This window comes from Streptosporangium oxazolinicum (assembly GCF_039537505.1).
In the GTDB taxonomy this organism is placed as follows: Bacteria; Actinomycetota; Actinomycetes; order Streptosporangiales; family Streptosporangiaceae; genus Streptosporangium; species Streptosporangium oxazolinicum.
The window spans coordinates 228,113-339,804 of sequence record NZ_BAABAQ010000001.1; the positions used below are offsets into that span (position 1 = coordinate 228,113).

112 protein-coding genes and 2 tRNA genes (2 of these 114 running past the window's edge) are annotated in these 111,692 nt (G+C 69.6%); 46 read left to right on the forward strand and 68 right to left on the reverse strand.

The annotated features are described in order from the left end of the window. Positions 1 to 480: the 5' portion of a pyridoxamine 5'-phosphate oxidase gene (gene pdxH / locus ABD817_RS01050; RefSeq protein ID WP_425583216.1), read on the reverse strand. 174 nt of this gene lie to the left of the window's left edge; 480 of the gene's 654 nt are visible here — the first part of the coding sequence; the start codon lies at positions 478 to 480; the stop codon falls past the left edge of the window. A 169-nt stretch (positions 481 to 649) separates the two neighbouring features. On the opposite strand from pdxH, the gene ABD817_RS01055 reads away from it, so the two are divergent. Beyond that, entirely contained in the window at positions 650 to 1,756 is a 1,107-nt protein-coding gene (locus ABD817_RS01055; protein WP_344913912.1) for a citrate synthase 2, read from the forward strand. Positions 1,757 to 1,946: 190 nt separating this feature from the next. Then, on the forward strand, positions 1,947 to 3,056 hold the full coding sequence (gene serC, locus ABD817_RS01060) for a phosphoserine transaminase (RefSeq protein ID WP_344913915.1): 1,110 nt from the start codon (positions 1,947 to 1,949) through the stop codon (positions 3,054 to 3,056). Between the two features lie 106 nt (positions 3,057 to 3,162). Here serC and ABD817_RS01065 read toward each other — a convergent pair whose 3' ends face one another. From ABD817_RS01065 to ABD817_RS01105, 9 genes are all read right to left on the reverse strand, one after another. After that, positions 3,163 to 3,570 (reverse strand): BlaI/MecI/CopY family transcriptional regulator, encoded by a 408-nt coding sequence (locus tag ABD817_RS01065; RefSeq protein WP_344913918.1) that lies wholly within the window; start codon positions 3,568 to 3,570, stop codon positions 3,163 to 3,165. Between the two features lie 592 nt (positions 3,571 to 4,162). Next, complete coding sequence (locus ABD817_RS01070; protein ID WP_344913921.1) at positions 4,163 to 4,813, reverse strand: rhomboid family intramembrane serine protease; 651 nt, start codon at positions 4,811 to 4,813, stop codon at positions 4,163 to 4,165. 163 nt (positions 4,814 to 4,976) lie between these two features. Further along, the gene (locus ABD817_RS01075) at positions 4,977 to 5,741 is read right to left on the reverse strand and encodes a crotonase/enoyl-CoA hydratase family protein (RefSeq protein WP_344913924.1); all 765 of its coding nucleotides are present in this window, start codon (positions 5,739 to 5,741) and stop codon (positions 4,977 to 4,979) included. A 10-nt stretch (positions 5,742 to 5,751) separates the two neighbouring features. Then, the gene (locus tag ABD817_RS01080) at positions 5,752 to 6,525 is read right to left on the reverse strand and encodes an SDR family NAD(P)-dependent oxidoreductase (protein WP_344913927.1); all 774 of its coding nucleotides are present in this window, start codon (positions 6,523 to 6,525) and stop codon (positions 5,752 to 5,754) included. Positions 6,526 to 6,588: 63 nt separating this feature from the next. Beyond that, the gene (locus tag ABD817_RS01085; protein WP_344913930.1) at positions 6,589 to 6,927 is read right to left on the reverse strand and encodes an STAS domain-containing protein; all 339 of its coding nucleotides are present in this window, start codon (positions 6,925 to 6,927) and stop codon (positions 6,589 to 6,591) included. 183 nt (positions 6,928 to 7,110) lie between these two features. Next, positions 7,111 to 7,893 carry an energy-coupling factor ABC transporter ATP-binding protein gene (locus tag ABD817_RS01090; protein WP_344915560.1) on the reverse strand — a complete coding sequence of 261 codons (783 nt, stop codon included), beginning with the start codon at positions 7,891 to 7,893 and terminating at the stop codon, positions 7,111 to 7,113. Positions 7,894 to 7,895: 2 nt separating this feature from the next. Beyond that, entirely contained in the window at positions 7,896 to 8,660 is a 765-nt protein-coding gene (cbiQ, locus tag ABD817_RS01095) for a cobalt ECF transporter T component CbiQ (RefSeq protein ID WP_344913932.1), read from the reverse strand. Beyond that, positions 8,660 to 9,712 carry an energy-coupling factor ABC transporter permease gene (locus ABD817_RS01100; RefSeq protein ID WP_344913935.1) on the reverse strand — a complete coding sequence of 351 codons (1,053 nt, stop codon included), beginning with the start codon at positions 9,710 to 9,712 and terminating at the stop codon, positions 8,660 to 8,662. The genes cbiQ and ABD817_RS01100 overlap by 1 nt, the downstream gene beginning before the upstream one ends. Before the next feature lie 69 nt (positions 9,713 to 9,781). Beyond that, positions 9,782 to 11,758, reverse strand: coding sequence for a glycosyltransferase family 2 protein (locus ABD817_RS01105; RefSeq protein WP_344913938.1), 1,977 nt, complete (start codon positions 11,756 to 11,758; stop codon positions 9,782 to 9,784). 554 nt (positions 11,759 to 12,312) lie between these two features. Between ABD817_RS01105 and ABD817_RS01110 the strand changes: the two genes are divergently transcribed. Genes ABD817_RS01110 through ABD817_RS01125 form a run of 4 tightly spaced genes read left to right on the forward strand, consistent with a single transcriptional unit; the run spans position 12,313 to position 15,700 of the window. Continuing rightward, positions 12,313 to 13,029, forward strand: coding sequence for an ABC transporter ATP-binding protein (locus ABD817_RS01110; protein WP_344913941.1), 717 nt, complete (start codon positions 12,313 to 12,315; stop codon positions 13,027 to 13,029). 23 nt (positions 13,030 to 13,052) lie between these two features. Next, positions 13,053 to 13,775 carry an ABC transporter permease gene (locus ABD817_RS01115; RefSeq protein ID WP_344913944.1) on the forward strand — a complete coding sequence of 241 codons (723 nt, stop codon included), beginning with the start codon at positions 13,053 to 13,055 and terminating at the stop codon, positions 13,773 to 13,775. Further along, positions 13,772 to 15,058: a sensor histidine kinase gene (locus ABD817_RS01120; RefSeq protein WP_344913947.1), complete on the forward strand. Its 1,287-nt coding sequence runs from the start codon at positions 13,772 to 13,774 to the stop codon at positions 15,056 to 15,058. Before ABD817_RS01115 ends, ABD817_RS01120 begins: the two co-directional genes overlap by 4 nt. 3 nt (positions 15,059 to 15,061) lie before the next feature. Beyond that, on the forward strand, positions 15,062 to 15,700 hold the full coding sequence (locus ABD817_RS01125) for a response regulator (protein ID WP_344913950.1): 639 nt from the start codon (positions 15,062 to 15,064) through the stop codon (positions 15,698 to 15,700). A gap of 393 nt (positions 15,701 to 16,093) precedes the next feature. Here the strand turns inward: ABD817_RS01125 and ABD817_RS01130 are convergent, their stop codons facing one another. Both ABD817_RS01130 and ABD817_RS01135 read right to left on the reverse strand, forming a co-directional pair. Continuing rightward, positions 16,094 to 16,420 (reverse strand): SCO4225 family membrane protein, encoded by a 327-nt coding sequence (locus ABD817_RS01130; RefSeq protein WP_344913953.1) that lies wholly within the window; start codon positions 16,418 to 16,420, stop codon positions 16,094 to 16,096. Between the two features lie 125 nt (positions 16,421 to 16,545). Beyond that, entirely contained in the window at positions 16,546 to 17,202 is a 657-nt protein-coding gene (locus ABD817_RS01135) for a winged helix-turn-helix transcriptional regulator (protein ID WP_344913956.1), read from the reverse strand. 107 nt (positions 17,203 to 17,309) lie between these two features. Between ABD817_RS01135 and ABD817_RS01140 the strand changes: the two genes are divergently transcribed. Further along, positions 17,310 to 17,684, forward strand: coding sequence for a VOC family protein (locus tag ABD817_RS01140; RefSeq protein WP_344913959.1), 375 nt, complete (start codon positions 17,310 to 17,312; stop codon positions 17,682 to 17,684). 149 nt (positions 17,685 to 17,833) lie between these two features. Here the strand turns inward: ABD817_RS01140 and ABD817_RS01145 are convergent, their stop codons facing one another. Together ABD817_RS01145 and ABD817_RS01150 are read right to left on the reverse strand one after the other, a co-directional pair. Further along, positions 17,834 to 18,010, reverse strand: coding sequence for a hypothetical protein (locus ABD817_RS01145; protein ID WP_344913961.1), 177 nt, complete (start codon positions 18,008 to 18,010; stop codon positions 17,834 to 17,836). Between the two features lie 20 nt (positions 18,011 to 18,030). After that, positions 18,031 to 18,468, reverse strand: a complete 438-nt coding sequence (locus ABD817_RS01150) for a TIGR03618 family F420-dependent PPOX class oxidoreductase (RefSeq protein ID WP_344913964.1) — start codon at positions 18,466 to 18,468, stop codon at positions 18,031 to 18,033. A 217-nt stretch (positions 18,469 to 18,685) separates the two neighbouring features. On the opposite strand from ABD817_RS01150, the gene ABD817_RS01155 reads away from it, so the two are divergent. Next, positions 18,686 to 19,036, forward strand: a complete 351-nt coding sequence (locus tag ABD817_RS01155; protein WP_344913967.1) for a winged helix-turn-helix transcriptional regulator — start codon at positions 18,686 to 18,688, stop codon at positions 19,034 to 19,036. A gap of 134 nt (positions 19,037 to 19,170) precedes the next feature. Here the strand turns inward: ABD817_RS01155 and ABD817_RS01160 are convergent, their stop codons facing one another. Continuing rightward, positions 19,171 to 19,635 (reverse strand): SDR family NAD(P)-dependent oxidoreductase, encoded by a 465-nt coding sequence (locus ABD817_RS01160; protein ID WP_344915562.1) that lies wholly within the window; start codon positions 19,633 to 19,635, stop codon positions 19,171 to 19,173. Positions 19,636 to 19,848: 213 nt separating this feature from the next. Between ABD817_RS01160 and ABD817_RS01165 the strand changes: the two genes are divergently transcribed. Both ABD817_RS01165 and ABD817_RS01170 read left to right on the forward strand, forming a co-directional pair. Beyond that, positions 19,849 to 20,313 (forward strand): hypothetical protein, encoded by a 465-nt coding sequence (locus ABD817_RS01165; protein WP_344913970.1) that lies wholly within the window; start codon positions 19,849 to 19,851, stop codon positions 20,311 to 20,313. A gap of 110 nt (positions 20,314 to 20,423) precedes the next feature. After that, positions 20,424 to 21,086 (forward strand): class I SAM-dependent methyltransferase, encoded by a 663-nt coding sequence (locus tag ABD817_RS01170; RefSeq protein ID WP_344913973.1) that lies wholly within the window; start codon positions 20,424 to 20,426, stop codon positions 21,084 to 21,086. A gap of 171 nt (positions 21,087 to 21,257) precedes the next feature. On the opposite strand, the gene ABD817_RS01175 is transcribed toward ABD817_RS01170, so the two are convergent. From ABD817_RS01175 to ABD817_RS01190, 4 genes are all read right to left on the reverse strand, one after another. Then, a tRNA-Thr gene (locus ABD817_RS01175) sits at positions 21,258 to 21,330 on the reverse strand. 72 nt (positions 21,331 to 21,402) lie between these two features. Continuing rightward, positions 21,403 to 22,371, reverse strand: coding sequence for a 23S rRNA (guanosine(2251)-2'-O)-methyltransferase RlmB (gene rlmB / locus ABD817_RS01180; protein WP_344913976.1), 969 nt, complete (start codon positions 22,369 to 22,371; stop codon positions 21,403 to 21,405). 23 nt (positions 22,372 to 22,394) lie between these two features. Beyond that, positions 22,395 to 23,792, reverse strand: a complete 1,398-nt coding sequence (gene cysS / locus ABD817_RS01185) for a cysteine--tRNA ligase (protein WP_344913979.1) — start codon at positions 23,790 to 23,792, stop codon at positions 22,395 to 22,397. Between the two features lie 103 nt (positions 23,793 to 23,895). Beyond that, positions 23,896 to 24,300 (reverse strand): PPOX class F420-dependent oxidoreductase, encoded by a 405-nt coding sequence (locus ABD817_RS01190; RefSeq protein ID WP_344913982.1) that lies wholly within the window; start codon positions 24,298 to 24,300, stop codon positions 23,896 to 23,898. Between the two features lie 80 nt (positions 24,301 to 24,380). Between ABD817_RS01190 and ABD817_RS01195 the strand changes: the two genes are divergently transcribed. Further along, on the forward strand, positions 24,381 to 26,009 hold the full coding sequence (locus tag ABD817_RS01195; RefSeq protein WP_344913985.1) for a DUF2637 domain-containing protein: 1,629 nt from the start codon (positions 24,381 to 24,383) through the stop codon (positions 26,007 to 26,009). A 1,129-nt stretch (positions 26,010 to 27,138) separates the two neighbouring features. Here the strand turns inward: ABD817_RS01195 and ABD817_RS01200 are convergent. The 4 genes from ABD817_RS01200 to ABD817_RS01215 all read right to left on the reverse strand — a co-directional run bounded on the left by ABD817_RS01200 (position 27,139) and on the right by ABD817_RS01215 (position 28,919). Next, positions 27,139 to 27,405 (reverse strand): GlsB/YeaQ/YmgE family stress response membrane protein, encoded by a 267-nt coding sequence (locus ABD817_RS01200; protein ID WP_344913987.1) that lies wholly within the window; start codon positions 27,403 to 27,405, stop codon positions 27,139 to 27,141. Positions 27,406 to 27,497: 92 nt separating this feature from the next. Next, complete coding sequence (locus ABD817_RS01205) at positions 27,498 to 27,764, reverse strand: GlsB/YeaQ/YmgE family stress response membrane protein (RefSeq protein WP_344913990.1); 267 nt, start codon at positions 27,762 to 27,764, stop codon at positions 27,498 to 27,500. A gap of 196 nt (positions 27,765 to 27,960) precedes the next feature. After that, positions 27,961 to 28,419 (reverse strand): 2-C-methyl-D-erythritol 2,4-cyclodiphosphate synthase, encoded by a 459-nt coding sequence (gene ispF / locus ABD817_RS01210; protein WP_344913993.1) that lies wholly within the window; start codon positions 28,417 to 28,419, stop codon positions 27,961 to 27,963. Between the two features lie 17 nt (positions 28,420 to 28,436). Next, positions 28,437 to 28,919 (reverse strand): CarD family transcriptional regulator, encoded by a 483-nt coding sequence (locus ABD817_RS01215; protein ID WP_030924410.1) that lies wholly within the window; start codon positions 28,917 to 28,919, stop codon positions 28,437 to 28,439. Between the two features lie 284 nt (positions 28,920 to 29,203). Between ABD817_RS01215 and ABD817_RS01220 the strand changes: the two genes are divergently transcribed. Continuing rightward, on the forward strand, positions 29,204 to 29,791 hold the full coding sequence (locus tag ABD817_RS01220; RefSeq protein ID WP_344913996.1) for a copper chaperone PCu(A)C: 588 nt from the start codon (positions 29,204 to 29,206) through the stop codon (positions 29,789 to 29,791). Positions 29,792 to 30,044: 253 nt separating this feature from the next. Here ABD817_RS01220 and ABD817_RS01225 read toward each other — a convergent pair whose 3' ends face one another. Beyond that, on the reverse strand, positions 30,045 to 30,734 hold the full coding sequence (locus tag ABD817_RS01225; protein WP_344913998.1) for a response regulator: 690 nt from the start codon (positions 30,732 to 30,734) through the stop codon (positions 30,045 to 30,047). Next, positions 30,731 to 31,912, reverse strand: a complete 1,182-nt coding sequence (locus ABD817_RS01230) for a sensor histidine kinase (protein ID WP_344915564.1) — start codon at positions 31,910 to 31,912, stop codon at positions 30,731 to 30,733. The genes ABD817_RS01225 and ABD817_RS01230 overlap by 4 nt, the downstream gene beginning before the upstream one ends. A gap of 158 nt (positions 31,913 to 32,070) precedes the next feature. Here ABD817_RS01230 and phoU point away from each other — a divergent pair, with 158 nt between their 5' ends. Then, the gene (gene phoU, locus ABD817_RS01235; protein WP_344914000.1) at positions 32,071 to 32,730 is read left to right on the forward strand and encodes a phosphate signaling complex protein PhoU; all 660 of its coding nucleotides are present in this window, start codon (positions 32,071 to 32,073) and stop codon (positions 32,728 to 32,730) included. A 122-nt stretch (positions 32,731 to 32,852) separates the two neighbouring features. Here the strand turns inward: phoU and ABD817_RS01240 are convergent, their stop codons facing one another. From ABD817_RS01240 to mshA, 3 genes are all read right to left on the reverse strand, one after another. Further along, the gene (locus ABD817_RS01240; RefSeq protein ID WP_344914002.1) at positions 32,853 to 33,596 is read right to left on the reverse strand and encodes a phosphoglyceromutase; all 744 of its coding nucleotides are present in this window, start codon (positions 33,594 to 33,596) and stop codon (positions 32,853 to 32,855) included. 246 nt (positions 33,597 to 33,842) lie between these two features. Beyond that, a complete protein-coding gene (locus tag ABD817_RS01245; RefSeq protein ID WP_344914004.1) occupies positions 33,843 to 34,334 on the reverse strand; it encodes a type III secretion system chaperone family protein in 492 nt (163 codons plus the stop codon). 277 nt (positions 34,335 to 34,611) lie between these two features. After that, positions 34,612 to 35,895, reverse strand: a complete 1,284-nt coding sequence (mshA, locus tag ABD817_RS01250) for a D-inositol-3-phosphate glycosyltransferase (protein ID WP_344914007.1) — start codon at positions 35,893 to 35,895, stop codon at positions 34,612 to 34,614. A gap of 106 nt (positions 35,896 to 36,001) precedes the next feature. Here mshA and ABD817_RS01255 point away from each other — a divergent pair, with 106 nt between their 5' ends. The 11 genes from ABD817_RS01255 to ABD817_RS01305 all read left to right on the forward strand — a co-directional run bounded on the left by ABD817_RS01255 (position 36,002) and on the right by ABD817_RS01305 (position 44,802). Continuing rightward, the gene (locus ABD817_RS01255; RefSeq protein WP_344914010.1) at positions 36,002 to 36,739 is read left to right on the forward strand and encodes an SDR family oxidoreductase; all 738 of its coding nucleotides are present in this window, start codon (positions 36,002 to 36,004) and stop codon (positions 36,737 to 36,739) included. Positions 36,740 to 36,753: 14 nt separating this feature from the next. Beyond that, positions 36,754 to 37,557: a class I SAM-dependent methyltransferase gene (locus ABD817_RS01260; RefSeq protein ID WP_344914013.1), complete on the forward strand. Its 804-nt coding sequence runs from the start codon at positions 36,754 to 36,756 to the stop codon at positions 37,555 to 37,557. Between the two features lie 191 nt (positions 37,558 to 37,748). Further along, a complete protein-coding gene (locus tag ABD817_RS01265; protein ID WP_344914016.1) occupies positions 37,749 to 38,279 on the forward strand; it encodes a GNAT family N-acetyltransferase in 531 nt (176 codons plus the stop codon). A 61-nt stretch (positions 38,280 to 38,340) separates the two neighbouring features. Further along, positions 38,341 to 38,709 carry a BlaI/MecI/CopY family transcriptional regulator gene (locus tag ABD817_RS01270; RefSeq protein WP_344914019.1) on the forward strand — a complete coding sequence of 123 codons (369 nt, stop codon included), beginning with the start codon at positions 38,341 to 38,343 and terminating at the stop codon, positions 38,707 to 38,709. Then, a complete protein-coding gene (locus tag ABD817_RS01275) occupies positions 38,710 to 39,633 on the forward strand; it encodes a M56 family metallopeptidase (protein WP_344914022.1) in 924 nt (307 codons plus the stop codon). 191 nt (positions 39,634 to 39,824) lie between these two features. Next, a complete protein-coding gene (locus tag ABD817_RS01280) occupies positions 39,825 to 40,355 on the forward strand; it encodes a helix-turn-helix domain-containing protein (RefSeq protein WP_344914025.1) in 531 nt (176 codons plus the stop codon). A 3-nt stretch (positions 40,356 to 40,358) separates the two neighbouring features. After that, positions 40,359 to 40,883: a hypothetical protein gene (locus ABD817_RS01285; RefSeq protein ID WP_344914027.1), complete on the forward strand. Its 525-nt coding sequence runs from the start codon at positions 40,359 to 40,361 to the stop codon at positions 40,881 to 40,883. A 392-nt stretch (positions 40,884 to 41,275) separates the two neighbouring features. After that, entirely contained in the window at positions 41,276 to 41,605 is a 330-nt protein-coding gene (locus ABD817_RS01290) for a DUF2516 family protein (RefSeq protein WP_329089733.1), read from the forward strand. Positions 41,606 to 41,783: 178 nt separating this feature from the next. Continuing rightward, positions 41,784 to 42,338 (forward strand): GNAT family N-acetyltransferase, encoded by a 555-nt coding sequence (locus ABD817_RS01295; RefSeq protein WP_344914032.1) that lies wholly within the window; start codon positions 41,784 to 41,786, stop codon positions 42,336 to 42,338. 105 nt (positions 42,339 to 42,443) lie between these two features. Then, positions 42,444 to 43,448: a LacI family DNA-binding transcriptional regulator gene (locus tag ABD817_RS01300; RefSeq protein WP_344914035.1), complete on the forward strand. Its 1,005-nt coding sequence runs from the start codon at positions 42,444 to 42,446 to the stop codon at positions 43,446 to 43,448. After that, the gene (locus ABD817_RS01305; RefSeq protein ID WP_344914038.1) at positions 43,435 to 44,802 is read left to right on the forward strand and encodes a serine/threonine-protein kinase; all 1,368 of its coding nucleotides are present in this window, start codon (positions 43,435 to 43,437) and stop codon (positions 44,800 to 44,802) included. The genes ABD817_RS01300 and ABD817_RS01305 overlap by 14 nt, the downstream gene beginning before the upstream one ends. Before the next feature lie 128 nt (positions 44,803 to 44,930). Here ABD817_RS01305 and ABD817_RS01310 read toward each other — a convergent pair whose 3' ends face one another. Both ABD817_RS01310 and ABD817_RS01315 read right to left on the reverse strand, forming a co-directional pair. Next, a complete protein-coding gene (locus tag ABD817_RS01310; RefSeq protein ID WP_344914041.1) occupies positions 44,931 to 45,233 on the reverse strand; it encodes a hypothetical protein in 303 nt (100 codons plus the stop codon). A gap of 80 nt (positions 45,234 to 45,313) precedes the next feature. Next, positions 45,314 to 45,772 carry a hypothetical protein gene (locus ABD817_RS01315; RefSeq protein WP_344914044.1) on the reverse strand — a complete coding sequence of 153 codons (459 nt, stop codon included), beginning with the start codon at positions 45,770 to 45,772 and terminating at the stop codon, positions 45,314 to 45,316. A gap of 95 nt (positions 45,773 to 45,867) precedes the next feature. Between ABD817_RS01315 and ABD817_RS01320 the strand changes: the two genes are divergently transcribed. Continuing rightward, positions 45,868 to 47,130: a hypothetical protein gene (locus tag ABD817_RS01320; protein WP_344914047.1), complete on the forward strand. Its 1,263-nt coding sequence runs from the start codon at positions 45,868 to 45,870 to the stop codon at positions 47,128 to 47,130. A 445-nt stretch (positions 47,131 to 47,575) separates the two neighbouring features. Here ABD817_RS01320 and ABD817_RS01325 read toward each other — a convergent pair whose 3' ends face one another. Then, the gene (locus tag ABD817_RS01325) at positions 47,576 to 47,785 is read right to left on the reverse strand and encodes a DUF397 domain-containing protein (protein ID WP_425583218.1); all 210 of its coding nucleotides are present in this window, start codon (positions 47,783 to 47,785) and stop codon (positions 47,576 to 47,578) included. A gap of 37 nt (positions 47,786 to 47,822) precedes the next feature. On the opposite strand from ABD817_RS01325, the gene ABD817_RS01330 reads away from it, so the two are divergent. From ABD817_RS01330 to ABD817_RS01350, 5 genes are all read left to right on the forward strand, one after another. Next, positions 47,823 to 48,053: a hypothetical protein gene (locus ABD817_RS01330; RefSeq protein ID WP_344914050.1), complete on the forward strand. Its 231-nt coding sequence runs from the start codon at positions 47,823 to 47,825 to the stop codon at positions 48,051 to 48,053. A gap of 186 nt (positions 48,054 to 48,239) precedes the next feature. Beyond that, the gene (locus tag ABD817_RS01335) at positions 48,240 to 49,556 is read left to right on the forward strand and encodes an ice-binding family protein (protein ID WP_344914053.1); all 1,317 of its coding nucleotides are present in this window, start codon (positions 48,240 to 48,242) and stop codon (positions 49,554 to 49,556) included. 663 nt (positions 49,557 to 50,219) lie between these two features. Continuing rightward, positions 50,220 to 53,183 (forward strand): glycoside hydrolase family 48 protein, encoded by a 2,964-nt coding sequence (locus tag ABD817_RS01340; RefSeq protein ID WP_344914056.1) that lies wholly within the window; start codon positions 50,220 to 50,222, stop codon positions 53,181 to 53,183. A 145-nt stretch (positions 53,184 to 53,328) separates the two neighbouring features. After that, complete coding sequence (locus ABD817_RS01345) at positions 53,329 to 55,854, forward strand: glycoside hydrolase family 9 protein (RefSeq protein WP_344914059.1); 2,526 nt, start codon at positions 53,329 to 53,331, stop codon at positions 55,852 to 55,854. Positions 55,855 to 56,032: 178 nt separating this feature from the next. Next, entirely contained in the window at positions 56,033 to 57,607 is a 1,575-nt protein-coding gene (locus ABD817_RS01350) for a cellulase family glycosylhydrolase (RefSeq protein ID WP_344914062.1), read from the forward strand. Between the two features lie 292 nt (positions 57,608 to 57,899). On the opposite strand, the gene ABD817_RS01355 is transcribed toward ABD817_RS01350, so the two are convergent. From ABD817_RS01355 to ABD817_RS01365, 3 genes are all read right to left on the reverse strand, one after another. Beyond that, the gene (locus tag ABD817_RS01355; protein WP_344914065.1) at positions 57,900 to 58,229 is read right to left on the reverse strand and encodes a hypothetical protein; all 330 of its coding nucleotides are present in this window, start codon (positions 58,227 to 58,229) and stop codon (positions 57,900 to 57,902) included. A 212-nt stretch (positions 58,230 to 58,441) separates the two neighbouring features. After that, positions 58,442 to 59,077 (reverse strand): SGNH/GDSL hydrolase family protein, encoded by a 636-nt coding sequence (locus tag ABD817_RS01360; RefSeq protein WP_344914068.1) that lies wholly within the window; start codon positions 59,075 to 59,077, stop codon positions 58,442 to 58,444. Between the two features lie 423 nt (positions 59,078 to 59,500). Next, on the reverse strand, positions 59,501 to 60,529 hold the full coding sequence (locus tag ABD817_RS01365; RefSeq protein ID WP_344914071.1) for a neutral zinc metallopeptidase: 1,029 nt from the start codon (positions 60,527 to 60,529) through the stop codon (positions 59,501 to 59,503). A 269-nt stretch (positions 60,530 to 60,798) separates the two neighbouring features. On the opposite strand from ABD817_RS01365, the gene ABD817_RS01370 reads away from it, so the two are divergent. After that, positions 60,799 to 62,517, forward strand: coding sequence for a DUF2207 domain-containing protein (locus ABD817_RS01370; protein ID WP_344914074.1), 1,719 nt, complete (start codon positions 60,799 to 60,801; stop codon positions 62,515 to 62,517). A gap of 38 nt (positions 62,518 to 62,555) precedes the next feature. On the opposite strand, the gene ABD817_RS01375 is transcribed toward ABD817_RS01370, so the two are convergent. Next, positions 62,556 to 63,497 (reverse strand): asparaginase, encoded by a 942-nt coding sequence (locus ABD817_RS01375; protein ID WP_344914077.1) that lies wholly within the window; start codon positions 63,495 to 63,497, stop codon positions 62,556 to 62,558. Positions 63,498 to 63,554: 57 nt separating this feature from the next. Here ABD817_RS01375 and dtd point away from each other — a divergent pair, with 57 nt between their 5' ends. Then, the gene (dtd, locus tag ABD817_RS01380) at positions 63,555 to 63,980 is read left to right on the forward strand and encodes a D-aminoacyl-tRNA deacylase (RefSeq protein WP_329089692.1); all 426 of its coding nucleotides are present in this window, start codon (positions 63,555 to 63,557) and stop codon (positions 63,978 to 63,980) included. Positions 63,981 to 64,161: 181 nt separating this feature from the next. On the opposite strand, the gene ygfZ is transcribed toward dtd, so the two are convergent. Then, positions 64,162 to 65,145 (reverse strand): CAF17-like 4Fe-4S cluster assembly/insertion protein YgfZ, encoded by a 984-nt coding sequence (gene ygfZ, locus ABD817_RS01385; RefSeq protein WP_344914081.1) that lies wholly within the window; start codon positions 65,143 to 65,145, stop codon positions 64,162 to 64,164. Positions 65,146 to 65,295: 150 nt separating this feature from the next. On the opposite strand from ygfZ, the gene ABD817_RS01390 reads away from it, so the two are divergent. From ABD817_RS01390 to ABD817_RS01400, 3 genes are all read left to right on the forward strand, one after another. Further along, positions 65,296 to 67,263: an RNA ligase family protein gene (locus tag ABD817_RS01390; protein ID WP_344914084.1), complete on the forward strand. Its 1,968-nt coding sequence runs from the start codon at positions 65,296 to 65,298 to the stop codon at positions 67,261 to 67,263. Next, positions 67,260 to 68,483 carry an RNA repair domain-containing protein gene (locus ABD817_RS01395; RefSeq protein WP_344914087.1) on the forward strand — a complete coding sequence of 408 codons (1,224 nt, stop codon included), beginning with the start codon at positions 67,260 to 67,262 and terminating at the stop codon, positions 68,481 to 68,483. Before ABD817_RS01390 ends, ABD817_RS01395 begins: the two co-directional genes overlap by 4 nt. 124 nt (positions 68,484 to 68,607) lie before the next feature. Continuing rightward, the gene (locus tag ABD817_RS01400; RefSeq protein ID WP_344915568.1) at positions 68,608 to 70,590 is read left to right on the forward strand and encodes a poly(A) polymerase; all 1,983 of its coding nucleotides are present in this window, start codon (positions 68,608 to 68,610) and stop codon (positions 70,588 to 70,590) included. A gap of 203 nt (positions 70,591 to 70,793) precedes the next feature. On the opposite strand, the gene ABD817_RS01405 is transcribed toward ABD817_RS01400, so the two are convergent. The 4 genes from ABD817_RS01405 to ABD817_RS01420 all read right to left on the reverse strand — a co-directional run bounded on the left by ABD817_RS01405 (position 70,794) and on the right by ABD817_RS01420 (position 73,985). After that, positions 70,794 to 71,210 carry a Fur family transcriptional regulator gene (locus tag ABD817_RS01405; protein WP_344914093.1) on the reverse strand — a complete coding sequence of 139 codons (417 nt, stop codon included), beginning with the start codon at positions 71,208 to 71,210 and terminating at the stop codon, positions 70,794 to 70,796. 454 nt (positions 71,211 to 71,664) lie between these two features. Next, a complete protein-coding gene (locus ABD817_RS01410; RefSeq protein WP_344914098.1) occupies positions 71,665 to 72,600 on the reverse strand; it encodes an NAD(P)-dependent oxidoreductase in 936 nt (311 codons plus the stop codon). 319 nt (positions 72,601 to 72,919) lie between these two features. Next, positions 72,920 to 73,225, reverse strand: coding sequence for a DUF2470 domain-containing protein (locus ABD817_RS01415; protein ID WP_344914102.1), 306 nt, complete (start codon positions 73,223 to 73,225; stop codon positions 72,920 to 72,922). Positions 73,226 to 73,475: 250 nt separating this feature from the next. Continuing rightward, positions 73,476 to 73,985 (reverse strand): heme-binding beta-barrel domain-containing protein, encoded by a 510-nt coding sequence (locus tag ABD817_RS01420; RefSeq protein ID WP_344914105.1) that lies wholly within the window; start codon positions 73,983 to 73,985, stop codon positions 73,476 to 73,478. 67 nt (positions 73,986 to 74,052) lie between these two features. On the opposite strand from ABD817_RS01420, the gene ABD817_RS01425 reads away from it, so the two are divergent. Further along, positions 74,053 to 74,415 carry a DsrE family protein gene (locus ABD817_RS01425; protein ID WP_344914110.1) on the forward strand — a complete coding sequence of 121 codons (363 nt, stop codon included), beginning with the start codon at positions 74,053 to 74,055 and terminating at the stop codon, positions 74,413 to 74,415. Between the two features lie 252 nt (positions 74,416 to 74,667). Here the strand turns inward: ABD817_RS01425 and ABD817_RS01430 are convergent, their stop codons facing one another. From ABD817_RS01430 to ABD817_RS01445, 4 genes are all read right to left on the reverse strand, one after another. Then, complete coding sequence (locus tag ABD817_RS01430; protein ID WP_344914115.1) at positions 74,668 to 75,384, reverse strand: type 1 glutamine amidotransferase; 717 nt, start codon at positions 75,382 to 75,384, stop codon at positions 74,668 to 74,670. Continuing rightward, complete coding sequence (locus tag ABD817_RS01435) at positions 75,374 to 76,660, reverse strand: MurT ligase domain-containing protein (protein ID WP_344914119.1); 1,287 nt, start codon at positions 76,658 to 76,660, stop codon at positions 75,374 to 75,376. Before ABD817_RS01435 ends, ABD817_RS01430 begins: the two co-directional genes overlap by 11 nt. Positions 76,661 to 77,059: 399 nt before the next feature. After that, positions 77,060 to 80,032 (reverse strand): ATP-binding protein, encoded by a 2,973-nt coding sequence (locus tag ABD817_RS01440; RefSeq protein WP_344914123.1) that lies wholly within the window; start codon positions 80,030 to 80,032, stop codon positions 77,060 to 77,062. A gap of 415 nt (positions 80,033 to 80,447) precedes the next feature. After that, positions 80,448 to 82,394 (reverse strand): hypothetical protein, encoded by a 1,947-nt coding sequence (locus tag ABD817_RS01445; RefSeq protein ID WP_344914127.1) that lies wholly within the window; start codon positions 82,392 to 82,394, stop codon positions 80,448 to 80,450. A 167-nt stretch (positions 82,395 to 82,561) separates the two neighbouring features. Here ABD817_RS01445 and ABD817_RS01450 point away from each other — a divergent pair, with 167 nt between their 5' ends. The 3 genes from ABD817_RS01450 to ABD817_RS01460 all read left to right on the forward strand — a co-directional run bounded on the left by ABD817_RS01450 (position 82,562) and on the right by ABD817_RS01460 (position 85,616). Beyond that, positions 82,562 to 83,209, forward strand: coding sequence for a hypothetical protein (locus tag ABD817_RS01450; RefSeq protein ID WP_344914130.1), 648 nt, complete (start codon positions 82,562 to 82,564; stop codon positions 83,207 to 83,209). 215 nt (positions 83,210 to 83,424) lie between these two features. Then, complete coding sequence (locus ABD817_RS01455; RefSeq protein ID WP_344914133.1) at positions 83,425 to 83,991, forward strand: hypothetical protein; 567 nt, start codon at positions 83,425 to 83,427, stop codon at positions 83,989 to 83,991. An 869-nt stretch (positions 83,992 to 84,860) separates the two neighbouring features. After that, the gene (locus ABD817_RS01460) at positions 84,861 to 85,616 is read left to right on the forward strand and encodes a hypothetical protein (RefSeq protein ID WP_344914136.1); all 756 of its coding nucleotides are present in this window, start codon (positions 84,861 to 84,863) and stop codon (positions 85,614 to 85,616) included. Here ABD817_RS01460 and ABD817_RS01465 read toward each other — a convergent pair. Then, positions 85,606 to 86,883, reverse strand: coding sequence for a hypothetical protein (locus ABD817_RS01465; RefSeq protein ID WP_344914139.1), 1,278 nt, complete (start codon positions 86,881 to 86,883; stop codon positions 85,606 to 85,608). The genes ABD817_RS01460 and ABD817_RS01465 overlap by 11 nt on opposite strands. A gap of 270 nt (positions 86,884 to 87,153) precedes the next feature. Here ABD817_RS01465 and ABD817_RS01470 point away from each other — a divergent pair, with 270 nt between their 5' ends. Next, on the forward strand, positions 87,154 to 88,167 hold the full coding sequence (locus ABD817_RS01470; protein WP_425583220.1) for a DsbA family protein: 1,014 nt from the start codon (positions 87,154 to 87,156) through the stop codon (positions 88,165 to 88,167). A gap of 202 nt (positions 88,168 to 88,369) precedes the next feature. Here the strand turns inward: ABD817_RS01470 and ABD817_RS01475 are convergent, their stop codons facing one another. The 9 genes from ABD817_RS01475 to ABD817_RS01510 all read right to left on the reverse strand — a co-directional run bounded on the left by ABD817_RS01475 (position 88,370) and on the right by ABD817_RS01510 (position 93,346). Continuing rightward, positions 88,370 to 88,666 carry a DUF1416 domain-containing protein gene (locus ABD817_RS01475; protein WP_329089613.1) on the reverse strand — a complete coding sequence of 99 codons (297 nt, stop codon included), beginning with the start codon at positions 88,664 to 88,666 and terminating at the stop codon, positions 88,370 to 88,372. Further along, positions 88,666 to 89,505 (reverse strand): sulfurtransferase, encoded by an 840-nt coding sequence (locus ABD817_RS01480; protein ID WP_344914145.1) that lies wholly within the window; start codon positions 89,503 to 89,505, stop codon positions 88,666 to 88,668. Before ABD817_RS01480 ends, ABD817_RS01475 begins: the two co-directional genes overlap by 1 nt. Positions 89,506 to 89,520: 15 nt before the next feature. Beyond that, positions 89,521 to 89,919: a DUF4395 domain-containing protein gene (locus ABD817_RS01485; RefSeq protein ID WP_344914148.1), complete on the reverse strand. Its 399-nt coding sequence runs from the start codon at positions 89,917 to 89,919 to the stop codon at positions 89,521 to 89,523. Positions 89,920 to 89,981: 62 nt separating this feature from the next. Next, entirely contained in the window at positions 89,982 to 90,095 is a 114-nt protein-coding gene (locus tag ABD817_RS39510; protein WP_386266372.1) for a putative leader peptide, read from the reverse strand. A gap of 61 nt (positions 90,096 to 90,156) precedes the next feature. Continuing rightward, complete coding sequence (locus ABD817_RS01490; protein WP_344915570.1) at positions 90,157 to 90,513, reverse strand: TlpA family protein disulfide reductase; 357 nt, start codon at positions 90,511 to 90,513, stop codon at positions 90,157 to 90,159. Positions 90,514 to 90,800: 287 nt separating this feature from the next. Next, the gene (locus ABD817_RS01495; RefSeq protein ID WP_344914150.1) at positions 90,801 to 91,637 is read right to left on the reverse strand and encodes an anti-sigma factor family protein; all 837 of its coding nucleotides are present in this window, start codon (positions 91,635 to 91,637) and stop codon (positions 90,801 to 90,803) included. Then, positions 91,634 to 92,146, reverse strand: a complete 513-nt coding sequence (locus ABD817_RS01500; protein ID WP_344914153.1) for a sigma-70 family RNA polymerase sigma factor — start codon at positions 92,144 to 92,146, stop codon at positions 91,634 to 91,636. The genes ABD817_RS01495 and ABD817_RS01500 overlap by 4 nt, the downstream gene beginning before the upstream one ends. A gap of 48 nt (positions 92,147 to 92,194) precedes the next feature. Further along, on the reverse strand, positions 92,195 to 92,875 hold the full coding sequence (locus tag ABD817_RS01505) for an LmeA family phospholipid-binding protein (RefSeq protein ID WP_344914155.1): 681 nt from the start codon (positions 92,873 to 92,875) through the stop codon (positions 92,195 to 92,197). 219 nt (positions 92,876 to 93,094) lie between these two features. Then, a complete protein-coding gene (locus ABD817_RS01510; protein WP_344914158.1) occupies positions 93,095 to 93,346 on the reverse strand; it encodes a MoaD/ThiS family protein in 252 nt (83 codons plus the stop codon). A gap of 206 nt (positions 93,347 to 93,552) precedes the next feature. Between ABD817_RS01510 and ABD817_RS01515 the strand changes: the two genes are divergently transcribed. Then, positions 93,553 to 94,266, forward strand: a complete 714-nt coding sequence (locus ABD817_RS01515; RefSeq protein WP_344914161.1) for a winged helix-turn-helix transcriptional regulator — start codon at positions 93,553 to 93,555, stop codon at positions 94,264 to 94,266. 271 nt (positions 94,267 to 94,537) lie between these two features. Here ABD817_RS01515 and ABD817_RS01520 read toward each other — a convergent pair whose 3' ends face one another. The 3 genes from ABD817_RS01520 to ABD817_RS01530 form a co-directional block, all read right to left on the reverse strand. Then, positions 94,538 to 95,218, reverse strand: coding sequence for a response regulator (locus ABD817_RS01520; protein WP_344914164.1), 681 nt, complete (start codon positions 95,216 to 95,218; stop codon positions 94,538 to 94,540). A gap of 184 nt (positions 95,219 to 95,402) precedes the next feature. After that, positions 95,403 to 96,536 (reverse strand): sensor histidine kinase, encoded by a 1,134-nt coding sequence (locus ABD817_RS01525; protein ID WP_344914167.1) that lies wholly within the window; start codon positions 96,534 to 96,536, stop codon positions 95,403 to 95,405. Between the two features lie 393 nt (positions 96,537 to 96,929). Further along, on the reverse strand, positions 96,930 to 98,744 hold the full coding sequence (locus ABD817_RS01530; protein ID WP_344914170.1) for a bifunctional metallophosphatase/5'-nucleotidase: 1,815 nt from the start codon (positions 98,742 to 98,744) through the stop codon (positions 96,930 to 96,932). A gap of 131 nt (positions 98,745 to 98,875) precedes the next feature. Here ABD817_RS01530 and mshD point away from each other — a divergent pair, with 131 nt between their 5' ends. After that, positions 98,876 to 99,799, forward strand: coding sequence for a mycothiol synthase (mshD, locus tag ABD817_RS01535; RefSeq protein WP_344914173.1), 924 nt, complete (start codon positions 98,876 to 98,878; stop codon positions 99,797 to 99,799). 88 nt (positions 99,800 to 99,887) lie between these two features. Here mshD and ABD817_RS01540 read toward each other — a convergent pair whose 3' ends face one another. From ABD817_RS01540 to dcd, 3 genes are all read right to left on the reverse strand, one after another. Further along, positions 99,888 to 100,892, reverse strand: coding sequence for an inorganic phosphate transporter (locus tag ABD817_RS01540; RefSeq protein ID WP_344914176.1), 1,005 nt, complete (start codon positions 100,890 to 100,892; stop codon positions 99,888 to 99,890). Next, complete coding sequence (locus ABD817_RS01545; RefSeq protein WP_030924556.1) at positions 100,893 to 101,510, reverse strand: DUF47 domain-containing protein; 618 nt, start codon at positions 101,508 to 101,510, stop codon at positions 100,893 to 100,895. 413 nt (positions 101,511 to 101,923) lie between these two features. Continuing rightward, on the reverse strand, positions 101,924 to 102,499 hold the full coding sequence (gene dcd / locus ABD817_RS01550) for a dCTP deaminase (RefSeq protein WP_344914179.1): 576 nt from the start codon (positions 102,497 to 102,499) through the stop codon (positions 101,924 to 101,926). Positions 102,500 to 102,814: 315 nt separating this feature from the next. Between dcd and ABD817_RS01555 the strand changes: the two genes are divergently transcribed. Further along, positions 102,815 to 102,888 (forward strand) — tRNA-Gly (locus ABD817_RS01555). Positions 102,889 to 103,187: 299 nt separating this feature from the next. Here ABD817_RS01555 and ABD817_RS01560 read toward each other — a convergent pair. After that, positions 103,188 to 103,478, reverse strand: coding sequence for a hypothetical protein (locus tag ABD817_RS01560; protein WP_344914182.1), 291 nt, complete (start codon positions 103,476 to 103,478; stop codon positions 103,188 to 103,190). 347 nt (positions 103,479 to 103,825) lie between these two features. Between ABD817_RS01560 and ABD817_RS01565 the strand changes: the two genes are divergently transcribed. Then, positions 103,826 to 105,376 carry an NsdA family TPR-like regulatory protein gene (locus tag ABD817_RS01565; RefSeq protein ID WP_344914185.1) on the forward strand — a complete coding sequence of 517 codons (1,551 nt, stop codon included), beginning with the start codon at positions 103,826 to 103,828 and terminating at the stop codon, positions 105,374 to 105,376. 561 nt (positions 105,377 to 105,937) lie between these two features. Beyond that, positions 105,938 to 106,498 carry a hypothetical protein gene (locus ABD817_RS01570; RefSeq protein WP_344914188.1) on the forward strand — a complete coding sequence of 187 codons (561 nt, stop codon included), beginning with the start codon at positions 105,938 to 105,940 and terminating at the stop codon, positions 106,496 to 106,498. A gap of 389 nt (positions 106,499 to 106,887) precedes the next feature. Here ABD817_RS01570 and ABD817_RS01575 read toward each other — a convergent pair whose 3' ends face one another. The 3 genes from ABD817_RS01575 to ABD817_RS01585 form a co-directional block, all read right to left on the reverse strand. Next, on the reverse strand, positions 106,888 to 107,244 hold the full coding sequence (locus ABD817_RS01575; RefSeq protein ID WP_344914191.1) for a helix-turn-helix domain-containing protein: 357 nt from the start codon (positions 107,242 to 107,244) through the stop codon (positions 106,888 to 106,890). Further along, positions 107,241 to 107,612 (reverse strand): type II toxin-antitoxin system RelE/ParE family toxin, encoded by a 372-nt coding sequence (locus ABD817_RS01580; protein ID WP_344914194.1) that lies wholly within the window; start codon positions 107,610 to 107,612, stop codon positions 107,241 to 107,243. The genes ABD817_RS01575 and ABD817_RS01580 overlap by 4 nt, the downstream gene beginning before the upstream one ends. A 653-nt stretch (positions 107,613 to 108,265) precedes the next feature. Beyond that, entirely contained in the window at positions 108,266 to 108,637 is a 372-nt protein-coding gene (locus tag ABD817_RS01585; protein ID WP_344914197.1) for an STAS domain-containing protein, read from the reverse strand. Between the two features lie 372 nt (positions 108,638 to 109,009). On the opposite strand from ABD817_RS01585, the gene ABD817_RS01590 reads away from it, so the two are divergent. Beyond that, positions 109,010 to 109,558 (forward strand): hypothetical protein, encoded by a 549-nt coding sequence (locus ABD817_RS01590; protein ID WP_344914200.1) that lies wholly within the window; start codon positions 109,010 to 109,012, stop codon positions 109,556 to 109,558. 191 nt (positions 109,559 to 109,749) lie between these two features. On the opposite strand, the gene ABD817_RS01595 is transcribed toward ABD817_RS01590, so the two are convergent. The 4 genes from ABD817_RS01595 to ABD817_RS01610 all read right to left on the reverse strand — a co-directional run. Next, a complete protein-coding gene (locus tag ABD817_RS01595; RefSeq protein ID WP_344914203.1) occupies positions 109,750 to 110,136 on the reverse strand; it encodes a hypothetical protein in 387 nt (128 codons plus the stop codon). 352 nt (positions 110,137 to 110,488) lie between these two features. Beyond that, a complete protein-coding gene (locus ABD817_RS01600) occupies positions 110,489 to 110,647 on the reverse strand; it encodes a hypothetical protein (RefSeq protein WP_344914206.1) in 159 nt (52 codons plus the stop codon). Between the two features lie 73 nt (positions 110,648 to 110,720). Continuing rightward, positions 110,721 to 111,551, reverse strand: a complete 831-nt coding sequence (locus ABD817_RS01605; protein ID WP_344914209.1) for a hypothetical protein — start codon at positions 111,549 to 111,551, stop codon at positions 110,721 to 110,723. A gap of 2 nt (positions 111,552 to 111,553) precedes the next feature. Further along, positions 111,554 to 111,692: the 3' end of a SigE family RNA polymerase sigma factor gene (locus tag ABD817_RS01610; RefSeq protein WP_344914212.1), read on the reverse strand. The gene runs 356 nt beyond the window's last position; only the last 139 of its 495 coding nucleotides appear in the window; the start codon falls outside the window, past its right edge; the stop codon is at positions 111,554 to 111,556.

Genomic DNA, 111,692 nt, shown 5'->3' on the forward strand with positions numbered 1-111,692 from the left:
GTACCGGGCGTCCAGCTCGTCCCTGGAGTGCACGACCGCCGACTGCCGCGACGCCCACGCGCCGATCCGCGACCCGTAGGGCCGGGACCTGAAGTAGGCGGCCGACTCCTCGCGCGGCAACCGCACCACCGACCCCTCCACCCGCACCTGACGGCGGATGGAGTGCCAGGGGAACAGCAGGGCGGCACGCGGGTTCTCCGCCATGTCCCGTCCCTTGCGCGACTCGTAGTTGGTGTAGAAGACGAACCCGTTCTCGTCGTAACCCTTGAGCAGAACCGTCCTGGCCGTCGGCCGCCCGCCCGCCGAGGCGGTCGCCAGCACGGTCGCGTTCGGCTCGGGAAGCCCGGCGTCCACGGCGTCGCCGAACCAGAGGGCGAACTGCGAGAAGGGGTCGGGGGCGAGGTCTGCCTCGATCAGGGGCAGCCCCTGGTACGTGCGGCGAAGGCCCGCCATCGAAGGCGGTCGCGAGGTGGCATCCACGGGAAGGTATTCTCGCGTGCCGAGCAGGAAGCCCGTGCGGCGCCCCCCACCTGGGGCGATCGCGTTCCGGCGGGTCCGGCGGCACACCGCCTCGACCCAGGGGGTTGAATATGACCCGCCGGTATCTCGACATCAAGGCTTTGACTTCAAGAAAGGGAGGCAGCCGAGAATGTCCGACTTCAAACCCGGGCTCGAAGGCGTTGTAGCTTTCGAGACGGAGATCGCGGAACCGGACAAAGAAGGGGGCGCCCTTCGTTACCGGGGCGTCGACATTGAAGAGCTGGTCGGCCGCGTCTCTTTCGGACACGTGTGGGGCCTGCTCGTCGACAACAAGTTCCAGCCGGGCCTGTCCCCGGCCGAGCCCTACCCCATTCCTGTCCATTCCGGTGACATCCGCGTCGACGTGCAGAGCGCGCTGGCCATGCTGGCCCCCGCGTACGGCTTCAGGCCGCTGCTCGACATCGACGACGCGCAGGCCCGCGCCGACCTGGCCCAGGCCAGTGTGACCGCCCTGAGTTTCGTCGCGCAGTCCTCGCGCGGCCTGGGCAAGCCGATGGTCCCCCAGAGCGAGGTCGACAAGGGCGAGAGCATCGTCGAGCGGTTCATGATCCGCTGGCAGGGCGATCCCGATCCCAAGCACGTCAAGGCCATCGACGCCTACTGGACGTCCGCCGCCGAGCACGGCATGAACGCCTCCACCTTCACCGCCCGCGTCATCGCCTCCACCGGAGCCGACGTCGCCGCGGCGCTGAGCGGTGCGGTCGGCGCCATGTCCGGGCCGCTCCACGGCGGTGCGCCCGCGCGCGTGCTGCACATGATCGAGGGCGTCGAGCAGGTCGGCGACGCCAGGAAGTACGTCCAGTCGGAGCTCGACAAGGGGCAGCGCCTCATGGGCTTCGGTCACCGCGTCTACCGTGCCGAGGACCCCCGGGCACGCGTGCTCCGCCGTACCGCCAAGGAGCTCGACGCACCGCGTTACGAGGTCGCCGCGGCGCTGGAGAAGGCCGCGCTGGAAGAGCTGCACGCCCGCAAGCCCGACCGGGTGCTCGCCACCAACGTGGAGTACTGGGCGGCGGTCATCCTCGACTTCGCCAAGGTCCCCTCCTCCATGTTCACCTCGATGTTCACCTGCGCCCGTACCGCGGGCTGGGCCGCCCACATCCTGGAGCAGAAGCGCACGGGCAGGCTCGTCCGCCCCAGCGCCGACTACGTGGGTCCGCCCCAGCGTTCGGTCCAGGACGTCCCCGGAGCCACCGAGGTCGTCCACCCCTTCTGAACTCCCCCTCCCGTACGGCTGTCGCGCGGCGTCTCGCGCGGCAGCCGTTGCCGGTTCCGGCCCCTTCCACGTCCCGGATCACCCCGCCCTGCCCGCGTGACCACCCCGCCCCGACCAAAACCCCGCCACGGCTCGTCTCAAAATCCGGACCCCGTCCTGGATCGATCGCCGGGCTCAGTAGGCTGGTCAGGTGGCTGACATCGTGATTCCCTCTGACATCAAGCCCGCCGACGGCCGTTTCGGCTGCGGGCCCTCGAAGGTGCGCCCCGAGCAGCTCTCGGCTCTCGCGGCCTCCGGCTCCGGTTTCCTGGGCACCTCTCACCGCCAGAAGCCGGTCAAGTCGTTGGTCGGACGCGTCCGCGCGGGGCTTTCCGAGCTGTTCTCCCTCCCGGAGGGGTACGAGGTCGTCCTGGGCAACGGCGGCACCACCGCGTTCTGGGACATCGCCGCCTTCGGGCTGATCCGCGAGCGGTCCCAGCACCTGCACTTCGGTGAGTTCTCCTCCAAGTTCGCCTCCGTGGCGGCCAAGGCCCCGTGGCTGGGCGACCCGACCGTGATCAAGTCGGAGGTCGGCAGCCACCCCGAGGCCCGGCTGGAGGAGGGCGTCGACGTCTACGCCCTCACCCACAACGAGACCTCGACCGGCGTCGCGATGCCGATCAGGCGCGTGGGCGGGGAGGACTCGCTCGTGCTGGTCGACGCCACCTCCGGCGCCGGCGGCCTGCCCGTCGAGGCGAGCGAGTTCGACGTCTACTACTTCGCGCCGCAGAAGAGCTTCGCCTCCGACGGCGGCCTCTGGATCTCCCTGATGTCCCCGGCGGCACTGGCCAGGGTCGACGAGATCGCCTCCAGCGGGCGCTACGTCCCCGAGTTCTTCAGCCTCCCGGTGGCGATCGACAACTCCTCCAAGGACCAGACGTACAACACCCCGGCGGTCGCCACGCTCTTCCTGCTCGCCGAGCAGATCGAGTGGATGAACGGCAACGGCGGCCTGGCCTGGACGACCGCCCGCACGGCCGACTCGGCCCAGCGCCTCTACACCTGGGCGGAGAAGACCTCCTACACCACCCCGTTCGCGGCTCCGGAGTTCCGCTCCAACGTGGTCGGCACGATCGACTTCTCCGACGACGTCGACGCCGCCGCGATCGCCAAGGTCCTGCGGGCCAACGGCATCGTCGACACCGAGCCGTACCGCAAGCTCGGCCGCAACCAGCTGCGCGTCGCGATGTTCCCCTCCATCGACCCCGACGACGTCGAGGCCCTGACCACCTGCGTCGACTACGTCGTCGAGCGCCTGTAGTCCCCTCCGGGAGCCGGGCCGGCCGTCCTCGCCCGACCGGCGGCGACGGCCGCCCCGGCTCCCGCTCCCGTCCCGGAAGCCGGATTCCCGGCTCCCGGGGCGGGAGCTAGGGCAGCGTGCTCGGGGTCCCGTTCGGCTCCGGGGTGTGCGCCCGCTCCCCCGCGCGCCGCGCCAGCTCGTGCAGCAGGCGCAGGGCGTCGTCCGGATCCACCCCCTCCGCGAACCGCGAGAGTACGGGGGCCCGGTCGGGACTCCCCTCCAGGGCCGCGAGCATCAGCCCGGCCACGTGTTCGTCCCGTGAGCGGCTGGCGGTGTAGCGAAAGGCGTTGCGTGCGGGCGCCCTCTCCAGCAGGCCCTTCCTGACGAGGCGCTCGGCGACGGTCTGCACGGTGGTGTAGGCCAGGCTCCGTTCGGCGTCCTGATTCAGCATGTCCTGCACCTGGCGAACCAGCAGTGGCTGCTTGCAGCCCCACAGCACGTCCATGATCGCGCGTTCCAGGGATCCCAGGTTCACCCGCGGCCACCTTTCGAGGGTCGCGCCCGGCTGTGATGGCCCTGGAACATGTACGGGCACGCGGCCAGGCAGGTTCACACATGAAATTTTGTCACATTGTCACTTAAATTAACCGATGCATCCATAGCTAATGAATTCCGGCAGGATCTTCTGCTGCGCGATCGCGGGAGAAAATCCCGCGGAATGCGGCCGACGCGAACTCTCCGGTACCGGGTTCGGCCGTTCGGCACGCCGGTCGCGTCATCCGGGCATCCGCTGTCCCCCGCCAACGGAGGAGACCCCGGATCGGCCCTGTCGCCCCTGGAGGCCGCGAGCCGCCCGGTCCGGCTTCCGGGGATTCCCGAGGTGCTATGAAGCGCCATATAGCGCCCACAGCCCCGTACAGCACCCTTTCTCCGGTGAAGCCCCATGAGTCAGACGACGACCGGCCCTTCGGAGCGGCGAAGACCCCGCGTCGGCGGACGACGGGGTCTCGACGGGCGAGGGCCGTACGGGCGGAACCCGGCGGGTCCGGCCCGGCGCACGGAATTCAATGGGCGAAATGGGCGAAATACGAGAATTCAGCGAACGGGCGGGCCCCGATGTCCGGAGGTCAGTAGGCGGGGGCGACGGCCCGGCGGCGCCTGCGGCGCACCACCCAGGCCGCGATGACGCCGCCGACCAGACCGAACAGGTGCCCCTGCCAGGAGATGCCCGCCTCACCGGGGAGTACGCCCCAGATGATCGAGTAGTAGGCGATCGCCACACCGACACCGATCACGATGTCGAGGGCGCGACGGTCGAACAGGCCGCGGGCGACGACGAAGCCGAAGTAACCGAAGACCAGGCCGCTGGCGCCGACCGTGATGGCCGTCGGCGAGCTGGTGAACCAGACGCCCAGGCCGCTGACCAGGACGATGATCAGGCTGGCCGCCAGGAACCGGCCGATCCCGCGCAGCGCGGCGAGGAAGCCGAGGATCAGCAGCGGCAGCGAGTTGGCCATCAGATGACCGAATCCGGCGTGCAGGAAGGGCGCGAGGAAGATGCCGCCCAGGCCGTCGGGATCCCAGGACCGGATGCCGTAGACGTCGAACTCCCCCGGCAGGACGTAGTCGGCGACCTCGATCACCCACATGGCACCGACCATGAGAACGTTGATGATGGCGGCGCCCAGCGCGCCGGCGGCCAGATTTCCCGCCCTGCGCTTCAGGAGGTCGCTGGAGGATCGGCCGGTGGGGGTCATCCCGGTCGCGTGGTCGTTCATGCACTCTCCTGGCCTTGGAGCGGCGGCGTGAATACGCAAGTGCCCTCGTCGCACTTGCCCACACCTTTACCGTATGCACTCCTTGCCGTGAATGCGCCGGGTGCGATCCCTGGGATCGCACCCGGCGCGCGAATTTCTTCCGGTTTCTTCCGGTCCCCGGGGGCTACTCGCCCTTCCAGCGGGGGGCGCGCTTCTCGGCGAAGGCCGCCGCCCCCTCCATGGCGTCCTTGGAGGCGAACACCGGACTGATGATCTCCCCCTGCCTCGTGAACATCTCGTCGCGGCTCCAGTCCGCCGACTCGACGATCACGCGCTTGGTCGCGGCGAGCGCCAGCGGGGCGTTGGCGGCGATCCTCTTCGCGAGCTCGACGGCCGTGGCCAGCGCCTCGCCCGCGGGCGTGACGTGGTTGACCAGGCCGAGTTCGTACAGCCGGGAGGCGGGGAAGTGGTCGCCGGTCAGGGCGATCTCCATGGCGATGTGGTACGGGATGCGCCTCGGCAGCCGCATCACGCCGCCCGCCCCGGCGACCAGCCCCCGCTTGGGCTCGGGGAGCCCGAACACGGCGTCCTCGGAGGCGATGATGATGTCGCAGGTCAGCGCCAGCTCGCAGCCCCCGGCCAGGGCGTACCCCTCGACGGCGGCGATGAGCGGCTTCTTCGGCGGCGCCTCGGCGACGCCGCCGAACCCCCGGCCCTCCACGACCGGGAAGTCCCCGGTCAGGAACCCCTTCAGGTCCATGCCCGAGCAGAACGTGCCGCCGGAGCCGGTGAGGACGTAGGCCGCCACGTCCCCGCGCTCCTCCAGCTCGTCCAGCGCGGCGGCGATGCCCCGGGCGACCGCGCCGTTCACGGCGTTCCTGGCCTTGGGGCGATTGATCGTGATGACGGCCACGCCGCCGTCGACGTCGACCAGAACCTCGTCAGACACCGGGTGACTCCTACTTGGGCTGGAAGCGGATACCGCCGTCGAAACGGATCGTCTCGGCGTTCATGTAGTCGTTCTCGATCAGCGAGCGGACCAGGTGGGCGAACTCGGCGGCCAGCCCCATGCGCTTGGGGAAGACCACCGGGGCCACGAGCTTGGCCTTGAACTCCTCGGCGTTGGCCGCGAAACCGTAGATCGGGGTGTCGATGATGCCGGGGCAGATGGTGTTGACGCGCACGCCGATGGCGGCGAGGTCACGCGCGGCCGGGACGGTCATGCCGACGATGCCGCCCTTGGACGCCGAGTAGGCGACCTGGCCGGTCTGCCCCTCCAGCGCCGCCACCGAGGCGGTGTTGATCACTACGCCGCGCTGGCCGTCCTCGTCGACCGGCTCCGTCTTCGCGATCGCCGCGGCGCCGATGCGCATGAGGTTGAACGTGCCGATCAGGTTGACCTCGATGACCTTGCGGTACGAGGCCAGGTCGTGGGGCGAGCCGTCACGGCCCACGGTCCTGCTGGCCCAGCCGATGCCCGCGCTGTTCACCACGACGCGCAGCGGCCTGCCGGTCGCCACGGCCGCGTCCACGGCCGCCTGCACCTGCTCCTCGTCCGACACGTCGGCCTTGACGAAGACGCCGCCGAGCTCGTCGGCCAGTGACTTGCCGCGCTCCTCGTTGAGGTCGGCGATGACGACGGTGGCGCCGTGCGCGGCGAGGTCGCGGGCCGTGGCCTCGCCGAGGCCACTGGCACCGCCCGAGATGATTGCTGCTGCTCCGTTCAGGTCCATGAGCGGACTTTAACGCGCGGACCGAATGAAGTTCTACTCAGGGCGGGGTAAAAGTCGCCGACGCTAGATCTCCCCGACGGCGCTGCTCACGTCGGGATAGACCTTGATCCGCCGGTCGAGCCCCGTCGTGCGGAGGATCCGGGCCACCGGCGCCTGGGGGGCCGCCAGGGAGACCCCGCCCCCCTCGCCCGTGGCGAGCCGCCACGCCTCGATCAGCACGGAAAGGCCGCTGGAGTCCATGAAGGACAGGGCGGTGAGATCGAGAACCAGCCGCGAGCCGTCCAGCTTGATCGCGTCGCGGACCTCGTCTCGCAGGAAGGGAGCGGTGAACAGGTCGAGCTCACCCTCGACAGCCACCACCACGGCGTCCCCGACGGCGCGGCGAGCCAGCCGTAGCTTCATCAGTCCTCCTCGCGCCCGAAGGGCAGACCCACTTTACTTTGCTGTCACTCCATGTGAGGTCATGCGCGATTGTTCACAGGAAGTTCGCGCCCCGCGCGCCACGCGCCCCTCGGGGTCCGGGACCCCGGAACCGGAGGCCCGACATCGGGAGGCGGCGTCGGGGAGCGGTGTCAGGAGACGGTGTCAGGGGGCGGCGAAACCGTACGGCAGTTCGAGCCGGTGCGCGGCGAGAAGGCTCGCGTCGGCGAGGAGCTCGCGGGTCGGCCCGTCGGCGGCGATGACGCCCCCGGAGAGGATGAGCGAGCGTTCGCACAGCTCCAGCGCGTACGGCAGGTCGTGGGTGACCATCAGGACGGTCACGTCGAGCCCCCTGAGGATCTCGGCGAGCTCGCGCCGGGAGGCCGGATCCAGGTTGGAGGAGGGCTCGTCGAGCACCAGGATCTCCGGCTCCATCGCCAGCACCGTCGCCACCGCGACCCTGCGGCGCTGACCGAAGGACAGGTGGTGCGGCGGCCGGTCGATCGTCTCCAGCATGCCCACGCGCTCCAGCGCGTCCCTGACCCGCCGCTCCAGTTCCTCGCCCGCGACCCCCATGTTGGCCGGGCCGAAGGCCACGTCCTCGCGGACGGTCGGCATGAAGAGCTGGTCGTCGGGGTCCTGGAAGACGAGCCCGACCCGCCTGCGGATCTCCTTGAGCGAGCCCTTGCCGACCGGCAGCCCCGCCACGGCCACCGTGCCGTGCCCGGCGGTCAGGATGCCGTTGAGGTGCATCACCAGCGTGGTCTTGCCCGCGCCGTTCGGACCGAGCAGCGCGACCCGCTCACCGCGCTCCACCCGGAGGTCCACGCCGAACAGCGCCTGCGTGCCGTCCGGGTACGCGTACGCCAGGCGGCTCACCTCCAGCGAGGGCGGCGGAGGCGGCGGGGACGAGGCCGGAACGGGCCGTGAGGACGACGAGGACGACACGGTCACGCGAACCCCCAGCTCCCGAGCAGCACGGCGAGCGCCGCACCCGGCAACATACCGGCGGCGAGCCACTGCCGCGAGGCGGCGGAGAGGTCCTGGATGACCGGCATCGAGCCGGTGTAGCCCCGGCTGAGCATCGCCAGGTGCACCCGCTCGCCCCGCTCGTACGAGCGGATGAACAGCGCCCCCGCGGACCTGGCGATCACCGGGATGTGCCGCACGTCCCTGGCCACGAACCCGCGCGACTCCCTCGCCACCCGCATCCGGCGCATCTCGTCCAGGATCACGTCCATGTAGCGGAGCATGAACATGGCGATCTGCACCAGCAGCGGCGGCAGCCTCAGCCGCTGGGCGCCCAGCAGGATCAGCCTCGGCTCGGTGGTGGCCGCGAGCAGCACACTCGCGACCACGCCCAGGGTCGCCTTGGCCAGGATGTTCCAGGCGGCCCACAGCCCGGCGACGCTGAGCGAGAGCCCCATGAAAGTCACCCTCTCGCCGAGCCCGATGAACGGGATCGCCAGCGCGAACACCACGAACGGGACCTCGACCGCCATCCGCCGCAGCACGAACCCCGCCGGGACGCGGGCGAGGGCCGCCACGGCGGCCAGGAGCACGGCGTACAGCCCGAAGGCCCAGAACCACTCGCGCGGGGTGGCGACCACCACCAGGGCGAACCCGGCCACCGCCACCAGCTTGCACTGGGGCGGCAGCCGGTGCACGAGCGTGTCGCCCGGCCGGTGGAGCTGGTGGTGGTGGCCCGATCCCACTAGACGGAGACCTTCTTGTCGCTGTCGTCGCTGCCGGTGCCGTCCCCGCCGTCACCGCGGCGGCGCACGGCGTAGAACACCCCGCCACCGACGGCGAGGGTCACCCCGACGCCGATCACCCCGGCCACGCCCACCGGGATGCCGCCCACGTCCCCGTAGTCGGCGAGCGGCTGCTCGCCCAGCGAGTGGTCGGTCGCCTGGCCGATGAAGCCCTTGTCCTCGGCGACCGACTCCAGGCCGTCGGGTGAGGAGGAGGCGTAGAAGCTGACGACGCCCGCCAGCAGCGCCGCCACCGCGATCCCGGCGGGCAGGAACCAGCCGGGACGGCGGGCGGCCGGCGCGGAGGACCTCGGGGTCTCGGGGGTGACGGTCACGTCGCCGTCCGCGCCGCGCAGGACCAGCGGCGCGACGAGCTCGCGGGCGCCGTAGACCAGGTCGGGCCGGATCGCCAGCACGGTGCTGACGGTGACCGCGGTGATCAGGCCCTCGCCCACGCCGATGAGCAGATGCACGCCGCCCATCGCCGCGGCGACCGTGCCGATCTCGATGGGCGCGGTGCCGCCGATCCAGAACAGCAGGGTGAACGCGAGCGCCGAGGCGGGCACCGAGACCAGCGCCGCGACGAACGAGGCCGCCACCACCGCACCCCTGTTCCGCACGCTCCGGGTGATCAGGCGGAAGACGCCCCACCCGACCAGCACGGCGACGAGGCCCATCAGCGTGATGTTGACGCCCAGCGCGGTCAGCCCGCCGTCGGCGAAGAAGAACGCCTGCACCAGGAGGACCACGGCCACGCACAACACCGCTGTGTACGGGCCGACGAGTATCGCGGCGAGCGCGCCCCCGAGGAGGTGTCCGCTGGTGCCCGCGGCGACCGGGAAGTTGAGCATCTGGACCGCGAAGATGAAGGCGGCGACCAGGCCGGCCATGGGGGCGGTGCGGTCGTCGAGCTCGCGGCGGGCGCCGCGCAGGCAGACGGCCACCCCGGCGGCGGCCACCACTCCCGCCGACACCGAGACGGCGGCGTTGAAAAAGCCATCGGGTACGTGCACAACAAGCCTCCGAGATGCGGATTTGCCCCTAACTTTAGGCCATGGGCTTGTAGTTGCAAGAAGGTGGCATTAACGCACGATACGTCTGATGAAAGTTCTGGGGCCGAGGGTCCGGACCACTGTGCTGAGCCGCCCCTTCCCCGCCGTGGCGTAGGGCCTGACGCTCCACCGGATCGCGCCGCGCCACCACGTGCGCGGATGCTCGATCACCTCGGGCACCGCCTCGATCCTGAAGCGGGCGGGCGGCCCGCCCAGATCGAGCTCCAGGTAGGCGTCCCAGGTGCCGGGGCCCAGCCGCCCCATCGCCTGGGAGGCCGTGAACCTGCCGCCCTCGCCGACCGTGACCGGCTCGCGCCGCTCCCGGCTCGACTCGCGCTCCCGCCAGACCAGGTAGCGCACCGTGTCCGCCGCGGGGGCCTCCGCGCCCACGCTGACCTCGCCGTCGAGCACCAGCCGGTGCCCGGCCGCCCAGCGGGCGCGCACCAGCCTCGCGCCGCCCGGCACCGCGACCACGTGCCCGCCGATGTCGAGGCTGAGGTTGCCGTACGGGTGGGTGAAGTACGGAAGCGCGACGACGTCGCCGACCACGCGCGGCGCGGGCGGCGCGATCAGCCCCTCCCCGTCGGCGCCCAGGCGCGCGAGCCGGGGGACGCCCTCGAAGGCGACGCTCACGTGGACGTCCCAGATGCCGGAGGACAGGGTGGTGACGTCGACGGTGCCGGTGAACCCCGCGCAGTCGCCGGTCACCGGGACCACGACCTCGTCACAGGGGCCGGGGACGGCGTGCCGGCGCCGCAGCACCAGGGCGAGGTCCCCACCGGTGATCTCCGGACGGTCGTAGCGCTCCAGCGTGCTCAGCGCCACCTTGCCCGAGATCGCCAGCCTCCCCTCCCTTTCCCGTCCCTCTTCCCTTTCCCTTCCCCTGTGCCTTTCCCGCTCCCGCTCCCAGCGGAGGGCGGTGAGCTCCCGGCGGACCGAGGCCGACTCGATGTGCGCCAGCCGCACCAGGCGGTCGATGTCCTGCAGCGCGGCGATCCGGCGCCGGTCGATCGCGGGGAGCCGCTCGCGGACCCCGTCGGTCAGCCACCGCTCGCACATGTCGGTCACCTCGGCGACGATCTCCTTGCGCTGGACCTCCCCGGCGTCCAGGAAGGGCCTGCCGAGGTTGCCGAAGGCGTCCATCCGGAAGTGGCGCCGCAGGAGGTGGTCGCGGAGGTCTCCCGGGCGTACGTGGGTGAGCATCAGCTCGATCGGCCGCTTGATCATCCGCAGCCAGGAGACCGGGTCGCGGCTGCCCGGCCGCTGCATGATGCTGGTGCCGTCCGGCCGGGCGACCAGGTGGTAGCAGTCGTAGTCGGCGACCACCGAGATCACCTCCGCGTGACAGTAGGCGTGGGTGGTGAAGACGACGTCCTCCCCCACCAGGAGCGTCTCGTCGAAACGGATGGCGTGCCGCTCCAGCATCTCCCTGCGGAACAGCTTGAAGCAGCTCAGGCTGTTGTAGACCGCGCTGTCGCCGAGCGGCACCCGCTCGGCGTTCTCCTTGAACATCGAGATCGGCACCTTGCGGTCGTGCCCGACGATCTTCCCGAGCACGATGTCCGAGCCGTTGCGGTCGGCCATCGCGAGCATCCGCTCCAGCGCCTGGGGGCCGAGGTAGTCGTCCGCGTCGCAGAAGAAGACGTATCTGCCACGTGCGTGGGAGAGCCCGACGTTGCGCGGGCGTCCCGCGCCGCCGGACGCCTCCTGCCTGACGACACGGATCACGCCGCGGTGGCAGGAGGCGTACAGGTCGAGCAGCGCGGCACCGCCGTCGGTGGAACCGTCGTCGACGACCACCACCTCCAGGGCGACGCGCTGGATCAGCAGCGAAGTCAGGCATCTGTCGAGATAGGGCCCGCAGTTGTGAAGCGGGACGATCACGGTGACGTCGACGTCGGACCGGATCGCCTCCTCGCTCGTGATGTCGCTGCCGCCCCGCTCCACGCTCGTGATGTCGCAGCCGCCCCGCCCCGTGCGGACTCGCTGGAGGATCGTTACTGTCACCGCCGCGCCCCTCGTCGGTCACTTTCCGCTTATCTAGCGTCTCAGTATGTGACGAAGGGGCACTCGTACGGGGCGAATCCACAGGGTTGCCTCCCCGATCCACCGATGCGAGAGCCCACGCGAGGAGCGAAACACCCGTTTCGTACGCCTTGACCGGCACTCCCGAACCTCGCCGCCGCGACTCGAAGTCGGCGAACGGCACGTCATACCCGTTCACGACGACCTTCAGGCCCCGGGGGCGAAGAAGTCACGATGGACGGTCCCGGCGTTGCCGACGGTGGCGGTGAGTCGATGGACCCGCCCGCCGTCACCGGGATCCCGGACGCCCCGCAGCCCAAGATATCCTCACTCAAGGTAGTCATTTGACCACAAAGAACGCGAGGCCCGGGAGGAGGCGTCGTACCCGCGCCCGCGGCTCCCCCGGCCCTCGTCATCGGCCTGGTGATCACGCTGTCGCGAGCATGACGCGCGGGGAGGACCCGGGATCAAAGGGTCGATCCCCATCAACCGTCCGGTGGATTTCGAAAGCACCGTCCGCCGATGATTCTCAAGACATGACAGTCATTGAGATCGACGGCCTGAGGAAGAGCTACGGGAGCGGCAAGGCGGTGGACGGCGTCTCCCTGAGGGTGGAGCGAGGCGAGATCTTCGGCATCGCCGGTCCCAACGGAGCGGGAAAGACCACGATCGTGGAGTGCGCGTCGGGGTCGCGGCGGCGAGACGGCGGCATCCTGCGGGTGCTGGGCCTGGACCCGTGGGACGACCGGCGCGAACTGCTGCAGCGCATCGGCGTCCAGCTGCAGGAGGCCGCCCTGCCCGACGCGATCAAGGTCGGTGAGGCGCTGCGGATGTACGCCTCCCTCTACGACAGGCCCGCCGACTGGCGGAAACTCATGGACGAGTGGGGACTGGCGGACAGGAAGGGCACCCGCTTCGCGCGCCTGTCCGGCGGCTGGAAGCAGCGGCTGTTCATCGCACTGGCCCTGGTCGGCAATCCGGAGGTCGTCTTCCTCGACGAGCTGACCACGGGCCTGGACCCCTCTGCCCGCCGGATGACCTGGGGCCTCATCCGCGACCTGCGCGAGCGCGGGGTCACCGTCGTGCTGGTCACCCATTTCATGGACGAGGCCGAGGCGTTGTGCGACCGCATCGCGATCGTCGACCGGGGCCGTGTCGTCGCCGAGGGCGGCCCGCGCGAGCTGATCGAGAAGGGGCGATCCGATTCGCTGGAGAACGCGTACTTCGCACTGACCGGACGGGAAACGGCATGAACGGCATGAAAGTCATAAAAAGCATGAAAGGCATCACGCGCGTCATCGCGGTCGAGCTCAAACTGATCGTGCGCGATCCGATGTCGGGGTTCTTCGCCCTGGCCTTCCCTGCGATCATGCTGGCGGTCAAGATGCGCAACGGCGGCCTCCTGCCGGGCGGGCTGCCGGTCATCGACGCCATGGTGCCGATGCTGAGCGTCTTCGTCATCGGCCTGGCCGGGCTGGTCGTCCTCCCGGCCACGCTGGCCCAGTACAGGGAACGCCGGATCCTCAAGCGGCTGCGCGCCACTCCCGCCTCGCCCGCGATGCTGTTCGGGGCCCAGTGGGCCGCTCACACACTGCTGGCCGCGATCGGTACGGTGCTGCTCATCGCCATCGGGCTGGTCGCCTTCGGGCTGTCGGCGCCCGCCGACGTCGCGGGCGTCCTCCTGGCGTGGGCACTCGGCGCGCTGAGCCTCGGCGCCATCGGCCTCCTCATCGGCGCGCTCGTCCCCAGCGGCCGCACCGCGACCGTGATCGGGCTGAGCGTGTTCTTCCCGATGGTCTTCCTCTCCGGCGCCATGATCCCCCGCGAGACCACGTCCGGCTCGATGCGCGCCATCGGCGACCTGACCCCGATGGCCCCCGTGGTCGAGACGATCCGCGGCGCCTGGGAGGGCGACGCGATCTCCCCGGCCACCCTGGGAGTCATGGTGGCGATCTCCGTCGTCGCCGGTGGCGTCGCCGTCAGGGTGTTCCGGTGGTGACCGCCGCCGACCTCGACACCTCACGCTGGGATCGTGCCCGGCCCTACCTGCCGTACCTGTTCATCCTGCTTCCGACGGTCTTCGCCCTGCTGCGGGACTGGAGACCGGAGGTGCTGGCCCTCGCGGTGCTCGCCGGAGCCTGGCACTGGTTCATGGTGACCTCGCACCCCACCTGGACCGAGCGGCCGGTGGTGATGGTCGCCTACTTCGCCGTGATGCTCGCCGCCATCGGGACGCTGACCGGAATCGACGCGCTGTTCACGGTGACCGGCGTGGGAGCGTTCGTCCAGGCCTTCGCCCTGCTGCCCGGACGGTGGGCGTACGCGGGGGTGGCCGCGACGGCCGGCGTGCTGGTCGCCGTCCCCTCTCGGCCGGGCCGGACCCCGGGCGAGACGCTCTACGCCTTCCTCGTCGCGATGCTGATCGCCTCCGCGATCGGCCTGCTGACCCGGACCATCTCCGAGCAGAACGACCAGCGCAGGGCGATGATCGTTCAGTTGCGGAAGACCGGCGCCGAGCTGGCCGCGCTCGCGGAGGAGAACGCGAGCCTGCAGGCCCAGCTCCTGACCCGCGCTCGTGAGGCCGGTGTGCTCGGGGAGCGGCAGCGGATGGCCAGGGAGATCCACGACACCATCGCGCAGGGCCTGACCGGCATCCTCACCCAGATCGAGGCGGCCGACGACGCGATCGACGACACACCCGCCGTCCGCTCCCGCCTGAACACGATGCGCATCCTGGCCAGGGAGAGCCTGAACGAGGCCCGGCGATCGGTTCAGGGGTTGCGTCCGGCACCGCTGGACGAGGCCCAGCTCGCCACCGCCCTGCGCGACGTCGCGGCGACATGGTCGCGGACCACCGGCACACCCGCCTCCGTGTCGGTCACCGGTGACCCCCGGCCGCTGCACACGGAGGTGGAGACCACTTTGCTGCGGGTGGCGCAGGAGGCACTGGCCAACGTTTCCAAACACGCCGCCTCGGCCACCCGGGTCGGTCTTACCCTGTCGTACATGGAGGATGTCGTGGTGCTGGACGTGCGCGACGACGGATGTGGCTTCACCCCGGGGGCGGCGGACTCCTCGGGCGCGAGCGGTTTCGGCCTCATCGCGATGCGTCAGCGCGTCACCCGGCTGGCCGGTGAGTTCGTGATCGAGACGGCCCCCGGCCAGGGAACGGGGATCTCCGCCACCGTTTCCGCCATCCCCGCCGACGTGGATCCCCGACCCGGCCACCACGAAGCCGACGCGGCTCCCGGACCGTCCGGCCACCGCGAAAACCCGGGGTGAGACATGCCGATTCGTATGATCATCGTCGACGACCACCCCGTCGTCCGTGACGGGCTGCGCGGCATCTTCACCGGCGACGACGCCTTCGAGGTCGTCGGCGAGGCGGCCGACGGGCCGGAAGCGCTCGTCGTCGCGCTGCGGACCAGCCCCGATGTCGTGCTCATGGACCTGCGCATGCCGAAGATGAGCGGCGCGGAGGTCATCCGCCGGCTACGCGAGCAGACGCCCGGCATCCACGTGCTGGTCCTGACCACCTTCGACAACGACGCCGACGTCCTGCCCGCGATCGAGCAGGGTGCCACCGGCTACCTGCTCAAGGACACCCCGCGCGCCGACCTGCGCCGCGCCGTACGGGCGGCGGCCCGCGGCGAGACGGTCCTGTCCCCCTCCGTGGCCGGCGTGCTGGCGCACAGGGTGCGTACGCCGGAGCAGCGGACGCTGAGCCGCCGGGAGATCGAGGTGCTCGGCCTCGTCGCCCGTGGCGCGACCAACCGCGAGGTGGCCGCGAAACTGTTCGTCACCGAGGCGACGGTGAAGACGCATCTGCTGCACGTCTTCGCCAAACTCGGCGTCAACGACCGGGCGGCCGCGGTCGCGGCGGCCTACGAGACCGGCCTGCTCAAACCGGCCGCCAACGGCTGATCCACGAGCACGGTCCGCCGGCCACCGGTTCCGGGCTACGCGGTTCCTGAGCGGAGGTCCGAACAGCCGTCCCTTGACCCTGGTCGAGGAGAGCACCGCGACCTTCATGGGTAGACCGGGGCGGATAACTCCGCGGCCGCGGGGCAGAGAGGTGCGCATGGTGAACCCTTTGGACATCGTGCTGGTCTTCCTGCTCGTCGCCGCCGCAGGTCTCGTCCTCCGCCACTACACGCGACAACGCCGTTGAGGCGGTGAAGCCCCCGCCCCTGGGGGGGGAGCAGGCGCGCCGCGTGGATCGGCGACGCGGCCGTCAGGGGTGGCGGAATGTGCCGGTGGAGCCGACCGGAACGTGACAGACGGGAAGATCAGGCCCGCCTCAGCCACCTACCGCTCTCACGCCGGACGCACGCTCTTCCTGCGCCCGCGCGCGATGAGCCAGAGGATCCACGCCTGGAGCAGTCCGGCGAGGGGGTACATCAAATGAGAGATCATCGGGTGGAGCGAGGCGGTCGGCAGGAAGATCAGGAGCTGCGAGGCCGGGGCGGTGACCGCGAACAGCACCAGCGCCTCCAGGCCCTGGCTGCCCGGTTGGCGAGTGCTGATCTCGACGTAGATGGTCGCGGCGACGACGAGCAGCGCGTAGAAGCCGGCGATGGCCAGAGCGAAGGTGCCTCGGTCGTATCGGGCCACATAGCGCTTCACGGCTCGTATTGGTCGCATGATCCAAAGTCTGCATCATCTGGGAGGTGTGGGCTTGAGTACGGATACTCAAGTGTGGTGCGGCTGATCGCCGACGCCCCTGACGGTCCGATCATGCTCGTACCACGGCCTTGGCGTGGTGGGGGCTACCCGGCGGGAGATGGGCCGGTGACCGCCCGTAGAAGCCGCCGAAGAGCCACCGGGTCGCCCGTGGTGACGACGCTCCCGTCGGACACGAAGGCGTCGAGGGTGGCCGGGTCGCCAAGCAGAGTGTTCAGCGTCCTGGGGTCCGTGCGAAGGGAGGCGGCCGCTGCGGCCGGCTCGCCGGGCTGGATGTCGATCTGGCCGGACGCCGACCGGACGGTCCACACACGGTCGTCGAGTTCGAGGCGGTAGGTGGTCGCCGGCGCGGCCGGGTCGGGGCGCGCGGAGGCGCGCAGGAAGAGCAGGACCGAGGTGGCGCTGAGCGTGGTCGGCTCGGGGGGCAGCGGGACGCGAATGCCCCAGCCGCCCAGGGCGAGCACGATCGGCTCCAGCTCCCGCCCCCGGTCGGTCAGCTCGTACACCCGGGAACCGGCCGGGGCCGCGAGCTTGCGGCGGCGGAGCACGCCACGGCCTTCGAGCTCGCGGAGCCTGTCGGCGACCAGGTTCGAGCTCGCTCCGGGCAGGGCGCGGCGCAGGTCGGAGAAGCGCCCCGGCCCGAGCAGCAGCTCGCGCACGACCAGCAGCGCCCATCGTTCCCCCACGACATCGAGGGCGCGGGCGATCCCGCAGGCGTCCCCGTAGCTACGGCTCGTCGGCATGATGGGCTCCCTCCACATTCTGGTTCGAAAGTACAACTCCATGGTTGTTTTAAACAACTTGACTGTGTACGGTCCCGGATATCCGGCCAGAACGGAGAGGAATCACCATGGGGCAGCCAGTTGTGCACTTCGAGGTCATCGGGACCGACCCGGCGAGACTCCGCGGCTACTACGGCGAGTTGTTCGGGTGGGAGTTCGACACCGGCGGCCCCGTCGCGCCGGCGGTGTCCCGGCAGGGCGAGTACGGCTTCACCGACACCGGCGCGACCGGTATCCCGGGCGGCGTCGGCGGAGGACCGGGCCACGAAAGCCACGTCGTCTTCTATGTCGGCGTCCCCGACGTCGAGGCCGCGCTGCGGAAGGCGGAGAGCCTCGGAGGGATCCGCCGGATGGGCCCCGAGCGGGCCCCGGGCAGGGATCTCGCGGTCGGCCACTTCACCGACCCCGAGGGCAACCTGATCGGCCTTGCCGGTCCGGCCTGACCGTCCGACGCCTGACGAGACAACAACGACGGGCACCGGCCGTCCCGCCGCACGCCGATCGACACGAGCGGACGTAGCGGCTCCCTCTTGACCCCACGGTCACGGACGATGCGCAGGGGAATCGACTCCACGGGCCTGCGGGGGTACGGCTACACCACATATGTGGTCTCGTCCACGACGAGAATGCCGAAGCGGATCGTCTCGCCTTGGACACGCGACTCAAGCGGCTCGGCCTTGGGACGGTTCGGCATGCTGACGTGGAGCGCGGTCAATGTGGTGAGTACGCCGTCTTCGCGGCCTTCCTCGGCTTCGCGGACGCCGGCCATGTTTCCCGGGAGGCGGGCGGTCAGTTGCTGTAGATCCGGGCCGGGTCAAGCAGGACGACCGTGCGACGTTGCTCGGCCATGGTCCGGTCGTACTCGTCCCAGTCATCGTGGCTGCCTCCGGCCGCGGTGAACACCTCACGCAGCAGCAGCCGCAGGCGCTCACCGTCGATGCCGGAGACCGGATCGTCCGGCCCCACCAGGCTGGTCGTGCCTTCGATGGTGGCCCAGTCCCAGCCGGACCGAACCGACACGGTCGCCCGGGGGCGTGCCCGCAGGTTGGCCAGCTTCACCTTCCCGTAGGTAACGAACCCGAGCACCGGAACGCCGGTGAGCGGGTGGGGCAACAGGCCCGCGTTCACCAGCGACGCCTGGATCGTGCCGTCCGCCCGCAGTGTCGAGACGACGACGAGGCCGTGTTCCTTCGCCGCCAGCGCGGCGAATTTGTCCAGCTTTGTCATACTTTCCCCTGTCTCTCACCGGTGACCTTGGTGGACAATCTCGCCGAACGAGCGGTGATCCGATATGACGGCGGGCGCGACGGGCTGCCGGGAAGCCCCCGCGGAGCACCGCGAGGAGGGACGGCGGGATGAGAGGTGACGCTCGGCACCGGTACGGGGCACGGCCTTCCTCCACCGGTTCGATTTACAGACTCACCCTCTGCGCTACTGTAGCAGGGTGAGTCTGGATAGCGAACCAACAAACCTGGGAGCTCCCCGGGTCTGCCCCATCGCCGATGCGCTCGAGGTCGTGGGCGAGCGCTGGACCCTGCTCGTGCTCCGCGAGCTGGGCTTCGGCGTGCACCGGTTCAAGGACATCCAGACCAACACCGGCGCACCCCGCGAGACCCTCACGCTGCGTCTACGCAAGCTTGAGGACGCCGGACTCATCGAGCGCCGTCGATACTCGGAGCACCCGCCCCGCGACGAGTACCTGCTCACCGCCGCCGGCGAGGACATCGCCCCCGTCCTCCGCTCCCTGCGCCACTGGGGCGAACACCACGCCGCCCCGCTGCTCCGAACGTCCTGAAACGGCACTTTCGCCCCGGTCCCGCCCACCGCGACCGCCAGGGTCCGCCCGAGGCCGGGACCGACGGGAAACAACGACATCCCGCCCATCGCCATCCTCACCGGCATCGGCGCCCGGCTGTCGAGGCGGCGTGCTCAGGAACCAGGGACGAAGGGGACGTTCTCGGGTGCGGCCTTGCGAGCCGCGAGGATCGCGGCGGCCGTGTCGCCGACCGGCAGGCGCAGCGGCGGCGCGTCGAGTTCCGCGGCGTCGGCGACGGCGCGGGCGACCTGCTCCGGGGTGAGGGAGTGGCCGCGGTTCATGCTGTCGGCGGCCAGCGCGGTGTAGGGGTCGTCGGGCAGCCGGTAGGTCAGCGGGGCGTCGAGCGCACCCGAGCTCACCGTGCCCGGCTCCAGCAGGGTGGCGTGGATCCCGTACGGGCCGGTCTCGATGGCCGGCGCCTCGACCAGCGCCTCCAGGGCCCACTTGCTGGCCGAGTAGGCGGCGTTCCCGGAAAAGACGATACGGCCCACCACGCTGGACACGAACAGCAATCGCCCGGCCCGGCGCTCGCGCATCCGCGGCAGCAGGGCCTGCGTACGCGCCTTACCAAGGTACAGCCATACCCCGGATCACCCTGGAGCGCCGTCGAGATACTCCTGCTACCGGCCAGAGGGATGGGAGCAGCACCCGCTCGGTGACCCCGAATGTGGCCAAGCCGGTCAAGCTGGAAGCGGGTAAGCGGCCGAAGGGCTCGGTATGATCACAAACGTCCTTGATCACGTCAGGCAGGTAGGCTGCTGCGGTCGCCCGCGACGGTGAGGGAGCCGCCAATGACCACCGACCCGACGATGGCCCGGATCGGCCAGGGGGTGGAGCTGCATCACCATCGAGGTCAGCGTGAGGCCGCTCGCGACTTGTTCGCGCAGATCTGGGACGACATCGGCGGCGAGCAGGGCGACCCGCTGCATGTTTGCGTACTTGCCCATTCGATGGCCGACGTGCAGGACGATGTGCGCCAGGAGCTGATGTGGGATCTGCGAGCGCTTGCCGCCGTCGAGCTGGTCACCGATGAGCGGGTGGGCCAAGCCGGAGTGCCGCTCTCAGTGGCCGGCCTGTATCCGTCGTTGCACCTCAATGTGAGCGAGTGCTATCGCAAGCTGGGTGATCTCGGCCGCGCCCGTGAGCACCTCCAGCAGGCGCGAGCCGGGATCGGCGCACTTGGCGACGACGAGTATGGGCGGCTCATCAAGGATGGCCTGGAACGGCTGGCCGAACAGCTGGACGACGCCACCTGACCGCGCTCCGGCGAATTCCCCGCACCAGCCGTTGATCTTCTTCGCAGATGCTTTGAGGCGGATTGTGATTCTCTCGGCTCGCCTCGGAGTCAGGAACTACTGTCGCGGGCATGGTCGAACACGATGTCCTCAGTGCCACCCGCGAGGCCTACGACGCCGCCGCATCCCTCTACGCGCAGCTGTTCCGCGACACGCTGCGTGACAGTCCCCTGGACCGCGCGTTCCTGGGTGCCTTCGCCGAGGTCGTCAGCGCGGGTGGGGGCGGTCAGGTCGCGGACCTTGGGTGTGGTCCTGGCCATATCACCGCTTATCTGGACGAGCTGGGGCTGACGGCGTTTGGGGTTGACACCTCTCCCGCGATGATCGAGTTGGCTCGACAGGCCTATCCGGGCCTGCGGTTCGACATGGGCTCAATGGCCGCGTTGAACATCGCCAACGGCGTGCTGGGCGGCGTACTCTCACGGTGGTCCATCATCCACACACCGCCGCGGGAACTCCCCGTCATCCTGGCGGAGTTTCATCGTGTGCTGGCACCCGGCGGCCACCTTCTGATCTGCTTCTCGGCGAGCGACGATCCGTCTCACCCGACGCAGGTCTTCGATCACACGGTCGCACCGGCCTATCGGTGGTGGCCTGATCACCTCTCCGCGATGCTGCGCGAGTCCGGGTTGGCCGAGGTGGCCCGGATGATTCGCGAACCTCAGCCCACCGACCGGCGGCAGTTCCAGGAGATCCAACTGCTCGCCCGCAAAGCCGGGGCAGGGGCTGCCTGAGCGCGTCCAACCTGCCCCGTACGGGGAGCCGTCGGGCTCGGGCAAGGTGACAGGCAAGACGGCCACGAAGAAACCCAGTGGCACGCGGGTGGCACGAAAGAGCGAGAAGCCCGCTTAACGAGCAAAGGGCCAGGTCAACCGGATGCCGGTTGACCTGGCCCTCCACAAGCGAGCCGACGAGGGGAATCGAACCCCTGACCTACAGTTTACAAGACTGTTGCTCTGCCGATTGAGCTACGTCGGCGTGGTCGCCAGACGAGTGTAGTCGGCTTACTCCCCGTGCGTCACCGAGGTATGCCCTGCCGATTGCGAACCGTTAGGAACGGCGGTGGCGGGCGACCTCGTAGAGGGCGATGCCCGCGGCGACCCCGGCGTTGAGGGACTCGGCGGCGGCGTGCATCGGGATGCGGACGACCAGGTCACACGCCTCGCGGACCAAGCGGGACAGACCCTTGCCCTCGGAGCCCACGACGACGACCAGCGGGCCGTCGAGGAGGTTCGCCTCGCCGATGTCGACCTTGCCCTCACCGTCCAGGCCGATCACGAACAGGCCCGCCTCGCGGTACTCCCGCAGGGTGGCGGTGAGGTTGGCGGCGCGGGCGACCGGCAGGTTGGCCAGCGTGCCCGCCGAGGTCTTCCAGGCCCCGCCGGTGACCCCCGCCGAGCGGCGGGAGGGGATGACCAGGCCGTGGGCGCCGAAGGCGGTGGCCGAGCGGGCGATGGCCCCCAGGTTGCGGGGATCGGTGACGCTGTCGAGAGCGACGATCAGCGGGACCTCCGCGGCGTCCTGGGCGGCACGGACCAGGTCGTCGGGGTGGGCGTAGTCGTACGCCGGGATCTGCAGGGCGATGCCCTGGTGGATCCCGCCCTCGGTGAGGCGGTCGAGCTTCTCCCTGCCGACCTCCAGCATCGCGATGCCCCGGTCGGCGGCGATGCGGACCGACTCCTTGACCCGGTCGTCGTTGTCGATGCGCAGGGCCACGTAGAGCGTGCTGGCCGGGACCCCGGCGCGCAGCGCCTCAACGACGGGGTTGCGCCCGCCGATGTGCTCGGGCGCGTCGTCGCTCCGCCGGGTGCGGACCGGGGTGCGCGGGGAGGAGGGCCTGCCGGTCTTCTCCTCGCGCTCGATCCGCTCGGCGCGCGCCTTGTCCTTGTGCCAGTGCCGCATGTGCGCCGGCGGGGTGGCTCCCCTGCCCTCCAGGCCACGGCGGACGTTGCCGCCCGTGCCCTTGGTCGGACTCTTCTTCTTCGCGGGTCGCCCGGACCCTTTACCCCCACCAGCCATGGTCTATAGCGTACGGCCTGGTTTCACCGCGAGAGTTCCCAGCGCGGACCCTGGGGGGTGTCCTCGACGTGGATGCCCGCATGGGAAAGCTGGTCACGGATGCCGTCGGCCGCCGAGAAGTCCTTGCGCGCCCGCGCCGCCTGCCGCTGCTCCAGCGCGACGGCGACGAGCGCGTCGACGGTCGCCCGCATGCCGGTCTCGCCGCCCGAGGAGCGCCACTGCTCCGAGCGCGGGTCGAGGCCGAGGACGTCGAGCATGTTCTGCGTCTCGGCGAGCAGCCTGGCGACCTGCTCCTTGTTGCCCTGGGCCAGCGCGACGTTGCCCTCGCGGACCACCTCGTGCACCACGGCGAGCGCCTGGGGGGTGCCCAGGTCGTCGTCGAGGGCGTCGGAGAAGGCCTGGGGAAGCGGCGCGTGCGCGTCGACGTCGTGGATGACCTCGGCCGCGCGGGTGACGAAGCCCTCGATGCGCTGGTACGCCGAGGCGGCCTCGAACAGCGCCTCCTCCGAGTATTCGATCGAGGAGCGGTAATGAGGGGCCGCCAGGTAGTAGCGGAGCTCGACCGGGCGGACCTTCTTGGTCACCTCGGGGACCAGCAGGGAGTTGCCGAGCGACTTGCTCATCTTCTCCGCGCCGATCTTGAGCATGCCGTTGTGCATCCAGTAGCGGGCGAAGCCGTCGCCCGCCGCCTGGGACTGGGTCAGCTCGTTCTCGTGGTGCGGGAAGATCAGGTCGACGCCGCCGCCGTGGATGTCGAAGGTGGCCCCGAGATACTTGGTCGCCATGGCGGAGCACTCCAGGTGCCAGCCGGGGCGGCCCCGGCCCCACGGGGTCGGCCAGGTCGGCTCGCCGGGCTTCTCGCCCTTCCAGAGCGCGAAGTCGCGCGGGTCGCGCTTGCAGGAGTCGGTCTCGGTGTCGCCCGCGGCCCGCATGTTCTGGAGCTTCTGGTTGGACAGCGAGCCGTAGCGGTCGACGTAGGACATCACGTCGAAGTAGACGTCGCCGCCGGAGGCGTAGGCGTGACCGGCGGCGATCAGCCGGTCCATCAGCTCGATCATCTCGGGCACGTGGCCGGTGGCCCGGGGCTCGACGGTCGGGGGCAGGCAGCCCAGCACCTCGTAGGCCCAGGTGAAGGCCCTCTGGTTGCGCTCGGCGACGGCGAACCACGGCACGTTCTCGGCTGCGGCGACCCTAATGATCTTGTCGTCGATGTCGGTGACGTTGCGGCAGAAGGTCACCTCGTAGCCAGACCTGATCATCCAGCGGCGGAGCACGTCGAAGTTGACGCCCGAGCGGATGTGCCCGATGTGCGGGGGAGCCTGCACGGTGGCACCACACAGGTAGATCGAGGCCCGGCCGGGTTCGACCGGGACGAATTCGCGGACGGTGCGTACGCTGGTGTCGTATAGCTGCAGGCTCACGAAGGCAAGGCTAATGCCTCACCTCGCCTCACAAACCGAGTTGCGGGACGTTGAAGACACTCAGCAGAGTGTTTTATGACCATTAGCGGCGAATGTCGCCCAACTAGTCCGACGAAACGGCGCCGTGATAGACCACGCGGCCGGGGACGATCCTGACGATCATTCTCTCCACCTGGGAATTCTCCTCGACCCAGTCCTCCCCTCGGTATTTGCGCGACATCTCCTGGATGAGCGCCCCGTCGGGATCGTCGGTCAGGGTGACCGTTCCCCGCACCTCGACATAGCGGTACGGGTCGGCGGGGTCGAACACCACGATGGTCGTCCGCGGGTCTCTCGCGAAGTTGTCGCTCTTACGCCTGCCCTTGACCGTCGAGAACACGATGTCGTCCCCGTCCGTCTTCGCCCAGACGACGCTCGCCTGCGGGCTCCCGTCGTCGTTGAGACTCGTCACGGTGGCGAAGTTCGCGGCGTCGAACATCTCGCGTACGGGATCGGACAGTTTTGACATCTCTTCGCCTCGATCACTCTGTCGCCCTCGGAAAACTTCCCCGATCATGCCAGATGCCGATTCTGTAGGCTCAAAGGGCCATGGACGTCAAATCCCCCGGGGCGGCAGGCTCGATCTCCCGCCCGTTCCCGCCCCCGCCCCTGACCATCGCCGCCACCGAGCCGAGCCGGGTGGCCGTCGCCCTGCGCCGCGCCGGGATCGCCGTCACCGGAGTCGGTGTGGCCGCCCTCACCGCTGCGGCCTGCGTGCTCTCCTTCGAGGACCTGCGCGCCCTCGCCATCGCGGGCCGGGCGCCCGCCGGCCTCGCGTATCTCTACCCCGCCGCCTTCGACGCCCTGCTCGTCATCGCGATGATCGGCGTCCTGCTGTTGCGGGGCGGCTGGTGGCCGGTACGGCTGCAGGCGGGCGTGGTCCTGACGCTGCTGTTCGCCGGCGCGGTCGCCGCCGAGGTGTCCACCGCCATGCGAATGACGATGGACGAGGGACGCGCGGCCGTCGTGGTCGCCGTCGCCCCCTGGGTGATGCTCATCCTGGCCCTGTGGCTCTGGCTCCTGTTGATCAAACACGCCGCCGCCCGGAGGTCCGCGACCGACGCGGCCCTGTCCGGCCCGTCGGCCGGGCACGACATCGTGCCGTTCCCCGAGGCGATCCAGGCGTCCCCGGAGCGTCCCGGTGCGCCCGGACCCGGAGAGCGGTGGCGGGGACAGTCCCCACCGGCCCACCCCGAACCCGTCCGTCCCGGTCACGGAGACCATCCGGGTCACCCGGGGCAGCTGGTGCACCACCCGGCGGCCGAGATCGTGCTCGACCCGCATGCCGCGCCTCCCCTGGAGGCCGCCCCGCACCACGACCTCCCAGTGGGCGAGCCGGTGATCGGTCCCACCGCGGCACCGGAGACGCCGGAGGTCAACGACATCCCGCAGGACCCGCCACCCGCGCGGGAACCGGCCGCTTCCCAGCCCGGCAAGCCGATGCGCTGGGGCGACCTGGTCAGGCCCCGCCAGGGCGACCTGCTCGTCCACCCGCCCCGTCCCGCCGGACAGGCGCCGCGCGAGGAACCCGAGCCGGAGAGCGGGAACAGCGGAGACAGTGGGGGCAGGGTCAGCGAGCGGGTGGAGACCTGGGACAGCGACACCGACCTCCCTCGGGAGCGGACGGCCGGGACGGGCAAGGCTGAGGAGCCCGGTACGACCGGGGAGGGCCCGCGCACCACGGCACGGCGCGGTACGGCCAAGAGCACGGCGAAGGCCGGCGGCACGACCAGGAGCACGGCGAAGGCCAAGGGTACGAGGGAGGCCGGGAGCGCGGCGGAGGCCGGGGTCGCGGCGGCAGATGGACGCGGCGCGAACGAGGTGAGCGAGCGTGACGCCGACACCCAGCCGATTCTCGCCGTGAAGGACCGTCCGGCGAGTGCCCCGCCCGGGACCGCCAAGGAGAGGACCGCGAGGAAGCCCACGGAGAGGACCGCGAGGACGGCCAAGGGCGCGACCCCGGAGACAACCTCGGAAACGGCCGTGGAGGCGCCTGTGGCGGCACGAGGGACGCGTACCAGGGCCAGGAAGGCCGGAGAGGCTCCCGACCCCGCGCACGGCGCCGAGGCCGCGGAGACCGGGGAGGAGGCCATCGCGCGGTCGTACGACGACGAGGACGGCACCGCGGCACCGCCCTCCGGACGGATGCGCAGCACGCCCGTACCACCGGGCGAGTGAGAGACGGAGGCGAGCCCGCGCCGGGAACCGGGCGGGCGAGAGGCGAGGGCGAGCGGAAGCCGGAAATCCAGCGCGTGAAGAGCGACGGCGGACGGAGCCGGGAACCGGGCGGGTGAGCCGGGTGGGGGGAAGCCGGGAGCCGGGCGGGTGAGGGAGCCGGGTGAGGGAAACCGGGAGCCGGGCGCGTGAGAGAAGCGGGCGGGTGAGATCCCGGTCGTACGCCCGTCGGGTCAGCTCCGGGGCCTGGGAGGAGCTGACCCGGTCTTCGGGCCGTCGGCTCAGCCGGATCCTCCGCGGAGAGCGCGGAGATCGCTGAGCTCGGCTACGTGGTCGGCGCCCGTTCGGCTCCGCCGTACGCGCTGGAGACCCAGACACGTCTGAGAACCACGTCTTCGGAGTGGTGGACAAGCAGGTGGTGGACAAGCCCTTAGCGGGCGAGCTGTAGCGGACGAGCCCGTAGTAAGCGGGCCCGTAGTGGGCGGGGCCGGTGGTCCGGGACGTCGTCGTCCGGGAGAGCGCACCGTCCGGGCGTCCGAGAGAACGCACCGGCTGAGCGTCTGGGAGAGCGCACCGTTCGGGCCGGTCCCGGGGCGGTCCACCACTTCTTCGGGGTGGCTCCGCTCGCGGTGCCGGGATCGGCCCGGCCGGTACCGCCTGTCCAGATCCCGTCGCCCGGATATCCGAAATATCTGGATATCCGGGCGGCGGGACCTGAACCTCACCTCTCGGGTGAGACTCGGGCTCCACCCGGGCGGGACCCGAGCGGAACCCGAGTAGAACCGGGCGAAACCGGGGTGGGACCAAACGACGGTCTTTCGCCGGGACCGCCGTTCGCCACCCGGTGTTGGACCGGCCCGCAGCTATTCGCTCACACATGTGTGAGCGGCGCCCCGCTGCGGACCGGCGATTTGCTCCTCCGGGCCCGTGTCAGGAGTGACCGGAAGCCGGTCCGGCACGCCGCCGAACCGACCCGGAACGGCCGAGACCCGCTCGGCATGCCAGATGGAACCGAGCGGGTCTTCTCCTGGAGCACGGTGACATCGTGCGCGTCACCGCGAGTACCTCCGGACCGGAGGGGGTCCAGTCGAGCCTTCGGTGAGGTCTCCGGGCTGGTTCACCCGGGTGTTCGTCAGACCCTGGAACGCTTGAGACCGGCGACCAGGCCGACACCGACGATGGCCAGGCCCACCTGCATGACGAGTTCGATCCAGTCGATACCGTCCGTGGTGGCGACGCCGAGGACCTGCGCGATGGCGGTACCGATGAGCGCGGCGACGATGCCGACGACGACGGTCAGGATCAGTCCGATCGCCTGCCTACCGGGAAGCAGGAGACGGCCGAGGGCGCCGATGACCGCGCCGATGACGATTGCCCCAAGAATGGACGCGATAGTCATTTCAACCTCCCAGTGAGCGTGAGACCTTCACTCTCACGAGAAGGTGGCTACCCCCTACGTCACGGTTATTCCTACAGGCGGCAAAAAATCCTTCAGTGCGTCTTTCTCGCCTGCATCTGGACGACGAGGAGGACCCCCAGCACCGCGAGCACCAGCTGGATGATGTGCTCCCACCAGTTGATCCCTCGCGTGTGGGTCAGACCGAGCGCTCCGGCGATGAGAGTGCCGATGAGCGCGGCGACGATGCCGACAATGAGCGTCAGGCCGATGCTGATGTTCTGGCGGCCGGGAAGGATGAGGCGCGCCAGGGCACCGATGATGGCGCCGATGATGATTGCGGAGACAATCGAGACGATCATGTCTGGCTCCCCCTGTTACGAGACACGGTCACCAAGGGGTTACCCAGCGCAATCACTGATCACGCTAAACACACCAAAAAGGGGTGGCCCGTACCGCGCCAGTAAACGGGCCACCGCCTCGATATGGATCGACGAGCATTCCGCACCGCCCGCCGGAACGTTCTCCACGTTCCGTATAGGAGACGTCCGGCACCCTCTACAGGTTCACCACGATCGCGGTCGCGACCGCGGCCACACCCTCGCCTCGGCCGGTGAGGCCCAGCCCGTCGGTCGTGGTGGCGCTGACGCTCACGGGAGCGCCCACGGCGGCGCTGAGCGCCTTCTCGGCCTCGACGCGCCGGGGGGCGAGCTTGGGGCGGTTACCGATCACCTGGACGGCCACGTTGCCGATCTCGAAGCCCGCGGCGCGCACCTTGCGGGCGGTCTCCTCCAGCAGGGCGACACCCGGGGCACCGGCCCATCGGGGGTCGGCCGTGCCGAACAGGCCGCCGAGGTCACCGAGACCCGCCGCGGACAGCAGCGCGTCACAGGCGGCGTGGGCCGCGGCGTCACCGTCGGAGTGACCGGCCAGACCGGTCTCACCGGGCCAGTGCAGGCCCGCCAGGTGAAGCTCGCGACCAGAAGCGAACGGGTGGACGTCGACCCCGACGCCCACCCGTGGAAATGTCTTGTTCAGGAGTTGAGAACCTCGTCCAGCAGGGCCTCGGCCTTGTCCTCGTTGGTCTTCTCCGCGAGCGCGAGCTCGCTGACGAGGATCTGCCTGGCCTTCGCCAGCATTCGCTTCTCTCCTGCGGAGAGTCCGCGCTCCCTGTCTCGTCGCCACAGGTCGCGAACGACCTCGGCAACCTTGTTGACGTCGCCGGACGCCAGCTTCTCAAGGTTCGCCTTGTAGCGTCGGGACCAGTTCGTGGGCTCTTCGGTGTGAGGCATTCGAAGCACGTCAAAGACGCGCTCAAGGCCCTCTTGTCCGACGACATCGCGAACACCCACGAGCTCTGCGTTGTCTGCCGGCACCTGGACGGTAAGGTCGCCCTTGTCGACCTTAAGAACCAGGTAGGTCCTTTCCTCACCCTTGATGGTTCGGGTCGTGATCGCCTCGATCCGAGCAGCCCCGTGGTGGGGGTAGACGACAGTGTCGCCGACCTGGAAAGTCATGTGACAAGTACCCCTTCCGCTGTACTCAAGAGTACCACGTATCCACAGCCTCCCGGAACAGTGAAATCACCATAACTGCAGGTCAAAGCCGCATCTTATGGCTTGACAAGTGGCCAAGTGTGTGAATCAGAGGGGCAAAAAGCACATATGACCTGCGTTCCTCGCCTTCGGATGATGAGGCGGGTCGGCGCGAAAGGACGGGGCGGGTCGGCGGGAAACCCGGTAAACGTCGCCGATAGGGTTGCCCTTGCCCTATCTCACGCGTGACAAGGAGAACTCGCACCGTGACCCGCAACATCCGCCACCGGGCGATCGTCGCCGCGGCGTTCCTCGCAGCCGCTCCGGCCCTGGCCGGCTGCGGTGCCGGATCCGACGCGATCACCAACAAGCCCTACTCCCCGACCGAGGCCCTCGCGGTCAAGGAGAAGGGCATCGACATCTCCCAGGCGTTCTTCCTGGGGCCCGACTCCGGCGCCACGCTCCCGGCGGGAGCGGCCACCCCGCTCTACCTGTCGCTGGTCAACACCAACCCGGGCTCCGACCAGCTCGTCGGTCTGGGCGTCGACCCCGCCCTCGGTACGGCGAAGGTGAGCGCGCCCGTGACGCTCCCCCAGAACCAGCGGGTGAGCGTCGGCAAGCCGACCCCCACCGTCCTGGTCGAGGGGCTGAAGAAGCCGCTCAGGGGCGGCGAGGGCCTCAAGGTGCAGCTGCAGTTCGCCAACGCCGGGATCGTGCAGCTCACGATCCCGGTGATCACCCGCAGCCGCGAGTTCACCGCCTACCCGCAGCCGCCCGGCGCCTCCGCGGCCCCCACCCCTGCGCTCAGCCCCTCCCCCACCACCACCGGGGACGAGCACTCCGCCGGTCACTGAGGCCACCGACCCCGGACCCGGTGACGGCCTCCGGACACGCCGAGGGGCCGTACGGCGCGGGCACGCCGTACGACCCCTCGGATCGTCCGAAGGCAAGCGTCCGAAGGCGAGCGATCTCCCGAGGGCGAGCGATCCCCGAGCCGATCCCCGGAGAAGGGCGATCCTCGGAGGTGAGTGATCACCCGGAGACGGGCGTCGTCGAAGCGGGCGTCGCGCCCGGGGCGGGCGAGCGCCCGGAGACGGGCGGGGAGGCTCAGACCTCCGCGGGGTCGAACTTGTAGCCCAGCCCCCGGACGGTGAGGATGCAGCGCGGGTTGGACGGGTCGGACTCGACCTTGGCCCGCAGCCGCTTGACGTGCACGTCCAGGGTCTTGGTGTCGCCCACGTAGTCGGCGCCCCAGACCCGGTCGATCAGCTGACCTCGGGTGAGCACCCGCCCGGCGTTGCGCAGCAGCACCTCCAGCAGCTCGAACTCCTTCAGGGGCAGCTGCACCGCCTCACCGCGTACGGCGACGATGTGGCGGTCGACGTCCATCCGGACGGGACCGGCGGCCAGCACCGCCGACTCCAGCTCCTCCACGTCGCCCTGGCGGCGCAGCACCGCGCGGATGCGGGCCACCAGCTCCCTGGAGGAGAAGGGCTTGGTGACATAGTCGTCGGCGCCGAGTTCGAGCCCGACGACCTTGTCGATCTCGCTGTCCTTGGCGGTGAGCATGATGACGGGCACATTGGAGCGCTGGCGGAGGGAGCGGCAGACCTCGGTACCCGGCAGGCCGGGAAGCATCAGGTCGAGCAACACCAGGTCGGCGCCGTTGCGATCGAAGGTTTCCAGCGCCTCTGGCCCGGTGGCGGCCACGGCCACCTCGAAGCCTTCCTTGCGCAGCATGTATGACAGAGCGTCGGAGAACGATTCCTCGTCCTCGACAACGAGCACGCGAGTCACTGCGCGGCCTCCAGGGGGATCGTGGTTGTGACTGGTTCCGTGACCGCCATGCCGCCGAAGGCGGGCAGGCGCAGGGTGAATGTGGAACCGGAACCTTCCTTGCTCCACACCGTGACCGCCCCGTTGTGGGAGGCGGCCACGTGCTTGACGATGGCCAGGCCGAGGCCCGTGCCACCGGTCGCCCGCGAGCGGGCGGCGTCGACGCGGAAGAACCGCTCGAAGATCCGTTCCTGGGCGCTCTCGGGGATGCCGATCCCCTGGTCGCTCACGCTGATCTCGACGGATTCGGTGTTGGGACCCGCCGCGCGGGCGCTGACCACGACCCGGGTGTGCTCGGGGCTGTAGGCGACCGCGTTGTCGATGAGGTTGCGCAGGGCGGTGACGAGGAGCTCGTCGTCGCCCCATATCCGCAGGCCCTCGACTCCACCGGCGACGAGGGTGATGTCCTTGGCCGCCGCGGTGGTGTTGCAGCGGTCGATGGCCTCGTGAACCGCCTCGTCGATCAGGACCGGGCCCGGGGTGGGAATGGGCTCGGCGCCCTGGATGCGGGAGAGGGTGATGAGGTCCTGGACGAGGTAGGTGAGCCGGGCCGCCTCGTGCTGCATGCGCCCGGCGAAGCGGGTGACCGCCTCGGGGTCGTCGGCGGCGTCCTGGATGGTCTCGGCCAGCAGCGACAGCGCGCCCACCGGCGTCTTGAGCTCGTGGCTCACGTTGGCCACGAAGTCACGGCGCACCGCCTCGACGCGGCGGTGCTCGGTCTGGTCCTCGGCGAGGACGAGCACCTGGCCGTGGGAGCCGAGCGGGGCGACCCGCACCGCGAAGTTGGTCGACTCCTGGCCGAACTTGTGTCCGGCCACCTCGATCTCGCTCTCGCGGATCTCGCCGTCCCTGCGCACCTTCCTGGCCAGCGCGAGCAACTCGGCCGCCATCAGGTGATCCCCCTTGACCAGGCCGAAGGCGCGTGCGGCCGAACTGGCCCGCAGCACGCGATCCTCCTTGTCGAGCACGACGGCCGAGGACGGCAGCACGGCCAGCACCGACGCGACCCCCTGCGGCAGCGCGCCGGGCTCGATGCCGTCCACCGGTGTCATCGCTCTCCGCTGTCCCTGGTTCTGGCGGACGACCATCACGGCCAGCGCTCCCACGACGAAACCGGCCAGTGCGGCCAGGCTCGCCATCAGCTCACTCACGTGGTCCTCCCGTAGGCTTCACGTCCTCGATGGTAGGTGGGGGTTTTCTCGTTGGGGACGGCCAAGGGGGCATGACCAAGGCCTTTCCCATAAAGTTCACTTTACGGTCGAGGTTCGTTCACCGTTACCGCCCTACGGTGAGTCTCATGCGCGACGCCTATCACGAAGAACTCGACGCCCTCACCGGGCGGCTGGTCGAGATGACCCGGCTCGTGAGGTCGGCGATATCGCGGGCCACCACCGCCCTCCTCGACGCCGACCTCCACCTCGCCGAGAGCGTCATCTCCCAGGACGAGGAGGTCAACCGGATCTTCGCGGAGATCGAGACCACGATCTTCGACCTGATGGCCAGGCAGCAGCCCGTGGCCGTGGATCTCAGAATGATCATCGCGGCGCTGCGGATGGGCACCGACCTGGAGCGCATGGGCGACCTCGCCGAGCACGTGGCCAAGATCGCCAGACTGCGCCACCCCGACTCCGCGATCCCGCCGGAGGTCCGCTCCACCATCCTGGAGATGGGCCAGATCGCCGAGCGCCTCATCACCAAGACCGGCAGCTGCATCGCCTCGCGCGACGTGGAGTCGGCCCTGGAGCTGGAGTCCGACGACGACGCCATGGACAAGCTGCACCGGCGGCTGTTCAAGATCCTGATGGTCCCCGACTGGAAGTACGGCGTCGAACCGGCCATCGACGTGACGCTGATCGGCCGCTACTACGAGCGCTACGCCGACCACGCCGTCCGCGTCGCGCACGACGTGGTCTACCTGGTGACGGGGTCCAGGCCCCAGGACATCTCCGCGTCCTGACCCTCGGGAATCCCCACGGATCCTCGTGAAACGAACACCCATGGAAAGAGGGAGGGCCCGCCGGATCCGGCGGGCCCTCCCTCTTTCCATACGTCGTTTCCGTACGTCCCTGGACGCCGGGACTACTTGCCCTGGTTGGCCACGGCCTCGATGGCGGCCTCGGCGGCGGCGGGGTCGAGATACAGACCGCCCTTGGTGACCGGGTGGAAGTCGGCGTCCAGCTCGTACCGGAGCGGGATGCCGGTGGGGATGTTGAGCCCGGCGATCTCGTCGTCGCCGATCCCGTCCAGGTGCTTGACCAGCGCGCGGAGCGAGTTGCCGTGCGCGACGACCAGCACGCTCCTCCCCGCCGCGAGGTCGGGCACGATCTGGTCGTACCAGTACGGCAGCATGCGCTCGACGACGTCCTTGAGGCACTCGGTCCTCGGCATCAGCTCGCCCGGCAGGAGCGCGTAGCGGGCGTCGCCGACCTGGGAGAACTCGTCGTCGTCGGCGATCGGGGGCGGCGGGACGTCGTAGGAGCGGCGCCAGAGCATGAACTGCTCGTCACCGAACTCGCTCCGCGTCTGCGCCTTGTCCTTGCCCTGGAGGGCGCCGTAGTGGCGCTCGTTCAGCCGCCAGGACCGGGAGACCGGGAGCCAGAGCAGGTCCGCGGCGCCCAGCGCGAGGTTGGCCGTCTGGATCGCCCTGGTCAGGAGGGAGGTGTGCACCACGTCGGGACGCACCCCCGCGTCGAGCAGCAGCCGCCCGCCGCGCCGCGCCTCCTCCTCGCCCTTGGCCGAGAGCCCCGCGTCCACCCATCCGGTGAACAGACCCTTTGCGTTCCACTCACTCTCACCGTGCCGAAGCAGCACCAAAGTCGACATGCCGACAAGCTTAGTGGGCGCTTGCTTGGCGTCTCCTGCGCTCCGCCCACCCCGAAACCACCCGGAAACCGCCCGGCGCCCCGGCAGGCCGGTGAGCCGACACCCCGACCACCCCGGCCCACTCCGGGACCGCCCGGCGCCCCGATCGCTCCGGCCCACCCCGGGACCGCCCGACCCTCAGGGCCGGGCCCCAGTGCCCGGATGCCGGATCCCGGTGCCCGGCTCCCGGTGCCCGGTGCGGCGTCCTCAGCGCTCGGGGTCGGCGAAGCGGGCGAACGCCTGGAGGTTGGCGAGCGACTCGCCGCGCTTGGCGCGCCACTCCCACTCGCGCCGGATCGAGGAGGCGAAGCCCAGCTCCAGGGCGCGGTCGAAACCCTCGTCCGAGTAGGTGAGCACGCACCCGAGAAGGCGGTCGATCTCCTCGTTGGTGACCGCGTCCAGCGGGACGCGGCCCACGAGGTAGACGTCGCCGGTCGGGTCGAGGGCGAAGTGCACCCCGTACATGGAGCCGTTCTTGGTGAGGAGCCAGCGGTAGAACTCGGCGTGGTTCTCGTCGGGCTGTCGGCAGAAGAACGCCTCCACGTGCAGGGCATGGTCGCCGACGATCAACCAGGCCATGGTGGCGAGCTTGTGCTGGCCGGGGAGCCTCACCAGGAAGGCCCCCGGCCGGGGCTGCTCGTAGGAGGCGTCCGCGCTCTTCAGCGCCGCCTCGATCACTTCGCTGATCACTTCGCTCATGGGCCCAGCCTACGAGCGGGCCTCACGAACAGACCGCCCCCGCTCCACGCGCGCCCCGCGAGCGGGACCCGCCGACCGGCCACACTCGTCCCGCGAACCGGGACCCACTGACCGGCCGCACCCGTCCCGCGAGCGGGATCCAGGACCGACGGCACCCGCTTCACGAGCGGAACCCGGAGCGGGTGGCACCCGCCCCGCGAGCGGGATCCGAAACAGGCGGCACCCGCTTCACAAGCGGGACCCCTAACCGATGGGCCCCCTCTCGTGAGAGCGGGTCTCAGTGGTTGACCGCGATCGGGAGCCGGTGCAAATTCGCCATCGCTCCGGCGTAGACGTCCGCCAGCCGGGCCGCGGTGGCGGACCAGCCGAAGGCCGCCGCGTGGGCCACCGCGCCCGCCGACAGTGTCTCCCGCCAGGTGGGCTCGTAGACGAACCGGCGGAGCACCCGTGCCCAGTCGTGGGTGTCGTGCCCCTCGACGAGCACCCCGGACACGCCATCGCGCACGGCGGTGCGCAGCCCGCCCACGGACGCGGCGGCGACCGGGGTGCCGCACGCCTGGGACTCCAGGGCCACCAGGCCGAACGACTCGCTGTGGGAGGGGACGACGGTCACGTCGGACGCGCGGTACCAGTCGACCAGCTCGTGCTGGGGCGCGGGAGGAACGATCCTGACCACGTCGGAGATCCCCAGCGAGGCGGCCACGTCGGTGAGGTAGGAGGGCCTGGCCAGGCCGTTGCCGCTGGGGCCTCCGACGCAGGCGACGACCAGCCTCGATCTGAGCGAGGGGTCGTCGATGAGCATCCTGGCCGCGGCGCGCAGCAGCACGTCCGGGGCCTTCAGCGGCTGCACCCGGCCCACGAACAGCAGTACGTGGGCGTCCTGCGGCAGCCCGAGCCGGTGGCGGGCCGCGCCCTGGGAGGCGGGCTGGAAGACCCTGAGGCTCACGCCGGGGCTGACGACCTCGACGCGGGCCGGGGCGGCCCCGTACAGCTCGACGAGTTCGGTCGCCTCGGTCGGGGTGTTGGCCACCAGGCGGTCGGCGATGTCCACCACCTGCTGCTCGCCCAGTACGCGGGCGGGCGGCTCGGGCCTGTCGTCCTCGGCGAGCAGGAGGTTCTTCACCTTGGCCATGGTGTGCATGGTGTGCACCAGCGGCAGGCCCCAGCGCTCCTTGGCCAGCCAGCCCACCTGGCCGGAGAGCCAGTAGTGGGAGTGGATGACGTCGTAGCGGCCCGGCTCGTACATGGCCTCGGTGCGCAGCACGCCCGACAGGAAGGCGCAGAGCTGGCCGGGCAGGTCGCCCTTGTCGAGCTCCTCGTACGGCCCGGCGGTGACGTGGCGGACGGAGACGCCCGGGACGAGTTCGGTGACCGGTGGCAGATCCCGGGATGTCTGCCGGGTGAAGATCTCCACCTCCACCCCGAGTTCGGCCAGGCGTTTCGCCACCTCGACGATATAGACGTTCATCCCGCCCGCGTCCCCGGTCCCCGGCTGGTCCAGGGGGGACGTGTGCATGCTGATCGTCGCGACCCGGTTGACCCGCCGTCGCCTCACCGACACCACCTCCGAGGGCCTCAACCATCGGGCAATCCGCAACATTCCCGTCACATAGCCACATCGGGTCCGTGCGGGGCGATCATGGCGGCCCCTGGCAGGATGGGGGGTCATGAAGAGGACAGCTGTGGTGACAGGGGCCAGTAGCGGGATCGGCGAGGCGACGGCCCGCAGGCTCGCCGCCGAGGGCTTCGACGTGGTGGCCGGGGCGCGGCGCAGGGAGAGGCTCGACGCGATCGCCGCCGAGGTGCCCGGTATCCGCCCGGTCACCCTGGACGTGACGTCGCAGGAGTCGGTGGACGAGCTGGCCGCCTCGCTCGACCGCTGCGACGTGCTGGTCAACAACGCCGGGGGCGCGATCGGCCTGGAGCCCGTGGCGAGCGGGAAGGTGGCCGACTGGCAGCGGATGTACGACGTCAACGTGCTCGGCACGCTCCGCGTCACCCAGGCGCTGCTCCCCAAACTGGTCGAGTCGGGCGACGGCGTGCTGCTGATGCTGACCTCGGTGGCCGGGCTCGTCTCGTACGAGGGCGGCGGCGGCTACAACGCGGCCAAGCACGCGCAGACCTCGATGACCGAGGTGCTCAGACTGGAGCTGGTCGGCGAGCCGGTCAGGATCGTCGAGGTCGCCCCCGGGATGGTCCACACCGAGGAGTTCTCGCTGAACCGCTTCCGGGGCGACTCCGCCGCCGCCGGACGGGTCTACGAGGGCGTGCCCGACCCGCTCTCCGCCGACGACGTGGCCGACGCCATCGCCTGGTGCGTGACCCGCCCGGCCCACGTGAACATCGACCGTCTCGTCATCCGCCCCCGGGCCCAGGCCGCCCAGCACAAGGTCCACCGCGTCTGACCGTGCCGAAGCCAGTGGGAAAGCCGACAGGGAAGCCGATCGGAGAGGTCACCAGGGGGACCACGGGGCACAACCGCCTGCGCCGGGCCGACCGCTGGGTGGTCGCCGCGCACGGCCGCTCGCTGCGCTCCGCCACCCGCCCGCTGGTGGTCGATCTCGGGTACGGGGCCTCGCACACCACGACCCTGGAGATGTTCCTCCGGCTGCGCGCGATCTGCCCCTCGGTCGAGGTCGTCGGCGTCGAGATCGACCCGGCGAGGGTGGCGGCGGCCAAGCCGTACGAGCGGCCGGGGCTGTCCTTCACGCTGGGCGGGTTCGAGCTGCCGGTGGCGCGGCCACCCCTGCTGGTCAGGGCGTTCAACGTGCTGCGGCAGTACGGGGAGGCGCAGGCGTGGGGGTACTGGGCGATGCTCTCCGAGCGGCTCGCGCCGGGCGGGATGATCGTCGAGGGCACCTGCTCCGAGGTGGGCCACCGCGCGGTCTGGGCCGGGCTCGACCGCTCGGGGCCCCGGACGCTCACCCTCTCGGCCCGCTTCGACTCCTTCGAGCGCCCCTCGGACCTGGCCGACCGGCTGCCCAAGGCGCTCATCCACCGCAACGTCCCCGGCGAGCCCATCCACGCCTTCCTGCGTGACTTCGACCGCGCCTGGGCGGTCAACGCCCCACTGAGCTCGTACGGCTCCCGGCAGCGCTGGATCGCCGCCGCCGAGACGCTCGCCGGGACCTGGCCGCTCGCCGAGCGGCCCCCGCTGGGCGGCCGGTCGCGCTGGCGGCTGGGCGAGATCACCCTTCCCTGGTCCTCGGTCGCCCCGGAGTGACCTCCGGCTTCGGTACGGCACCCGGGCGCCATGCGTGATTCTGTGAACGGCCCTGCCGTCGCCCCGGAGTGACCTCCAGCTCAGGTAGGGCAAACGGGCGCCGTGCGTGACCTCGCTGTCACCCGAAGATGACCCCCCAACTTTGGTTAGGCAAACCTAAGTTGGGTGCATATATTTGATAAAGTCCACGTATGTCAGAACTGCGGTTCGTGGTGGATCCCGACCTCACCCCCGAGCTCACCGGCGAGCTCATCGGCTGCTGGACCGACGTGGTGAACGCCGGAGGGTCGGTGGGCTTCGTCCCCCCGGTCACCTCCGACGACATCATGGAGACGGCGACCGCCACCTTCGCCGCCTGCGACACCGCTCGCGGCGGCACCGACCACCTGCTCGTCGGGTTCGACGGGGAGGACCGGGTGGCCTGCTGGCTGGTCCTGGGCGACGGGAAGTCGTGGCTGCGGGCCCACTGGCGCTGGGTGTGGCGCGTGATGGTCGATCCCAAGCACCAGGGCAGGGGCTACGGGACGCTGCTCATGCGCGCCGCCGACGACGCCGCCCGCGCCCTGGGCGTGGAGGCACTGCACCTGACGGTCCGAGGCGGCACCGGGACCGAGGGCTTCTACGGCCGCCTGGGCTACGTGGAGGTCGGCCGGATCCCGAGGGCGATCCGCCTCGCCCCCGGCGACGACCGGGACGAGATCTACATGGTCAAAAACCTGTGACACACGTCACTCGACAACCCGTAGTACTACCCCTCGTGGTGCGGGAGTTAGGCTTGGATGCGTGAAGGGTCTCGGCGAGCTTGAACGCAGCATCATGGACATCATCTGGGCACAGCCATCCCCTGTGACGGCGCGGGAGGTCGGGCGTCTGATCGCCGACCGCGACCTGGCGCCCACCACCGTGATGACCGTGCTCGACCGGCTCACCCGCAAGGGCTTCCTGCTCCGCACCCGCGACGGGCGCGCGTGGCGGTACGCACCGGCGGAGAGCCGCGACGCCTACGTCGCGGAGCTTATGCTGGAAGCGCTGGATTTGACCGGTGACCGGTCGGCGGCCCTCACCCGGTTCGCCCAAGCCGTCACCGGCACCGAAGCCGACATCCTGCGCAGGGCCCTGACGGACCTTGAGGGGGAGCTGGAGGACGAGTAGATGACCGCGGCAGCCCTGGCGACGCTCGCCCTGGTCTGCGCGGTCGGCGCCTGGCGGTTCACCCGGGCGCGATGGACCTACCGCGCCCCGCACGTGGCCATCGTCCTGTGGCAGGCGCTCGGGGTCACCTGGGGCCTGGCCGGGACCGGCGCCCTGCTGGGTTACGCGCTGGAGCCCTACGGCGAGGGCGTGCTGCACGGCCTGCACGAGTTCGCGATCTCCGCGTTCGGCGGCGGGCGGGGGCTCCCCACGCCGTACGACCTGCCGAGGGTCCTCGCGCTCGTCGCGGGGCTGACCGCGCTGGCCGTGCTGATCCTGGTGCTCCTCGCCGCGGGCGCGCAGACGCTCCGCGCCCGCCAGCGCCACCGCACCCTGCTCGCCCTGATCGCCAGGGAGGACCCGGTGGTCCCCGGCGTGCGGGTGCTCGATCACCCGGGCGCCACCGCTTACTGCGTGCCCGGCCTGCGCTCTCAGGTGGTGGTCAGCGAGGGGGCGCTGAAGCTGCTCTCCGCCGACGAGCTGAGCGCGGTGCTCGCCCACGAGGCCGCCCACGTGCGCGAACGGCACGACCTGGTGCTGCTGCCCTTCGCCGCGCTGCGCAGGGCGCTGCCCTGGTCGCGCGTGGTCAGGGACGCGCAGGGCGAGGTCGGGCTGCTCGTGGAGATGGCCGCCGACGACGTCGCCCGCCGGGGCTGCTCCGCGCGCCGCCTGGCGACCGCGCTGCTGCGCTTCGGCACGGCGGGTGCCGTCCCGGCCCCGCACGGCGCGCTGGGCGCCGCGAACTCGGCAGCCGCCGTGATGGCCAGGGTCGAGCGCCTGGTGAACCCGGGCCCGGTCCTGCCGCTCGGGATCCGCTACGCCATCGTCGCCTTCTCCGTCGTCCTGACGTCGTCGGCGCCGCTGCTCTGGCTGGCCCCGTACTGAGGGTGCCCCCGTTGACCCGCTTTGAAGACGTTGACCCCCCTTGAAGATGGGGCCGGTCCGCATACCGAAGCCTGGCTCCGCTCCGGAGATTTAGCCGGTTTCATCCAGGTTTAGCCAAAATCACCCCAAAGTGCTTGCAAGTGTTAGCCAACCCGTTTGCAATTGCAAGCAGGGTGGGGCAGACTCGAAACATGGCACTACCGAAGGTCGGCTCGATCGGTGAGTACATCCGCGAGCAGCGCACGCACGCGAAGATCTCTTTGCGGCAGCTCGCCGCGGCGGCGGGGGTCTCCAACCCCTACCTGAGCCAGATCGAGCGCGGGCTGCGCAAGCCCAGCGCCGAGATTCTGAACCAGATCGCCAAGGGCCTGCACATCTCGTCGCAGGCACTCTACGTCCAGGCGGGCCTCATCGAGGAGCGCGAGCCGGACAGCGACGTGCTGAGTGCGATCAGGGCCGACCATCTCATCACCGAGCGCCAGCGCCAGGTGCTGATCGACATCTACGAGTCGTTCCGCAAGGAGAACCAGCAGGCCGAGGCCCCGGACGACGAAGCGCAGACCTCCCAGAAAGCGCCTCTCGCACCGGAGCCCCGGCGAGGTGACGCGGGCTCCTCGCCTGACGGCGAGATGCCGTTCCCCGGGGAATACCTCACCGCGTTGAAGCCCTACGCGGCCCCCCCGAGCAACGGCCACATCACCAAGGAAACCAAGGAAGGTTAACCCATGCCCATCACCAACGAAGTCAAGAGACTGGCCGAGTCCAAGCCGTTCTACGCCTTCGCCGGGGCCGGCGACTTCGCCGTCGAGAAGCTCCTTGAGCTTCCCGAGCACATCCAGAAGCTGCAGGGCCGTCGCGAGGAGATCCGCGAGGCCGCGAAGGACCTCCCGGTGAGGGCCAGGCAGCTCGCCGGGAGGGCCGAGGGCTACGCCAAGGACTTCCCCGTGAAGGCGCGCGACTACGCCGACCAGATCGCGGGCCGGGCCAACGAGCTGTACGAGGAGTTCGCCACCCGTGGCCGCAAGGTCGTCTCCAAGACCAGCGGCGAGATGGCCCTGGAGCTGGAGGAGGTCTCCGAGGCCGCCGAGCCCGCGATCGCCGCCGCCCGGACGCCCAGGAAGGGCACCCGCACCACGAAGACCGGCACGACCAGCAGGTCCACCACGACAGGCAGGTCGACCACGACCAGCAGGTCCACCGCATCCGGCAGGTCCACCACGACCGGCAGATCCACCACGCCCAGGAGCTGAGCGGGCCCCTCGTGAAACCGGCCACGGCCACCCGCGGACCCCGCCTCCAAGGCCCGTCCCTCGGGGCGGGCCTTCCGGTGTTCGGGGATCGGTGTTCGGCGAACACGAGCGAGCGGGACCGGGCGCGGCCGGATGCGATCGGACGTCATCGGACGTGATCCAGCGTGGGCGGACACAGCCCGGTTGCGATCGGACGTGATCGAGCATGATCGGACGTGATCGAGCGCGGGCGGACACAGCCCGGTGCGATCAAGCGCGGCCGGGCGCGGGCGGGTGTGATCGGGTGCGGGAACGGGTCGCCAACCTCGGCCGGTACGGGCCGAGGGCGACGCGAACGGGACTTTCGGCATTAGGCTGAGGGCGACCGGCGAGGCGAACGTTCTGGAGAGACGATGATCGAAATCCACGGTGCCCTGGACCTGGTCTTCTGGATCCTGGCCGTCGGAGTGTTCGCGCTGTCGGGGTGGGCGCTCGTCCACGCGGTGAAGACCCCGGCGCGGGCGTTCGCGGTCACCGGCAAGCAGACCAAGAATCTGTGGCTGGTCATCCTCGGGCTGGCGGCGCTGTTCGGCTTCGCCGCCGCGGTGCAGTACCTCAGCGTGCTGAGCATCTTCACGATCGCCTCCGTCATCGCCTCGGGCATCTACCTCGCCGACGTGCGTCCCGCCGTCCGGGAGATCGGCAAGGGCGGCGGCAACCAGGGGCCGTACGGACCCTGGTGACCGGTCGGATGCGCTCGGGCCGACGTCGAGCGTGCGGACCTCGGCGACAGGCGTTATCCGGGCTGACGTCCCGGGCGACGGGCGACCGGGGACCGTGCGGACCCCGATGACCTGCCCTCCGAAGCGGGCCCCGGGTAATCGGCTTGCCTGGCGGGATCCCGGCCGATAGACACGCCGGATGATGTTCGCGCGCAAGCCCACGCTCCCCGGAGAGCACGTGACGCTCCGGCCGGTCGGCCCCGAGCATGTGGACGGCCTCTGGGAGCTCGTCAACGACCCCGAGACCGTCCGGCTGACCGGCTCGCACGGCAAGCCCGACTACGAGGCGCTCAAGATCTGGTACGGCTCCCGGGGCGACCAGGACGACCGGCTGGACCTGGCGATCTGCACCATCGACGACGACGCCTACGTGGGCGAGATCGTGCTCAACGATCTCGACGCCGACAACCTCTCCTGCAACCTGCGCGTCGCGCTGATCGGCCCCCGGGCGTACGGGAAGGGCTACGGCACCGAGGCGATCCGGCTCGTCCTCGACCACGTCTTCCGCACCACGCCGTTGCACCGGGTGGGCCTGGAGGTCTACGCCTTCAACGAGCGGGCCGCGCACGTCTACCGCAAGGTCGGCTTCGTCCAGGAGGGCGTCCGCCGCGACGCCCTGCGTCTAAACGGGGAATGGTATGACTCCGTAATCATGTCGATACTTGCCCCTGACTGGGTTGTCAGGGAAATTTGACATACATATGGTGATTTTTCGGAAACATCTTTTGACACTCCCGAAACAATGCTAGGTTCAGTGGGAGCGCTCCCACCTGTGCGGCATCTTGGTGTGGAGGAAGTTATGACCGATCTACCCACACTTGCCCAGGTCGCAGCAGAGGCAGGGGTCTCCCCCGCCACCGCGTCCCGGGTACTCACCGGTTCAGTCAGAGTCAGCACATCGACTCGTAGGCAGGTGCATGACGCAATATCGCGTCTCGGTTATGTAAGGCATCGCGCTCCCCGTGGCGGCTCCGGCCGCCGATCCGACCAGGTCGTGGCCATCGTGGTCTGCGAACCCGCGCACCGGCTGTTCACCGAGCCGTTCTACGCGCGGATGATCACGGCCGCGGAGGAGGTCCTCACCGGGCACGGCGTCCCCCTCGCCGTGATGACCGCCACGGCGGCCACCTCCACCATCGCCACGCCGCCGCTCGTCGCCGGAGGCATCGACGGCGTCCTGCTGATCGCGGCGCGCGACCGGCATCCGCTCGTGGTGACCCTCGCCGCCTCGGGCATTCCCGTACGGAGTGCGGGCCGTCCCCCGGACGGCATCGACCTCCCCCACGTCGACATGGACAACCGCGACGGCGGCCGTCAGGCGGCGGAGCACCTGCTGCTCGGCGGCCGGAGGTCCATCGGCGTCATCGCGGGCCCACCCGCCCTTCCGGCCGCCCGCGACCGGCTCGACGGGTTCCTGCAGACCCTCGCCCTGGCCGGGATGACGGGCGTGCCGGTCGCGTACGGCGACTTCGGCCACGCGTCGGGCGTGCACGGCATGCAGTGGCTGTTGCGCAGGATGCCGCACGTGGACGCGGTGTTCGCCGCCTCCGACGTGATGGCCGCCGCCGCGTTGCAGACCCTGCGCCGGGCCGGGCGCCGGGTGCCGGAGGACGTGGCCGTCATCGGGTTCGACGACTCCCCCGCCTCCCGGCGGACCTCACCCACGCTCACCACCGTCCGCCAGCCGGTGGAGGAGTTCGCCGCGCTCGCCACCCGGCTGCTGCTGCTCTCGATGAGCTCGGCCGGTGCTTCCCGCGACAACCCCGTACTCCCCACTGAGCTGGTGGTCCGTGAGTCCGCCTGACCAGGTCGGACTTCGCGCGGGAGACGTGCTCACCCGCAGGTACCTGTTGCTGGAGCGGATCGCGTGGGGTGGCATGAGTGTCATCTGGCGTGCCTTCGACCAGTCGCTCCAGCGGCTGGTCGCCGTCAAGCTGCTGGACGGCGAGCTGGGCGTCGACCTGGGGGAGCGCGAGCTGATCCGCAGGGAGGCGCGTGCCACCGCGCGCCTCATCCATCCCGACGCGATCGAGGTCTACGACTACGGGGAGACCGTGACCTCGCACGGCCGCCTCGCCGCGTACGTGGTGATGCGCCTGTTGGAGGGGCGCCCGCTCGCGGACCGGATCACCGAGGGCCCGCTGCCGTGGGCGGAGGCGGCGGCGATCGCCGCCAGGCTGGCCACCGTGCTGGCCGCCGCCCACGAACGGGGCATCGTGCACCGGGACGTCACCGCCGAGAACGTGCTGCTCACCTCGACCGGTGCCAAGCTGCTCGACTTCGGCATCGCGGCCTTCATCGGGGAGGACGAGGACGACCGGGCCTCCGACTACGGGACCCCTCCCTACGTGGCTCCGGAGCGGCTGACCGGCGCGGTCGCGGATCCGGCGAACGACGTCTACGCGCTGGGCGTCCTGCTGTTCGAGATGCTCACCGGGGATCCCCCGTACCCGGAACGTACCTGGGAGGAGATCGAGAACGTCCGCAGGGAGGGACCGCCGCCGGTGGCGGAGGTGCCGGGGATGCCCGCGCGGATCGGCGCGCTCTGCCAGGTGTGCCTGTCGCACCGGCCCGAGGCGAGGCCGAAGGCGCAGGAGGTGGCCGACGACCTGCTGGAGGCCCTCACCCCGGCCCGTTCGACCGGCAGGAAGGGGCTGGTGGGCTGGACGGTGGTCGCGACGGTGGCGGCGCTGCTCGCGGGGCTCCTGGTGTGGAGCCTCATCCCCGTCCCCCGCGACGATCACGTGGCGGGTCCGCAGGGCCGGGGGACGACTCCGCCCACGGCCCTCGATCCCACCACCGCCTACCCCGAACCGGGCCCCTCCCCTTCCCCTTCTCCCTCCACCACCGTCACCGTCACCGTCACCCGGAAGCGGGGGCACGTGGCGGACCCGGTCCGCTCCTACGACCCGAACCTCAACCAGAGCGTACGGCGCTTCAACGCCGTGCTCACGAAGGGGGAGAACGAGGGCAGGATCCGCTCGGACGTGGCCCTGGACCTGCGGCAGGTGCTGGCCAACAGCGTCTGGGGCTCCCGCGACCTCACCCCGATCCGGGGGAAGATCGCCGACCGCAACCGGGAGGGCACGCTGCCCGACGACTTCCGCCACGCCCTGGAGGCCCAGCTCCTGCTCGTGTCGGTCGCACTGACCGGGTAAACAGGAAGGGGCTTGAAGAAAAAACAAAACCTCTGATGTGAAAAGTACCCTTGACGCGGCTTTGGTTTATCCCCGAAAAGCCCAACCCCGCAACTCAAGGGTACTTTTCCATACAAAAATGCTCAGAGTTAATGGCTACTGTAGTTGATGGTCAGAATAGCCACGACAGCATGGGCGTCCCCTTCGGGGGAAGTTTGATACTCATCGTTATATTGATAGTCAATACGAGCGTAGCTACTGACCTCATAATGCACGGTACGCGACCATCCAGTTCCCTGCGGCTTTCCCGCCTTACCTTTGAGAATGGTCGTCTGCCCCACCGCCGGAGGTTTTCCGGGCTCCTGAGACACATGATCCCAGAACTGTTGAGCCTGCTGAATTCCTACTCGATCAGCCAGCTGCTCGTAGTGGCGAAAGAATTTCCGGTGCACGAGCACGCGATATTGCGGGGCCGTGAGTGGACGCCCTCCCGGCCGCTTGGCCGGCGCATGCGGTCGATACGCGCTGGTACTCACTGAGGCTCGCTGACCTCAACGAAGTCTTCCGCAGCACGCTTGCCCATCAGCACGGAACGACGCAGAGGGTCCTCGATTTGGCGAGCAGTGACGCGCCAGCCTCTAATGCATTCGTCAAGAGCCGTGGTGTCCTCGTCGGAGTGAGCGGCGATCAGGGCATCATGTAGATCTTCTACAAATTCACGAAGATCGTCCGCGTCAAAAACCCGTAACCAGGCGAGATCGCCCAAGTCTCCGACGTTCAGGGTGACGTCTCTGCGAAGCAGCTCGTCAAGCCGCATATGGGCACGAGACCACCGGGCGATCTCCTCCAAGAGGCGCAGGCGCCTCTCCGGGAGCATTACGAGGCTGGTTCCGTCCTTGTCGCGCACACGAGCCAAACCCTCACGCGCCGCGTCGAGCACTTCGGTCCGCTTGTTGGCGAGATCAGAGGATTGGAAGATCACATCAGTCATGGCGTCCTCCTCTTGCCAGGATCATACATAGGATCGTACCCGCTAAGATGACGCCTCGGGGTAACCGCCAGGTAAAGATCTAAGCGGAGGTGATCGTGGACGAGGAGAGTCGCCCCTTCGACGCACGCAAAACGCTGATGTGTGAGGACCAGGCAGCACCGCGCACCGAGTGGCAGACGTCGAGCCTCGTCTGCGAGATGCAGGAGACCCTGCGGTCCCGCCTCTCTCTCGACCGGGAGGAACGTGCCAAACAGCTTCACCGGTTCGACCTCGCGTCACAAGAACTCACCCGGCGAGGCCTGGACGCCGAGTCTCTCGTGCGCTACGGCATGGCCGCTGAGATCTTGGGACCGGTGCTCGGGATACTCCTGATTCATCAGATCCTTCCCGAAAGCGACACGAACGCATATCTTCGCGAGGCCGACGTTGACGTCGAAGGATGGCGATCCCTCCTCAAGATTCCAGTCGCGACAGATAAAGTGCAAGCCTCCCCGCACCTCCAAGAGCTTGTGGTGGAAATAAACCGTGAGGTTCTCCATCCGCTTCTTAGCTGGATAAGGAGCGCCGAGCTAAATACACTGGTACGACTGGATCTTCCAACTGAAGAGCAATTCTGGTCAAAGACCGAAAGCGTGGCGGACGACGCGTCACTGCGGCATCGGTACAAATGGCTGATCGAACGGTTCACCGAAACCTATCTCGCCAACTGGTCTCTTCCAGCCCTTCATCTGGAGTATCGCTGGCAAAAAGATATCGACCCAATCATGTTTCCGATCGGGATAATGGAAGGTCGTATCATCCCCACCGGTGAGCTCGCGGCAGAGATCGCACATCGAACAGTTCTCGATTCAAACGTCCTGTCCGACTCCGCGCCATCGACATTGTTCTTGATGAACAAACTGAAGAGCCACGCCATAAGCCTGCTGGGTGACGGAAGGCACCGCGAAGCCGCTGCACTGTTCACTTTTGCCGTTCAACAATGGCCCAACGACCCCAGCGCCCAGAACAACCTGGGTTTCTGCCTGCTGCCAGAGAACGCAACGCAGGCTCTGGAACACCTAAACAGTGCGGCCCGCATGGGCTATGAGCCCTATGCGATAAATGCATACAACAGAATGTGCTGCTATCTTGAGATGCGTCACCCAAGGACAGCTTTGGCCATAGCCAAAGATTTCTGGGAAGAGCGGCCCGATGAAGCCGACACGACAAGTGTACTCTGGAAACCGGTCAACGGTGAATGGCAGCTGGCGCAGAACATATACATCCGCGCCACCATGGCAGAACTCGCCGCCCGTATCGCACATGCCCACGGGTGGGAAGACGAAGAGCGCGTATGGAGAATTAGAGCCGAGGCTTGACAATGATCGTCAGGGTCCACCAACGCCGAGCATTCGCGAGCGAGATGATGGCGCACCGCCGTGGCGTGCCAGGCTTGGGCGAGGTGTCGCCTTGGCTGACGGGGACCGTGGCCGTTCCTGCTCCGGTGACCGTCCGTTCCTAGAGGACTCCGAGGGCATCGACACCTCCGCCTGGAAGCTGGCCGGGACCTCGGTCTTCAGTCCGCCGCGATCGTCTTGGTCTACCGCCCGACCGCATGACAGTCATAAGCCCATCGCCGAAGCCTCCACGCGGGGATCACGTCCCCGCGTGGAGGCTACCGTTTATCAGGCGACTGTTCCGGATCGGGGCGTCCTGCGCGGGCGGCACCAGCTCGGCGGCGAGGCCACCGGCCGGGCCCTCGACACCGCCCATACACGCCGAACCCCTGGCTTGGACCTCCTTCGACGGGCTGCTGGAGGGGGCCTAGTCGAACTCGCCGTGCCTCACACCGCCGACGAAGGCCGCCCACTCGGCGCGGGCGAAGACCAGCGCCGGACCGGACGAATCCTTGCTGTCCCGGACCGCCGTACGATTTCCGGACAAGTCAGCGACTTCAACGCAATTGCCGCCATCGCCACCGGACAGTGAGGACTTACGCCATTTGGCGCTGGCGAGTTCGTTGGTCATCTCCATAGCTCGACCTTCTCCTTAATCAGATGAGGAGGCGCGGGTGAGCGGCTGGCACATCCTCGGCGACATGGCGACGCGGTGGGACAACGGGCGGGACGTCCGGATCACGAAGGGAGACTTCCCCAGCATCCAGGCGGCCATCGAGAACTGGGAGGCCGGGGAGCGGGCGCGGCAGGCTCGCGACCTGAGGGAGATGGGCAGGCTCGTGGACAGCGCGATAGCCCGGTTGCAGCGTCACCTCGACGCCGAACGCCGTGATCCTCCCCGATGAGCCCCGGACGCCCCAGAAACCCATATAAAAAGTACCATCTCTCTTATACGCCCAGATAACCACACAATAAAATATCCCGCATGTCGCATAACCCGTACGACACCGCCGATTAGTAGAGTCAGCAGAAATGGCGCATCATCGGCAATGCGCCTGGACGGAGAAATACCCAAAGAAAAGGACAAAGTTGTGACAGACATTGGTCACTCCTATATTGCTCAGCGAAGTACCGTCCGCTCCTGGCTGACGGGGGCCCTGACCGTCGCGGTCGCGCTGGGCTGCGTCGCCGCGATACCGCACCCCGCGAGCGCGGCGTACGAGACGAACGCGGTGAACACGACGAACACGACGAACCCGACACCCGGCACGAACGAGGCGACGCCGGTGCCGCTCGGCACGGCGACGAACTTCGCGGTGCTGGCGGGAACGACGGTCGCCGAGACCGGCGCCACCGTCGTCACCGGCGAGCTGGGGGTGAGCCCGGGAACGAAGGCCACCGGCTTCCCGCCCGGCGTCGTGGCGGGCGCCATCTACGCGGCCGACTCCGTCGCCGCGCAGGCCCAGATCGACCTCGCCACCGCCTACGAGAACGCGGCCAGGCGGACCGGCACCGCCTCCCTGCCGCAGCAGCTCGGCGGACTCACCGTGAAACCGGGCGTCTACAACTCCGTCGCGGGTGCCTTCCACATCACCGGGGATCTGACCCTCGACGGGCAGGGGAACCCGAACGCCGTCTTCGTCCTCAGGGCACCCGCCCTGATCACCGCGCCCGCCAGCACGGTGAAACTCGTCAACGGCGCCCAGGCGTGCAACGTCTTCTGGCAGATCGGCGGCTCGGCCGCGCTGGGAGCCGGTTCCACCTTCGTCGGGAACCTCCTCGCGCTGAACTCGATCACCACGGCCAACGGCACGACCGTGAACGGCCGCCTCCTGGCCCGCCAGGGCACCGTCATCCTGAACAAAACCACCGTCACACGATCCGCCTGCGCGGTCCTGCCGTCGAGGCATACCTCCACCAAGCTGGCCGCGTTCTGCGATCCGGAAGCGCCGGGTCATCTCACCCTCGTCGCGACCGTCACGTCCTCGGGGGCGGCCCCTCCGACCGGACCGGTCGAGTTCTTCGCCAACGGGGTGAGCCAGGACAACTCCCAATCGGACGCCGCCGGTCAGGCGAAACTGATCGTTTCCCAGGTCCCGATACGAACCCATGAGTTCGTCGCGGCCTTCGCGGGGACGAACCGGCTCGACCCCAGCACCTCACCGGTGCTGGCCGTGGCCGTCGGCCCCAAGGGGATCTGCCCGGCACCACCGGCGAGTCCGGCCACCGCGGGTGGCGGCACCGGTGACACCGCCGGTGCTCCCCCTGCCAACGCCGCCGGTCCCGGCAACAAGAAGAATCGGAACGCCATAACGTACCCGCCCCGGAGAAAGGCGTTCAAGGCGAGGAACCGGGAACGCCACCGTCACCACCATCCACGGTTCAGGCACCATCGCCACCAGCGCTGAAAAGGCGGGCCGGAAAACGGCTCCCCGGAGCATGGAGAGGTAAAGCGGCCGTCCCGGGGTCCGAGAGGTCAGTGGGTTCAGGTTCTGGTTCCGGTTCCGGTTCCGGAGAGACATCGTCCGGGAATTCCGGGGTGACGCGGAATCACATCGCGTTCCGCACCGCGTTTCGCACCCTGTTTCCGCGTCACCGTCACCGTTTCCGCGTCACCGTCACCGGCCGGGGTGGCGGATGAGCCCACCCGCCCGTCCACCCGTTCGTCCGGCGCCGCCGGTGAATCCCGGGAATCCGGTGGACCTGGTGAATCCGCCCCGTCGGCCGTTGGCCGGTGGGGCGGAGCGCCGGGCCGGGACCCGCGCGGATCGGACGGCCGCCTTGGGGACGGGCCCGGCCCCCGGAGCGTACTCACAAGCAAGCACTCGACCGGGAAGATCGAGGATTCTGAAACTTTCATGGTTCGCGAAAAAGGCCACCGGGATCGCAGCAGCCTGACGGCGTGGGTCACGAAACATCGGTGTAACCAAAGGCGCCTGCCATTGACATCCCGTTCGCCGTCTCCAGAATCCCTTATGGGAGCGCTCCCACCCCCTCTCTCCCCTGCTTGATCTGATGCGGTGCCACCACCAGCGGATTCGCATCGATCCCCACTCACGGAGGCCCATTTCATGCATCTGTTCCCCTTAAAAGCGGGAGCGCTCCCACAGCTCCGGAAACGCTGCCGGAGAAGCTTCCGGAGACGGGTCGCCGCGCTGGCGCTGATCAGTCTGGCGGCCGGGACGACCACCGCGCTGGCGGCCTCCCCCGCCCTCGCGGCCGTCGCCTGCGACGTGACGTACACCACCAACGACTGGCAGGGCGGCTTCACCGCCAGCGTGTCCGTCAAGAACCTGGGCGACCCGCTGACCGGATGGACCCTCGGGTTCAGCTTCCCGACGACCACCCAGCGGCTCAGCCAGGGCTGGAGCGCCACCTGGGCGCAGAGCGGCCAGGCCGTCACCGCCAGGAACCTCGACTGGAACGGCAACCTGGCCACCGGCGCCTCGACCAGCATCGGCTTCAACGGCACCTGGTCCGGCTCCAATCCCAAGCCGACCGCCTTCACGATCAACGGCACCACCTGTGCCGGGACCGCGCCCGTCAACCAGCCGCCCACCACGAGCCTCACCAGCCCGGCGGCCGGGGCCACCTTCACCGCGCCCGCGACGGTGGCGATCGCCGCGAACGCGGCCGACAGTGACGGCACCGTCTCCAAGGTCGACTTCTTCAACGGCAGCACACTGCTGGGCACCGACACCACCGCGCCGTACGCCTATAACTGGACGAACGTCGCGGCCGGAAGCTACTCCCTCACCAGCAGGGCGACCGACGACAAGGGCGCGGCCACCACCTCCGCCCCCGTGGGGATCACCGTCACCGCCAACGCGACCCCCGCCGTGCTCGTCACCCCGGCCACCATCGCCGTCCCCGAGGGCGGCACGGCCGACCTCGCGGTCAGGCTCTCCAGGGCCCCGTCCGCGAACGTCACCGTGGCGACCGCGCGGACGAGCGGCGACACCGACCTCACGGTCTCCTCCGGGGCGTCGCTCACCTTCACCACCGCCAACTGGAACACGGCCCAGACGGTACGGGTCGCGGCGGCCGAGGACGCCGACCAGACCTCCGGCAGCGCCGAGTTCACCTCGACCGCCACCGGCCACACCTCGGCCAGGGTGACCGCCACCGAGGTCGACAACGACTCGAACGGCGGCGGCAACGAGTACGTCCAGCGCTTCACCGCGCTGTACAACAAGATCAAGGACCCGGCGAACGGCTACTTCTCGCCGCAGGGCGTGCCCTACCACTCCGTCGAGACCTTCATGGTCGAGGCGCCGGACCACGGGCACGAGACCACCTCCGAGGCGTACAGCTACTACCTGTGGCTGGAGGCGGCGTACGGCAAGGTGACCGGCGACTGGACCAGGTTCAACGACGCCTGGGCCTCGATGGAGAGGTACATCATCCCGGCCACCGCCGACCAGCCGACCAACTCCTTCTACAACCCGGCCAAGCCCGCCACGTACGCCGGTGAGTGGGACGACATCAAGCAGTACCCGTCCAGGCTGGACAGCGGGGTGAGCGTCGGCGTCGACCCGATCGCGAACGAGCTCAAGACGGCGTACGGCACCAGCGACGTCTACGGCATGCACTGGCTGCTGGACGTGGACAACACCTACGGCTTCGGCCGCTGCGGGGACGGGACCACCAAGCCCGCGTACATCAACACCTACCAGCGCGGCCCGGAGGAGTCGGTCTTCGAGACCATCCCGCAGCCGTCCTGCGACACCTTCAAGCACGGCGGCCCGAACGGGTTCCTTGACCTGTTCACCGGGGACAGCTCCTACGCCAAGCAGTGGAAGTACACCAACGCCCCCGACGCCGACGCCCGCGCCGTCCAGGTCGCCTACTGGGCGCACACCTGGGCCACCGAGCAGGGCAAGGCCGCGCAGGTCTCGGCGACGGTCGCCAAGGCCGCGAAGATGGGCGACTACCTGCGCTACGCGATGTACGACAAGTACTTCAAGAAGCAGGGCTGCACCAGCACCTCGTGCCCGGCCGGGACCGGCAAGGACAGCTCCGCGTACCTGCTGAGCTGGTACTACGCCTGGGGCGGCGCCAACGACAGCTCCGCCGGATGGGCCTGGCGGATCGGCTCCAGCCACAACCACTCCGGCTACCAGAACCCGATGGCCGCGTGGGCGCTGTCCAGCGTGGACGTGCTCAAGCCCAAGGGCGCAACCGCCGTACAGGACTGGACCACCAGCACCAAGCGGCAGCTGGAGTTCTACCGCTGGCTCCAGTCGACCGAGGGCGCGATCGCCGGTGGCGCCACCAACAGCTGGCAGGGCCACTACGCGGCCCCGCCGTCGACGCTGCCCACCTTCTACGGGATGGCGTACGACTGGCAGCCGGTCTACCACGACCCGCCGTCCAACCAGTGGTTCGGCTTCCAGGCGTGGTCGATGGAGCGGGTCGCGGAGCTGTACTACGCGACCGGCAACGCCGACGCCAAGCTCGTGCTGGACAAGTGGGTGAAGTGGGCCACCGACAACACCACGATCAACGCCGACGGGACCTACCAGATCCCCTCGACGCTGGTGTGGACCGGCCAGCCCGACACCTGGAACCCCACCAACCCGGGCACGAACGCCGGGCTGCACGTGAGCATCAGGGACTACACGACCGACGTGGGCGTGGCGGGCTCCTACGCCAAGGTGCTCACCTACTACGCGGCCAAGTCCGGCAACGCCACGGCGAAGAACGTCGCCAAGGGCCTGCTCGACGGCATGTGGCGCAACAACCAGGACGCCAGGGGCGTCTCGGTCCCCGAGACCAAGACCGACTACCGGCGCCTCAACGACCCGGTCTACGTGCCCCCGGGCTGGACCGGCAAGATGCCCAACGGCGACACGATCAACTCCAGCTCGACCTTCATGTCCATCCGGTCCTTCTACAGGAACGACCCGGACTGGCCGAAGGTGGACGCCTACCTGAAGGGCACCGGCCCCGCGCCGACCTTCAACTACCACCGGTTCTGGGCGCAGGTGGACGTGGCCGTCGCCCTCGCCGAGTACGGCCGGCTCTTCCCCTGATTCCCCTCCTCGGGCCCGGCCTGGTTGAGCCGGGCCCGAGCCCGACGAGCCCGACCCGCTGAGACCTCGGGGCGTGACGGCATCCCTGACCCGCCGTCACGCCCCGAGCACCACCTCGCACCATCTCCGAGAGGCGCACCCCCCGATGAAGAGAACTCTCGCGGCGCTCGCGCTGCTGGCGCTGGCCGCCGTGCCGGTGACGGTGCCCGCCACCGGCGCCCAGGCCGAGGCGCCCGCCTTCGCGTACGGCGAGGCGCTGCAGAAGTCCATCTGGTTCTACGAGGCCCAGCAGTCGGGGGCGTTGCCGAGCTGGAACCGCGTCGGCTGGCGCGGCCCCTCCGGACTCGGCGACGGCCAGGACGCCGGGCTCGACCTGACCGGCGGCTGGTACGACGCGGGCGACCACGTCAAGTTCGGCCTGCCGATGGCGGCGAGCGCGACGATGCTGGCCTGGGGCGCGGTGGAGTACCGCGACGCGTACGCCTCCTCCGGGCAGCTCACCCACCTGCTGAACAACCTCAAGTTCGTCAACGACTACTTCATCAAGGCCCATCCGTCGGCGAACGTGCTGTACGGGCAGGTCGGCAACGGCGGCAGGGACCACGCCTGGTGGGGTCCGGCCGAGGCGATGCAGATGGAGCGGCCCGCGTACAAGATCGACGCCTCGTGCGGGGGGTCGGACCTGGCCGGGGAGACGGCGGCGGCGATGGCGGCCTCGTCGATCGTCTTCCGCCCGACAAACCCGACTTATGCCGACACGCTGGTGACGCACGCCAAGCAGCTCTACACCTTCGCCGACACCGTGCGGAAGAAGTACAGCGACTGCGTCACCGACGCGGCGGGCTACTACCAGTCGTGGAGCGGCTACAACGACGAGCTGGTCTGGGGCGCGATCTGGCTGCACCGGGCCACCCAGGACGCCTCCTACCTGGCCAAGGCGGAGTCGTACTACGACAACCTCGGCACCGAGCCGCAGTCCACCGTCAAGTCCTACAAGTGGACGATCGCCTGGGACGACAAGTCCTACGGCGCCTACGTGCTGCTGAACAAGCTGACCGGCAAGCAGAGGTATCTCGACGACGCCAACCGCTGGCTCGACTTCTGGACGGTCGGGGTCGACGGGCAGCGGGTGCGATACTCCCCCGGCGGCCAGGCCGTGCTCGACCGGTGGGGGTCGCTGCGCTACGCGGCCAACACCGCGTTCGCGGCGCTGGTCCATTCGGACTCGATCACCGACGCGACACGTAAGACGAGATATCACGACTTCGCGGTCAGGCAGATCAACTACGCGCTCGGCGACAACCCGCGCAACTCCTCGTACGTGATCGGATTCGGCGCGAACCCGCCGAGGAACCCGCACCACCGCACCGCGCACGGCTCGTGGACCGACCAGCTGACCAACCCGGCCGAGACCCGCCACACCCTGTACGGCGCCCTCGTCGGCGGCCCGCCCGACCCCAACGACGCCTACACCGACCGGCGCGACGACTACGTGATGAACGAGGTCGCCACCGACTACAACGCGGGCTTCACCAGCGCCCTCGCCCGCCTCTACCGCGAGTACGGCGGTCCCCCGGCCGCGAACTTCCCCGCCGCCGAGACCCCCGACGGCCCGGAGATCTTCCTGGAAGCCGGGGTGAACGCCTCGGGCTCGACGTTCACCGAGATCAAGGCCATCGTGCGGAACCAGTCGGCCTGGCCCGCGCGCCCGCTGACCAACGGCTCGTTCCGCTACTACTTCACCCTCGACGGCACCACGACCGCGAGCCAGGTCTCGGTGACCTCCGCCTACAACCAGTGCAAGGCGCCGACCGGGCCGACCCTGCTGTCCGGGAAGACCTACTACGTCACCATCGACTGCTCCGGGACCTCGATCGCCCCGGCGGGCCAGTCACAGCACCGGCGCGAGGTGCAGTTCCGGCTCGCGAGCACCGGGACGTGGGACCCGTCCAACGACTGGTCGTACACCGGTGTCGCCACCACGCCGGGCGCGACCCCGGTGCGGGTGCGGAACATCACGCTCTACGCGGGGACGACGAAGATCTGGGGCAACCCGCCCGGCGACGAGCCCCCGCCGCAGGAGGACACGACCGCGCCGACCCGGCCGGGCAAGCCCGCCGTCTCCGCGATCACCGGGAGCGGCGCCACCCTGACCTGGGCGGCCTCGACCGACAACGTGGGCGTCAGCGGCTACGACGTCTACCGGGGCACGACGAAGGTCGCCACCTCCACCGGCACCTCGTACGTCCTCACCGGGCTGACCCCGGCGACGGCGTACACCGTGTCCGTGGTGGCCAGGGACGCGGCGGGCAACTCCTCCGCCGCGTCCGAGAGCACCGCGTTCACCACGACGACGGCCCCGGCGGGCGGTTGCACGGCCACGTACACGATCGGCAACAGCTGGCAGGGCGCCTTCCAGGGGAACGTCACCGTCACGAACGCGGGCGCCTCGGCGATCACCGGCTGGACGGTGACCTGGAGGTTCCCCAACGGCCAGACGATCAGCCAGCTCTGGAACGGCACGCACACCCAGACGGGAGCGGACGTGTCGGTCAGGAACGTGAGCTGGAACGGCGCCCTCGCCCCGAACGCCTCGGCCTCCTTCGGCTTCAGCGCGAGCCAGAACGGCACCAACGGCGTCCCGGTGCCGGTGACCTGCACCGTCGGCTGACATCCCGCTTCGACCACTCGTTCCGGTGGTTCGTTCCGACGGTTCACGGCGGTCCGCGCCGTGAATCGGCACCCGCTTCCCTGTCCGGGCGTCCGCTCCTCCCAGCGGACGCCTCCTCACCCCGGCCGGGCGCGACGACCCCTCCGCCCGGCCGGGCACTCCCCAACCGAGGTAGGCCATGCGCACCAGACTGGCGCTGCTCGCGGCGCTCCTTCTCCCGTTCCTCGCCCTCCCGTTCCTCGTCTCCGTACCGCCCGCCCACGCCGCCGTCGGCCTCCACGTGAGCGGCACGCGAATCCTTGAGGCGAACGGCAACGCGTTCGTCATGCGGGGCACCAGCCACCCGCACGCCTGGTACCCGACCCAGACCGGCTCGTTCGCGAACATCAAGTCACTCGGCGCGAACACCGTCCGGGTGGTGCTCAGCGGCGGCCGGTGGACCGCGAACGGCGTCTCCGACGTGGCGAACATCGTCTCGCTCTGCAAGCAGAACAGGCTCATCTGTGTCCTGGAAAATCATGACACCACCGGGTACGGCGAGCAGAGCGGCGCGTACACCCTCGACCAGGCCGTGGACTACTGGATCGGCGTCAAGAGCGCGATCGTCGGCCAGGAGGACTACGTCGTCCTCAACATCGGCAACGAGCCCTTCGGCAACACCGCGACCACCCCGGGCTGGACCCAGGCCACCTCGGCCGCGATCACCCGGCTGCGGAGCAACGGGTTCCAACACCTGATCATGGTGGACGCGCCCAACTGGGGCCAGGACTGGGGCTTCACCATGCGCGACAACGCCGCCACGGTCTTCGCCGCCGACCCGCAGCGCAACACGGTCTTCTCCGTCCACATGTACGGGGTGTTCGACACGGCCGCCGAGGTCACCTCCTACCTCCAGGCGTTCCAGACCTCGGGACTGCCGCTGGTGGTCGGCGAGTTCGGCTTCGACCACTCCGACGGCAACCCCGACGAGGACACGATCATGGCCCAGGCACAGGCCAGGGGTGTCGGCTACCTCGGCTGGTCGTGGAGCGGCAACGGCGGCGGCGTCGAGTATCTCGACCAGGTGACCAACTTCGACGTGACCGCCCTCACCAGCTGGGGACAGCGCCTGTTCAACGGCGCGAACGGCATCGCGCGGACCTCCGTCGAGGCCACGGTCTACGGCGGCACCGGCACCCCCGACACCCAGGCGCCGACCAGGCCCGGCACCCCCGTCGCCTCCGACGTCACCGCCACCGGCGCCCGGCTGTCCTGGACCGCCTCCACCGACAACCGCGCGGTCACCGGCTACGACGTCCTGCGGGGAACCACCAGGCTCGGCTCCTCCGCGACCACCTCCATCACCCTGACCGGCCTCACCGCGCAGACCGCCTACACCGTCACCGTCGTCGCCCGCGACGCCGCCGGGAACACCTCGGCCGCCTCCTCGGCGACGACCTTCACGACCACCTCGACCCCGCCGAGCGGCTGCACCTCGACGTACCGGACGACCAACTCCTGGCAGGGTGGCTTCCAGGGCGAGGTCACCGTCCGCTGCGCCTCCGCGGTCACCACCTGGCGGACCGTCCTCACCTACCCCTCGGGCGTGAACATCAGCCAGTCGTGGAGCTCCACCCTCTCCTCGGCTCCCCCGGTCTTCACCTTCACCAACGCCGCCTGGAACGGAGCCGTCCCGGCGGGGGGATCCACCACCTTCGGCTTCATCGGCACCTGGTCCGGCACGGGCACCCCGCCCGTCCCCGCCATTTCCTAGCCGTACCCGGTGGCCGTCTCCTGGTCGTATCGAACGGCCGTCTTTATAGAACGTCTTTTAGTTTTACCCCGGTGCCTCACCGCCCCGCGCGACCGTTTCCCGTCGTACGCCAAGCGGTGAGGCCGCCGTCACCGGCGGCCTCACCCTGCCTCTTCCCGTCGTACGCAGGCCGGTGAGGTCGTCCACCTGCGGCCTCACCGCGACCCCGTGGCCGGTTCACACCGGCCACGGGGCTCCCTCGCAGCGCGCCCGGATCGGGGCGCGGGCGTGGTCCGGCGATCGGGAGACCCGGTCAGTCGTCGTCGAACCCGAAGCCGCCGCTGCGGTTCCTGTTCTCCAGGCGGTTGAAGTTGTTGTTGTTATTGTTGATCCGCACCTTGAAGTGCTGGCGGTGGTGGTGTCGGTGTCCGCCCCAGCCACCCCAGCCGCCGCCGCCACAGCAGCCGCGACCACAGCCGCGGCCACAGCCACCGCCGCCCCAGGTCGGGAAGGCCGCGGCGGTGACCGTGGCGGTCGCCGCGCCGGCGCTCGCGACCGTGGTCGCCGCACCCATACCGACAGCCCCGCCGGTCAGCGCCACAGTGAACGCGAGTCCTGCGATAACACTCTTGAACTTGGGCATTGCTTTTCCCCTCGAAAGGTTCAATTACCCCGATTCCCGGCATTTCTGGATCGGCCGGAAATCACTAGAGGTGGCCAGATATGAGCCATCCCCGCTTGTCATGATTTCCTGCCATGTCTGCCCATAAACGGTAATTCAATCCTTTTGCACTACGATTGTCCGCTTATGGTCGTCATTAAACTTCTACGGGGCGGTTTGTGTAGAAATGTCCTTTATGTTCCACGAGGAGAACGCGGGTCGATGCCGTGCTTGTGCAGCGTGGAAACCATCCAGCGTGAGAGGCGCACGTGGCCGACGAGGGTGGGGTGGACACCGTCGGGCAGGACCGCTCCGCGACCCCAGCCCCGGCCGTGCGGGCCGAGGGGTTCGAACGGGTCGAGGAACGGCACCTCCTGCCGGTCGGCGGCGAGCGCGACGGCCTCCCGCACGCCGTAGGCCCACCGGGGAGCCTTGGTCATCCAGATCGGGCCGACCAGCACGATCCTGGTGTGCGGCCACCGCCGCCTGACCAGCTCCACCAGGTGGACGGCCGCGCTCTCGATCCTGACGGCCTCGATCCTTCGGTCGTTGCGCCCCCCGGAGATGATGAGCATGTCGGGTTCGGGACGCCAGGAGAGCTCCTTGACGAAGGAGTCCCGGAAGGTCCGGCCCACCCTGCCGGGGTTGACGAAGCCCGTTCCGGCGGCGCCCGCGGTGATCAGCTGCCAGCCCAGCTCACGCGCGACCCGGGCCGCGTAGCCGTCCCATCCCCGTACGGGACCCGACCCGACCGTGAAGCTGTCGCCGACGATCATGACGAGCGGGGCCTGGGGCTGCCGGGTGGACGGGGGTTCCGTACCGGCGGACATCGGCGTGGTCGTGCCGTCTCCGGGGCTACATCCCGAAATAAGGCAGGAAATCGCTACAAGAAATGCGACCGTGAACGCCCACGGTCGTCTACGTACGGGCGCGCGCATGCCACCTCGGGAAACGTCGGGCTCCCGACATGATTGCAGATGTCCCCCGACGCCCGTGGCGACTCCGTCCCACGAACACGACCGGCCTCGCGGGTCCGGCCCGGCCCATCGGATCGGAGCGGCACCACCGACCCGGAACGGCACCGTTCACACCGCGACCGCACGGCCCACCCAGCCCGGCGCCGCCCTCCACACCGCGACAACCCAGCCCGGCGCCACCGTTCATATCGCGAGAACCCGGCCCGGCATTACCGTGCGCACCGCGACCGTCCGGGTCACCACCGGACCGAGGTGACGCCGTGGGACGGGGACGGGTCAGCTGACCTCGGAGGGGCTGACGGACCAGGTGTTGCAGTAGGCGATCCTGGCGTACTTCCAGCCCTGGTGGAGCCAGGCGGCGTAGTGCTCGCCGCTGCCGTGGTCGCGCCGGGTGCCGCCGTTCTGGTCGTCACCGCGCCCGAACTCCGTGCGCAGCACCTCCTGCCAGCGCGCGTTGGTGACCCCCAGCGGGACCCGTACGGTGCGGACGAAGGCCCCGGAGAGGCACTGCGCCTGGAGCTCGTGGCGGCGGGAGTGGGCGTCCTGGGCGCTACGGGACTTGTTGGAGACCTCCCACCACCAGGCTCCGCCGATACCCGCCATGCTCTGCACGTGGTGCGCGTACTCGTGGGCGAGTACGGCCAGGTAGGGCACGTGGTTCCTGGCCGGATCGACGTCACCGCTCTGCTCGATCACGTGGCTCAGGCCGACGTACATGCCCCGGTTGGACGGACAGTAGTAGGCGGAGGCGTTGGCGTCGGGGTAGGTGCCGCAGGGCCCGCGTCCCGGACGGGACCAGTAGACCTTGCGCGCCGGGAGGAAGACCGCTCCGGCCTGGGAGAACTTCGCCGACCAGGCCCGTTCCAGGCAGTCGGTGACGGCGTTGAGGTAGGACAGCATGTCGCGGGGCTGGGTCGAGGGCCTCGGGGCGCGGCACGACGTGGGGCGCATCAGGCCCGTGCCGTACAGCGGGTTGCGCTTGAGCCGGGCCGCGGTGTCCGAGCGTCGCATGTAGCGGAGGTCGACGGCCAGGTTCCGCCGCGCGGCGACCGGCGTGATCTCGACGTCGCCCAGCGAGCCGAGGTTCAGCTTCTCCGGCGGGGTGAAGTCCGGCGTGGTGATCTCGGTGTCGCCCGTCTGCTGGGGGATCGCGCTCCTCGTCGCCACCGGGGCGGTGCCGGGACCGGCGGGAACCTCGGTCTCCTCCCCACCTGCCAGGCCCGCGATCACCACGACCGCGGCGAACGCCGTGGCGAGAACGCCGAGCACACCGAAGGCCAGCGGGTTCGACCCCCGTGGGCGCATGCGACCGCCTCTCCAAAGAGTTGATCTCCGGGCGGCAATCTAGCGGATGCAACCACATATGGGTTTATGAGTGGGAAAAAATGGATATGGGGTCGGCCGTCACGGGCCGGTGGATCTCGCTAAGCTCCCGACACATGGCGGCATCTTCCTCGCACCGAGCGGCCCTCCCGCATCGAGCGGCCCTCCCGCGCCGAATGGTTCTCCCGCGCCGAACGGCCCTCTCCCGCAGGGTGGCTCTCTCCCTCCGAGCTGCCGGGAGTCTGGCCTCGGTGGCCGTCCTCGCGCTGGCACTCAGCGCGTCCCCCGTCCTCGCCTCCCCCGCCCTCGCCTCCTCCACACTGGCGAGCGGCCCGACCGGCGCCGAGTCCCCCCAGGCGGGGCGGGCCGGTGCGGGGACCTCCCAGGCCGTGCAGACCACCCGGGTCGCGCAGGGCGCGCAGGCCGACAAGGTGACGAGCACGACGGTCCAGCTGGAGCTCCGGCAGGACGGCGTGCTCCACGTCAAGGAGGAGGTCGTCTTCGAGGGTGACGCGCCGTCGCGCGCCCTCGTCGACCGGACCCGCTACGACGACGGCAGCGACCGGCTCTACCGGGTCACCGACCTCAAGGGCGACGCCACGCTGACCGGCGAGACCATCACCCTGAAGGGCACGGGAAGCGCCACCCTGGAGTACGACGTCCAGGGCGCCGTCACACCGTTGGCCGACGCCCAGGAGCTGCGGTGGTACGCGGTGGGCGCCTGGTCCGTCCCCGTCGAGCAGGCCAGGGTCAGTGTGAGCGGACCGGCCGCGATGCAGAGCCTGTCGTGCTTCGCCGGTCCCCTGACCTCGGCGATCGCCTGCACCGAGGCGTCCATGGACCACACGGGCGTCACCGCCGAGTTCGGGCAGCAGGACCTCGGCGCCGGTGAGGTGCTCACCGTGGTCGTCGGCTACCCCACCGGTGCCACCAGGGGCGTGCCGGTCCTGGAACGCCGCTTCGAGCTGTCCAACGCCTTCACCCTGAACGCCGTCACCGGCGGCGCGCTGGCCGGACTGCTGATCCTGATGCTCGGCGGCCTCGCCCTCCTCTACTGGACCCGGGGCCGCGATGCCCGCGTGGTCGGCCACGAGTCGGGTTCGCTCAGCGGCGTCGAGAACGGCCACTTCGCCCCGCCGGACGGCGTCCGCCCCGGCCAGATCGGCACCCTCATGGACGAGCAGGCCGACGTGATCGACGTGACCGCCACGATCGTCGACCTCGCCGTCCGGGGCTACCTCAGGATCGACGAGCAGCCCCGGCAGACGTACGAGACCCCCGACTGGAGGCTCGTACGGATGCCCACCGCCCAGGTCGCCTCGCTGATGCCCTACGAGCGTGAGCTCTACGACGCCATCTTCGACGGCCGTGACGCGGTGCTGCTCTCGGAGCTCCAGGGATCGTTCGGGGCCAAGCTGGGCAAGGTCCGCGAGGCGCTCTACCGCGACGTGGTCACGCAGGGCTGGTTCGCCCGCCGCCCCGACACCGTCCGTACCCGCTGGACGACCGTCGGCGTGGCCCTCACCGGCCTCGGCGTCCTCGCCACCGTCGGGCTGGCCTGGTTCACCACGTACGGGGTGCTCGGCCTGGCTCTGATCATCGCCGGGGCCGCCCTCGCCGTGGGCGGCCAGTACATGCCCGCCAAGACCGCCAAGGGCGCGGGCGCCCTCGCCCACACCCTCGGTTTCAGGGAGTACCTGTCCGGCGCCGACATCGGCGGGGACGTCCCGGTGGCCCAGCGGGTGGAGCTGTTCTCCCGCTACCTGCCCTACGCCGTGATCTTCGACAGCGTCGACCGCTGGGCCCGCGTGGTCTCCTCGGTCACCGGAAACGGCGAGCAGGCCGACCACCTGTACTGGTACCACGGCCCGGCCGAGTGGGACCTGTCCAGGTTCGCCGACTCGATGCGGACCTTCACCATGACCACCTCGGGAGCGATCTCCACCACCCGCCAGTTCCGCTCGCTGTAAAACCTCTTAGCGACCGTCGTACGCGGGATCCGTGGCGGCTACCGTACGCGGATCTCGCCCACGGGACGCCCCCCGCCGAGCAGGACCCCGGCGGCGAGCTCGCCGAGCCCGGGGGCCTCGAAGCCGAGAGCGGTCAGGGCCGCGACGGTGACCGGGACCCGGGCGCGCTGGCCGCCGTCCTCGACCTTGACGGTTCCCGAGCGCCCGTCGGTGAAGACGAAGGCGTCGAAGGCCTCGGCCCCGGCCTTGACCAGCAGTCCGGGGACCGCCCGCATCAGCCGGGCCTCGGGGCGGGTGGTCCCCGACGTCCACTCGGGGTGGGCGCGGAAGGCGTCGGCGACGCGGCGCTCCGGGGTGTCCTCATCGGCCCGGACGAGGGCGCGGAACGCCCGCGTCACGCCCAGCATCGAGACGAAGAACAGCGGGGCGCCGCAACCGTCCACCCCACTGGCGGCGACGCGCTCGCCGGTCAGTTCCTCGACCGTGGCGCGCACGGCCCGCTGCAGCGGATGCGCCGGGGCGAGGTAGGTCTCCAGCGGCCAGCCGTTGGCCACGCAGGTGGCGAGCATCGCCGCGTGCTTGCCCGAGCAGTTCATGTAGACCCTGGCCCGGCCCCCTCCGGAGCGCAGCACCTCGTCGCGGGAGGCGACGTCCTCCGGCAGGTCCTCCGGGCAGCCGAGCGCGCTCTCGTCCAGACCGGCCCCGGCCAGGATCCTCCGTACCCCGTCCACGTGGAACGGCTCCCCCGCGTGACTCGCGCACGCCAGCGCGAGCAGTTCCCCCTCCAGCGGGAGCCCGGCGCGGACCATGGCGAGCACTTGCAGGGGCTTCATGGACGAGCGCGGCGACACCAGGGCGTCCACCTCCCCGTGGACCCTCACCAGCGACCCGTCGGCCGCCACCGCGAGCATCCGCGCCCGATGGGTGGACTCCACGAACCCCGAACGGACAACCTCGACGAACAATGACTCAGCAGACACCTTTGTCTCCTTTCGTCCGAAGTCTAGGGATGCCCGGGAGCACGGGATGATGGGGGCATGCGTGCGGTCGTACAGCGGGTGAGTTCCGCGTCGGTGGTGGTGGACGGCGTGACGGTCGGGGCGATCGACGAACCGGGGCTGCTGGTCCTGGTCGGCGTGACCCACACCGACACGCGCGCCGAGGCGGCCAGGCTCGCCGCCAAGCTCTGGGGCCTGCGGATCCTCTCCGGCGAGAAGTCCTGCTCCGACATCGGCGCGCCACTGCTGGTGGTCAGCCAGTTCACCCTGTACGGCGACGCCCGCAAAGGCCGCCGCCCCACCTGGCAGGCAGCCGCCCCGGGGCCGGTCGCCGAACCGCTGGTGGAGGCGGTCTGCGCCGAGCTGCGCGGGCTGGGCGCCCGGGTGGAGACGGGGGTGTTCGGCGCCGACATGAAGGTCGGCCTGACCAACGACGGCCCGATCACCCTCGTCCTGGACATCTGAGCCCCCTCCGGGGCCGTACGCCTCCCGGAAAACCGGAGTGGCCCGGAAGTCACGGCATCCGGGGAAGCCGGGGTGCCCAGATCGGGACGTGCCCGGGAACCGGGGCGGTGCCTGGGAGCCGGGGCGTGACATCCGGGCATGCCGGAGTGGCCCGCCCCGGACGCGACACCGTCAGATGTCGTCAGCGGATGCGGCGGCGCAGGCCCGGGTCGATCTGGACGTTGCGCCCGGCGTCCGGCGGCACGATGATCTCCTGGGACGCGGCCACCCCCCCGGCCTCCAGCGTGGCGTCCACCGGCACGGTCCGCTTCACCACGGCCAGCGCGACCGGGCCCAGCTCATGATGGCGCGCCGAGCTTCCCACGAAACCGACCTCCGCGCCGTCGAGGGTCACCGGGGTGCCGTGCTTGGGCAGGGTGTCGACGCTGCCGTCCAGGTGCAGGAAGACCAGGCGGCGGGGCGGGTGGCCCAGGTTGTGGACGCGGGCCACGGTCTCCTGGCCCTTGTAGCAGCCCTTGTTGAGGTGGAGGGCCGAGCCGATCCAGCCCACCTCGTGCGGGATCGTCTTGTGGTCGGTCTCGAAGCCCAGGCGGGGACGGTGCCCCTCGATCCGCAGCGCCTCGTACGCCCAGAGCCCGGCGAGCCCCAGCCCGAGCCGACCGGCCAGCAGGTCGCGCGGGAGCAGGACGTCCCGGCCGACGGCGACGGCCCCCTCGGGCAGGTCGGGGCGCGCCTCCCCCGCCACGGAGACCACGGCGTAACGATCCGTCACGTCGGCGACCTCGACCCTCAGCATGAACCGCATCTTGTCGAGGAACGCGGCCACCTCCGCGCCGGTGCCCGGCTCGACGTGCGCCCACACCGCCTCGCCGTCGTCGACGAGGACGAGGTGGTGTTCCACCCTGCCCTGGGCGTCCAGCAGCAGCGTCTCGGTGGGCTGACCGGGTTTCAGGTCGTCGAGTTTCTGCGAGCTGAGGCTGTTGAGCCAGCTCAGACGGTCGGGTCCGGAGATCCGGACGACCTCGCGGTTGCTCCGGTCGACCATCGCCTCTCCGGCGAGCAGCGCGCGCTGCTCGGCGAACGGGTCGCCGTAGTGTCCGGCGACGTCGGCGTCGGGGGTCTCAGCCGCGACCGCGCCGGGAGTGTCCAGCAGAGGGCTTCGCATACCCACAGCCTACGAGGCCCCGCCGATGCGAACGGCAGCGGCTCCGCCCGATCTTCACGTGCTTCGAGCAGGGGCGCGGTTATTGTGTGGATCCGCTCCGTCACCTCCCATACAGTCGCCGCAGCGCGACTTCGTCACCGGGAGCAGATCATGCGAGTGCACTATCCCCGCACTCCTCACCTGCCCTGGTCTCCGGGAGCCGCCTCGGACGACGTACGCGCCGGGAGCCTGTCGGGGCTGGTGGGCCGGGAGGTCGTCGTCACCGAGAAGCTCGACGGGGAGAACACCACCCTGTACCAGGACGGGACACACGCCCGTTCGCTGGACTCGGCGCACCATCCGTCCCGCGCGTGGATCAAGGCCCTGCACGGCAGGATCGCCAGGTTCATCCCGCCGGGATGGCGGGTGTGCGGCGAGAACCTCTACGCCCGGCACTCCATCGAGTACCGGGACCTGGAGAGCTGGTTCTACGCGTTCTCCGTCTGGGACGGCGACCACTGCCTCGACTGGGACAGGACGGCGCGCCTGGCCCGGCGGCTGGGAGTCCCGGTCCCGCCGGTGCTGTGGCGCGGCACCTTCGACGAGCGGGCGCTGCGGGCCTTGCGCCTGGACACGGCGCGGCGGGAGGGGTACGTCGTGCGGACCGTCGCCGGGTTCCACCGGGAGGAGTTCCCCCACCGCATCGCCAAATGGGTGCGTCCACGCCATGTCCAGACGAGCGAACACTGGATGCTCGCGCCCGTCGTCGAGAACGGTCTGAGCCCGGTCGCCGCGCTGTGGGACGTGCGGTCGGGAGCCGATCCGGACGTTCAGGCGCTCCTCGCCGCGACGGGGGTGACGACCGGTGACCTGGCGGGACACGCGACACCGGCCGCCGGTGCCCACGCCGCCACCGCGACACGGGCCGCCGACACCCCCGCCACCGCGCCGTCCGGCTGGGGAACGACGACCGGTGGCCTGGCGATGTCCGGTGACCCGGCGATGCCTGGCGGTCCGGCGATGTCCGCACCGCCGGAGGCCGTCGCCGTCGAGCGTGCCGGGGCGGTCGTGGCCGACGTCTCCGCCAGGCTCGACCTGCTGGGCCGGACCGGGGACGCCCGGCTGATGGGCGTCCTGGCCGCCCTGTTCCGGGGCACGCGCCGGTCCTGGCTGGCGCCCGCCCTGGTGGCCCCCCTCGGCATGCCCCTGGCGCGGCGGGTCGCCGACCTGGTCGAGCTGCACCCCCGCCTGCACCGCGACTTCCCCGACGAGGCACGCAGGACCGGCCTGGTGCGGCTGGCCGTCGCGGCTGATGTGGGAGTCCTGCACGCGGTGGCCGCCGCCGCGCTGACCGGAGGCGCGGACGGCGACGCCGCCGACGCGCGCGAGCAGGTCGCGTGGTCGGAGCTGCACGCCGACGAGGCCGGTCTGCTCGGCGAGGCGCCGCTGGAGCCGCTGCGCCTGGGCCTGCGCCGGGCACTCGGCGACTGTGACCCCGAGGTGGCGGACCGGTGCTGGGCCGAGACCCGGGAGGCCTACGCGCTGGGCCGGATCACCACGGCCGAGGGGGGCCTGGCGCTGAGCCGACGCCGGCGGTCCGGCGGGTTTCCCCGGCTCGTCGTCATGGTCGGCCCGTCGGGCAGCGGAAAGAGCACGTTCGCCGGAAACCTCACGGACACCGGCGCCGTCGTCGCACTCGACGACCTGCGCCAGGCGCGTGGCTCCCGGTCCGACCAGCGGGCCAACCCGGCGATCCTCCGCGAGGGCCTGCACCGGCTCGACGCGCTCCTCGCCGTCGGCGGAACCGTCGTGTGGGACGCCACGGCCCTGAACCGGCACCAGCGCTCCCTGGTGCACACCGTGGCCCGGAGGCGCGACGCGCTGACGACGCAGGCGGTCATGCTGGTCCCCGGCGACCTGCTGGCCCGGCGCAACGCGAGCCGTACGCACCCGGTGCCGCCGGAGGTGCTCTCGGCCCAGCTTCGCCGCTTCTCCCCGCCGTACGCGGGAGAGACGCACCGTACCTGGTACATCGGGCCGGAGGGGACCGTCCTCGACGTCGCCGGGGCCCTCGACGGCGACGGAGCCTCCGAGGGAGCCTTTGAGGGCGACGGAGTCTTCAACGGCGATGAGGGATGAGCATGCGGACGAGCGAGGAGATCTTCCACCGGATCCGCTGGGATCCGCGGTTCGACCCGGCGCGGTTCGTCCTGGGGATAAACATGCGCGGGGCGGCGCCCAAGCGTGTGCCGCTGCCCGCGTTCGTCCCGGGGGGTGACATTCCCTGGCACCGGATCCTGTTCGTCGAGGCCGACGGTGAGAGGGTCTGGGACCGGGCGGCGGACCTGGATCTCATCGACTCCTCCCAGGCCGGGCGGGTGCGGGATCCGCGCAGGCTCCGGGAGCCGTTCTTCACGGCCAGGACGCCGTTCGCGTGGGATCCGGTCGCGGGCTGGCGTCCCGCGCCACCCGTACCGTCCATGTCGGCCGGGTACGCGCCGACGGCGACGCGCCTGCGCGTGCTGACCTGGAACACCCTGTGGGACCGTTACGACAGTGACCTGCTGGACACCGCGCGGCGCCGTCCGCTGCTGCTGGAGGAACTGGAGCGGGCGGACGCGGACGTCATCGCGCTCCAGGAGGTCGAGGCCGAGCTGCTCGGCATGCTGCTGCGGACCCCGTGGATCCGTTCCGCGTACACGCTGAGCACCGATCCCACGGGCCGGGACGTCGACGACAACGGGCTCCTCCTGCTCACCCGCCTGCCCGTGCTGGAGGTGGGCGCGCACGCCCTCGGCCCGCACAAGGCCGTCACCGCCGTCACGGTGGAGTCCGCCGCCGGACCGATCGTGGTGGCCGTCACACACCTCAGCAGTGACCACTCCGGCAACGGCCCCGCCCGGCGTGGTGCCGAGCTCACCCGGATCGCCGAGGTGCTGCTCGGCGTGGACGGGGACGTGATCCTGCTGGGCGACCTCAACGACGGCGGGAGCGGGCCCGCCGAGGTGCTGGGCCTGCGGGACGCCTGGACCGAGATCCACGGCCCCGGGGACCTGACCGCCACCTTCGATCCGGGAGTCAATCCGCTGGCGGCCCTCTCCTCGCTCTCCGGCCGCGCGTCCCGGCTCGATCGCGTACTGCTGCGCGGCCACGACCTGCGGGTCACCGCCGCGGCGCTGCGGGGCGACTCCCCGACGGCCGACGGCCTGTTCGTGTCGGACCACTACGGCGTCGTCGTGGACGTCGCCACCGGCGAGAGCGGGCACGACTCCTCCGGCGCCCCCCGGCCCTCCGGGGGCACCCGGCTCCTCCAGAATCCGCGGCCCAGCAGGGGCATCCGACTCCTCGGGGGCACCTGACTCCTCCAGGGGCCGCGGTTCGGCGGGGACACACGGCTTCTTCGGCACCCACCGCTCCTCAGGAACCCCCGGCGTATCCGGTGTACTGGACGCGCGGCCGACGGCGCGGACGGCCCTGGTCTGGATCCCCCCGGCCGAACTCTGGCCGGAGATCCAGGAGATCCGCCGGGAACACGATCCCCAGAGCCGCCGATGGCCACCGCATGTCACGGTGATGTTCGGTTTCGTACCGGAGTCCTCCTTCGAGGAGGCGGCTCCCGTCCTGGCCGCCGCCACGGCCTCGATCCCCCCGTTCACCGCCCGGCTGCGGGGCGTGCGCGCCTTCACCCATCGTGACGGTTCCACGGTCTGGCTCGACCCGGCATCGGGCGGGCCGGAACCCTGGGCCGCGCTGCGCGCCGCGCTGGAGCGCGGTTTCCCGAACTGCCAGGGCCGCTCCGACGGCTACACCCCACACCTGGCCCTGGGGAAGGTCCGGGATCCCGAACGGTTCACCGCCGACTGGGAGACACGGCTGGGCGAGGAGACGGCGCCGGTCGGTGAGCTGGTCCTGCTGTCACGCCGGGGCGAGGAGCCCATGCGGCCCCGGGCGACCGTCGCTCTCGGAGCGGGCGAGGTGCGCTGGCTCGACCACGGGACACACCCGCCCGGCTCCCCGCCGGATCCGGCGCGTACCCCGGAGGACGGCCACGGCGAGGACGATTCCGGGGAGGCTCGCGCCCGGGAGGTCGTGGAGCGGCTGCGGTCCTCGCTGACGGAGGGGGTCGTCCATGTCGCCGGTTCACGGCGCCTGGGCTGCGCCCTGCCCGGCGCGGACCTGGACCTGGTGGCGGCGCTGCCCTCGACGGCCGACCTCACGGATCTCACGGCTGTCGAGGCACGGGTGAGGACGGCCCTGCCGGAGGCGACCGGGTTGCGACGCGTGATCGGCGCCAGGGTGCCCGGCCTCCGGTTCCGGGTCGGTGACCTGGACGTCGATCTGGTCGTCATACCGGTCACAGCCGCCACGACGGCCACGGACACCACAGGGGACACCGAGGGCACGGCGGTCACGGGCGTCGCGGGGGCCGTGAACGTCACCCCCGCCGAGGCCGTGTCGCGCCGCGTCGAGCTGGGCGAGGCTTCGGCGATCGCGCTGAGCGCGGTCAGCGACGCCGACGCGGTGCTCGCCTCGGTCGGCGAACACCGTGCCGCCTTCGCCGGACTGGCCCGGAAGGTGAAGGCATGGGCGAGGGCGCGCGGGCTCGACTCGGCTCCGTTCGGTGGGCTGCCAGGTCTGGCCTGGACCGTCCTCGCGGCTCGTACGGTGCGCGAGGCCGGTGATCTTCCGCCGGGCGACCTGCTTCGCCACTTCTTCGGCACGTGGGCCGCGTGGGACTGGCACCGGCCGATCAGCCTCGGGCCGGAGGCTCTCATCCCCCGGACGGAAGGCACACCGACCATCCCTGGGACGGAAGGCACACCGACCGGCCTGGACAGCCCGGTGACCGATCCGGGCGAACCGCCGATCGGGGCGAAGGGGTCGCCTGAGGGATCGGACGGACCGGCGAGGTCGGACAGATCAGCTAGGTCGGACAGATCAGACGGGTCGGGCAGATCCTCGGACGGAAGGCCCGGCGCGGCTGTGTCGATCATGACCCCTACGGCCCCCGTCCGCCTGTGCAGCGAGCAGGTCGGCAGCGGTGGGCGAGACCTCCTGGCCCAGGAGTTCTACAACGCGTGGGAGATCGTGGAGGCGGCGTCGGAGACCGGCCGGGACCCCCGGCCCGAGTTGCTGTCGGCACCGCCGTCGCACCGGCGGCACGCCGCGTGGGCGGTGGTGACCGTGCGGGCGGGACGGTCCGAGGGGTTCGAGGTGACGCTGGGCCGCGTACGAGGCCGGATGCGCGCGCTGCTCACCGCCCTGGAATACGCGAGGGTACGGGACGCACACGCATGGCCCCGGCCGTTCGAGACCGGCCCGGGAATCGCCAGGTACGCCGTGGGACTCGGCCGCACGCCACCGGACGCGGCCGGGCTGACCGAGATCACCGCTCCGTGGGCGGCGGGGCTGCGCGGAGTCGGCGTCGAGTGGGCGGAGGGCGGCGAGGTGCCCACACTCGACTGATCACGCTCCGGCCCAGGTGGCGCGACCGAAGGTGAACCCTCGTCCTCGCCACTGGGGATCACCCTCCAGCGAGTGCTCTCCGACCCCCATATCGGTGCGTACGGGCGTCATACCCCTCGGCCCGATCGCATGCCGGTGGTGAGCGTCGCGCCCCTCAGATCGAGGGTCACGCCTCAGCCGAACGTCACGCCTCAGGCCGGGCGTCAGTCGCGGCAGTTGCGGCAGCGGCCGAAGACCGTCAGGTGGTGCACGTCGGTGAGGAACCCGAGCTTCTGGTCGAGGTTGCCGACGAAGTTCTCCACCAGATCCGGGCTGACCTCGCTGATCTCCCCGCAGCCACGGCAGACCAGGTGCACGTGATCGGCCTCGGACGTCAGGTGGTAGGTGGGGGCGCCGTGCCCGAGATGGGAGTGGGTGACCATGCCGAGCTCCTCGAGGAGCTCAAGGGTCCGGTAGACGGTTGATATGTTCACCCCGCGCGCGGTCTCCCGCACCCGGGTGCAGATCTCCTCTGGAGTGGCGTGCTCGCAGGCCTTGACCGCCTCAAGCACCAGCTGGCGTTGCGGAGTGACCCGGTAACCGCGCGCCCGCAGTTCCTCATGCCACGACGTCTCGGTCATATCCAGAGTCTATGAGCACCGGGACGCTCCTCGCCCTCCTACGGCCCGAGAGACCGGAGGGTACGGCCGGCTTCGGGGGGCGGCGGCGGGCCGGGAAAAAACATTTGCCCCGGGGGTGCGGAGTTTCATAACGTACAGGCACGCCGAAAGGAGGTGGTCCGAACGATGGTTGATCATAGTTGGGCTAGCGAGGTGGCTGTCCGCTAGGACGCCGCGACCGGACTCTGTCCGGGCGTCTGCGACGTTCGGCGAATCCACGACAATCACCGGAACCCCGGGCCGCCGGAGGCGGGCGATCCCGCCTGTAGTCCACCGGCCCCCCTGCCGAGCAGGGGGAAGTGGCCCGGGGTTCTTCCCTTTCCAGCATCTCTCTTCCCACGGATCCCGCTCCCGCGAAGCCGCCTCACCGGGAGTCGCCTTGCGGTGAAACCTGCTCACGCGGGCACGTCGGCCGTCACTCCTGGAAGTCGGGGTTGGCGCAGTGCAGCGGGCGCTCGCCGCCGAGGATCCTGACGATGTCCTCGCAGATCATCCGGGTGTGGTTGATCTCGGTGTCGTAGGTCCCGGAGCCCAGGTGCGGGGTGAGCACCACGTTGTCCATGTCGGCGAGCGGGTGGGCCGGGTCGAGCCACTCCCCGGCGAACCGGTCGAGGGCCGCGCCGCCGAGATGCCCCGCCCTCAGGGCTCCGACGAGGGCGTTCATGTCGTGCAGGGCCGCGTCCGCGGTGTTGACGAAGATCGCTCCGGGCTTCATCGCGGCGAACTCCATCGCGCCGACCAGCCGGCCCGCCGACGCGGAGGCGTGTACGGAGACGACGTCGGCCTGGGCGAGCAGGACGTCGAGTCCGTACCGGTTCTCCGCCGCCTCGGGGTCGTGGACCATGACGCGCATGCCCAGCCCCTTCATCCGCCAGGCCACCGCGCGGCCGACCGCCCCGTAGCCGATCAGGCCGACGGTCCGGCCCGCGAGCTCCCACGCGCGGTGCCGCCGGTAGGAGGCCATGCCCCGCCGGACCTCCCTGTCTCCAACCGCCACCCGGCGGGTCACCGCGAGGATCAGGGCGAGGGTGAGCTCGGCGACCGCGTCGGCGTCGCGGCCGGGGGCGCAGACGACGGGGATGCCCTTCGCCGTGGCGACCGGGAGGTCCACGTTCCCCGCCTCGCTGCGGGCGCAGCCCACCACCAGCAGGGGAAGCTCCAGGACCGGCCCCGCGACCTCGTCGGACTCGGTGATGAGGATGCGCGCGCCGGTGTCCGCGAGTTGCCGGGCGAGCTCGGCCGCCTGATGGGGACGGTGGTCGGCCGGGTCGTAGTGGACGTCGATCAGCTCTCTCAGGCGGTTCCACTCCTGACCTCGCATCGGCGCCAGTACGAGTGCTCGTGGTTTCACCGCGCCTCCTTTTTCAGGAAATTTTGGTATCTGGGAGCTTTCCACGAACGTCCCGATCGGTCTCGACAGTGACCGGACCGTCACCAACCGGCCCGCAGGCTCCTCCCGTCTCTCCGGTCGAGAAAAGGAGCTTCACGGCGAATGCCGACCGGACGGCATTCGCCGTACGAGATCACCGTCCCCGCCGAACCCCGCTCGGCTCCCGCTCGGGGGCGTGAAGGCGACAGAGGAGGAATAGGGCTGGAGAACCGCGGGCGTGTTTCGCGCGAAGCCCGGCCGGTGGGCGGGATCCGCCCGGCGACGTTATCTCGTACGGCGATCAGTGCTCGCCGCGAGCGGGGACACCGAGGGCGGCGCAGGCGTCACGGTAAAGGCGGACGACCTCCGCGCGGACCTGGGCGCGTTCGGTCAGCGTGGTGCTCCAGGGAACGCGGACCGTGACGTCCCGCCCGCCGACCACGGCGGCGAACTCGATCGCCTCGGCGTCGACGCCGGTCGTCGTCGCGCCGGTGGCCTCGGGCTGCCCACCGAGGCCCCTGCAGATCAGCAGCGCGTCATCGGCGTGGTCGTCGTTCATGTGGCGCTTGATGGCCTCGACCACATCGGGGGTGAAGGGAGTGCTCATGCCCCCAGAGCGTAACCAGCCCCCCGCCCGACTCGCTCGCGGGCACCGCGCGGGGAACCGGCCTCACCCGGCGGCGGGTGCGTACCGAAGCATCCCACCCCGCGGCCTGGCCACCCGGCGGCAGGTGCGTACCGAAGCGTCCCACCCCGGCCTGGCCACTCGGCGGCGGGTACGCGGCTGGTCACGGGCACCGGCCCTGCCCCCACCCAGCACCGTGACGTCCCGGCTCATCCGCCGTCGGCCACGGACCTCACTCGGTGTCGGGTACGAAGTCGCCGGCCCTCTTGAGCTCGGCCGAGATGTGGGACTGGAGCGGCTGCCCCATGGAGGCCATGTCGTACGCCCACATCAGGTTGCCGTTGACCAGGCCGTAGAGGCGGTGGCCCGCGGTGTACTCCTTCGCGGTCGCGGTGCGGGCCACCACGTCGGTCTGGAGCTCGATCTTGTTGAAGACCACCTCGCCGACGTAGATCTCCACGATGCCGGTGGGGTGTGACAGGCACACCTCAAGCTGGCGGCCGGGGAGCTGCCGCCAGAAACCGGTCTCGGTGCCCAGCGGGCGCACCTTGTTGCCCGCCTCGTCGAGCAGCCAGGTGCGGCTGGTGTAGGTCAGGAACGGCTTGCCGTTGTGACCGAAGACGATCTCCTGGCCGAAGTTGAAGCTCTCGATCGTCGGATATCCTCCGACCCCGGCGCCTTCCCATCGGCCCACGAGGAAGGCGATCGGCTCAAGATCGGGATGCAGTTCGGGAACGTCCATGGAAACGAGCCTAGAGCCGCTCCGGTATGGTTCGCGCCGGTGACACCGGGCCACATAGGCTGCCAACATGGCACGATCACTGGTGATCAAGGTTACCGCAGGCGAAGATTCACCTGAGCGCTGCAATCAGGCGTTCACGGTGGCCGCGGCGGCGTTGGCGAGCGGGGTCCCCGTCTCGCTCTGGCTGACGGGCGAGTCCGCCTGGTTCGCCCTTCCCGGCCGGGCGAAGGAGTTCACCCTCCCGCACGCGGCCCAGCTCGGCGACCTGCTCGACGCGGTGCTCGCGGGCGGCACGGTGACGCTGTGCACGCAGTGCGCGGCCCGGCGGGACATCACGGTCGACGACGTGATCGAGGGCATACGCATCGCGGGCGCCTCCACCTTCGTGGAAGAGGTTCTGGGCAAGGGCGTCCAGGCCCTCGTCTACTGAGACCTGAAGCCCTGAGGTCCTAAGAGCCTGAGGTCCTTAGACCTGGGCCCGAGGCCATCGGAACACCCGCCCGTCGAGCCCTCGGCGTCGAGTCACCGGCCGCCCGGCAAGACCGGGCAGCCGGTTTCCCGCGCCGATGACACACCCCGCCGATAAGACATCCCGCCAGTGAGACACCCCGCCGATGAGATGTCCTGCCGGTGAGATGTCCCCATCGACAGGACGCCTCCGTCAGCGGGGCCGCCCCCGTGATCAGTGAGGCAGCACCGCGGCCAGGCGCTCCTCGCGGAGACGGTCGAACCAGGCGTCGTCGATCGGCGGCAGCTGGGCACCCACCGCCCAGGTGAGCAGCAGGTCGGCGAGGCCGGGGTTGCGGGCGAGCGCGGGGCCGTGCAGGTAGGTGCCGACGATCTTGCCGGTGTAGCAGCCCTCGGTGCCGTCGCCGTTGCCGACGCCGACCGCCGTACGCGCCAGCGGCCGGATCCCGGCCCCGAGCCGGGTGACGCCCATGTGGTTCTCGAAGCCGGTCAGCGTCGGGATGCCGAGCGCCGGGTCCGCCTCCCCCGCCAGCTCGCCGACGGCCCGGCCCTGGCCGCGCCCGCTGGAGATGTCGATCAGGCCGATGCCGTCGACCGGCTGACCCTCCTCGCCGCCGAACGTGGTGCCCATGATCTGGTAGCCCGCGCACACGGCCAGCAGGGCCGCGCCCCGCTGGATGGCCCGGTGCAGGCCGCCGTCGCGCCGGAGCCGCTCGGAGGCCAGGATCTGCGGCCGGTCCTCACCGCCGCCGATGAGGTAGATGTCGCCGCTCTCGGGAACCGGGTCGGCCGAGCGTACGTGCACGGTCTCGACCGGAATGCCCCGGCGCTGGGCGCGCTGCTCCAGGACCAGGACGTTGCCCTGGTCGCCGTACGTGCTCAACAGGTCCGGATAGATCCAGACAAGGCGCAGGGCGCTGTCAGACTGCACGACCGAACTCCGATCGGATCTGCTGGAAGGCGGTGTAGTTGGCGATCACGTCGACCTTGCCCGACGGCTGCGCGGCGAGCGCCTGTTCGAACGAGTTCGCCAGCTGGAACGGTACGTCGGCCACGTCCAGCCGGAGCGCGAGGTCGAGCCGCCGCTCACCGGTCACGAAAACCGGCCTGCCGCGTAGCACGCGGTAGTCGACGTCCCACAGCCACGAGGTGTCGCGGCCGTCGGGCCCCTGGGCGTTGACCGAGAGGATCACCGGAAGCGAGGCGTCGAGCACGTCGAACGCCTCCAGCCATCCGGCCGGGTTCTTGGCGAGCAGCAGCCGGGCGTGCCGCCCGTCGCGTTCCACCGTGGTGTATCGGCCGGCGACCGACCTGACCTCGCGCAGCCGGGGCAGTGCCCGCTCGACCGGCAGGCCGAACACCTCGGCGGTGGCCAGCGCGATCGCCGCGTTGGCCCGGTTGGCGCGCCCGGGGAGCTGGATGTCGAGCACCCAGCGCTGCCCGCGCGGGTCGATCACCGCGTCGTCGTCGAGGATCCAGGACGGCTCGGGCCGCCGGAAGGTGCACTCGCGGCAGGCCCAGTCGTTCTCCCCCGCGCCGGAGGGGGCCCCGGAGCCCATGCTGCCGGGCGGGACGTACTCCATGCCCTTGCGGTCGAGGGGGCCGCCGCACTGGGGGCAGCACCAGGAGTCTTCCTTCCACGGCTGCCCCGCCGAGACCCAGGTGACCGAGGCCGCGGTGGAGGCGCCCCAGGTCACCAGCGGGTCGTCGGCGTTGGCGATCACGTGGGTGTTTCTCCCCGCCAGCGCCCGCCGCCACTTCTGGGCGAGCAGCCAGATCTCACCCGCCCGGTCCATCTGGTCGCGGCTAAGGTTCATCAGGCAGATGACCCCGGCACCGGTGGTGTCGATCACCTCGGGCAGGTACTTCTCGTCGACCTCCAGCACGCCGTACGGGGCGTGCTTGGCCGACGACAGCGCCGAGACGTGCCCGGCGGGCATGTTGGCGCCGAAGGCGTTGGTGGCGACGTCGCCGAGCTCCGACAGCGCGGAGGTGATCAGACGCGTCGTCGTGGTCTTGCCGTTGGTCGCGCTCACCAGCGCGAGCTTGCGGTCGTGCGCGAGCTTGCGCAGCAGGTCGGGCTCCAGGACCAGGCTGACCCGGCCCCCGATCACCGATCCGTCGCCGCGCCCGGTGACCCGGGACAGGGTCGCGGCCGTCCGGCCGAGAGCGGTGGCGAGCTGCGCCCGCAGCGGAAGCTGAGTCATGCCGTCTCCTCGCTTGGCGACCCGTCGCGGGACGACCCGGCGGCCGACCGGCCCGGCCGCGGGACCGGAATCACCGAATCGTTCATGCCGCAGATCTTAGCCTTGCTTCGGCACCGTCACCCCCGGCGGCACGTCACACGCACCCCCCGGTGACGGTGAGGTACGAAAGCCCTCGCATCCGGTGCGAATGCCCCGGGAAGATCCTGGACAAAGCTCACGGAGAAGCCTCACACACAGCTCACGGAACGCTCATGGGAGACTCGCGGGAAGCCTCACGGGAACGCTCACAGAACACTTGGAAACGCCCACGGGAAACTCGCAAAAACGCTCACGAGAGACTCCACGGGAACGCCCACGGAGCGAGCCCTCACCGCCGGGAACACCCCGGTCGAACCGTCCTCACTGCTCGGCGAAGGCGAGTTCCGCGGGCTCCGGCGAGTCGGCGTCGAAGGGCAGCACGAACCGGTGCGGCCACGACAGCACGCTCTCCAGCCAGCCCGCCCCCATAATCTGGGACACGTGCCGGAGCCGGTCGGCCGGGTCGACGCCGATGGTGACCGTGAGGATGTCGCGCTCCACGCTCTCGCGCTCGTCGTCACCGAGGATCACCCGCCAGGCCAGCTCCCGGTTCCTGTCCACCTCCATGGACAGCGGGTGGTGGCGGAGCGCCTTGGCCCGGTGGCCGAGCAGCTCGGTGCCGCCCGGGGGACGGTTGAACAGGGCGTACTCCATGATCGGCGCGGAGCCGCGCGGGTTGGGGGCGGGCTGGCCGTGGGGGAAGAGCCTGTCCACCTCGTGCAGCCACCGCACCTGCGGGATGACCCAGGCGGGCCCGGGGCGTTCGCCGGGGTCGCGGTCGGGGCCGAGCAGCCTGGTCGCGACCGCGGCGACCTGCTCGGTCAGCTTGGCCGGGTCGCTGACGGTCCGCAGCGACCACGCGCGGCGGCCCACACAGCGTTCCACCGCCGTGGCCAGCAGGCACTCGCGCCGCCTCGGCGGGAGCTCCGCCCAGAGGTCGGCCAGCGCCCTGGGCACCCCGGGCAGCGACCGGTTGGTGCAGAACGCCAAGACCAGCGTGTCGGCCCAGATCCGCAGCCAGGCCCAGTCGGACGCCCCGGCGAGCAGGTCCGCCTCGCGCAGCTCGACCAGCGTGCACGCCCGGCCGCTACGGCACTCCTGCCCGCAGGCCGCCGAGCGGCGACCGCAGATGGGCGGCATGTGGCCGGGGACCGGACGCTCGCGGTCCTCGCCCAGCGGCACCTGGATGCGCAGCGGCCGGTCCATGCCGTCGGCGAAGACCGCGGCGACGCCGGGCGGGAGCGAGACGACCTGCCGGGACTGCTCCTCGCTCAGGTTCGTCGCCGCGCCGACCAACTGGCGGTCGTCCTCGGCGGGGAGCCGGTGGATCACCTTCAGCGCGGTGTTCTTCACCACGTCGGAGACGAGCTTCGTGGGGATCTGCTCGGCGACCACGATCCCCTCGCCGTACGCGCGGATCTCGGCGAGCATGCCCGCGAGGAGTTCGACGGCGTGTGTGCTGGCCCGTCCCGCGCCCCGGTCGCGGAGCAGCCGGTGCGCCTCCTCGATCACGATGACGTGCTTGAGCCCGCTGCTGCGCTCCTTCCTGGCCCGCATCCGCAGGTGCTCCACGATCCGGATGATCAAGGTGCCCATCAGGAACGCCTTGTCCTCGTCGTTGGCGACGTCCTCGATCGCGAGCACCACGTTGCGCTGGAGCAGGTCGCCGATGTCGGCGGGGTGCCCGCCCTCGAAGAACCGGCCCGCGGAGCCCACCCGCAGCGACCGCAGCCGCAGCGAGATGAAGCCCTCCACGTCGGCCTGGACCTCCCGGCCGTAACCGATCTCCTTGATCACGTCCATCGCGTGCTGCTGAAGCTGTTCGAGGGTCGGTACGGCGGGCCGGACGGCGGCCCCCGGCGCGGCCCAGCCGGTGACCACGTCCCAGCCGTTGGCCTCGTACACCCGCTGCAGGGCGAGCGACATGATCTGCGGGAACGGCTCCTCGGCGTCGAAGGCCGCCATGAACAGCGCCCGGACCATGTCGATGTGGGCCTGCACCGGGTAGCCGGGCTCGGGGGCGAGCGGGTTGACGCTGAACGGCACGCTCTCCGGGGCCGACGGGTTGATCACGGTCACCGGGGCGAGGTGCTCGATCCGGCCGCCCATCGAGGCGTACTCGGACTTGGCCGGTTCGATGGCCAGCCACGGGATGCCCGCGCCGGTGAGCTGTTCCAGCAGGTGCCTGACGGTCTGGGACTTGCCGGAGCCGGTGGCGCCGGTGATGAACGCGTGCCGGTTCAGGGTGGCCAGCGGAACCCTGAACGAGCCGACCGGCCTGTCCTGGCCGTCGAGGATGGACCCGAGCTCGACGGTGAGCGCGCCGGGCACGGTGTCGGCCTCGCTGGTCACGTCGAAGAAGCCCGCGTCGAGGACCCGTACCCCCGGCACCTCCCGGTGCGGCAGCCCGGCGAGGGCGGCGAGCGCCCCGGCGGTGGCCGCGAACGGGGAGGCCGCGCCGTCCGCCGGGTCCTGCAGGGTGGTGGCCAGCGCCTCGGCGAAACCGTACACGGGGCCGGACAGCGCGCTGCGCAGGCGGTAGGGGTGGTGGCTCATCTCGGCGGAGCCGACGAGCACCGGGGCGATCTGGCGCAGTTCCTCGGGCCCGGCGGCCCCGGCGAGCACCCGGACGTTCCAGAGCCCGGCCTCGCGGAAGGCGTCCAGCTCCTGCATGCGCCGCTCGGCCCGCTCGGCGTCGTAGCGGGAGCGCTCGGAGGCGTCACCGTACTGTCGCAGCACGTTGAGCTGGGTGCGCAGGTGCGCGACCTCGGCGTCGAGCAGGTCGGTCTGCTCGGCCACCACCAGCCAGGCGAACGGCCGGGACATGAGCGTGACCAGCGTCGACTCGAAGAGCGTGGGCCGCCTGATCTCGTCGGCGTCCGGCTCGCGGCGCCCGCCGAGCGGCGGGGCCTGCCGTCCCGGGCAGACGGTCCAGGCCAGGTCGGACAGGTCGCGGAGCCACTCGTCGCCGATCCGGACCCCCCGGGCACCGCTGGGGAACAGCAGCGGCTCGGGACCGCCGGGCGCGTGCTCGACCTCGGTGGCGGCCCTGCGGGGCGGGCGCGGCGGGGTGAGCGGCCCCGCGTTGGTGATCAGCTCCAGCGGGGCGCCCGACCCCCGCGAGAGCCAGCCGACCACGAAGGGACGGTTGCGCTGAGCCGTGGAGAGTACGGCGGGCAGAACGGTGACGAAGTCCCACTCGGCGGAGGAGCTGCGCGAGGGCGCCGTGATCGCCTGGATTCGGTACCAGGGACCGGTCAGGGCGTTGGGCGGACGGGACACACTTGGCTGCATTTGGTCTCCACCCGGGGGACCCGGCTCCAGGCCGGAGGGTTGACGCTTCACGGATCGCTCCGTCGTACCGGCCGACGCATGATCGAGATCGAGGGTAGGTCACCCCCGCGACCACGGTCGAACCTGACTCGGGGCTCGCACCCCGGCATTGACCATCCCATTACGACATGCGGACGCCTCATTGACCCAACCGGCGAAAACACCCCGGCTCGAACCATCCTCACCCGAGTCTCCGTCGGCCGAACCTCCCCGGCCGGAACCCTTACCACCCGAGTGCCGATCACGGAGGACCCCGCCATCCGAATCTCCGCCGGGATCTTCATCGCCCAGGTCCCCGTCCCCCGGTTCTCCACCACCTGGGTCCCCCGGTTCTCCACCGCCTGGGCTCTCACCGGCGGCGTGGGCCGGGCGCTCATCAGCGACGGCGCCAGTCGAGCCTGGCCGGGGGCGGGCCGAGGTTGGGCGGCGCGTCCTCGAACGCGCTCGACACGCGCGGCTCCACCTTCTTCTCCCGTACGTGGTCCAGCGCGGCTTCCTTGATCTCGTCGAACTCGCCCAGCGTCGTCTTGGGGAAGGTCAGTATGGCCGGGTTGGCATCGGCGAGACGGACCCTGCGGCCCTCGGCGGTGGCGTCGGTGACGATCACCGAGGTGGTGGGAAGCTGCTGGAGCTGGTGAGGCTCGACGAGGAACTCCCTGGAGCGGTGCAACACCCGCTCGGTCTCCCCCATCGCCTTGGTCGCGCGGCGGCCCCACTCGGTGGACTCGGTGATGTCCTCCTTGAGGTCCGTGTGGCTCACGTCGCGTTCCTCGTCGCCCTCCTCGGCCTGGCCGACCGTGGAGACGTACCCGCCGTCCATCCCGGCCCCGGCGGCGCTGATCGTCTCGGTGAGCTGGGCGAGCTCCAGGCGGTGCTCGGTGCCGACGTGCTCGCTGGCGATCCGGGCGTCCTCGGCGTTGCCGAGCCGCATGAACGTCACCGCCGCGTGCCCGCGCCCGAGCCGCTCCCGTACGGTCGGGGTCAGCGAGCGGTAGGTGAGCACGAGGCCGGTCCTGGAGGTCTCGCAGGCGTCCATCAGCCGGTCGAGCACGTCGCCGCGGAGCTTGTCCGCTCCCGCGACGATGATCGTGTGGTACCACGGCCGCTCGGAGGCGGGCGACTGGCGCAGGATGTGGGTGAGCGCGGTCGCCACGTACGTACCGAGGACGCGGTTGCCGAACACGCCCGCCTGGCGGTCCATCGACACGACCCGCAGGCGCGCGGGCGGCAGGCGCACCGCCTCCGAGCCGAGGGTCTCCAGCTTGCGCAGCTGCGACTCCAGCGCCCACGCCCGCTCGATCACCACCCGGTCGCTGACGCCCCGGCCGAACAGCGTGCCGATCCGCTCCAGCTGGGTGGCGGTGATCAGGCCGAACCGCAGGTCCTCACGGGGGTCGCCGACCTGGGCCAGGGCACGCAGGGCGGCGGTGACCTGGTTGATCGTGGCGCTCTCGCCGAGGACCTCCAGGACCCGCTCCAGGATGGCGTTGTCGAACGACAGATCCCTCGTCGTACGGTGCTCCTCGCTGACGCTCACGACGTGGGCGAGGACGTCGGCGAAGGCCTCCGGGGCGAGCGTGGCGCCCAGGTCGAGCCGGGGCAGGTCGACCGGCAGCACCCAGACCAGCGGATCGTCACCGCCCCTGCGCGCCAGCTCGATCAGGTCCTTCGCGATCGCGCCCTCGGACAGGTCGAGCACGGTCAGGTGGCCGCCGCTGTAGAGGCGGGTCGCGCCGAGCAGGGTGATCAGCGCCGACCAGCCGGGCAGCGTGCCCCCTGCCACGTCGATCCGGTCGATCTCGTCGGGCACCGCCACCGCGTACCAGGTCAGCTGGCGGTCGTGGCGCTCCTTCTTCTCCGCCCACTCCCGGTAGCGGGCGGCGTGCTCCTCCTGGGCGAGGAAGAGCTCCCTGTCGCGTTCCTCCCGCAGCCGGTCACCGGCCACCTCGCGCTCCCTGATGCGGCGGCGTACCGCCCGGTCGCCCTGGTGGACGGCGTAACTACAGAACGCCGCGATGCCACCGGCGGCGATCACCCCGACGGCGGCGAACGACCAGCTGAGCATCTCGGTGAGACCGAGGACGAGGATCAGGGTGGCGAGCGCCGTCATGAACGCACGGACGATCTTGAGCGGCCGGTTCAGCAGGTCCTCGTTGAGGCGCTCCCTGCGCACCCACTCGGGGTCGATCGGCTCGGGAGGATTCTCGACGGGCGAGGGTCGCTTGGGAGCCGGACCCGGATCAGGGTGCAACAAGGCGTACTGCCAGCCCAGGTAGATCCGGTCCGCCTGGAGCTGCGCATGCTCGGGATGCACGTCCGCCACGGAACCTCCGCCATCGGGCTCATCGGAAGCCTCGGAGACAGCGTAAGAGTTCGTCATCATATTCGGGCAGCGTTCCCGTCAATCCGCTGTATTTTCCCCAGGTTTACCAGTACTTAAGGGACAGATGAGTCAGATGAGACGGACGTCAGCGATTAACATCGTGTCTCATGACTGCCCCTCCCGAGGGTCCCACCAGACGGCGCCCCATCGCGGTCCCGCTCGCCGCTCTGGTGACGGCCGCCGGTCTGGGAGTCACCGCCGCCCTCGGCGGCTTCGCCACAGCCCCCGAGAAGCCTCCCAAGCGGCTGGGTCAGGGCTCGACCGTGGATCAGGAGCAGTTCACGACCACGTTCGTCGGATCCCGCACCACGAGTGAGCCGGGCCTGTTCGGCAGCCCGGCCAAGCGTTTCCTGGAGATCGAGTTCCGGGTCGTCAACAAGGGCGACGAGACCGCCGGTATGGGGTTGCCCTACGAGAGTGGTCTGGGCGGCGGGTCCTTCGGCTCGTCCCTGCTCAAGATAACTCCGGCGATCAACGGCAAGTACGGCGCGTCGGTGTTCACCCCCACCGGAGGGGGCGAGAGCAGCCAGCTGCACCCGGCCCTGCCGACCAACGTCGTGGTCCGGTACGAGCTGGAGGACAGGCAACGGCCTCCCAAACAGCTGACGATCGACGTCGGCACGTACGAGTGGCGTGACGGGGTCACGCTGGCACCGGGCTGGTTCGTGGTGACGGAGGAGGACGGGGGCGAGAGGAAGCCCGTGGTGACGGCCCAGGTCACGCTTCCCGTCGTGCCGGGGGGAGCACGCTCGTGAATGTCTCCTCCCGCCCCCAGCCCGAGGCCCGTTCCCAGCCTTCCGAGGCCCGCCCCCGACCCGAGGCACGTCCCCTTCCCGAGGAGCGCCTTCGGTCCGGGACGCGTTCCCAGTCTTCCGGGACGCGTTCTCGGCCTGGGAACCGCTCCCGGCCCGGGACGCCCGCCCGCCGCAGAACCGCGGCGCGGCCGAGCCGGTGGCGCGCCGCCGGTGCCGTGCTGGCCGGGATCGCGCTGGCCGCCGCCGTGGGGCTGCAGGCCTTCGGCGCGGGAATCGCCGACCACGACGCGCCCCTCACCTCGACCGGCGCCGTCAACGAGGAGGTCACCGGCTCGCGGATCTCCGCGCGGGTCAGGGCGGTGCACGCGGCCAAGGCCATCGCGGCCCCGAAAAGCGGCGGTGAGCGGGAACGCGTGACCGCCAAGGGGATCTTCATCATCGTCGAGGTGTCCGCCACGGCGACCTGGGAGCCGCAGCGGTTCGGGCCTCCCCGCTTGCTGACGGACAGCGGGCGCCGTTACGTGGCCTCCGACAGGGTGGACCCGATGTCGACCATCACCCATCCCTACATCCAGCCGGGATGGTGGACCGAAGGAGTGGCGGTCTTCGAGATCCCGCCCGGGGAACTCCCTGACTCCCGGATCCTGCTCGCCCCTTCGTCCGGTTTCATCGTCGAGCCCAACGGACCCGAGATCGAGATAGACCTGGGCCTGGACGAGGCGGCCGCGCGACGACTGACCTCCACCGCGAAGGACGTCTACGAGTTGGCGAGCAGGAACTGATGGGGACGCCACATCGGGGAGGTCCCGAGGACGAGCGGGGCCGCGACTGGTTCGCCTCGCGGGAGGAGCGGCCCGCGCACGAGGAACGGCCCACGCGAGGAGAACAGCCCGCAGAAGACCGGCCCGCATGGGAGGACCGGCCCGCGCGGGAGAGCCAGCTCGCGAGGGAAGACCCGTTCGCGAGAGAGGACCGGCTCGCGCGGGAAGATCGGCTCGCGCGGGAGAACCGGTCCGTACGACGGGATCGGCCCGCTCCGGAAGGTCATCCTTCCGCCCCGCCTCCCGATTCCTACCGAGGCAGCCCCTGGCCCGCCACCCTCGGCACCTGGCCGGTGCCTCCCGGCGCCCTCGGCGGGCCGGGCGCTCCCGATGGGCACCCGGCACCGCCCTCCCCACCGCCTTCCGGCGCTCCCGGTACTCCTCCTGTCGGTCCCGGTCCCGGTGCTCTCGACGCCCCCGCCAGGCACCCGGCACCACCCGGTTTCGACGACGACGCGCCCACGCAGCCTCGTGGACGTCACGCGGAACCCCCCGCGCCCCAGCGGACGCGTACCGGGCAGAACCCGGAACCTCCCACTCCCCAGCCGCGCACCGGACAGAACCCGGGACGGCCCGCGCCGCCCCGGGCCAGGCGGCTGACCCCGCCCGAGCCGGGAAACCGCCATACCGGGCAGAGGGTCTCCCCACCGGGGTCAGTCGCCCCACCGGCGCCTCCCGCACCGTCCGCGGATCTCCCCGCCGCGTCCCCCGCCCGTGCCCGGAGCCGTCCCACCCCGCCCCAGCGTCGACAGTCTTCGGGCGGCGGCCAGTGGACACCCGGCCCTATGCGGATATTCCCGGACGAACAGGTCTGGCCTCCCAAGCCACCCGTGGAAGAACCAGGGGAAGAGCCACCGGGAGCCTCGACCCAGCCGTTCCCCTCCGTCCCCGGACCCCCGCTGCCCAGGCCGTCCGCCACCGGAGCCGGGACACCGACGGCCGCCCCCGCCGCCGTACCGGCCGACGCGCCTCCCGGAGAACGTTCCGCACCGGCCGCGGAGGAGACCCCGCCGAAGCGGGGGCGCCGTACGGCACTGCGGATCGGTGGGGCGATCGTGGCCGTGGGGCTCGGCATCGCGGTCTCCACGTGGAACGGCTACAGCGTCTACAGGACCGGCAACCCCGCCGACAGGATCCACACCGTCGCCGCCGGGGGCGCCATGACGCTGATGCACGTGTCGTGGAAGACCTCGGTCGAGCAGGTGGACAGCCTGCCCGGCCAGAAGCCCCTCCAGGCCGACCGCCAGTGGCTGAAGATCAAGGTGACGAGGACCTCGCTGGACGCCGAGGGCGTCAGCCGGCGTGGTGACCCCGAGGTCGAGGTCAGGCACTCCGACGGCCGCGCGTGGAAGGTGCTCCCCGAGAGCGACGACCTCCCGGACGAGGTCAAGGACCACCGGGTCGGTACCGCCTACTCCTACACCATGGTCAGCGTGGTCCCCAGGAACGTGGCCGGGCAGGTCGAGGTCCACGTCCGCCCCGCCACGTACCGCGTCGTGGAGAACGAGTCCGTCACGGACACCTTCAAGAGAACCGCGAAGGAGAAGGACCCCGCCCAGGACCAGGTGCTGCGCTTCAGGCGGTGAGCGTCTCCCCCGCCTCACGGCTGCGGGTGGCCGCGATGTCGAACGTGGCCGCCAGCAGGCAGACGGTCAGCGTCAGCACCAGCAGGTCCCTGACGAAGCCGACCGGCCCGCCCAGCGCCACCCAGACGAACGGGTCCTCGTTGCCGATCAGCATCCGCACACCCCGGTCCGCGTAGTCGGTCACCACGCGGATCGCCACGTAACCGAGGCAGAAGAGGCCGAACAGCGCGGGGCCACCCCGGGCGGCGAGCCGGAAGGCGTTCGCCGGGGGAACCCAGCGCTCCTGGAAACCGGCCGTGGCACGGGTCATCGTGCTCTGGGTGAGGTTGTGGGTCCGCTCCATCCGGGTGGCCACGTCGTCGAGCCTCGTTCCCCGTACGACGGCCCGGGTGTCCTCGGCGAAGGCGCCGTAGACGAGCGAGGCGACCGTCAGCCAGGTGAGCGGGACGATCAGGCCGTCGACCACATGGGGCCAGACATCACCGGCCGCGTCCCAGAAGGACTTCCACCACGGCAGGGCCTCGCCCGCCTCCTCGGCCCAGCCCCTGACCGTCATCACGACGGTCCGGTGGTCCAGCCAGTCCGCCCGAGCCTCGGCGAAGGCGAACAGGGCGTTGAGGCTGTAGAAGGCGAAGGCCAGCTCGAAGAAGGTCGCGAACACGCCGCTGCCCCTGACCTTGCCGTTCACGTGCCACCAGCCGAACAGCGTCTTGAGCAGGTACGCGACCACGGCGACCCCTATGGAGACCCGCACGTCCAGCGTGGAGAGCCCGGTACCGCCCTCTATCTCGTTCCCCGCGAGACTCGCCGCGAAGTCCTGGTCGACCCGCCTGGCCGTGTCGACGGCGATGAACTCCCTGGCGTCCGCGTTCTGGAAGCTCCAGGCGAGGTAGATGGTGGCGAAGACCAGGGTGGCCCGGTTCAGCGCGCCGAACATGCTCTCGTCCGCCTCGCCTCCCTCCCGCCGCACCCGGATCTCCCGGAGCGCCCCGCGCACCGAGTGCAGCATGCCGACCATGACCACGAGCTCGTTCAGCACGATCAACGTGAAGACGAACATCGTGACGACGAGCCGTACCTGCCGGTGGTCACCGTGGGAGACCTCGCTGGCGGCCACCATCAGCAGCGCCCGGACCACCCTGCCCACCGAGAACCAGAGGATCAGCGTCAGGGCGCAGGCACCGAAGATCCTGAGCGTGTGCATGGGCAGCGAGGCCGCGGAGAGCGAGGCGGGCCTCCGGCCGACTGCCGGCGACTGTGCGGGCATAACAGGCGTTTCAGGCACCCGACGCATGCTAACGACTCCCCTGACGGAACGCAGCCCGACCGGTGAGACGCTCCCGTCGTTCCCGGCGTGCTCCCGCCCCTGCCAACTGTCGCCGACCGTCGCCGCCCCTCGTTCACCCTGCCGGACCCCCACCACGTCTCGAAGGCGCCGAGACGGCGACCGCTGCCGGTTCCCCAGGTCTGTCACCGGCATCGATCCAGGCCGGAGTACCCGTCGAATAAACGACCGACCCCGTTTGTTGCAGCGGCAATGAAGCGCATGGAAGTCTGGGCCGACATGGCCTGCGCGTGGGCCTACATCGGCAAGCGGCGCCTGGAGCAGGCGCGACTCGGCGAGGACGTGGAGATCGTCTGGCGCCCGTACGTCATCGACCCAATGGCCCCGGTGCCGTCGGAGCCCCTGGAGGAGGAGCTTCGCGACCAGGTCGCCGAAGGCGCCCTGCGAGCCCTCCACCCGGCCCCGACCTCGGCTCCGGCTTTGGTCTCGGCTCCGGCCGGGGACCGGTCCGGTGACGGCGGGCGGGGCGCCACGTGGCGGGCGAACACGTTCGACGCCCACCGGGTGGTCGCCCTCGCCTACGGGCGGGGCGGTGCCGCGCTCCAGGACGCGGTCGTGGAGCGGATCCTGCGCGCCCACTTCGTCGAGGGTTCCGACATCGGGGACCGCGCCACCCTGGCGGCGCTCGCCGCCGAGGCCGGTCTGGACGGCATGGCCGAGGCCCTCGACCGTGGCGACGGCGCGGACGAGGTCCGCTCCTGGCTGCTGCGCGGCAAGGCCGAGGGCATCGCCACCTCACCGACCTTCGTGGTCGGCGACACGGCGGTCCCGGGCGCGCAGCCTCCCGAGGTCCTCGCCGATCTGGTACGGCACGCCGTTCCCCGGCGGGAACTCCCCGACGAGGTGAGGTGGCTGCGCCAGGCCGAGACCCTGCTGGATGCCCGGGACCCCCTCGGCGCGCTGCGTACCCTGCGTCCGCTGCTGGCCGATCACGGGGACGACCCCGCCGTACGGCTGCTGGCGGCCCGCGCCTACTTCGGCTCGGCCCAGCTCGGCAGGGCGAAGGAGACGCTGGAGTCGCTTCTGGAGCGCACCCCCGGCGACCACTACGCCCGGTTCCTGCTCGGCAGGACCCTCGAACGCGCCAACCGCCACCCCGAGGCCCTGCCGCACCTGCGCCTGGCGGCGGCCATGTCACCGGAGCCCGACTACGTCGATGCCCTCGACCGCGTCGAGAACCGTCTGGCGGACCGTCTCACCGTCTGACGCGAAAAGACGGAGACACCGTTCCGACGGACCTCCGGGACCGCCAAGCCACCAAGGCGGCGAGCCTCCGGCGCATCCGGCACAACGGAAAGGACCGGCCTCCCCTGCGGGAGTGCCGGTCCTTTCCGTTGTACCAGTTCATACAAGTTCGTACTGGTCGTTCAACCCGTCGGCCCGCTGTGGCGAGGCCGGACTCGAAGGGTCAGACGGCCACGGCGAGCTGGGTGACCTCACCCAGGCGGGCCTGGGCCGGGATGTCCTTGGTGACCCCGCCGCCCGCGATGATGCGGACGGTCCAGTCACCGGGGGCGGCGAAGAAGCGGAAGATGCCCTCGTCGGACACCACGACCTCGCCGGTGAACTCTCCCGCGTGGTCGAGCAGGCGGGCGTATGCCGTACCCGCGCCCGAGACCACACCCTGGATGACGGCCTGGCTTGAAAGGTCGATCCCGGCCGGAAGAGCAACGGTCTGTTCCGGAGCAGCGCATCCCTGAGTCATTATCGGGCCTCTCCCAGTTCGATCGGCACGCCGACGAGCGAGCCGTACTCGGTCCACGATCCGTCGTAGTTCTTGACGCTGGCCTGGTCGAGGATCTCGTGGAGGACGAACCACGAGTGCGCCGAGCGCTCCCCGATGCGGCAGTAGGCGATGGTGTCCTTGGAGAAGTCGACACCCTCGCCCTCGTAGAGGGCCTTGAGGTCCTCGTCCGTCTTGAAGGTGCCGTCGTCGTTCGCGGTCTTCGACCACGGGATGTTGCGGGCGGTGGGGACGTGACCGCCGCGCTGCGCCGCCTCCTGCGGAAGGTGGGCGGGCGCGAGCAGCTTGCCGGTGAACTCGTCGGGGGAACGGACGTCGACCAGGTTGAGCTTGCCGATCGCGGCGACGACGTCGTCACGGAAGGCGCGGATGGACAGGTCCTGGTCCTTGGCCTGGTAGCTCGTCTCGGGACGCGCGGCGACGTCCTTGACCAGCTCGCGGGAGTCGAGCTCCCACTTCTTGCGGCCGCCGTCGAGGAGCTTGACGTTCTCGTGGCCGTAGAGCTTGAAGTACCAGTACGCGTAGGCGGCGAACCAGTTGTTGTTGCCGCCGTAGAGGACCACGGTGTCGTCGTTGGCGACGCCCCTGGCCGACAGCAGCGCCTGGAAGCCCTCGCGGTCGACGAAGTCACGACGGACCGGGTCCTGGAGGTCCTGCTTCCAGTCGATCTTCACGGCGCCACGGATGTGGCCCTTGTCATATGCGCTGGCGTCCTCGTCCACTTCAACGAGGACGACACCGGGAGTGTCGAGGTTGGCCTCGACCCAGTCAGCGTCGACCAGGACGGCGGAGCGGCTCATTTTGATCCTCCAGGATCATCGTGCGGCGGGTAGTAAACGGCGAATGATCAAAAACATCTCGCAGCCGAGACAGAAACCAAAAGCGGCATTGAGAAAAGCGGCGAAAAGTGCCGCCGCGACGGCGCCGAGGGCCAGCGGCGTGATCTGTGCGACGTATCCGACCAAGCCCGCCAGAGCGAAGGCGAGTCCGACCCCCTGCGCGAAGCGCGGCGGGGCGGCATCCTCCAGTTCCTTCGGCGGGCTCTTCACTATCCCTTTGAAAATCATCCCGTACGGCGAGAGACCAAGAACGCCCAGCGCGAACGCGACGGCCTGCGCGGCCAGCAACCATGCGCTGCCCGTCACGAGGACGAGTGCGAGCACGACGGTGGTGACGGTCGCCGTAAAGCGGAGAGCTCGGGAATCAACCTGCATCGCCTGATGCTCCTGAAGGGTTGTGCAGATCGGTGCGGCTCGACGGCCGCTTGAGATCGCCCTTAGGAAATGCGACAGAGAGCGGTGGTCACGCGGCAGAAATCAACCGCGCGCCGCTTCGTGAGCAGCTCTGTCGTGGAGTTCATGTCCACGACATTACCCCGGCGTCCCGCCATCTGTCACATCCCTGTCCAATTTCTGAGACATGATCGTTCAATGAGCGATAAGGTACGCCGCTCATTCGCCGACCGCCAGGCCGAGGGCGCCGATGACGTCGGCTTTCCTGGGCTGGCCGGAGGCACGTTTCACGATCCGCCCGGACGCGTCGAGGACGAGGACGGTGGGGGTGCGCAGGATGTTCAGTGATCGGACCAGGTCGAGGCGGGACTCCGCGTCGACCTCCACGTGTGCGACGCCGGGCACCATTCCGGCCACCTCGCCGAGGATCCGCCGGGTCGCCCGGCACGGCTGGCAGAAGGAGGTGGAGAACTGCACGAGCGTGGCCCGCTCCCCCAGCTCCGCGTGGATGTCGCCGGACGTGAGCCGCTCCACGTCGCCCCTCACCTCTCGCGCCACGCCGTTCCGCCGCCGCATCACCACGCCCACGAGCGTGGCGAGGGCGAGGGTGACGATCACCACCGTCAAACCGGTCACGGAACACGACAACAGGCGCGCGCCCCGGCCCATTCCCTCGCCCCTCAAGCCCTTCCCTGCGATGCCGGTGAATCCAGCGGATCGCCGGACCAGCGGACCGGCGGACCGGCGGACCGGCGGACCGGCGGACCGATGAACCGGCGGACGGATCGAGTGGACGACTCGGCGGGACGGATTCACGGAGACGGAACCGGATCCGGCGGCCGGAACCACCGGACGGGACGATCTCAGCGGGTGGGGATCGTGAGCAGCACCCGTCCACCAGCGGTAGTGATCTTGAATGCCGTGATCCGCTCCGGCGGGATCGTCGTGGTGGCCGTGAAGGAGCCGGATTTGTCGTAGGCGGCCCGGTTGACGACCCAGTTGCCCGCCGTCTCCCTGAGCCCGCCCTCCCCGATCACCTCCAGCCGGCAGCGCGTGCCCTTGGCCACCCCGGTGAGCACGACCTTGACCGTGGTCGTCCCCTCCCCGGCGGAGGCGGTCACCACCGCCCGGACCGTGCCCGTGCTGTCCGACTTCTCGAACCGCAGCTCGCCCGGGGCGAGCAGGATCTCCGGGGCGGGACTGGAGATGGGGGACCGGGAGGACTTGGCCCTGGCGCTGGTGTCGGGCGCGGTCGACTCCGAGAAGGACTGGGCGCTCTCCTGATGGCCCCCGGCGTCGGCCGGAGCCCTGTCCGACTGGGCCGACGCGGCAGGCTGGGGCGCCGACGCCGTGGTGGCCTCGGGAGCGGACCGGGTGACGGCCCACAGGGTTCCGCCGCCGAGCCCGACCACCAGGACCGAGGCGGCCAGCGAGAGCATCAGGCGGTTCGTACGGCGCCGCCTGACCTTGGCGCTGAGCAGCCGGTCGAGCACCGCCGTGGGCGGGCTCGCCACCTGCGCCACGTCACCCTCGGACACCCTGCCGAGGAACGTCGCCACCCCGGCCAGCTCCTCCAGTTCGGCCCGGCACCCGGCGCACTCGGCGAGATGGGCCTCGACGAGCACACGCTCGTCCGGCTCCAGGGCACCGAGAGCGTAGACCCCGAGCGACATCCGTACTTCGTCACAGGTCATCATCATGGCGCGAGCCCCCGCTCCTCCAGCGCCAGCTTGAGCGCCCGAAGCGCGTAATACGTGCGCGATTTAACCGTTCCGACGGGGATGCCGAGTGACTCGGCGGCCTCCTTGACGGATTTCCCCTGGTAGTAGACCTCGGCCAGCACCTCGCGGTGCTCGGGCCGTAGCGCGGCCAGCGCCTCGGCGATCGCCCACGACTCGACGGCCCGTTCCAGCTCGTCGTCGGCGGGCACCACGGCGAGCGCCTCGTCGCCCGTCTCCGGGGGACGCGCCTTGCGCGCGCGGTGCTGGTCGACGACGAGGTTGCGGGCCACCGTGAACAGCCACGCGCGGATGGAGCGCCCGGCGAACGCGTCGGGATGACGCCAGGCCCGCAACAGCGTTTCCTGCACGACATCCTCCGCCCTCCCCGAATCGCCCGTCAGCCGCAACACGTAGCCGTACAGTGGCCCGCCGTGCTCGTCGAAGAGCGCCCTGACGAGTTGCTCGTCGGCGGTTCCGGCTTGGCTCACATCCTCACGACGTACGGCGGGACGATCCGGTTCAGGCACGGGGCACGTTCAGCCTCGGAGGGGCACGTCGGAGGCCTCGCCCGAGATGCGCAGCCCCTCGGGAACGGCCCTGACGTCGGTCAGCTTGAGGTTGTACGGCAGCTTCCCGATCGGGATGCGGTAGTTGATGAACCGTTCGGGATCGGGCACGGGGATGCCTCCGCCCAGGGTCACCTTCCCGGGGACGAGCCGCAGGCCGCCCTCGACGATCTCGACCTTGAGATCCGCCTTCACGGGCACCTTCTGCCCCAGCACGGTGATCTCCCCGCTGACGTTGAGCGCGTCACCCGCGACGCCGACCTTGATCCCGTCAGGCGCCCTCTGGTTGATCGTCTCCATCGGGACGACCACCGTCCCCTCCACCCGCTCGGCGCGCATGTCCACCTGCTGGGGACGGAGCACCAGGTCCTCCAGCGGGGCCGTGACGCCGTACAGGGTGAAGTCGACGCTCGACAGCCGGACACCCGAGACGGTCATCCTGCCCGCGGCGACCCTGACCTCCTCGTAGCGCCCGGCGATCGCCTGGGTCAGGAAGGGGATGCCCTCGATCGTGACCTCCGGCGGGGTCGCGAGGTCGTACTTGGCCGTCGCCTGCGTGGCGATCTCGCGCTGGACCCCCGCCACGGCGACCCTGTCGAGGATCACGGCGAGAACGAGAAGCACGAGGAGAAAACCGATCAGCTTGCGCATCCGACTCCCTGTTCGCTCTCCAGCCCGAGGGGGGCATTGGCGTGACCTCCCCCGGTAATCCTGTCCGAAACGCCGTGCCGGTGGTAGCGCTCACCCGGCCCAACCGCCCGCGATTCACCGGGCTCAACCGCCCGCGGTCCACCCCGCTCAGCCACCCACGATTCACCGAGCTCAGCCGCTCACGGTCCACCCGGTTCAGCCGCCTGCGGTCCACCCCGCTCAGCCGCCCGCGAAGGGTGGGAGCACCTCGATCGTCGCCCCGTCCGTCAGGACGATCGTCTCGTGGGCCCTCCTGCCCACCGGATCCCCGTTCACCAGGAACGACGAGAGGCTCACCACGCGAGCCAGCCCTTCACGGTTCGATGTGATTTTCGTCATCAACTCGGCAAGGGTGGCGGCCTCGGAACGCTCCTCCGCGACTCCCGCCGCTTCCTTCGCCGCGGCCCAATATCTGACAATGACCGTCGCCATCAGTGAATCAACTCCCCAAATACACGTAGAGTTACCGCGCCATTACGGCGAATTCACATGGAGAACGGGTGTTCACCAGGTGGACGTTCGCTGGACGCTGAAGCCTCGTGGGTTATCCTCACCTACTACGGGACCTGGGCAACGTAGCCCCCGGGTCCTTACGTGTTTGTACGGCTATCGCCGACATGACGCGGGAAGGAGGCATCGTGAGCAATCTCCTGCTGCTCACCAACGCCCTCGAGCCCTCAACTGAGGTGCTCCCGGCGCTGGGGCTACTGCTGCACTCGGTACGGGTCGCGCCCGCGGAGGCATCCGCCCTGCTCGACGCCCCGCCCGCCGACGCGATCCTGGTGGACGCGCGCCGCGAGCTCGTCCAGGCCAAAAGCCTGTGCAGGCTGTTGCGCACCACGGGCGTCGCCTGTCCCCTGGTGGTGATCGTCACAGAGGGCGGTCTCGCCGGGCTGACCGCGGAGTGGGGTACCGACGACGTCATCCTCGACACCGCCGGGCCCGCCGAGGTCGAGGCGCGGCTCAGGATGGCCGTGGGCAAGCTCAACCTGTCCGCCGCCGAGGAGGTGCCGGACGAGATCCGCAACGGTGACCTGTCGATCGACGAGGCCACCTACACCGCCAGGCTCCGCGGCCGCGCGCTGGATCTGACCTTCAAGGAGTTCGAGCTCCTGAAGTACCTGGCGCAGCACCCCGGCAGGGTCTTCACGCGCGCCCAGCTCCTCCAGGAGGTCTGGGGGTACGACTACTTCGGCGGCACCCGCACCGTGGACGTCCACGTCCGGCGGCTCCGCGCCAAGCTCGGCGCCGAGTACGAGGCGCTGATCGGCACGGTCCGCAACGTTGGCTACCGGTTCGTCCCCGAGCGCGGCAACGAGCCCGTCGAGGAGCGCGAGCCCGCCCGCCGCTAGGCGTCCCCTCCCCCGAGAGCTCTCAGGGCTCCCGGGAGTCACCGGGAACAGTCGTGGCACGTTCCCGTCCCCGCGGCGGTTCCCACGCGAGGGCGGGGACGGGGTACGCCCGCGTCCGGGCACACTGCGTGGCACGCATGACGCCGAACGCACCGACCGGGCGCACTCACCGGACGCGCCCACCGGACGACGAGCCGAGCGTGCCCAGTCTCGAACGTCCGGGGTCTCCGAACGCCCAGGACGCCCCGGAGGTCCAGGGCGGTCCGGGTGTTCAAGGCACCCCGGGTGCTCCGGCCGTCCCGGGTGTGACCAGCCCCGACTCGTAGGCGAAGACGACGAGCTGCGCCCGGTCGCGCGCCCCGAGCTTGGTCATCGACCGGCTGACGTGGGTCTTGACGGTGGCGTGGCTGATGGCCAGGTGCCCGGCCATCTCCGCGTTGGACATGCCGGTGGCGACCAGGGCCAGGATCTCCAGCTCGCGGCCGGTGAGGCGTTCCAGGCCGGGTCCCGCGACGGGCCTGGGCGGTGTGGACACGTACTCCTCGATCAGCCGCCGGGTCACGGAGGGCGAGAGCAGCGCGTCACCGGCGGCGGCCACCCGGACCGACCTCAGCAACTCGGCCGGTTCGATGTCCTTGAGCAGGAAGCCCCCGGCCCCGGCACGCAGCGCGGCGAACACGTACTCGTCGAGGGCGTAGTTGGTCAGGATCACCACGCGCACCGCGTCGAGCTCGGGGTCGGCGCCGATCCTCCTGGTGGCCTGGATCCCGTCGAGCAGCGGCATCCTGACATCCAGCAGCGCCACGTCCGGCCGCAGCGCGCGGGACATCTCGACGGCCTCGACGCCGTTGCCCGCCTCCCCGACGACGGTGATGTCCCCGGCCATGTCGAGCAGCGCCCGGAAGCCCGCGCGGATCAGCGCCTGGTCGTCGGCGAGCAACACCCTGATCACGATCGCCCCGCCAACACCCGGCCACAAACCAGCGGCATCCTAATCACGACCACCCCACCGACACTCGGCCACAAACCAGCGGCACCCCGATCACGACCACCCCGCCAACACCCGGCCACAAACCAGCGGCACCCCGATCACGGCCACTCCACCGACGCCCAGCCCCGAACCAGCGGCACCCCGGTCACAGCCACCCCGCCAGGGGCAGCTCGGCCCGGACGGCGAACCCGCCCTGCGGACGCGGTCCCGCGGTGAGCGATCCTCCGGCGGCGACGGCGCGCTCGCGCATCCCGATCAGCCCCATTCCGTACCTCGTGACCTCCGCGGACGACTCCCCGTCGTCCTCGACGCGCAACACGATCATTTCAGGCCGGTACTCGGTCGTCAGCGTGATCGACGCGGGCCCGGCGTGACGGAGCACGTTGGTGAACGCCTCCTGCGCGATGCGGTAGGCCGCCCGGTCGACGTCCGGGGGAAGATCCCGGCGCTCTCCGACCACGAGGACCCTGACCGGCAGCCCCACCGCCTCCGCCCTGGCGACCAGCCGGGGCAGCCGGGCGAGGCCCGCCCCGGGATCGTCGGGATCGGCCTGCCTCAGCACGCCCAGCGTGGCGCGGAGCTCCCGCATCGCCTCCCGCCCCGACTCCTTGATCGCGGCCAGTGCCTCACGGGACATCGCGGGGTCGCGGTCGAGCAGGTGCATGGCGACGGAGGCCTGGACGTTGATGACCGAGATGTTGTGGGTGAGGGTGTCGTGCAGCTCCTGGGCGATCCACAGCCGCTCCTCGTCGGCCCTGCGCAACGCCGCCTCCTCACGGGTGCGCTCGGCTTCGACCGCCCGCCTCTCGACCTCGTTCAGGTACGCGCGACGGCTCCTGGTCGTCTCCCCGAGGACCACCATCGCCACCAGCCAGCCGCTGAGCAGCGTGAAACCCCCGTCGGGGGCGGGGTCGACGTCGGACAGCGCGATGAGGCCGTAGATCCCCACGCTCATCGCGACGGCCAGCCAGACCGCCAGGCGACGCCGTCCGAGCGCCGTCGCCGTGTAGATCGACATCAGGGCGGGCGCGGCGGCGAAGATCCCCGGGTACCGCCAGGCGTAGTAGGCCACGGCGCAGGCCACCGTGATCGCTCCCGCCTGCGGCGGCGCGCTCCGCCGGAACGCCAGCGCTAGCGACGCCACCGTGATCAGCGCCAGACCGAGCGTGTCCAGTGGACGCTCGGGGGAACCCGAGCTGGACAGCCCGCCGTAGGTGCCCCCGACGATCCCCGTCAGCACCCCGGCCGCCACCAGCGCGTCGGTTGTCCGGGTCCTCACCCCTGACACGGTAGGTCACCGTATCCACCGCGCCGACCCCCGCGAGAAGGAGGTCACCCGTACATCCCCGGCCGTACACCGGCCTCCCTCGGACCGCGAACACCACCCCCGGCGTACGGGCGTGACACCACCGAGGCACCCCCCACGGCACATCGTGACACCACCGAGGCACCGCTCCGACGTACGGCGAGGCGTCACCGGCACCCTGGTCGCCGACACTCCGGCCGCCGGTCCCCCAGGCCCCCAACACGAGAGGCCCACCGGACGTGTCCGATGGGCCTCTCACACATGTCACGCCTCACGACGTACCACGATCTCCGCGTACCGCGATCTCCGCGTACCGCGATCTCCGCGTACCTCGGCCACCGCGGCGTGGCGCGCCTTTCGCCCGCGTTACGGAACGACCGTGATGTGGTTGGGCACCGGGGGCGTGATCGACGGGTTCGCCGCGAAGTAGGCGGCGAAGGCGTCGATGTCCAGCGGGCCGCTCCACAGGTCGGTGCCGTCCTTGAAGGCGAGGAAGGCGTCACCGCCGCCGACGAGGAAGTTGTTGGCCGCGACCCTGATCGTCTGCGTGTCCGTCACGGCGACACCGTCGATCTTCATCTCGGAGACCTTCGAACCCCACGGCGCGCTCGCGCTGTAGGTGTAGGTGAAGTTCGACGACGGCTGCAGGATCTTGGTGAACGCCTGGGCGTTGGGACCGCCGACGAACTGCTGCTCCAGAACGGTCTTGAGCTGCGCGCCGGTGAGCGTGACCACCTGCATGAGGTTGTTGAACGGCTGGACCGTGAACGCCTCGCCGTACGTCACCACGCCGTCGCCCTCGCCGGCGGGCGAGCCCGCGTAGGTGAGGCTGGCCCGCACGCCGCCCGGGTTCATCAGGGCGATCTGGGCGTTGCCGCCGGTCTTCGTCGCGGCGAGCTGGCCGTCCGCGATGAGGTTGCCCAGGGGGGACTCCCCGGAGGCCACGGCGGTGTTGGTGATGTCCGCGGTGATCCTGCCGATCGGCCTGTTCGCCACCGTCGCGACGCGGTCCTTCCACGTCTGGACGAACGTGGCGATCTCCGGGTCGGGGGTGACGGTCCTGGTCACGACCTGGTTGTCGGCCACGACCGAGGAACGCACGACGTCGCGGGTCTTGACGTCCACCTGGAAGTCGACCTTGGTGATGACCCGGCCGAAGGAGCCGCCCTGGCTGTAGAGGCGGGTGCCGCCCTTGGGGTCGGCCACCGTGCACAGGTACGCCTGGTGGGAGTGACCGCTGAGGATCATGTCGACCTCGGCGTCGACCTGCGTGGCGATCCGGTTGCCCGCGCCCGGCTGGGCGCTGCACGCGTCGGGCGACTGGCCCGCGGTGACCTGGTCGCCCTCGTGCACGAGCACGACCTGGGCCTTGACGCCGACGATCTGGAGGAGCTTGGACGCGACGTTCGCGGCCTTCACCTCGTCGATGAACTCAAGGTCCTTGATGCCCTCGGAGGTGACGATGTTCGGGGTGGTCTGGGTGACCAGGCCGATGAAGCCGACCGGCACGCCGTTCATCCAGCGGATCGCGACCGGGGGCAGCGCGGGGATGCCGTAGCCCTTGAGGAGGCTCAGCAGCAAGCTGCTGTTCGACCCGCCCAGGGCCTCCAGCGCCTGCTTCTCCGCGCCTCGCGCCGGGCGCTTGAAGATGACGTTCGCGCCGAGGTAGCTGAAGTCCGCGCCCTTCCACTTGCCGGCGGGCGAGCAGCCGTCCACCGGGTGGCAGCCACCGTTCATGATCCGCTTGAGCTCGGCGTACCCCTCGTCGAACTCGTGGTTGCCCACGGCGGAGGCGGTGACGCCGACCTTGCCGAGAAACTCCACCGAGGGCTCGTCGTGGTAGGCCGCGGAGATCAGCGGGCTGGCGCCGATCAGGTCGCCCTGGGCGACCTTCAGCGTGTTCTTGTCGGAGAGCTGCTTGAGGTGGGTGGCGGCGTACGCGGCACCACCCGCGTCGACCGTCGCGCCGGTCTCGTCGACCATGCGGCCGGAAGAACCGGTCGGCGGCTCAAGGTTGCCGTGGAAGTCGTTGAGGGAGAGCAGGCGGACCGGCACCGTCTTGGCGGGCTTGGAGGGCGTGGCGGGCTTGTTGCCCGCCTGGGCCGGTCCGATCGCGAGCACGAGACTGGCCCCGGCGAGCACGCTCGCCATGGCCAACCGCTGGAAGGAACGAGACATCATGAACCACGACACTAAAGGGACTACCTGTGCAAGGAATGACCGAGAGGTAACGATTCACCCGATGGGGACATGGCGCCTTTTGCCAGTCCCCGGTGAGCTCTGGGAATACGTACCCGCTTAGAGTCCACACCATGAACGTGCGTGTGGAGTACCGAGGGCCACTCGGCGAACAAGAGGTGTCCGACGTCCTCGCGGTGGTGGAGGCGGCCACGGAGGCCGACGGGGTCAGACCACTCAACGAGCATGTCATGCTGCACCTGCGCTACGGCGGCGACGAGCGGGCCGGAGCCGTGCTGCTGTACGCCGGGGACGACCTCGCGGGCTACGCCCACGTCGACCCGACCGACCCCGTCGAGGGCCCCAGCGGGGAGCTGGTCGTCCATCCCGCGTTCCGCAGGAGGGGGTACGGGCGGCGGCTGCTGGAGGCCGTGCTCGACCACACCGGCGGGCATCTGCGCCTGTGGGCGCACGGCGGGCATCCGGCCGCCGAGGCTCTCGCCCGGTCGGCGGGCTTCGACAGGGTCAGGTCCCTGTGGCGGATGCGCCGCTCCCTGTCCTCCGACATCCCCGGCTTCGACCTTCCCGAGGGGGTACGGCTGCGCACGTTCGAGCCCGGCACCTCCGACCGGGAGGCGTGGGTGGCACTCAACGCCAAGGCATTCGCCCAGCACCCCGAGCAGGGGGCGTGGACGATCGAGGACCTGGAACGGCGCGAGCGGGAGCCCTGGTTCGACCCGGCCGGATTCTTCCTCGCCGTACGACCGAGCGGCGACGGTGACGGCGACCGGCTGGTGGGCTTCCACTGGACCAAGGTCCACGGCGACGGCGACCACGCGCACGAACCCCTCGGCGAGGTCTACGTCGTCGGCGTCGACCCCGCGGAGCAGGGAGGCGGCCTGGGCAGATCGCTCACCCTCGCGGGCCTGGCCCACCTGCGGGCACGGGGCCTGAACCAGGTGATGCTGTACGTGGACGAGAGCAACCCCTCGGCGATCCGCCTGTACGAGAGGCTGGGCTTCACCCGCTGGGACGTCGACGTGATGTACCGGAAGTGACGCACGTGAAGCAGGACGCGCCGGACCGGGTTCGTCCCCGGTCCGGCGCGGTCGTCCGGTAACCACGTCCGGCGCGGTCGCCCTGGAGCTACTCGACCATCCAGTGGAGCGCGAAGTAGGACAGCGCGGCGACGAACGCGGCGGCCGGGATCGTGAGGATCCAGGCGGTCACGATGTTGCCCGCGACGCCCCAGCGCACGGCCGACAGGCGCTTGGTGGCACCGACGCCCATGATCGCGCTGGTGATCGTGTGGGTGGTCGAGATGGGGGCGCCGAAGCCGATGGCCGCCGTGTAGAGCACGGTCGCCGCGGCCGTCTCCGCGGCGAATCCCTGCGGTGGATCGAGCGCGATGATCCGGCGTCCGAGCGTCCGCATGATCCGCCAGCCGCCCGCGTACGTGCCGAGCGAGATGGCGGTGGCGGCGGCGAGGATGACCCACTGGGGGATCGGGTCACCGTCGTTCTGGTAACCGCCGACCACGAGGGCCAGGAAGATGACCCCCATGGTCTTCTGCGCGTCCTGGAGGCCGTGGCCCAGCGCCATCGCGGCCGCGGACACGGTCTGCGCGTGGCGGAAGCCCCGGTTGGTCCTCGTGGGCTGGGAGCGCCGGAACCCCCAGAGAATTCCGATCATGATGAGCCCGGCGAGGGTGAAGCCGACCAGCGGGGACAGGATCATCGGGATGACGACCTTCTCCACCACCCCGTCCCAGTGGACGGTGCTCGCCGAGGCGAGCGCGGAGCCGACCAGGCCGCCGATCAGCGCGTGACTGCTTGAGGAGGGGAGGCCGAAGTACCACGTGACGAGGTTCCAGGTGATCGCGCCGACCAGGCCCGAGCCGACGATGACGAGGCCGTGGCTTCCCTGCGGGGCGTCGATGATGCCCTTGCCGACGGTCGCCGCCACCTGCGTACCGAGATGCGCACCCAGGAAGTTCATGGCCGCGGCCATGAACAGCGCGGCCCTCGGCGTCAGCGCGCGCGTCGAGACGGAGGTCGCGATCGCGTTCGCGGCGTCGTGGAAACCGTTGGTGTAGTCGAACACCAACGCCACGACCACCACGCCGATGACGAGTGCGAGCGTGAGATCCACTTAGCTTTCCTTGACCGCGATCGACTCGATCGTGTTGGCCACGTGCTCGAAGGCGTCGGCGGCCATCTCCAGCTGATCGATGACCTCCTTCATCTTGAGGACGGTCAACGCGTCGTACTCGCCGCCGAAGAGCTTGGCGAGAAGGCGGCGGTAGACCTGGTCGGCCTGGTTCTCCAGCCGGTTGATCTCGATCCAGTACTCGTTGAGGTTCTTCATCGAACGCAGCCGTGGCATGGCCTCGGCGGTGAGCTCCGCCGCGCGCTCCAGGACCTCGACCTGCCGGACGACCTCCTTGGGGAGGTGGTCGATCTGGTACAGGACGATCAGGTCCGCGGCCGCCTCCATGTAGTCCATCACGTCGTCGAGGTTCGAGGCGAGACGGTAGATGTCCTCGCGGTCGAAGGGCGTGATGAAGCTTTCGTTGAGCCGGTTCATGATCGCGTGAGTGCGCTCGTCACCGGCGTGCTCACATGCGCGCATCTTCTCGGCCAGGGCTTCTCTGTCCGATCCGTCACTGATGATCTCTACCAGCAGACGGGACGCTGTGACGAGGTTGTTCGCCGAGTCGGCGAACAAGTCGTAGTAGCTGTCCTCACTAGGTGTGAGACGCAGGCGCACGTCGTTCTCCAGATGTGCGGGGATGGTCCGCAGAGAAGGGTACGGGTTACCAGCGGAAATGCGAACTTCACCCGCTAGACGCGCACTCTTCGTGATGTCGTTACCCGGCGGGTACCCGGCGACACACAGCTTGAGGCAGTCTTGCGGGCATCTTTCCGGTGACCGTTTTTGCTAGTTTTCGGCCACATTATGCCGAAGACAGGTCACGTATGGGACTCTCTCCCCCGGACCACCGTCCGGCATGCTGCCCGCGCTCCCCTTCGAAGCCTCTTGGAAGCCCGGCTCCCACGACGTTCCTCCGAGATCCACCAAGATCGAAGAGATCGATGACCTGCGCGAACAAACAGGGTGATTTCCATCACGACCTCTCACTAAACCGCGTTCAGGCCCCCTCCCACCGGGGATCGCGAAGATCAGATGGGGGTCCGGTGGAAGTTGAGGTACGAACGGCTCGGCGTCGGCCCCCGCTGCCCCTGGTAGCGCGATCCGTACTTCTCCGAACCGTAGGGATACTCCGCCGGGGAGCTGAGCCGGAACATGCAGAGCTGGCCGATCTTCATACCGGGCCAGAGCTTGATCGGCAGCGTCGCGACGTTGGAGAGCTCCAGCGTGACGTGCCCGCTGAACCCCGGGTCGATGAACCCCGCCGTCGAGTGCGTCAGCAACCCGAGCCTGCCCAGCGAGCTCTTGCCCTCCAGCCGCGAGGCGATGTCGTCCGGCAGCGTGACGACCTCGTACGTGCTCGCCAGCACGAACTCCCCCGGATGCAGGATGAACGGCTCACCCTTGTCCGGCTCGACCATCCGCGTCAGATCGGGCTGCTCGACCGCCGGATCGATGTGGGGATACCGGTGGTTCTCGAAGACTCGGAAGTAGCGGTCCAGGCGTACGTCCACGCTGGACGGCTGGATCATCTCCGGCTGGAAGGGATCGATCCTGACCCTTCCGGCCTCGATCTCAGTGGCGATGTCACGATCGGAAAGCAGCACGTGTGGAACCTACCAACGCCGGACTCGTGAAACCCGCTCCCCGGAAGGACCCACGAACCTTTCCCAGAGGGAACGCACACCCAGAAAGGACGCACGAATCCCAGAGGGAGCACACGGATCCCAGAAGGGACGTACGCATCCCGGAAGGAGCACACAGATCCCGGAAGGAGCGCACGGATCCTGGAAGGAGCGCACGCTCCCTGCTCCCTGCTTCCGGCGAGGGCGCGCGGATCTTGCCCCTCACGAATCTTGCTCCCCGGAGGGACGAGAGTCGCCCAACTTTCCGCTAGAGTGGTGACGCGCGGCACGCCGCACGCGGGTGTAGTTCAATGGCAGAACATCAGCTTCCCAAGCTGACAGCGCGGGTTCGATTCCCGTCACCCGCTCCACATACAAAGGCCCAGGTCAGGATGCAAATCCCAGCCGGGGCCTTCGTTGTTTCCGGAACCTCTTCGATCTTCCATGCCCGTTACGTGCCCGATCCCGATGGTTCTTCCCTCTTAAGAACGGCTTCGGTGAGCTTTCCCATGCCACCGGCGATCATCTGACCCCGGCAACTGCGGTTACACGGGTGGGGCCCTGCACACGCCGGTCCTGCTGCCTGCCGGGACGTGATCAGACGCGACGGGGCAGCGGTAACGCTCTTCGGCGCCCTCCGCACCAAAGGGCACCACCCCGCCGCGCCCGCCTATCGACCGACGTAGTCGGCCAGAACCTGGGCAGCGCCCGCCACGTCGCCGATCGGGTGGCGCTTCTCGACCGACTGCCAGGAGGAGAAGGCACCGCCGTAGCCGACGAACACCCACACCGGCAGGCCGACCTGTGGACGCGGGATCATCAGCGCACTGTCGTTGTCGCGCAGTTCGGCCCGTACGCCGAACCGCAGCAACCCGTTTCGCAGCCGGGTGAGGGCATGCGCCTCCTTCTGCTGGCGTTCCTGCCGAAGGCAGGCCGCAGCGGTCTGCATGATCGGATTCATCTCACGTTCCTTTCGACCCGGCCGGTTGCGAGGCAGTCGAGACATTCCTGTTCTCCCTGCGTCTCGGGATCACCACCGCTCTCGCCGACGAGAAGGGCACGGCGCGAGCTGCACAGCTTGGTTCCACGTCCCCGGCACGTGGGGCAGGGGCGTGTCTCGCTGGTCTCCTCTGGCCGGGTCACCGTCGCCATCTCCTCGGATGTGATCCGCGTTCCCTGCGGCGGAAAGCGGGCTGACGTACCGTGTTGCTTGATGGCAAGTCCACCGGCAATCCAAGAAGGACAGGACCCCCAAACGGCCCCCCTGAATCCCCCCTCTTGAGCCCCCAGCCGGGAGGAAGGCCCCAGATGTCCGACAACATCCCCAACGTCCAACTCCGGGCTTGGCGTAACGAGCACCGTCTGACGCGTGCCGAACTGGCCAACCGGATCAACGCGACGCCGATCGGCATCAGGGAGTCTCTGGCGTGCGATGAGGAGCGCATCCGGCGCTGGGAAGCCGGAGGGGTCAGGTGGCCCCATTCTCCGTACCGGCTCGCCATCACCCAGTTGACCGGACTTCAACCCGAAGACCTGGGATTCCGGCCGAACAGACGCGGGGCCGGCCAGCTCGTTGAAGCCACCAGCATCATCCCCATGGACGCGTTGCGAGCCGAGGCCGACCTGTACGGCACCATGGAACTCGCCCAGCAGCTCCAGGCATCCGACGTCGGAACCGGGACGCTCGAAGCCCTCGCCGAGGCCGTCGATCTGCTTTGCCGCGCCTACCCCGTCGTTTCGGCCGCCACATTGCGCGATCGGACCCAGAAGCGCCTCCCTCAGGTCAACGGCCTACTCGGTGGACGGATCACCCTCGCCCAGCACCGCGAACTCCTCGTCATAACCGGATGGCTGACGGCCCTGCTCGGGTGCGTTCACTACGACCTGGGAGAACGCGAGGAGGCCGAGACCGCCCGCCGCGCCGCCTACGAGATGGGCCGCCAGGTCGGCCACGGTGAACTCATGGGCTGGGCACACGAGATGTCAGCGTGGTTCGCTCTGGTCGAGGGCCGCTATGAAGGCGTGGTCACCTCTGCCCGCATGGGCCAGGCCGTCGCCGGCCAATCCAGCGCTCAGGTTCAACTCACCCTGCAAGAGGCCCGCGGACTGGCCCGAATCGGCGACCGCCGCGAAGCGGACAAGGCCCTCACCCGAGGAGCTGACGCCCTCGCCAAGCTCCCACTTCCTGGGAACCCAGATCATCACTTCGTGTTTGATCACGCTAAGCCGCGGTTGCCGCGCCGCATCCTGGTGTCTTCCGCGACAATCAGCACCGTGATCGATCATTACCGCAATCTGTTCGACCGGCACCAGTGGTTAGAGGGCGCGCTTTGCTGGACTGTGGTGCAACCCCTCGACGAAGAGATCAGTGCGGAAGACCTCCTGCGGCGGCTGAACGGAGGCCGGGACCCCCAGCAACGCATCATGGAATATCCCACGGAGGAGGCCTGGAGGGAGGATCTGCCGGTGCTCTTCGCCTTCGGGGGCGAAGGAACCTACGGCTTCCTGGAGTTCAGCTACGGCTATGCCACACCCGATCACATCCTCGTCGAACTCAGCAAGACGTCACGGGTCTGGATGACGACCTGGCACACCAACGGGGGATACACGATCCTCAAGGCGGCCGACGGCCAGATCAAGGCACGGATGGGCTACTTCATCTTCGCTGAGCACCGCATCCAGGAGGGCGACCCCAACATCCTGGCCGATTTCCTGCCCATGCTCGACAGCCTCGACCAGGAGGACTACCGCGGCAAGCTCAGCGCGGCATTCGCCTTCATCGAGGCATCCACCGGCATGCGCCTTGAGAGCGACTGGCTGGATGTAGAAGAGGCACCCGTCATCATCCTCGACAACTGAAATGAGGACTGAACGCAGCTGACCGGACATAGCGCTGGTGACCCTCAAACCCATGCCTCCGGCGGGGGCGCTCCGACTCCGGGATCATCGCCGCGTCCGCTGTCTGAGCCGTAGGTGGCGGAGGTGGAAGCCTGATCATCCCGTCCGCCATCGACCCGGGACAAGCCGAGCAGACCAGGGCCACGGGGTCAAGGTCGTTCGTCCGGTGGGGCGCTCCACCTTGACCCCGTGGCCCTGGCCCGCTTCCCCTTCGGGCGGGTCGACGACAGACGGGATGATCAGGCGGCCGGCGTGTGCGCGTCGCGCGAGAAACACCAGGTCGCGGGCTGATCGTCGTGACATTAGCGTGCCATTAAGGGCGATAACGAGGGGGCAACTACGGTCACTCATGACCGACCGCAGACCCAGGTCAACGCCCCTACAAGCCAAGATCCTTACAATTCCCAAGCTGACAGCGCGGGTTCGATTCCCGTCACCCGCTCCACCTCAGGAAAACGGCATCTTCCGAACGGCCGGATAACCCACATGCTCAGGCTCATGCCGTGATGTCACACTGTCGCGGTGTCCCGAACCGAGCTCAGCGATATCGAGTACCTACGTCACATCGAGCACCTGGCACGCGAGATCGTCAACACGGCAGACAACGAGGGATGGCTCACTCTTGCCACCATCTCCGATGAGGCCACGCCACTTCAGCGAGCAGTGATCGAGACAGCCCGCCGACTCCGTCACCATCACTTCGACGGGGACGGGTGTCTCGACGAGGACCTTCCGCTGATGAAACTCGCCGGGGTGGTCATCCTCCGGCCGGACGCCCTTCCCGTCGGCATGGAAGAGAGCTACAGCGAGATCTGCGCCCGCCTGGACGTCGAAGCCCGACCCGAAGGGTGGGCGATCTGGAACACCTGGGCCAAAGACGGCCAGTCCATCTCGATCGTCTTGATCGACTCCAGCGGCACTGAAGGACTGCTCATGAACTGGGCACAGGGCATCGAGGTCTACCCGGTCACCCCTCTCCCGGCCCAAGTGGTCCTGACACGGCAGGGATGGGTCACTCCTATGCCCCTGTCCCCTGCCAGTGCCCGGAAACCGGAGACGATTCGGCCCATCCGTACTCAGTGATCAGGAGATTTCCGGAAAGGTCAAGTGACCCTGCAGCATCGCTGCTGAGTCCGCTCCGCACCCCCTCCAGAGCTTCGACCGTCGGGCCATTAGCGGGCCATTAACCAGGGTGACGACGGGTCAACCACGGTCACCCACGACCGGCCCAACACCCAGGTCAGCCGCTTCACAACGCGTGATCGATGCACTTCCCAAGCTGACAGCGCGGGTTCGATTCCCGTCACCCGCTCCAAGAGCGAAAGCCCAGCTAAAGAAGTGACCTAGAGCTGGGTTTTTTTCGTTCCCCTGGCGCTGACAGCTCCCGAGCAAGCCTGTCGCGGCCGAAGACTGTTACCGCAGAAAGAGCAGCGGAAGCCTACAGACTGAGCCTCGAAGTTGCCGCCTGCAACTTATGCGTCCGCGAGCTGTCGGTGATGCACCGTTAGGGGCTCGATTTCTGTGGTGTCGTCGTCGACGACGAGCTCGACGCGGAACCGAACCCCCATTGCCGCACCGAGGCGCAGCAGCGTCGCTATACCAGGAATGCCACCACCGCCCTCGATGCGAGACAGGGCGGGCTGGGACATCCCGGAGCGCTCCGCTACGACCTTCTGAGACAAACCTCGGCGCTTACGGATCTCACGCAACTGGTCTCCAAGCTCCAGGTCACGGCCCGCCTGCTCGTACTCGGAGTGAGGCTGCGCATCCACCTCCATCTCGCGCAGACGCTTCGCCTTGTAGGTCTCCCAACGACTGTGACCCATCATGCGCTCCTCTCGAACACGTGCGTGGTGGTTAGGTCGTGCTCTGCCTCACACCGCTTCTTAGCAGCGATCGCTCGGTCGATGTCGGTGGTCTGTGTCCCATCCTGTATCTTGCGGAAAACCGTCAGGATCACGATCACCTTGTTGGATGGCTTCCAGAAGGTCAACCGCCAGGTCGTACGGTCGAGAGCAACACGTAGCTCGTGCACCCCTTTGGCATCCTTCAGCTTCTTCACGTGATCCCCATCAGGGATGCCACCGGTGACGAGGTAGTCGTCCACGTTCCGCATGACTCGCTGATAGAGCGGGAAGGAAAGTCCGTCCAGCCAAGACTCCACCTCCGGCTCCAGGTCGATCTCCCACTGAGACATACCATCAATAGTATATGCATTCGATGGTAACCCACAGCGGAGATGAGCACCAGGCCTGACCTCGTGTCCACTCCTCGATCTTGATTGCCATCCCAGACCAGCCGCTATGCCCTTGGCTTAGCTGAGGCGATAGTTGGTCCCGCCAGCCGTCCACTAGGCCTGTATGGGGTTGAGGTCAGGGAGCTCGCCTATGTGGTGGTTTGCCGTTCTGGTAGACCATCGCCATGGCACGTGGAGATCACCGATCACGCTGGCGCATGCCCCCGTGCCCGTTACGTGCCCGTCAGCAGAGGGAGCAAGGGGAACTCACGAATCACGGGTAGCCGAAGCACTCCCCACAGGTCAACGCTTCCCCAGCTCAGAGGCCAAGTGCGTTAGAGACTTCCCAAGCTGACAGCGCGGGTTCGATTCCCGTCACCCGCTCCACGCTTGAAGACCCAGGTCAGGACATGAATCCAGACCGCGGTGTGCGGATAGATCAGCGCGGCCCGTGTGGTCAAGCGGCGGTGCCGTGCGCCGCCGTACGCCTCGCCGCGCGTCTCCGCGCCACGCATGCGACCTGGGGGCCGTTCACAGCGCGAGCGCTGCGCGAGGCATCGCCGTAGTGGCCCGCGCCACACCCAACACCGCGCTGATCACAGGCACACCGTCGCCTACCCAAAACCGCCGAACTCGTTCACGGCCTGTTCAACGGTCTCGCGAAACTCCAACCGCTGGTCTAATCTTCCCCGCCGAAAACGCTCCCTGAGATCAACCGGAGTCGCCGCGATAAGCAGCCTTCCGCCAGCCGTCATGACCCGCTTCGCCGCACCGATGACGGCCCCGACCCCATCGTCGTCCCAGGCGGCGACTCCCCCCAGGTCGAGAACCAATCGCGGAGGACCATCCACCTTCAGACTCGCTATCTCGCCTTGGAGAAGCATTGCTGGAGCAGCGTCCTGGGTGAACGCACCCTTCACATGCAGAACGGTGCACTCATCGTGGTGCCCCAACTCCAGCGTGGTTCCAGGTTTCTTACTCGGCATGGCGCACCCGCCTTCTGTCCCTACTCGCCGGTGCCTCAGCCTCATTCTGCCTCTGGCGGGGGGTTCGGCTCCGGGACAATCGAATCGCAAAACCGAAGAGTTGTAGATGGCTGAGGTGAGGCCGGATCTTCTCGCCTGCCACGTTCCAGGCAAGCCCAACATCTCGACTCCCCCGGCTCAAGGCTGTCTGTGACCGTTGGCATTCAATGACCGGGGAACGTCTACCGGCCGACGTACACACGAGACGACCTTGCCCCTCCGGGGTGGGACGAGGCAGACGGGAAGATCTGGTGGGCTCGGTGTGCGCATGAGGTTCTCGGGCTGCGCCATTCGCGACTGGTGGCCCGACATTGAGACCGGTACCGTGCCACGGTGCTCACCATCCGGATGAACGAAGCAGCGGCGTCCGCGCTTCGACCGCTGACGACTGTCGATCCGCCACCCACCGTTCCCGCCCTCGGCCAGGAGCTTCGTGACAAGTTCACCGAGGGGCTCACCTACAACGACGGCGCCTGGATATTCACTGAGCACATCGGTCAATGGGCGGGCGCGCCCGCTTCCGCTTCGGCGGCGATCACGAAGATGGGCTGGAAAAATCTGTCCGGTTACGAATGGAACGTCAACGCCTTCCATCTGGAAGATTACACGCCGGTACATAGGGAGAATCTCAATGGGCGACCTTGGATCAGTCACGAAGACCAGGTCATGCTATTGAAACTCGGCTTGGTTGTGGCCGACAACGTGTTCGGTCTCGTCCGAGCGCTACCGGAGCCGATCCCCGTCCGATGTGTCATCGGCGCGAACGACACCTGCGTGGTGTTTCGCTTTCACCAGATCCGCTGCGGGGACGAGTGGATCGATGAGGTTCCGAAGAAGCCGGACGACCCAGACATGATGGCCGTCGTTGACCGTCATCCTTGATAAGGGATCAGTTTTCCGGCGGCGTGCTCGTTGTGTGCCCGTCAGTAGGGGGAGCAAGGGAAACTCACGGGGAACCGAAGCCCTCCCCCGCAGGTCAGCATCTCCCCAGCTCAGCGACCAAACGCGTTGGAGACTTCCCAAGCTGGCAGCGCGGGTTCGATTCCCGTCACTCGCTCCAACGGTACTGAAGTTCACCTCGGCTCTTTCTGGATATCGGTTTTCTCCTCGTCCTCATCAAGGGGGGCGAGGAGACCACAGGCTCCCTCAATACCTCCCGAGGAGATCAGGTCGCGGATCGCCGCCACCATGCTTTCGAACCCGCCGTCCCTGATGATGATCAGGTCCGAGCAGCAGAAGTAGCGGCCACCAAGAGACTCGCCCGTACGCGCGTTCTTGTCCATGATCCGTCTGACTACGTCCAACGTCATGAAAGTCGCATATCGCCGGGAGCCGTCGGGGAAGGTGATCGTCGCATCAGCCTCCTCGGCGGTCTCAGGTGCGTGCCCTTCCCATTGGGGGATCAGCATCTCGAAATCGGACTCGCTCACACGGTAGAAAGGACCGACGATCTCGATCATGCAGTTCACTCTGTCTCCAGCCGCCAGGTACTGCAAGCTGTCGATCGCGCCTGACGTGATCACGGTAGAGAAGCGGCCAAGACCTTGATCGCGTGCCAGATGCGTGCGAGAACAGACGGGGAACTACGGTGACTCGACCTGCCCTGACCTGCACCCCTGTTTTCCCAGCTCAGGGCAGCCAGATCAGCAGGTGATTCCCAAGCTGACAGCGCGGGTTCGATTCTCGTCACCCGTTCCACTTCGGAAAATGGCACTTTCCGATGGGCCGGATGACCCATGTGCTCAGGCTCATGCCCTGATGTCACACTGTCGCGGTGTCCCGAACCGATCTCAGCGGGATCGGACTCAGTGATCATGAGGTCTTCGGAGACATCGGGCGACTCCGCACCGTCGCTGCTGTGGCGATCACCCGATCCCGGTTCTTGACCTCGTGTAGATAGATCATCGCGGCCTTCGCGCCGGAGCGACCCATCCGCGACATCGGTTCCTTGAGCGAGACCCCGGCGGTCATCGCCGTCAGGGTGTTGCCCGTGTGCCGGAGATCATGAACCTGCGGATCGGGGACGCGCTTACCACCTGAGTGATCAGCCAGCCGGTGTAGACGTGCTTTTCGTCGGAGGTTCGCCGTTTGGTACGGGCTCGGCTGGGGCGGGGCGGTCGTAGATCCCGACGGCCCACCTGCCTGGTTGTTCACCGATCTCGGCCAGCAGACGTTCGCGCACTTTGGGACTCTTCAGCGCGTAGGACTGGGCCGCCTCGTCACACCCTTTCGACTTCCGGATCGGCTCGCAGCCCGTGACGGCTTTCGCCACCTCCCCGACCGGGGCGTCCGCCGGGAAGACCCAGACCTGCAGGGACTGCGGACGCTTCAGCCAGTTGGAGGGCGCCGAAAGCCGGTCGTGCTGTCCGCCCACCGAATCCTTGCACCGTCCGACCGTACCGCCCGGTTCGCCGCTCTTGAGCTGCTGCGCGATGACAACCCAGGCACGGGGATCGGTGCAAACCACCTTGTACCCGGTGGAGGTACTGCTCGGAGTGAAGGTCACCGTCCAGGTGACGCCCTCCGTCTCGAACCGCTGGGAGTGGATGAGGGGGAGATCGATTTTCTCGGCTCCCAACACCACGGGAAACTCTTCGGGGAGCTCCGGTCCGGGATCCACTTGGACCGAGTCCACAGGACGTTGGGCGACCGTCGTCTCGGCTCTCCCGGATGGCCCGGTCAGCGGGCCGTTCACCAACCCGACGGCGGCAACGGCGAAGACCGCCGCTGTCCCGGCTATCACCGCCCGCCGAATACGGCGCGTGCGGCGGCCCCGCTTCACGATCGCGTCGAGATGAACGGCCGGTCCGTGGTGGGCCCGTTCCCCGCCGTGCTCGGTCAGGAGCTTTCGCAGGTCACTCTCGGTGTGCCTCATCGCTAAACCCTCTCCAGGTTCATGGTCTGCATGTCCGGATCGACTCGAAGACGAGTGAGGGCCCGGCTGAGCTGACGCTTCACCGCTCCCAGTGAGCAACCGACGATGTCCGCGACCTGGGTGAGCGTCCGTCCCTCGAAG

Bases quoted from the DNA above. Each gene is read 5' to 3' on its own strand.
- ABD817_RS01055 (WP_344913912.1), top strand. From the start codon at position 650: ATGTCCGACTTCAAACCCGGGCTCGAAGGCGTTGTAGCTTTCGAGACG.
- ABD817_RS01070 (WP_344913921.1), bottom strand. From the start codon at position 4,813: ATGAACGACCACGCGACCGGGATGACCCCCACCGGCCGATCCTCCAGC.
- ABD817_RS01080 (WP_344913927.1), bottom strand. From the start codon at position 6,525: ATGGACCTGAACGGAGCAGCAGCAATCATCTCGGGCGGTGCCAGTGGC.
- ABD817_RS01085 (WP_344913930.1), bottom strand. From the start codon at position 6,927: ATGAAGCTACGGCTGGCTCGCCGCGCCGTCGGGGACGCCGTGGTGGTG.
- ABD817_RS01110 (WP_344913941.1), top strand. From the start codon at position 12,313: ATGACAGTCATTGAGATCGACGGCCTGAGGAAGAGCTACGGGAGCGGC.
- ABD817_RS01115 (WP_344913944.1), top strand. From the start codon at position 13,053: ATGAAAGGCATCACGCGCGTCATCGCGGTCGAGCTCAAACTGATCGTG.
- ABD817_RS01125 (WP_344913950.1), top strand. From the start codon at position 15,062: ATGCCGATTCGTATGATCATCGTCGACGACCACCCCGTCGTCCGTGAC.
- ABD817_RS01130 (WP_344913953.1), bottom strand. From the start codon at position 16,420: ATGCGACCAATACGAGCCGTGAAGCGCTATGTGGCCCGATACGACCGA.
- ABD817_RS01135 (WP_344913956.1), bottom strand. From the start codon at position 17,202: ATGCCGACGAGCCGTAGCTACGGGGACGCCTGCGGGATCGCCCGCGCC.
- ABD817_RS01140 (WP_344913959.1), top strand. From the start codon at position 17,310: ATGGGGCAGCCAGTTGTGCACTTCGAGGTCATCGGGACCGACCCGGCG.
- ABD817_RS01145 (WP_344913961.1), bottom strand. From the start codon at position 18,010: ATGGCCGGCGTCCGCGAAGCCGAGGAAGGCCGCGAAGACGGCGTACTC.
- ABD817_RS01150 (WP_344913964.1), bottom strand. From the start codon at position 18,468: ATGACAAAGCTGGACAAATTCGCCGCGCTGGCGGCGAAGGAACACGGC.
- ABD817_RS01165 (WP_344913970.1), top strand. From the start codon at position 19,849: ATGACCACCGACCCGACGATGGCCCGGATCGGCCAGGGGGTGGAGCTG.
- ABD817_RS01170 (WP_344913973.1), top strand. From the start codon at position 20,424: ATGGTCGAACACGATGTCCTCAGTGCCACCCGCGAGGCCTACGACGCC.
- rlmB (WP_344913976.1), bottom strand. From the start codon at position 22,371: ATGGCTGGTGGGGGTAAAGGGTCCGGGCGACCCGCGAAGAAGAAGAGT.
- ABD817_RS01190 (WP_344913982.1), bottom strand. From the start codon at position 24,300: ATGTCAAAACTGTCCGATCCCGTACGCGAGATGTTCGACGCCGCGAAC.
- ABD817_RS01195 (WP_344913985.1), top strand. From the start codon at position 24,381: ATGGACGTCAAATCCCCCGGGGCGGCAGGCTCGATCTCCCGCCCGTTC.
- ABD817_RS01200 (WP_344913987.1), bottom strand. From the start codon at position 27,405: ATGACTATCGCGTCCATTCTTGGGGCAATCGTCATCGGCGCGGTCATC.
- ABD817_RS01205 (WP_344913990.1), bottom strand. From the start codon at position 27,764: ATGATCGTCTCGATTGTCTCCGCAATCATCATCGGCGCCATCATCGGT.
- ABD817_RS01215 (WP_030924410.1), bottom strand. From the start codon at position 28,919: ATGACTTTCCAGGTCGGCGACACTGTCGTCTACCCCCACCACGGGGCT.
- ABD817_RS01230 (WP_344915564.1), bottom strand. From the start codon at position 31,912: ATGGCGAGCCTGGCCGCACTGGCCGGTTTCGTCGTGGGAGCGCTGGCC.
- phoU (WP_344914000.1), top strand. From the start codon at position 32,071: ATGCGCGACGCCTATCACGAAGAACTCGACGCCCTCACCGGGCGGCTG.
- ABD817_RS01240 (WP_344914002.1), bottom strand. From the start codon at position 33,596: ATGTCGACTTTGGTGCTGCTTCGGCACGGTGAGAGTGAGTGGAACGCA.
- ABD817_RS01245 (WP_344914004.1), bottom strand. From the start codon at position 34,334: ATGAGCGAAGTGATCAGCGAAGTGATCGAGGCGGCGCTGAAGAGCGCG.
- ABD817_RS01255 (WP_344914010.1), top strand. From the start codon at position 36,002: ATGAAGAGGACAGCTGTGGTGACAGGGGCCAGTAGCGGGATCGGCGAG.
- ABD817_RS01265 (WP_344914016.1), top strand. From the start codon at position 37,749: ATGTCAGAACTGCGGTTCGTGGTGGATCCCGACCTCACCCCCGAGCTC.
- ABD817_RS01275 (WP_344914022.1), top strand. From the start codon at position 38,710: ATGACCGCGGCAGCCCTGGCGACGCTCGCCCTGGTCTGCGCGGTCGGC.
- ABD817_RS01280 (WP_344914025.1), top strand. From the start codon at position 39,825: ATGGCACTACCGAAGGTCGGCTCGATCGGTGAGTACATCCGCGAGCAG.
- ABD817_RS01285 (WP_344914027.1), top strand. From the start codon at position 40,359: ATGCCCATCACCAACGAAGTCAAGAGACTGGCCGAGTCCAAGCCGTTC.
- ABD817_RS01290 (WP_329089733.1), top strand. From the start codon at position 41,276: ATGATCGAAATCCACGGTGCCCTGGACCTGGTCTTCTGGATCCTGGCC.
- ABD817_RS01295 (WP_344914032.1), top strand. From the start codon at position 41,784: ATGATGTTCGCGCGCAAGCCCACGCTCCCCGGAGAGCACGTGACGCTC.
- ABD817_RS01300 (WP_344914035.1), top strand. From the start codon at position 42,444: ATGACCGATCTACCCACACTTGCCCAGGTCGCAGCAGAGGCAGGGGTC.
- ABD817_RS01315 (WP_344914044.1), bottom strand. From the start codon at position 45,772: ATGACTGATGTGATCTTCCAATCCTCTGATCTCGCCAACAAGCGGACC.
- ABD817_RS01325 (WP_425583218.1), bottom strand. From the start codon at position 47,785: ATGGAGATGACCAACGAACTCGCCAGCGCCAAATGGCGTAAGTCCTCA.
- ABD817_RS01340 (WP_344914056.1), top strand. From the start codon at position 50,220: ATGCATCTGTTCCCCTTAAAAGCGGGAGCGCTCCCACAGCTCCGGAAA.
- ABD817_RS01345 (WP_344914059.1), top strand. From the start codon at position 53,329: ATGAAGAGAACTCTCGCGGCGCTCGCGCTGCTGGCGCTGGCCGCCGTG.
- ABD817_RS01350 (WP_344914062.1), top strand. From the start codon at position 56,033: ATGCGCACCAGACTGGCGCTGCTCGCGGCGCTCCTTCTCCCGTTCCTC.
- ABD817_RS01355 (WP_344914065.1), bottom strand. From the start codon at position 58,229: ATGCCCAAGTTCAAGAGTGTTATCGCAGGACTCGCGTTCACTGTGGCG.
- ABD817_RS01360 (WP_344914068.1), bottom strand. From the start codon at position 59,077: ATGTCCGCCGGTACGGAACCCCCGTCCACCCGGCAGCCCCAGGCCCCG.
- ABD817_RS01365 (WP_344914071.1), bottom strand. From the start codon at position 60,529: ATGCGCCCACGGGGGTCGAACCCGCTGGCCTTCGGTGTGCTCGGCGTT.
- dtd (WP_329089692.1), top strand. From the start codon at position 63,555: ATGCGTGCGGTCGTACAGCGGGTGAGTTCCGCGTCGGTGGTGGTGGAC.
- ygfZ (WP_344914081.1), bottom strand. From the start codon at position 65,145: ATGCGAAGCCCTCTGCTGGACACTCCCGGCGCGGTCGCGGCTGAGACC.
- ABD817_RS01390 (WP_344914084.1), top strand. From the start codon at position 65,296: ATGCGAGTGCACTATCCCCGCACTCCTCACCTGCCCTGGTCTCCGGGA.
- ABD817_RS01395 (WP_344914087.1), top strand. From the start codon at position 67,260: ATGAGCATGCGGACGAGCGAGGAGATCTTCCACCGGATCCGCTGGGAT.
- ABD817_RS01405 (WP_344914093.1), bottom strand. From the start codon at position 71,210: ATGACCGAGACGTCGTGGCATGAGGAACTGCGGGCGCGCGGTTACCGG.
- ABD817_RS01415 (WP_344914102.1), bottom strand. From the start codon at position 73,225: ATGAGCACTCCCTTCACCCCCGATGTGGTCGAGGCCATCAAGCGCCAC.
- ABD817_RS01420 (WP_344914105.1), bottom strand. From the start codon at position 73,985: ATGGACGTTCCCGAACTGCATCCCGATCTTGAGCCGATCGCCTTCCTC.
- ABD817_RS01425 (WP_344914110.1), top strand. From the start codon at position 74,053: ATGGCACGATCACTGGTGATCAAGGTTACCGCAGGCGAAGATTCACCT.
- ABD817_RS01435 (WP_344914119.1), bottom strand. From the start codon at position 76,660: ATGACTCAGCTTCCGCTGCGGGCGCAGCTCGCCACCGCTCTCGGCCGG.
- ABD817_RS01440 (WP_344914123.1), bottom strand. From the start codon at position 80,032: ATGCAGCCAAGTGTGTCCCGTCCGCCCAACGCCCTGACCGGTCCCTGG.
- ABD817_RS01450 (WP_344914130.1), top strand. From the start codon at position 82,562: ATGACTGCCCCTCCCGAGGGTCCCACCAGACGGCGCCCCATCGCGGTC.
- ABD817_RS01465 (WP_344914139.1), bottom strand. From the start codon at position 86,883: ATGCCCGCACAGTCGCCGGCAGTCGGCCGGAGGCCCGCCTCGCTCTCC.
- ABD817_RS01470 (WP_425583220.1), top strand. From the start codon at position 87,154: ATGAAGCGCATGGAAGTCTGGGCCGACATGGCCTGCGCGTGGGCCTAC.
- ABD817_RS01475 (WP_329089613.1), bottom strand. From the start codon at position 88,666: ATGACTCAGGGATGCGCTGCTCCGGAACAGACCGTTGCTCTTCCGGCC.
- ABD817_RS01480 (WP_344914145.1), bottom strand. From the start codon at position 89,505: ATGAGCCGCTCCGCCGTCCTGGTCGACGCTGACTGGGTCGAGGCCAAC.
- ABD817_RS01485 (WP_344914148.1), bottom strand. From the start codon at position 89,919: ATGCAGGTTGATTCCCGAGCTCTCCGCTTTACGGCGACCGTCACCACC.
- ABD817_RS39510 (WP_386266372.1), bottom strand. From the start codon at position 90,095: ATGGCGGGACGCCGGGGTAATGTCGTGGACATGAACTCCACGACAGAG.
- ABD817_RS01490 (WP_344915570.1), bottom strand. From the start codon at position 90,513: ATGCGGCGGCGGAACGGCGTGGCGCGAGAGGTGAGGGGCGACGTGGAG.
- ABD817_RS01495 (WP_344914150.1), bottom strand. From the start codon at position 91,637: ATGATGATGACCTGTGACGAAGTACGGATGTCGCTCGGGGTCTACGCT.
- ABD817_RS01505 (WP_344914155.1), bottom strand. From the start codon at position 92,875: ATGCGCAAGCTGATCGGTTTTCTCCTCGTGCTTCTCGTTCTCGCCGTG.
- ABD817_RS01510 (WP_344914158.1), bottom strand. From the start codon at position 93,346: ATGGCGACGGTCATTGTCAGATATTGGGCCGCGGCGAAGGAAGCGGCG.
- ABD817_RS01530 (WP_344914170.1), bottom strand. From the start codon at position 98,744: ATGATGTCTCGTTCCTTCCAGCGGTTGGCCATGGCGAGCGTGCTCGCC.
- mshD (WP_344914173.1), top strand. From the start codon at position 98,876: ATGAACGTGCGTGTGGAGTACCGAGGGCCACTCGGCGAACAAGAGGTG.
- ABD817_RS01560 (WP_344914182.1), bottom strand. From the start codon at position 103,478: ATGAATCCGATCATGCAGACCGCTGCGGCCTGCCTTCGGCAGGAACGC.
- ABD817_RS01565 (WP_344914185.1), top strand. From the start codon at position 103,826: ATGTCCGACAACATCCCCAACGTCCAACTCCGGGCTTGGCGTAACGAG.
- ABD817_RS01575 (WP_344914191.1), bottom strand. From the start codon at position 107,244: ATGATGGGTCACAGTCGTTGGGAGACCTACAAGGCGAAGCGTCTGCGC.
- ABD817_RS01580 (WP_344914194.1), bottom strand. From the start codon at position 107,612: ATGTCTCAGTGGGAGATCGACCTGGAGCCGGAGGTGGAGTCTTGGCTG.
- ABD817_RS01585 (WP_344914197.1), bottom strand. From the start codon at position 108,637: ATGCCGAGTAAGAAACCTGGAACCACGCTGGAGTTGGGGCACCACGAT.
- ABD817_RS01595 (WP_344914203.1), bottom strand. From the start codon at position 110,136: ATGATCGAGATCGTCGGTCCTTTCTACCGTGTGAGCGAGTCCGATTTC.
- ABD817_RS01600 (WP_344914206.1), bottom strand. From the start codon at position 110,647: ATGACCGCCGGGGTCTCGCTCAAGGAACCGATGTCGCGGATGGGTCGC.
- ABD817_RS01605 (WP_344914209.1), bottom strand. From the start codon at position 111,551: ATGAGGCACACCGAGAGTGACCTGCGAAAGCTCCTGACCGAGCACGGC.